Source organism: Anaerobacillus sp. 1_MG-2023 (assembly GCF_030547345.1).
GTDB lineage: Bacteria > Bacillota > Bacilli > Bacillales > Guptibacillaceae > Guptibacillus > Guptibacillus hwajinpoensis_B.
Genome location: NZ_JAUORD010000010.1, coordinates 1 through 115,343, shown reverse-complemented (window position 1 = coordinate 115,343; position 115,343 = coordinate 1). Strand labels below are relative to the sequence as shown.

Sequence of the window (115,343 nt, the reverse complement as noted above, 5' to 3'; positions counted from 1 at the left end):
TCTCTTTGTACGAGATTTAGTGATGATCGTCTTTCCACCGCTATCATGATGACGCACCTCTTCCTCATTATCTTTAGTCACAAGCTCCAATCCTTGTACAAGATGGTAATGGTCTCCTTCTCCTACTTCTCCATTAACTGCACCAGAAGCAAGTAAAAGCGCCATTTGTCCTTGATTAATAGGAAGGCAAGGGTCTCCACCGATAACGAGCTGTTTAGGCTTAGAACGTGCTTTAAAAGCGGCAAAACCTTTAGAAGTTGAAATCCCTTCATAAAAGTTCTCTTTGCTCTCTAATTTGGTATAGAAGGTCTTCAACTCGGTTACACCGGATGGGACCGCCCATTTATTTCTACCAACCATTAAATTAATCGGTGTTACATTTTTTTGCACAAATTCCTCTCGATCCATCATCGTCAGAAAATCAAAGAGTTTTTGATTAAATTGATTATGGTTTCCAGTCTTTTTATTCCCTATGAAAATGCACTGCTGGAAATCGTGATAATCCTCTTCAGAAAAGCGTACAATTCCGACATTATAGAAATGTGTAGCTAAGTACCTGGCAATTTTCTTATCTGCGAAGCGGTAGCTTGGTATGGTGTATAACATTAAGCCCTTCTCCTTCAGATAACGAACATTCCGTACTAGTTCAGTCCATTCCTTACGTTCCGCTCCATCATCACCCAGGGCTTTCATAGAAAAGTCATAAGGTGGGTTAAGATATAATAATGAAACAGCGTCGTTCGAAATCACCATGCTTTCGATCGGAGCATTTAAACAATTATCAAGTAACTGTTCTGCTTCTTGTGCTCTCGCTTTATCTAATTCCACTCCATAGGTAGTGATAGAACAATCCTCAGAACGAACAGCAGTTGCTAGTTGATGAAGAATCTCCCCTTCACCACACGTAGGATCTAAAAAGCTACAATCGCCTTTTACTTCTATTAAATTGGATAAAAAATCTCCTTGTAGGTCTGGTGTTTTATAAAAACCACTGCGAAGCTTATTACCGATATGTGACATCGTGCATTCCTCCTAATTAATAATAAAAAGAGAATGGGATCCCATTCTCTTCATCTCTAATGTAAGAACTACAAAGTTCCTATATCGTCTGTTATATTGTTCAGTAATATCGTGCTGTCTGTTACTAGACCAAGGATATTAAAAACCTTAAACCGCTGGTCAGAAACAGCCTCCCAAATTTCACATTCGGGACACTTAATTACTAACAATTCAATCTCTCCTACTTTAATACTGTCGCTCGATTCATCATAATCAAACCGAAAGACTTTCTGACAATCCGCGCATTCAATAATGTGAGTTCCTACTTCGCTCACACTGACATCCCCCAATCGAATTGGATATCAATAGAAAGTAGCTCACAAATTGCACGAATAGAGTTATCTTCCGAAATGCCGATTGCTTTTAAGAATGCATATTCCTTTTCACCGAGCTCTTCACAGTTATCAGTATGCATATAGATTTCAACCTCATCATCATCGAGGTTTTCTTCTAGCATGACGAAGAAAGGTAAAAGGTCACACATTCTTCTTTCGATTTCTTCTCGTACTCTTAAGAGAGAGTTTTCATCTGATGCTTTCATGATTTCTACGTCTGGTTCGATTCCGCGCAACGTGTTATCCACCATCCGCTCTTTTCGCATATCAGTATCAACTAAGATTCGGATTAAAGAAAGCTCATCTTCATCTTTAGTTGGAGAAGAAGAAATATGTTCTAAAAGTTGCGGAATTACATGGTCGCCTTTTTCCTCAAGCTTTGATCCTTGCTCTTGAATAATTTCAACAACATAGGCAAACCAGCGTTGAGAAAGGCGCTCCATTTCTTCACTTAAACCAAAAGACCATCCACCGAGGTCTATTAAATCTCCTCCGATACCATTTTCACCAGTGATATCAACGCCATATCCATCTTCATCATTGACATTCCAATGAATATACACGTTTCCTTCTCTGAATAAAACCTTCACTTCACTCTTCACTTTAGCCATTTATATCAACCTCTCATAATAGTGTTGTAAATAGAAAAAGAGTGCTATCCATAGGTGGATGAAGCACTCTTTAACTCGTTCATTAATTTCATAATTTATCACTTTAACGCTTTACCTTCTTAAAAAGGCAAGTCATCATCGCTAATATCAATCGGTTTTCCATCATTTGCGAACGGGTCATCTCCATAGTTTGAAGAGCTACCCTGGTTGCGATTTTGATTACCGCCTCCGTATCCGCTGGATGAACCGTTACTACGTTCATTATCTCCATTGCCCTGGTTGGAACCTTTAGGCTCTAGAAACTGAACACTCTCTGCCATGACTTCTGTAACAAATACCCTTTGTCCTTGGCTATTATCGTAAGAACGAGTTTGAACTCTTCCATCTACTCCTGCAAGGCTTCCCTTTTTCAAAAAGTTAGCCGCATTTTCTGCTTGTCGGCGCCATACCACTACGTTGATAAAATCAGCTTCTCGATCTCCTTGCTGATTAGTGAACGGGCGATTCACAGCAAGTGTGAAATTCGCAACCGCTACTCCACTTGGTGTATAGCGTAACTCCGGGTCCTTTGTTAAACGTCCTACCAAAACTACTCGATTCATCATAATTAATTCCTCCCAATAATGTGTTTTTAGCAATACCCTAATTCTTTTAAACTCTTAAATCGTCCATTACTCCCAATGATGACATGATCTAGTAGATCAACACCCATTGTTTCTCCCACATTTTTCAATCGTTTTGTAACTTCAATGTCTTCCCTGCTTGGTGTAGGATCACCTGATGGGTGATTATGAGCTACAACAACGGAAGCAGCATTTACTCTAAATGCTTCTCTATAGACATCACGAGGGTGAACAATAGAACTATTTAATGTCCCTTTAAAAATGTTCTTTCTCGAAATAATTAGGTTTTTTGTACTTAGATAAAGAACTTCGAAATGTTCTTGTGGAAGTATACTCATGTCTTCCAAATAGTTAGCAGCATCTTCAGGCGAACGAACAATGTACTGTTCATCCTTCTCAAACTTTCTAAGATAAGTTGCGATCCCAAAAGCTGAAAGGATTCGATTAGCTGAAATTTCACCAATTCCTGGATAACTAATCAGTTCTTCTTTCCCCATAGACACAAGTCTCTTTGCTCCAAGAGCAGCCAACTGTCCAGTAATAGACGGGTCGGCCTTTCCTCCTATTAGAACAGCTAACATATTTTGAAAACTTGTACAATCTGGACCATATAAACTCATCTCTTCTTTAGCTACATCATAATAATTTTCCATAACGTAACACCCTCTCTTAAAGTTTCATAATCGTGATTTTTATTAACCAGCAAACGCAATTTAAAAATCCACCCATGTTCGTTCTCTGATTAATAATGAATCTCATAAAATCAATCTTCTAAATCAAAAAATGAAAGAATCGCCTTTTTAAGATTATTTCCTCTCGATTTAGATACTGTTTGCTGAGTACTTAAACGATATTCTTTTTCACCTTTAATTCTCCACATCACAGTATCGCCAATCGCTTGTTCTAATGAAGCTACGAAGACAAGTATTTCTTGTTCAGCAGCCTTTTTCTTAGTGGCGCGAGTGCGGTACATACGACGAGTCCCATCCCTTAGAATAACTTTTCCAAAAATACGTGGAGCGAAAGTGGAAAATAAGGGTTTTGACTGAACTGACTGTTTACAATCCTCCACAACGTCTCTTGTACCAAAAACCTCTGCTAGTGTTACTGCCATAATAAATCATCCCTTCATCTGATTTTTTTGAAACGCAAAAAGCGCCCACCAGAATGTCTCATTAATAAAACACTGATCATACGATCGGACGATCATATGATCTGAAAGTGTTTTAAAGAGTCATCCACAGAGGACGCATACGTTTCATAAGTTAACCGCTAATCCATAAGGATTGCCAAAAAATAAAAACAAAAAGTAATACAACTTAATAATACTATTCTATTTCATTTATGGCAATGTTTTCTATTAATATTATTATCAATAGTGAGTGTCTTTAGTAAATTGCTTTTAGGTTATAATGAGTACAAATATGAGGCTACAAGATGGAGGCTGCTATGACTTACATAGTCACTTTATGTGTTGCGTTCTTAGTGTCAAGAATACCTATAGTAGGGAAATACATAGGAGGTATTGATACACTTCTTCATGAAACTGGACATGCTTTAATGGCATTAATAACTAGCGGGAGAGTAAAATCAATCCAACTTTTCCATGATAAATCGGGTCTAGCAGAAACAGGACAATCTTCATGGCTTGGTGGCGTTTTAACAACATTATCAGGTTATGTATTTTCATCCGCTATGGCATTTGGACTCTTTTATCTCTATAATCTTCAGAAATACGAGTGGATTATTTATGTATTAGCATTTATTGTTCTTTTGAATTTAGTCCTATGGATACGTAATCTATATGGTTTTTTTTGGTTAATTACATTCGGAGGAATACTTACGTATCTTTGGTTTCATCTTCAAGAACCATTTGTACCTCTAGTGCTGTTATTCTTCATATGCGTAAATCTTATGGAGAGTATTTACTCTGCAGCTGTTATATTAGTTATGTGTTATAAAGACCGGAGAAACGCTGGCGATGCTTCTATACTTGCTAAAAAGACATTCATACCTGCTATTGTATGGGGCTTACTGTTTTTTGCACAATCTTTATACTTCGGATACATGAGCATCATGCAGATCTCTTAATGACTCTCTAAATAATATTTAATCTACGCTCAATTACACAAAGAAACTCTTCCAAATTATTTGGAAGAGTTTCTTTTGCTAACAATATTCACGCATATAGGGATAAAACCAATGTTATATTAATTAGACATATCTAAATTGCGTGTCCTTATTTTAATCTCATCTTCAACTAACGCTCCGATTTTCTTGAAAACTAGAAATCAAGATTATAATCAGTGTTGTCTACTATTCAGAAGTTTTTGATAAACTAATAATATTTTTCATGTGTATTAATCCGCCTATTAACGATATTATTTTATACAACTCGACTTTTCCCCATCTATCAGGAGTATCGTTCCCATGCTGAATTAGATTTCGATTGAATATAGGAATTTCGTTATGTCCCTTAATACCATTTTTGAAAATATAATCTTCAAATACTTTTTTTGTTTCAAATGCTAATTGCTTGATATAAATATGGTCATCTAGGTGATCCACAAAGTTTCGATATTCCCTCTTTAAATTAATACCGAAAAAGTTTTCTCCTTTATTTATTACCTCATTAATAGCTTTCTCTAATGCAGAAATTAAAAAGGGAATTATTGATTTAAAATTATCGCTTTTAATATGTATGATACATTCATTAAAAGTCTCACTCCAGCCAGTTCCAAAAAATTCTTTGAAATCTTCAATTATATATTCCATTTCAATTTCATCAATTAACTTAATAAAATATTCATCTTTTTCTATGAGAGGGACTTTGGAAGCTCTGCAATATTCAGCAGGAGTAAAAGAAGGTAATAACCCCCAACCATCTTTTACATTTTCTCTAATACATTCTCTCAAATAAGCCATTGCATCAAAATGAGATTGAGCAATATCCTCAATAAGCTCTTTTTTTCGTTTGTTTGCAGCTTCAGTAATCAATTTTTTAATTAAGTTGTCTTCCAAATTTCTCCCCCTTTCTCTTTACACATTAATCTTCACTTCGACTTCCCCATTGAAATTCCTTTAATTACTGATTATGAAATAGTTAAATTATCCCAAAATGACCCTTCAACAATCCTACCCGGTATAAGATTAAACAGAAAGGAGCGTAATCCTTTTTAGATTAACGCTCCCGGTACTTTAAGACTGAAATTGAGATTATGTGTCTCACCTAATTTATGCTGATTAAATTTTCACATCTTTCTTAAACTCTCGAAACTGAGTCGTCCACAATCCTGACATTTAACGGGATAGAGATATTATCTGCTTCACAATCACAAAATTTTTACTCACCTACTAGTCCATCACCATCTCGATCGTCCATAAATTTATATAGCCAATGATGATTGTCTATGGGCATACTGAAACCTGCTGCCTTTGCCTCTTTAATAGTTACTTGTCCATTACCATTTGTATCAATACTAGAAATATCACCCTTTGTGTCTGAACTAGTTGAATCGTCAGGCTCGCTTTCAGTTAAACCGAGGGACGCATTGACTTCATCAGGGTTCACATTGTCAAATGTATCAACGATCTCATTTCCGTTCAAAGTATAGGTGTACTGATAACTTGAAGGTATCTGCGTTTCCGTATTCGGATATGTGATAATTGCTTCAAAATTAGTAGCTCCACCTGCGCTACGGATCCCGTCTTCTAAATACGCTTGGTCACCATGTCGGTTGAGTGTACTCTCTTGCGGGGTAATATTATAAGCATTGGATACCCCTCCGAGAGAATCAGCAATGATATGTCCTTCATCTAAAACATCACTTTCGACGCCCGGAACCTTTGCTTCATCAGAATAGTATCTGCCAGACGATAACACAGGTTCCCTGCTGTCATCTTGTAGAATGATTTCGTCAGCAATGACACGTATTAGTTGGCCGTGCTCATTAGTGAATGCGAAATATTGACGATCACCGTAACCAATGTCAACGACAACGTTAGGTTCTCTATTTCCAGACAAATCTCCACCATCGACATCAATTAATTTGTATCCTGCGAACAGTTCATGATTTGATTGGGTTGTTGTTTCCTCTACTGCTGAGTCATCAACTGATTCCTTATTAACTGTATCATCAAGAGTTTCTTCTTTACTATTTTCATTTGCTTCATCTACAGATTCTTCTTGAGGAACTGTTTCTTTTTGGGTTTCCGTTTTTGCTTCTGTTTCGACATCCACATCTGTAGTAGATACGTCTTCTACGTTGGCGCAACCAGCCATAAAGGTGATAGTTAAAAGTAAGATTAAATAATTCATTTTCTTTTTCATTTTAGGACTCTCCTATATGATTAGTTTCCATAATATTCAACTGTTTCTTCTAATTTTGAAAATGGTTTAGCTAAAGCAGTAAATAAATGATTTGCGAATAACTCGTTCTTCAATTCAACTTTACTATCCCGCTCAAATGAAATAAAGTGAATGTTTTCTTTTACTTCAACAGTCTGCTTTCCTGGTAAGAATGAAGGTTTCTGAAAGAGCAAATAGGTCTTTTTCCCATGTTTTTCAACTTCTATGTAAGGTCCAACAAATACTTTCACGGGATTAAGCCCTAAAAACCTTCTGAAAGAGCTCCATTTGTAGTGCAGCAGCCATCGTTCTGGTTTATACTTTTTATAAATTTCATTATTTTCATTAAAAGAAATATTAATCGTAGGTGTACAACTTTGTGTGTTTAGCTCCCAGTAACTGATCATACTAATCTCCCATTACGTTTCGTCATTGATAGAACTTTGATTGAAATTCTTTAGACTTATGAGTCTATATTATTATATCGGTTTTCAGCTGATGAAATTTAAATTAACCCACATGCTTTCCTTCTCTATATTCTTTAACCAATAGTAGCATTAGATTTACATCTGCTTATACAGTTCTAGTTAATTAAGAATTTCATTGAAAAGAGAAATTACAAAAAAACAGTTCGGCAATTTAACAACTGCCGAACTGTTTTTCTATATAGCTAGACCTAACTGGCCATAATCGTTCTCCGTAAACGTTGGAAAAGTAAAATGAATCCTGCTTTTTTCTTCATTCTCTCTTAAACGGAGCAAATAATACTTTACTCCTTCAAGGAAACTCATTTCTTTTATTAGGTTATTTGTTTCTGAAAGAACTGTATCCTCTTTCCAGATTAAATCAATATGGGAGTGTTCTTCTATCATTGTTATCAATCGATTGGCTGAGATCGTTTTAGAGTATGCCAGCTGGTCATTTTCTAATTGTGGTACATAAATACCTTCATCATCTTCTTCCCATGATTCGTATGGAGAATCATATAAGCTTGAATTAAAGCTATCGGTCCAGTCTAACCAGGAATACACGTAATGTTCAGCTTGCTGCTGATTATTAGCAAATGGACTACATACGATAAACGTATATTCATTAAAGGCCATTTGGTGTTCCTGACTGTCCATTGATTTAGAAAAGTAATGGATGGATCTATTCGTCTCTTTAACTTTGTTCTGAACATAAGTGACAAATTCAGAGTCATTGTACTGTGTTTGTACCTGTACATAGAAGAGCGGGAAAGATGTAACCGTAGTTTCTTTTTCATTCACCGTTCCATCAGGTAATAAGATAAGCTTTTCATCATGTTTATATCTGTTTGGTATTACATCTTTGGGCTCAATATCATATCCATCTTCTTTCCATGTTTGATATATCGCTTGAAGTTCTTCTTCTTCAATGAGTTCTTCTCCTATCTTGTTTTGGGTCCATAAAAGATATTCCAGCATTCTTTTACGAGCTTCGATTGTGAAGCCACCTGGGGCATAATTAAATATTGCCTTATTAAATGTCTCATAACGGTGGAGTCTTCTTTGGTGAGAATCCTCAATACAATCGACCGAGAAAAGTGAAAAATCATCTTCCAATAACTCTGCTTTCTTTTGATGTTTGTTAAATTTCTGCCGTTGTGTTGGTAAACGAAAGCGAACATCGTTCCGAATATCTAACATATAGTTTTTCCACTCTTGTAAATAACTATAATTAGTATACCCCTCATCAATCATGGCACTTAGCATTTTGTCATTCTTTCCGGCAAGAGGACATGTAAAACAACCAGTTCTTGAACCAACTTGCCCGCAAGAAGCGCCTACTCCACCTTGAGATCCTTCGGTAATTGAACATTCATGACCAGTTTTCCCATACATCTTCATCATGTCTGATACGTTACCACCATAAGGGAATTCACCATTTGGTAAAGCCAGCAAGTAACTCCATAGAGCATCCAATTCGATGTTCTTAATAGGGTGCATAACTCGAATACGATCATCTGTAGCATGTTTCGCATAAAAGTCCTCAACTGAATGTTTTTTCATACTTTCAGCACGCGAAACACTTTCAGAAGTCCGAACTCCCAGGATAGAAGTGATAGCATATGAGTTCTCGCTAAAACAATCCTGCTTTTGAATTGTTTGATTAATTATTTCATTAAGCAGGCGTTGTATTGGTAGGATTTTCATATGAAATGTGCAAGGACGAGTTCTAGAGTTTGGTGTTGCTGGTGGATATCCTCTACCCAAGGTTCGAAAAAAGAACCTTCCTTTAATTGAAGGTTTTACTAAATGAACTTTAAAAATATGGTCTAACTTTTGTTCAACCGCTGTAGTTTCTATGATTTTCATAATGCCTCTTTGATACCGACTCATCACCGGAGTCTCAGCCGCAGCATCACTCATAACGACGTGAATTTCTCTTTTTAATAAATCGGTAGGTAATTTCATGATCATTTGCCAAACTAACGTTAGCACTAAAGAACTATCTTTTCCACCAGAATAAGAGATAATAAAGGGTTTCATATTATCCTCTAGGTATTCATTTTTCAAAAACTCTTTAATTTCATCAAACTCTTGAAATACATTAACTTTTGAATATCTTTCTTCCCATTCTTTCAATTTCGCGTTATTCATTTAGATGTCCAATTCGCATAGAAAAAGAGATAGGGGCGTCCGCCCGCTATCTCAATCTCTAGCGAAGGGACTACCCTCCCTTTTTATGTTTTCTACGCTCTCATACGATTCTGAGCCGCCTGCATCTGTCTTCTCTGGAATGTCTCAATGGTTCGTCGTTCTGAATCAAGATCCATCACTACGAATTCAAGAGCAATATCCTTTACTGTTTTAAACTGTTCAATGTCATTTTTCGTCAACATACCTCGTGTCATAAAGTATTGAAGCTGTTCATGATTAGGTTTACCGTATTCAATTAGCAAATCGCTTCCCATATCGTTATAAATCGAAGCAATATCGTATAATGGTGCATTATTGATTAGTGAAACCGAACCATATTTATTAACTAGCTTTTTATCAGCTTTTAATTTCTCGCATTTTATCATCTCTTCTTTTAAGGTTTCATATTGCTTTTTATAAGAAGAATACTTTGCATCAATTGTACTACAGGTGAAAGCTAGTTCTTCAACGCTCCAACCCTCGTTTCTTAATTCAGGAACTTGATTTAAGCTCTTTCCTAATTTATTAAAGGAGGGTTTTACGTATTGAGTGGGCTCCAACTGATAGGCTTTTAATTGCTTCAATATCATAGGTTCTTTTTTCACTCGTTTATGATCAATTTCTAGTATACGTGCTAGTAAGCCAAGATCATCGAGATAAGTGTTCAAACCTACATAATCTATATCGCTTATTTTTTTCGGAACAAATTTAGCGACCAGGTTCACTTCTTTGAATTCATGCCTTCTTTCTTCTGAAGAAAGTAACTTAGATTTCATTGTGTCTTTAACCTGCTTCAAATGTTTCTCATAAAGTTTTAACGTAGGATAGGTACCTTTCATCATAAAAGATTCCATCAAATAAGCAGCGGTAGGAATTGGCTCAAACAATGCCTTTTCCGTCCTGGAGCAACGCTTGCACTTTTTGAGGTCAAATTCAGGTCGTCCAGATTGATAAATGCAATTATCACAATTTTTAACTTCTGTCATAACGTTCATTCCTCTCAATATGCACTCCCCACCTAGTACCTAGGGAGCAAAATTGAACTCCCTACTAGGAAGGGATATATTGATTACTTGTTAAGTTGTTTATTCATCGTCAATGTCATTAGGACACGCTTGGCCACATCTGGCTTTAATCGTTCCACAATGGTGAAAATCTCAAATTCTGTTTCCGCTGAAAGAATTTTTCTATATGCTTTGGAAGATTCTTTATCGATCATCGCTATTGAAGAAGAACGATTGCTCATGAAATTTTCTCCCTTCTTTTTTTACGCTCCACACTGACATTTTTTATGTTCTTATTCTTGTATCGCTGAAGCACAAACGTTTTTGCTGAGTTACTGTCTACAGCTTCCATATCGTAAACTATAGGCACATCATTAATAGTGTACTTCACTCTATATAAGAACTTCTGAGGCTCCCGCTCACCATCGAAATACTCATGTGAAGGCAAAACGGACAGAATACAATCTGTTTTAATAACAACAGGTGGTACAAAGTCATGCTCATGCACTATGAGATAGACCGGGAAACCTAAAAGAACTTGAAATAGAAACACCTTACCTTCAGCAATCACTTCACCGTTTTTCAAAACACTATTCTCTGCGACAGTAAACTTAGACGCTTTCGTATAGAAGTCGAATGTCATATTGCCACACCTTCTTCCAACATAGAGAATAGATCATCTTCTACCGGTTTCAATTCTTCCTTAATCGATTCAATTTGCTTTAAGCTAGGCATAAGATTTAATTGACTTCCCTTTGAACTTCTCAACTGAATTACGACCTCATTATTCACGACAACAATACCAATTGGTCCTTTTTTAAAGATACCTTTTGTATCAACCGTAGAAAATGAAGAGCGGGACATTAAATCCTTAATCCAATCCTGGCTAGTAATATTAGAATGAGAAAGTGAAAATTCAATTCCGGTTATAGCAGGATTGATCCAACTAAGAGCAAAATCATAAAGAAAAATAGCACCATCAATAGATCCATTAAAATATACTCGATAGCCCTTCATGTTAGTGCGTGATTGATTCTTGAATGGTTCAATGCGAAAAACATGACCATCAAGATACCATTCAAATCCCTCTTTCTTTTTCGTGAATTGTAATCCTTTTAGACCATCCCATAACTTATCTGGTGTAATAGGAGCAAAACATGTGACTTTAAACATGCAGCTCACCTGGCTTGCAACAATCGTCATTCTTACTCTTTAATAGAAACATTCTGAACACCCTCTCAATTAAGTTTTTTAAAACTCCACCCATTTAATTGACAATCTAATTATCAATATAATGCTTTTTACATCACCTCCTTTAGAGCACAAAAAAAGCCCCTGAGAGAAGGTTTCAAGCATACAAAAAATGCTTGAAATCCAGCCCCAGAGGCTTCATTATGTTTAGTCATTTTACCCGCAAATCTCTAAAGAGATTGCACAAAAAAGGAAAATTAAATCTTAATGGTTAAATTATACCATTGGATAAAAACGACCACAACTTTATTTAGTTTGTATATTAATTTCAAAATTAAGAGGAGATAACTTTTAATGATAATTAAATTAGTTAATAGAATCTAATAACTCTTTATTCACATCAAATAAGTTATTTTTATATTTATTAAGAACAAATTCCGCCTGACTTTTACTAAGTTTATATTCTTCAATAATAGTATCTTCTACCTTCAAATATTCAATAAATGATTTAGATATGTTAGTAGTAGATACTTCTCTAGAATCTGATTCTAAAACTTCAGTTTCTACTTTTGATCTTTTACCAATTTGACGATTCGACTCCATTACTAACGTCACCATTTCAACATATAAATTAGCATCTAATAAGAAATAGGTTCTTCTAAAGTAATATTGCTGGTTCATATTTATATAGAATGTTTTCATTCTAGTTTCGTTACTCATACTGGACATAAAATCCTTTGATAACATAAGAAACACCTCTCTACAGATAGAAAAATCTATCATCATTTTAATTGAAATCTATCTTTAAAATACATTTATCTTTGATTTATAAATATCATAGTATATAAGCTCTATAAAAATTGTAGAATTCCAAAGTAAAAATTAATTTTTTTTGGTATATTTAGTCGAAAAAAGACATAATTCGATAAAATTCTACAAATATAAGTGTAATATAAATAATGGAATAGTGTTAGTTTAAAGTTGGAAATAGGTACTAAATGTCTAGCATACTAATCCTTTATTTCACTTTACCCAAGTAATTAGTAAAAAAAACCATTTAATACTTAAAAAAGCCCTATATATTCAACAGTTATAAATTGTTAAACATACTAAGGCTGGTTGCACTACTTGCTCCTCTATTTCCAAGTGCCCAGATAAGGAAATAAAATCATTGCATCCTTTATGTAGAAAACCTACATTTCAAAATCGAAAAGGTCTATTATTCTTATGTTTAAACTTTTTGAAAGTTTATTGATGTTTTCTAAAGTAATATTCCGTTGTCCTCGCTCTAACTCACTAATATATGTACGGTGTAAGCCAGTTTTTAAAGCTAAATCTTCTTGAGAGTACTTTCGAAATAGACGATAGTATCGAACTTTAGAGCCGAATTTTTCTTGTATGCTCATATTACTCTTTATATTACAAATTATACTGACACCTCTTTCTTTTATCCACTGTATAAAGTAGACATTTAAACAAATTTTATGTTTTATTTGGAATAAATAAGAAAATATGTAGTAATTTATTATCATCATTAATTAATCTATTAATTTACTGAAGTATTTAAACACAAATGCAATACTTTCAGTCTATTATTATGAGGTGTTTTTTACAATAAATAGAAATATAGTAGGTAAAAAGAGGTAAGTGTATTTATAAATTGGTTTATTTTTACTATAAACATAATCATTCAAATTTACAATAACCAAATATTAACTATAATGTTTTTTTCTTTCTCTAAATTCTTCCACATACAAAAAAGCTGCAGTATACCAGTACTAAAATCAATCATAGTACTCATAAACTACAGATTTTCTTATGGTAATTCCTTCTCCTGCAAAGTATCTTGGACTTTTAGTAGATACAACCGCGATGATACTTGGTCCATTTAGTGTATCTAAGATATCATACTTAGGATTTGAATAAACTTGAGGAAAAGAACCATCTTCATCATCAATAAACTCTAAGTGTTCTACATAAAATGGATCCTGATAATAAGAGCTTTCTTTGGGGAAATATACATATCCAGCACCAGATTCAAGATCGAGATTTGCTTCCAAGCTCGCTTTAAAGTTTTCTACCGCTTCCCACTCGTCAAATACGACTTTTCCTTGAGAGAGTTGAGAGTTGTCTAATGCTAAAGCCGCATCGTGAACCGCTAGCTCTAGTCCATTCTTCATTTGTCTTGTTGAGGTCCGGTCCGAATCTAAATTGTATTGCATCATCATGATTCCAGCGAACAGAAGCATAAGGAACATGACCTTTAATGAATGCGCCATTTACCCTCACTCCTACCCAATGTATTCACTCATAACCTTTGTGTTTTTCTTGATTTTATCTGGACCAGGATTAAAAATATCAAAGATGAAAATTATTCCTCGTGGTACCTCAATGCTTGCTTCAAGATACTCATTTCGAGTTTTCAAGGTCTGAGTAGCATTTATTATAATTTTATCCTCTTCAAAATTATAATTATCAACTAATTCTTGTTTCATATCGTCAACTAATTCATTTGTAAACCTACCTTCGATCGCTGCTTTTTTAGCACCCTCTTGTAAAACTACTTCTATCGCTTCTCTATGTAAGCTATCTATATAAGCCAGGATTGGAGCAAACATAATATTGGCCATTATAATTAATGTCATCCATTTTGCTAATGTTGTAGACAAATTATCCACCTCTTATTAGAAAAATAATAGGAGGGACAAGCCCTCCTTATATTCGTAAAGAATCATATAAGCTAACGTTTAGATCAATCCCTGGTAAAAAGGTCTATTGTTAAGGTGTAACCGATGATGTAGTTGGAACATCAGTTGTTACTGCATCAATTTGTTCTTCATATTCTCCTGCCTCTTTATCAAGCATTTGGAACCCTACTCCGAATACCAAAATGGAAATGATTAATGCTGTAGCTGCTAGTCCTAGAAATGTGCTTAGTGAGTTTTTCATGTGAATTAAAGCCTCCTATTTTATTAATTAATTTTTAGATTGTACTCATTTTTTATAATTTCTTGATGTTCATCATTTTTGTTAAATAAGGACGAAGAAACACTACCAATTAAGACAAACAATATAACTGCTGTAACTGCAATGATCATGAAAGTCGAAAGTGATTTATTCACTTATAACCCCCCTTCGATTAATAAAATTAGTTCTTTTCGATATAAGTGCTTATACCATCTGACACATTTCCCATCTTGTCATAAAGTGCACCATACACTAATAGTCCAATGACTAAAGCGGTAGCTGCTAATTTCATAAAGGTCGATAAAGATTTATCCAAAACTTTTCCTCCTTTATCTTAATCATCTTAGATAGTACCGGATTTACCCATGATCAAATTAACCATGACTATAATGACTACTAAGAAATTGAGTACTATTAAAAAGTGAGTAATTTTAATTGGCATTGAAGCAAAATCAGTCGTTACTTTCCTTCTACGACGATAATTTTCAATTTGATTCCTGGCAAACATATTATTCATGCCTCTAAGAGACTGTAAAGCTGTTTCACGTTCAACCTCATCCAAGGTTTTTAAGACACTTACTAGGGTTCTAGCTTCTTTAGTACCTAGTTCCTTTGCAAATGTTTCAAGCGCTCTGCTTGGGCCTTCATCAGTACTCCAACCTGTTAGAAGTTTGTTAAAAGGAGTGCTGATCATTTCGAAATAAGGTTGTATGTTTCTTAAAATGCTATATGCGTTGATTCTTGAATGTTCCATCATATCCAATTCGTTTATAAGAAGGTCATACAGCATAAACACTTCAGCATTACGCTTAGTTTGCTTGTATTCTGCTAAACGCTTTAGAATAAATCCTATTAATAAGGGGCGCCAGGGCTGTAGAATGACAAAGATCCCTGTAACCATCAATGCACCAAACAGCTCGTATTTACCATTTAATATAATAGGAACAATGATATAGTTTACAATCAAAAACGAGAGTATTAAACCAAACAAAATATAGTATCTAAATGCATTGAATCCAAGCGGATAATCCGCTATCTTTAAACGTTCCTCCAAGGAAGATTGATTGACCGATTGAATCACTTTTTCGCGATTGGATCTCATAGATTGTTTAATTCTCAATCTGGTTTGAATTCGTTCTGTTTGTGATGACATGCCACTGTAAACCAGTTTTGCAGAAGTGATGGCCAAGATGAATGTAATGCCATAAAGCACGTAAGGAATTAACTTAAAGAGTATCGAAACTGACAAACAACCACCTCTTTACAAATCGTTTTTAGGACGCTTCACAATAGATGATATTATGAGTGAAAATACGACACCTATTGAAGATAGCGTTAACGTTAGTAAACTCCACTTATCCTCAAATTGGAGAGCCACCCAATCTTGAGCTCCCGATACATAGAATCCAAGAACAAGCGATGCAAGAAGAATCACCAGAGTAAAATAACCATTGTATACCGTATCAAGTGCAGTGGATTGTTCTTGTTCTAGCATTTCTTCTGTATCCTCTATTTGCTTCGTTAGGATCAATAACGTTTTCAAGACATTTTCGTTATATAGATAAGACTTGATGATGATGTTTCCTAGTCTTTTCGCCCAGCTGGTACCGGCGGTGTAAACAAAAACTTGAACAGACATACGTAACTCGGACTCGTTTCTTGCTACTTGAAGATCAGAAACCAGCTTTATCATTACTTTACGTAAATGCTTGTCCTCTATACCTTGCTGCGTTTCACGTAATGCATAATACATATCATAGTGATTGGCATTGTAATTCTGAGTTAGCGAATGGACAATAGGCAGAAATTCATTTCCCATCAAAAACCTAAGTTTCCTTAGTTTTATATGAAGCATCATGTAAGGAACTATACTGACAAGAGTTCCTAGAATAACTCCCAGAAAAGCATCCTGATACTTTAAAACAACAATGAAAGTTGAGAAGAGAAAAAGCAAGGTTGAAACTACTAAAAAGGAAACAACATTCATTTCTGTATTCTGCTTACTTGTCGTTTTAATCAGGAGATATATGTGTTTTAAGAAACGATTTTCGTATTCTATAGCCGTGTTTTTTTGCTCTGTCGCTCGAATTTTTCTTAAGCGGTTTAAATACTGCCACTGACTAAATCGTTCTTTGAAAGGCAGTTCAATAATATTTTTAGTTGTCCATAATCCAATTACTATTAAGATAAAGTAAAGCATATAGAAAACGCCGTTTGTCCAAATCCAGTGAAGTAGCTCCTCCATTTAAAAGTCTCCTAATATATCTTTTAAAAGGTCATCTGCAATTTGTTGATAATCACTCATGGGTGAAGTCTTTTCACGCATTTTGAGTAATCTCATAAGATTTTTCGTTTCTTCTAAATTCTCTTCAGCCATAAGGTGTACCAAGCGATTGGTAATGTTAGAAGCATAATAGTATTTTTGGGTAACGTTGCTATACCTAATAAGGTCATTGGTGGAATACTTTCTTTCATCTGGATCCCAGATAATTTCTGTGACACCAACTACACGCTTTTTACGGCGATCTCGTTCTGTGCTCATTGTAATTATGATGTCGATGTTACGGGCGACACGCTCCAGTTCATTCTCAAAGTTACGGTTTGGGAATTCATCTAGCAAATGCCGTGTGATTTGTGGGACAATACTTTCAACGTCAGTTAAGTGATAAGTTGAAGCTGCTCCACGCTCTCCACGTTCACAAGCCATTAGATAACCTTCTGTCTCTAAACTTCTAATTTCTCCTACCACTATATAATCGTGTTCCATTCTTAATAGTCGTGGTACGGCTTGATGAAGGTCTCCTTCTTTTGCTTGAATTTCAAAACATAAACGGTCTGGAAGTTGTGCGCTCAATCCCAACTCGAAGTGTTTTTCCATTGAAGCTACTACATATTTACTATCACGTTCTCGAAGTAAACTCTTCATAAAAGTCGATTTAGCTGAACGCACCCTACCAGCAATAATAGTGTTTGGCATTGTTCTAGATAGCGCTTTGAAAATATCAATATCTTCCTCCTTTATGGTGGATAGATTAGCCTGCTCATAAAGGCTGATATCCTTTACAATAAAACGACGGAACATAATATAATTCTCTCTTGATCGAGGACTCTGCAACATTGTAATCCGGCTACCGTCTTCTCTTTCCATCTCAGCTTCAGGGGTTTGTTCATTAATGACAACATCTTTAGAACGCATCGTGAATGCCTTTTTAACACGTTCCACAGCCGTATTGTTTTCAAAACGCTCTGGCTGTCGAATAAACTGGCCATCAATATCAATCCAAAGTTCAGTACCTCTTATTACAGCAGCTTCACTCATGGGATAGTTCTCCCACTTGTGAAGAATACTGATTCCCCATACTTCATGAAAGATAGCCTCCTCTAATGTGGAATAAAAATCAGGGTATTCAGTAGATGTAATATTCTTATTAGAAAGGACTTGTTTTATTTTATTAATAAAGTATCCAACCGCTTGCTCATCTCCGATTACAGCCCTATGTTGGAGGTCAACAAATTCAATCTCTCGTTTCTTTTGTTCATCCTGTTCTTTACTTTTAGTAGTACTGGGTTCACTATCGTAAATCTTTTCTAGTTCATTCCTTGTAATTGAACAGATGTCTTTAAACTTCTTTTTAAGCGCATAAGTGGTAATCGTTCCTTTAGGTGATAATCCTTGCTTCTCAATCTGATCACTCACCCAAACATTTGGATCATACGGAGTATCATCAACGAGCAGAGTATCAAGCTCCTTAAACATGTCTTCTGTATTTTTATCTAATACCTTTGACATTAGGAAACACCTGCTTTCTTTCCAAATAACCCGAACCAACCTTTTTGTTTACGTCCTTCTTCTTCAAGCGGCTTTTCGGTTAACTCTCCCTCTGAGATAATCAGGTTGCATATGGTATCAACTCCTCTTTTGTATTTAGTATCTGCTAAGTCATAAAGAAACTTTTTCTGTCGAAGTGCCATTGATCCTAGAATATCCATGTCAGGAATAGTTGCGATTCGATTCATATCAAGCTCTGATTCGAGGTCCTTCTCATTAATAAGAGACATATTTGTCTGGAAACGATTTAGAATTAACATGAAGTCAGAACGCTTACCACCTGCTGGCTCAATCAATTGTTGGAAGACATGGGGGAAATACCCTCTATAGCCCTTATCATCTTGATTAGTGACCACAAATCGAAGATTGCTCGAAACATATGCTTGTGTCGCACAAGCCGTATCAAAATGAGTTCCTCCATCTATAAGGATGAGGTCAAACATTTCTTTTGCTACATCAATTAAATGTGCAATTTCCTTATTGGTATAGTACCTCTGAAGCTTAATATCTCGATTTCCAGCAAGATGATATAAGTTCTGATATTGATGAAGTGATTCACCTAGTTTAGCTTGAGTTAAATTTTGTGACTTTAAATCAAGTTTTAAATCGTTTAGATAAGCACCTTTGTATTCCGTAAAGTAATCAGCGGGATCCCAGGCATTCAAACTAAGCACCAAAACTTTCTCGTGTACTCGGTCAGCAATGGCTTTTCCTACATTCATGGTTGTGGTGCTTACTCCCGCTCCACTGTGAGTTCCAAAGAAACTGACGATTCGCTTTGATGAAAATGTATCTGAACCAAAAAGCTTCGAGCACATATCACTCACAACTTGCTCCATCGTATAGTTCTCATGAATAGGTGTAATCCGATGCCCGCTGCAAATTCGTTCAATATTAATCGTGCGAACGTGACTTGAAATATTATGCATTTTATAGAAAATAGGGATTTCCGGGTAGACTTCACGGATAAAAGATAATTTATCGTAAGATACAGCTTTACCATCTAGCAAAAGTGCCTCTAGTTCGACTGGAGTATTATGGTCCTCATTTACCTTATCGAATAGCGGTGCTAATTCAATTTCTTCTTGGGCTTGTAGCAATTCTTTATATTTACTATCAAAACTAACGACACCAACGATCATGGTTAGTTTCCCCTTTCCTAATTGTAGGTAATGTAGAGTTTGTTCTTATTTTCAATTACAGCACTCATTAATTTGTCAAAATCCTCTTGATTTAGAATTACTTCTAAATCTGAAATGTTTCCAGTAGCGTTCAACCGTTCGTTCTCTTCTTTTGATTTAGTTTCTGTGTCTGTTACAACTTCCTTATTGGATGAATCCTTTGCATAGACAACTTTCACATCTGTTAGCAACGGGTTTTTAAGAGTTTCTCCGCTAGCGACAGCTTCTTTCTTTTTATCTGAAGATGAAGAAGATGCTGCACTGTCCTCTTTGGCGTACTGACCAATTAATGAGTTACTTACCAAGTAAATATCGATTGTATCTTTACGTCTTACTGAACCCGGCATAGCAAAGATCATGTCGCTTACTATTGGACGAATAGCCTCTCCATCTTTCTCATTAGGCACTAACTTATCGTAGTCCACCATGTTTTTTGAAATAATGGCATTTCCGACTAATAACTGTCCTGCATCATAACCAATAACTTGGTTAATATCACTTGCTAAAATGGTTCCTTCTACGAGGTCTTGCTTTCTTCTACTTTCAACCTGCAGCTTATCAGCTGTAATGGGTTCAGTCGCTTCTATTTCATTACCTGCTTTAACAACCACAACATCTACACTATCGATTCGGTCTTTTATGTAAATGTCATATATAGGTGTAAAAGCCATTACGATAACCGCCAGTAGAATCCCAAACGCTATTTTCAATCCTTGTTTCATGAGTTTCCTCCTTCACTTGCCTGTTGAATTGTAATTTTTTTATTGAATAAGCCTTTTACCAGTCCATTTTTTCTGCGCTGGGCCTTTTTTAGAAACTCTTTTGGAAGTAAATCCGATAGGAGCGGGTTCAATTGTGTCGCTATTAGCTTCGAGTATTGCCTGGTATCGTTCAAAAACGAACCTTTGTATTGAGTTTCAAATACATCTTTACTTGGAAATGTTGGAATTGACGCGATGAGCTTATCCGCATATAGTTCTCTAATGACTTCATTTTTCAGTATTTCTGGATCAAAGCGGTTCCCAATAAGAGAGCTTTTCTCATTCTCCATATATTCATGAAAATAGGCTGTTGCTGTATTTTCTGGGTCTTCTAAATGTTGAATAGAGCTTATATCCGGTTCTACTACAAAGAAGGCGTTTGTCGCGATATCAAAAATATCTCTATAAATTGGTTTATTCCAATCTGTCCCTACGTCGATAATCGTGACGTTTGTGGGAGCAGAAAGGATGACTTTGATAAAGACATCAAAAGGGATGTCATCTGTTTCGTAATTACGCTCTTCAGAAGGATTCCTACTGATTAAATTAATACCATCTTGAATCCAATCAAAGGAAAGTTCGTCTTTATACTTAGGGTTTTTAGCCAATTGAAAAAATTTACTTCGATAATTACTTGTTCTTTCGTGGCCAATAAATCGATCATAGGTATAACAAGACCCGTAAGGATTCTCAATATAGGAAACCGTCACACCTAGGCGCGCTAATTGCCTAGCAAGTAAGTGAGAGATAAATGTGCTCCCTGAACGAGAAAAGTGACTCCCAATCATCACTAATTTTTTTTCAATTGGAACTCCTACGATCCGCTCAACTTGATTACTAACTTGTATATTGAAATCGCGTTTAACAACCTGTTTATTGACAACTTTCTTGGTGATTTCTTTCTTTACGATTGGTCGTGGTGGCTTTTCAGGCTTCTTTTCCTTAGGTGGGCGGGGTTCTTTTTTCTCCTTAATCTCTTTTTTGGGGGTGGCGGTTAACTCTTCATTTTCTTCGTCTTCATCTGAAGGTGGAGCAATTGGCACTTCTTTAGTAACGAATTTAGCTACTCGTTTAAAACGAGGCGTATCTTTAAGCTGGTCAACAAAGTCTTCCATATCGATCATGCGACTATTAAAGATGTCTAAAACGTTTGTACTCACCAAGTAACTGAGAAAAGGGTCCCCCTTCTCCCGTTCGCATAAGAAGACAATGCGTAACTGATTATCATACTTAACTCTGACTCGTTGAATAAATGAAAGCCACTCTTCTTCCCTTTCTTCTTGAGTGGACTTGTCACTTGGTAGATGATAGTCATGGACGATTAAGATATCCGGTTTTTCAACCTCGATCAGTTCTTCTAAATACCGATGATGCATCACTTCTTGGTTGGCAATGTGAAAGGAATCTAAGTTATTCTCCAGGTGTTTCAGTATGATAGAACTAAAACTCTTATTACCAATGGCTAAAAGTACGTTTTCCATAGAATCACTCCGCATAAAAAAATCCCCGAAAATTTTATGAGGTTACCAGCTTAAAAGCTTGGTAGCTCATAATATTTTCGGGGAACTCCCGTCTATAATATAGTTTAATAGTTAACTTGTGTAAGTCATCATTGATAGTATGTAGATACCCCGCCGAATGGGTGGTACGGCAAGGGTAATGAAGGAACCACACTCTTTAAAAAACTTTAAGAGAGGGTGTTCCTATTGAAAATAGTACCATTAGACCTATGGATAGTCAACTAGTATGAGGGAAATCTTTCCTATTTAATTGAGTGTAACATCCTCTCAAAGTCCTCAATAAGACTTGGCTCGTATGCACTGCCTTGTAAACGAGTAATGTCATTTAAAGCTTCCGAAAAAGTAGATGCATTTTGATAAGTACGCTCATTTGTAATGGCATCGAAACTATCTACAATTCTAAGGATTTGGGCAAAGAGAGGTAGTTGTCCACCTTTCAATTTGAATGGATACCCAGTGCCATCATAATTTTCATGATGATAGAGAAGGCCACTCAAGATATTACTTGAATAGCCTTCTCCAGTTAACATGTTATAACCTATGACGGGATGCTGCGTTAACAACTGCCATTCATCCGTTGTGAGAGGCTTACTTTTATTCAATATTTCACTTGGAATTTTAGTTTTACCTATATCATGCAAGGCTCCGAGTTTATATAAATCATCCTGATATCCTCTAGGCATGTTTAAAAATTCACCAAATCGCTTAAGGAGATCGGCCACTCTAAGCGAGTGTTGAAATGTATATTCATCATGTTCCCAAAGTTCTTGGAGAGGTTTAAATAATAGTGATGATTCAATTACCTGAGTCATGCTGCCTCCTTTCTCCAACTGGCTTTTCACTCAATACATTATGGATTTCCTATAGGCTCTTTCGTTTCTAATTTCTTCAAGAAGTCTAGAGTAAATCTTTGTAAGTCCTCTTTAACTGGACGATAGAAGGCTTTGTCTAATCCATCTACAGTCATATCTTCTTCGATACAAAACCATACTATATATGGAAATGTGTCTAACATGACTTCTTTATGAATTTGTTTCGCCATTGAAAGTGTCGAAGCGAAGATAATAACTGTGGGAACGTTTTCTGCGAAATCACTAATAGGAAGCTTATTACCGTATTTTTGATAAACTTTCTTCCAATTGTGCAGTTTATCTTTTAAATATCCTATATAATTCTGATTCATCTGAGGACGATCAATTAAAAAGTTAATATTTCCTTTCGGAGTTACAATTTCAGCGACACCCATTGGTTTTTTAATAAGTTTGTTATCAGCGATGAGAGCATTCCACTTCCAGCTGGAAGCTGCTCTAGCTTCAATCAACCTGCATCGAAATTCATTTACTGCGACATATCGCTGTACTGCCCCAATTCCTAACGAATCCCAACGGTTCGGGTCCATGAAGAAGTCTTGATTATAATAGTGTTTCAATAACTTGTAACCAGCAATTCCTAAAACGAACGGAGCGGGTGGTTTATACTCTTCTTCTGTCCTAACCCTGACCTTCCATCGTTCAACAAAAGCCATTTTACGTAGCTTATCCAGGCGTTTCGATACCTGGGAGCTCGTAAGTTTAGTAGAAAAATAACGTCTCAGCTGATCCTCATTACAGCAGATCGCATCTCCAAGCACTTTTAAAATCATTATATCGGTTTCGTCTATCCGCTTTCTAGCATATAGGGATAATACTGCTTCAATCGTCGCCACAGGTCTATAATCTTTAGGAAGAAACTTATAACCGTACATCTGGGGATGGTCCCAAAAAGGTACCTCCCCTTTCTTTGTATATAGGTACGGATATTCAAGAGATTCATCGTGCAAGGCTTCAACGGGCATTTGTTTCAAAGAGAAATGCTCCCATATCTTTGCGTTTCTTCTTCCCTTGCGGATAACCTGTAATGACTACCTTACAGCGGCGATTGTCTTTATCAATAGTTTGTATTCGACAGCTTACAATATCATCTACCAGTGGTTCCTCAAGATTTCTGGGCTTGCTCCCTTTGACTTCCAATCCATTTGCTAATTTAACGAAGATACCATGAATTGGGTGAACCGCGCTGATTTTTCCTCCAATGACATCCATGCTTTTCAGTTTTTCTAGTTCGTTGAATGGATCATCAAACGTTGCTTTGCGACTAACCTGGACTAACTTTCTTTCAAGATCGATTCGTTCCACCTTTACATCGACTCTGCTACCTCGGTCGATTTGACTAGCAATATCCCTAACACGACCATGATCCCAATCGTATTTAAGCATGAAGCAATCGACGCCATTAATACGAACAAAGATACGTTCAGTTTCTGGGTTAAAGCCTGAAATAACTCCTTCATAAGTATTTTCAGATAAAATCCCTTTCTGTTCCTCGTACTGCAACTGACTCCAAAATTGATCGTGTTTAATTTGATCAGCTTTCTTTACACTGACAATAGCAATGCGATTTTCTAAATCTAATTCATCAATGATAAATTCTTGTTGAGTCGTTACGAATCCGGATAAAGAGCGGTACTCTCTTTCAGAAAACTCATGAACAGGACAGTATGCTCTTACTCCGCTTCTAAGGTCAAAAATAGCAACCTCTACATCTTTTGTAACTCTTCGTCCATTTTCCTCAATGGGCATCTTAAGAAATCCTACTGATTGAACAAATCCAGATGTGATTGTTCTATTACGGCGAATCCTCGCAAGTTCTTCTAGTTCTTCATCACTGTTCCATGATTGCTTAAGTTCTTCCATGGTTATCCTCCCTATTAGTAAGTACTCTGCTGAAAGTAATGAAAAACACAAAAAGCCCCAAAACTATACATAGCGCCTAGTAGCACTACATAGTTTTGGGGCGGTCCCATTATTTATAGAGTTGTGTCTTTAAATTTGAATTCATTACTTTACTTACCAATGATTTTACATGAGAGATAATGAATAGGCAAGAAAGTTTAAGTAAATGATGATAGAAAATCCACGCAAAAAGGTGATTTAACTGTAGTATAGTCATCCTTCCATCTTTTTAAACCAGGTATTTATTTCATTTCTCAACGGTATTTAATGCTAATAGATTAGACGGTGCAAATGTTTATTCAACCAATGCTATTACAACCCAGTCTCCCTTTTAATGACTCAAATTATTGAACTGAACTTAAAGCTGACGGGATAAGACTTATTTTGTCTCACTTTGATAACAAAGTTAACTTAAAAAGTGTACCTATAGAGGTAGCGAAATGCGGATTTTACAGAAAAAAAACAAGCCGCTTCTTCACCCTCGTAAGGATTGAGAAACGGCTTGCAAATAGATTTGTAATGAGCAGGTTCTTACTTTAAAAGCGATAAGATCTCTTGTTCGAAATATCGTAATAATTTTTCGCCTTTTTCTTTCGTTGCTTTTGTCGCATCTCCGTAAACCCCACTCTTGCTTAACTCTCCAAGAGAGATGGTGGATTTCCCATATAAAGGCGGTTTAGTTGGGTACTCAGCCACCGCTTTTTCCATGTTTACAAGTTCAGGTTTGAGTGCAAGCATTAGAGAAGTTTCGAATTCGCAAGCGTGTATCATCCCATGCCATGTTTCCGACTCGCAGAGAGTCTCGTGTATTTGTTCCATTCCTGGATAAAACAAATACACAATCTCCAAATCTAGTTCATCCATAAGCTCACGTGTTGCGTATTTCATACTAGCGTTATTAGCGTCGTGACCGTTAATAAGGACTAACTTTTTTATGCCGTATCGTCTGACACTTTTGGCGACATCCTTAATGATTTCTTCTACACGGTGCTGTTCTAACGAAACAGTTCCAGGTATATCTCGCCACACCCAAGAATACCCAAAAGGAAGAGAGGGAAGCAATAGAGCGTTCATTTTTTCAGCCACTCTCCTTGCTAACCCTTCCGCCAAGTACACATCAACCCCGATCGGCAAGTGATGACCATGTTGCTCAGTGGCACCTAAAGGTAAAATGGCAACGGGATTTTCCTGCACTCTTCGTTGCACTTCATCGCGCGTCATGGTTAGCAAATCCGTTTTCATTCTGCTTCCCCCTTTAACGCACGTTCATACGCTTTCGCCCTTTTTTCAATGTGGTCTTGATCTCGTTTTGTCGCCCCTCTAGGTACAAGGTCACTTCCAATGGCAAACGAATCACATCCCGCATCCTGGTAATCTCTCACGTTTTTTAGTGTAATGCCCCCCACTCCCATGATGGAAACTTTGGGAAAAGGTCCTTTGATATTTCGGATGTATTGCTCACCTAGCGAAGAAGCAGGAAATAATTTCACTTGATGAATCCCAATCATTTGCGCTTGCATGATTTCTCCTGGTGTAAATACCCCAGGGATGACCCGATACCCTTTTTGGAGACACGCCTCAACCAGCGTCTTGTCCCAACCAGGCGTAATGATGTATTTTGCACCAATTTCAATCGCTTTGTCCGCTTGTTCAATGGAGGTTACCGTTCCAACTCCGATCTCCATTTCATCTCGATAGTTTTGGCACAATTTGTAAAGAGAAGCAAACCCTTTTTCTTCGTCACTCAAAGATACTTCCACTCGATGGATTCCTCCTCGCAGGAGAGAGTCGGCGACCGTTTTTATTTCTGTCCTTTCCACGTCTCGAACAATTGAAATGATCACAGCATAACCTCCTAGAATTGCCCTAGCCATCTAGCTGGATTTTCTTTGAAAATCAAATCGATCCGATCCTTACTGAGCCCTTCGTTTAGAAGGCGGGGAATAAACTTGGCTTTGATAAATTCAAAACCAGGACCGCCTCCGTAAGCATGAAGGTAACTTTGCCTCCCCATATCTGCTGAAATCAAGAGGTTTTCGCTGTACCCGCTATCGATCAGATTTTTTATGAGGCTCACTCGTACGCTGTCGGGATAATATTTCACCTTACTCACACCGTCAAATTGGACGTAGGCACCTCGCTTCGCTAGTTGCAGGTGATAATACGGGTCTGCGTTGCGATCACTGTGACCCACAGCCACTTTAGTGAGATCGACTCCTTCTTCTTCTAGTATATCTAACATCTCTTCTCCCATTGTTCCCGCTTCGGTGTGCAGCCATATCGGAGCGCCTGTTTCCCGTTGCGCTCGTGCTACGGCGCGCGTTACCTTTTCTTCTAGCGGGTGAATCAATTGCATCCAAGACCCTGCCTTTAAAATTCCAGCTTTCGCCGTACTACCATCCATTCCAACCTCAACATCACGGATTAACTTTTCGGTAATCTCCTCGATTTTCAATGATTCAACCCAGGCAGGAAAATAGATGTGTTTGTTAAAACCACTTGTCCCGATAACATGTACCCCAGTAGCCGATGAAAGTGCCTTTAACTTCTTCCCGTCTCGTCCATAATCTAGTGTCGTAGCGTCGACTATCGCTTCTCCACCGATTTTTTTAAATCGCCATAATTCACTCAATGAAGCTTCGTAATTAGTTAATTCCAAATCGCGATCTTTTTGGTGATTTGGTGGATTACACCATAAATGTTCGTGTGTGTACGTGAACCCAAGTTGTTTTGCATCAATATCTCCATTTACTGTTCGAACGTTTCCCATGTGTCACACTTCCTTCCGAATTTCTTTTTTTAAACACCGATCCCAAACAACATGCCAATCAGTCTAATAATAACCACAACGATAATGGCATCGGGGGATGCGAACCACAACCCTGTTACGCCGTAAGCTGTCACATCAACTAATGGATAAGCGAGAGCGACCAGCAAAGACCAACTTAATCCTAAAAAGAATCCCGCTACCATAGCTCCGCGTCTTCCACCTTTTGCATTTCCAAAAACACCTGCCGCCCCGCCCATAAAAAAGAGTCCGATAACAGATGGTAGCACTGTGACAGGAAGCAAACTTGAGGCGAATGTAACGATCAATCCGCCAATCAATGCTGATAAAAACCCGATCGTGACGGCAATAGGAGCATAAGCATAAAACACAGGTACATCTAACGCTGGCTTAGCTCCAGGAACGATCTTCTCGCCAATCCCTTTAAATGCAGGAACAATTTCGCCTAAAAACATGCGTACACCCTGTAATAAAATCAAAATACCGACTACAAATGTTAGCGCTGACATAACAACGAATTGGTAAGGATTTTGATTCCCAGCAAGTTCACTTAACAACTCTGGACTAACAAAAAAAGCTGTAGTAAGGTAAATTGTCACCATTACGATCCCCATTAATACACTCATATCTTTCAAAAAATCAAGTGTTTTAGGAACCTTTACATCCTCGGATGACTTTTCTTTGTTGCCAAGCTTACCCCCTAACCATCCAGAGAACGTGATCCAAGAACTTCCCCAAAAACCAAAAGCCACATTGTCATTTCCTGTGATTTGTCTAACAGATTTCTGAGCGATCGCAGGGAAAAACACCATTGAAACCCCTTGAATAAGAGATCCTAAAATGATGGTTATAACACTCGATACCCCCATTTGATCAAACACGATTGCCATTGTGCCTGCAAAAGAAAACATCATATGCCCCGTTAAAAAGATATACTTCCATCTCGTTACACGAGCGATGACGACATTAATCAAAAATGAAAAAATCAAAATCATGGCTGTCTCTTTCCCGAGCACAGTTTGAACAGCTGCCACCAATGCGTTGTCTTCTGCTACAACGCCCGTTAACCCAAAAGCATCGGTAAACATCGCAGAAAACGGAACAAGTGCGCCAACAATGATGTTTGCGCCTTGCTGTAAGATTAAAAATCCAAAAAGTGTCTTCAATGTTCCTTTAATTACATCCGAAGTGGTTTTTCTAAGTGCGATCAAACCAAGCGCTGCGATTAAACCAAGAATAATGGCGGGGTTACTCAGAATGGCAACAAGGGTGTCGAGCATTTATTTACCTCCTTCGGCCATGCGTTTGATGACAGGCATGACTTTTTCTTCAATTTCCTTTTTGTCTAAGATGTTTGTAATAGCGACGATTTCAACAGGTTCGTCTTTTAACTCATTAGCGATTTCGCTAGAAGCTACCATAAAATCGCAAGGCTTCCCTTTTGCCGAACCTAAATCGGTTGCTTCACCGTCTACGACATATCCTTGTGCTTTTGCAATGGACTGAATGTCCATTAATAACATCAAACTAGTGCCAAACCCCATGCCACATACCGTTACAATATTCATTATTTTTCCTCCTTCTGAAGTAGGTTGATAATTTGTTGTTTCGTCTTAGCTTGTTTTAACATTGCCAATGTATCGTCATTGCCTAAGGCACGAGACAATTGTTGGAGCATGTTGATATGTCCCATCTTGTCAACGCCACATAACCCGCATACAAACGTAACAGGATCATGGAGATCGTGACCGAAACGCACAGGCTCTTGAAGACGAATAAAGGACACACCCGCTCCTAACACATCTTCTCCAGGTCTCGCATGCGGGAACGCAATTCCTGGTGCGACAACAATGTAAGCTCCCACCGATTCGTATGCCTCAACCATACGATCGACATAAGCGCCCGTCACTTTCCCTTCTCTTTCTAATCCTCTTCCTGCTAAACGAATAGCCTCTTTGGCATCAGTTGCTGTGACATCCAAGTCGACGCCTTTTTCAGTTAATCGCAACATATCAATTTTCCCTCCCTAGCATTTTGGTTTTACTACGTCCGTTCAAAGAGATGTGGTAATGATACCGATCAGCCCGATTCACCATTTCCACTACTTCGAATGGAGCGCCATCCGAAAGATAGGAGGTTCTGGAAATATGCAAGACTGCATCCTCAGGTGGGATGCGGAGCGCTGATGCCTCTAAATCACTAGCATTTCTAGCTCGTATGACCTCATCAGCCTGTTCAAGCGTTAAATGATACTCGTTTTCGAGAACGTCATAAAGTGATTCTGTCGACAACCCTCTTTCCATCAGGTCAGGCACGTATTTTTCTCGAATGTAATTGATCATGATGGCAATGGGTTCGCCATCTGCCCATCGAATTCGCTTTAAACATAACAAACGTTCTTTGTTTGTCACTCTCAACTTTTCTCTCAACGATCGAGAAGGTGAAATGCGAGAAATCGTGAGATCTTTCGTTTCAATTATTTTTCCTTTTGCTTTCATCTCTTCTGTCCAGCTGGTGATGGTACCCGCTTCCTGAACAATTTCTTTGGATTGGACAAACGTTCCACGACCTTGTTTCTTTTCTACAATTCCTTCTGAAACCAATTCGTCGATTGTTCTTCGTACAGTAACGCGGCTCACGCCGTACCTTGCTTCAATCTCGGATTCAATCGGAAGCATATCCCCTTCTTCTAAATGATCTTGAATCTCTTGAATGAGTACTCCCTTTAATTGCTGATAAAGCGGAACACCAGGCTTTCGTTCTAGTGCTTTCCCCATCGTATCACCTCACATTCATTATGATGTATTCTTAATTAATTATTAATTTAAGAGTAACATTATAATGTTTACGGGCACAACTATTTTTTTGAATTATTAGAATATTCCCTTTGGTTTGGCTTTCGTTTTCAACACCAAGCAATATATACCTCTCACTTCTGCTGTCTATCATTATAAGTCTAGTGACGATTCCAAGGGATTGGAAAGACGATTACGCTAAACCCTATTTGGAAATCGCGAGTGTGTATTTCTGTTGAGCCGATCCTGTGAAGCTTTATGGTGCGACAGAGGATAAGGATATTAAGATGCGCTATCTTCATAAGGAATGTCATACTCCGATTAAATATGAAAGGCGGTTTCCAAAATGTGATAAAGCTTTAGAATCTGAGAATATCCTACGTGGGTATGAAGATGGAAAATACGTCATCATGGATAAGAATGAAATTGAAGAGCTAGCTGGAGAACAAAATAAATCAGTTGAGATTGTTGATTTCGTTGAACTGACTGATATTGATCCAATTTATTTCAACCGCTCATATTTTATTGGTCTAAACGAGAATGAAAGCAAACCATACATGTTATTGAAACAAGCAATGGAGGAGTCTGGAAGAATCGGATTTGCTAAAATTCCGATTCGTTCCAAAGAGCATTTAGCAGCAGTCCGAGTGTATGAAAAAGGACTAATGCTTGAAACCATGTATTTTCTAGATGAAGTGAGAGACTTTAGCAACGTTCCTGATATTCCAAGTGAGTTAAAGGTTAGTACAAAAGAAAAAAAGTTGGCTAAACAACTGATAGAACATCTCACAACTAAAATCGAACCTATGCAATACAAAGATGAAAGAGGTGAAGCGATTCTTGCTCTTATAGAAAGTAAAATTTCAGGGGATGAAATTAAGGTGGTAGAAGAAAAGCCTAAGAGGAAGGTTGGGGATTTGATGAATGCTCTTCAAGCTAGTCTGGATACAGGCGCCGCTTCTAAATCTCCGCAAAAGAAAAAGGCATCATCAAGAAAGAAAAAGGTCGCTAAGTAATGCCCTCTTAAATCTGATGATACCTGACTATGATTGCTTTAAACTGTAATGTTACTTTCCTTCAGGCGTAAAAGTCCCCATTAGTGATTCAACACCATTATTATCCAGTTTATCTTCTTTATTGGTATTGGATAGTTCTTGCTCCATCTCTTTTAGGAGTTCTTCATGTTCTTCTGATAATTGACTAACCTGAAGTTCTTTTTCCTTATTGAGTTCGTTATTAATTTCTTTACCTTCATCAGTCCCAAATATATCACTTAAAGGGTCATATTCACCATCACCAATTTCGGAAGTGTCGATATCTTCTTCTCTAGAAGCAGGAACTACTAAATTCTCTGATCCAACAGATGAGCTTCCTTTACTTACTTCCGTTCCTTCCACTTCATTATCTTTCTGAAAGTCCACGTTACTTACTCTTTCTGATTGTTGTTCTAAAGCTGAATTATATTTTGTACTTGAAGAGCGGTATTTCAACTCCATCGGTTGTTCAGTTGAAGGTACGATCGAAGCAAATGTGTCTTTTTCCTCTTTTTGAAGAGATATGTTTTCAGGTTCAATTTCCTCTACCTTTTCTATGCCCTCTTCCATTAATTCCATTGTATTGTTTAAAAAACGATTCCGTTCTAACATCCATCTGTCTCCAGCTTCTTCAACAACTTCAAAAAGTGATGCCTTAAATTCCTCTCTTGGAACAAAGTTAGCATCGATTTGTCGTACCGGTATAGGTCGGTTATTTTGAACAATCTTAATGGCGCATTGAAATTCTTTCTGATACATAATATCTGACGGCGACATGATAGCTTCCACTGTTTTAGTATAAGAACTTCCCGCTCGAGTAACGGGTTGCTCCTGTAAAGCAGATACGGCTTGTTCACTCATTGACTCTTCAAATCGCTCCTCTTCACCAAATATCTTTGAGAAGATTTCTGCATCATAGTCTGGAATATCCCCATAAACCATTTTGTGCCGAAGGGTACCTAATAGAGTGTGCATATAGCTTTCTCCGTATTTATCAGCTAACTGTGCGATGGTTTGAGCAACCACAGTAACAATGGTTTTGTATTTTCGGCTTTGAGCGGGAAATTCTTTAAAGGGCTGATAGATATAATCAGGAAATTCATCGACTAGAATGTGGTGGAAGTTTGAAGTTGCAGGCTCTCGACGGAAAACGGCATTTTGCAGACTAAGTAATACCAATTTACCCAGAACGTTGGATAGTCCAGCTAACTCCCCTTTTGCTGTATTGACGAGTAATACTCCTCCAAATTCAAGGTGTTTATCAAAATTAAAATCCGACTTCCCAAACAGTACTCTCCGAATAAGTAAATTGGATCCAATGTCATTTAGGATGTTACGGAGCCCTTGTACATACTCTGATTTTGCATCGTAGTAAGCATCCTCCCCTCTATGAATTCCATGCGTTACTTTTACAGGTGCTCCATTACGCTCAGTCATAGGTAATAGATTAGCATCAAACCACTCATCAATTTGTTGAACGATTTTCCAGTGGTTCCGTTCATCTCTTCCTTCAATAGAATCAATGTTCTCTGGAAAAGTTGCTTTTAGAGTCTCATGCATTTTTCTTACGAGTTGAGAGTTGTTATACATATCAAGCAGCATATCGAACGTTACTTCTTTCGTAGGTTCATGCAATTTCAATAGATAGATATAATGTTTTAGGTGATTTCGTTCTGATTGTTGGAAGAAGAAATTCCCGCCGTCTCCCCCTTCAGCTAGACCCGCGATTACCATAGCAAATGCTTCCGCTACCTGCTCAACTGGACCTTGCATTGGATTTATAGATGGCGTATTTGGATCAGTTGGGTCAATATAAAAAACGGCTTCTTCTGGTATATGGTGAGCTTTAACTAGCTGGAAGAGTTTTTGACACAAATCATTCGATGGTTCGATAACAGAAATACCGTTAAGGTAACTCCCTTTCACATCTTCGGTATGATAATCTTCTCTCTCATAAAGAGATGGATACGCGTTAATAAACTTTGTCATCCAGTGTAAGTCCTGGTTCAAAATTGGGAGAACTAGAGCAGCTGTTTTACCTGTACCGATACTACCGATAATGCAATTGTTCAATGTTCTATCTTTACCTAGTTGAATGATCGATTCATTTGTATCACTATCTGGACCTAGAACAACATCTGGAAACTTCTCTTCTTCCACCTGTTTGAAAAATTTTTGTAGCTTTCTTGATTTAAATTCAAACTCTTCAAATCTCGTTTTCAAGTCTTCATTATGCATCGAATACTGTCCAGTTGCCCAAAGCATTAACATAGTAACAATGATGGATGGTACGAATACTAAAAGAATGATCAGGTTGTCTACATTTCCGGTTAATATACCATGCCATACGTTTACTACATCGAGTTTTGATTCCTGTTCAAGCAAGTATGGTGCAATATGGTTATATACAGGAGCGGTTACGTACCAAGTGTAGTATGTAGTAATACCTAGCAACATAGAGAAAAAGATCGTATATCGCCAAGCAATGGTTTTATAGTTTTCAAGTTTGGTTGAAATTAACCAAGCCGAAATAGAAATTAGTGTAAAGAGAATTAAGCCTACGAGAGTTGGTTTTGTAGGGTCACCTATGAAAGGAATGACGGGAATTGTCTCTCTAAACTGACCGATCATTAGGAATGCGTAATTAATTAAAGTCCTTAGTGCTAGTAGGACCATTAAGACAATTAAGGCTGTAGTAATGGAGAATGGTGCTTTTCTAATTAAGTTATCGCGCATGTCCTCTGGAATTTTATCTTTTAATTTCTCGATTAACGACTCAAGAAAATTTTGTTCCTTTTGAGAATCTATTGCAGCCTCTTTTTTAACCTTCATAGGTTGTCTCCTCCACAAGTAGTTTCGTCTTATGTCTATAAAAAACAGGAACCTGGTCTGATCCTTCCATTAGTGATTGGTTATCTATATAAAGGACATTATCAGTGAGCATACCAATTACATCATTTGAACGCTGCTCTTTATCTGGATAGATCCCCATTATCTTATGGACTTTCTGCTTAAAATAGTTTTTATCTATAGCGGTAGAGAGGTATTGAAGTCTTTCGTAAACTTGCGCATTTCCCTCATCTAAAATAATGAACAGTACTATTTCTTTAAAATTACCCAGTGGGTGAACAACTTCATAAACTCGGTCTGCGTATAAAGAATGATCTACGTCATGTAAATAAACTTCCTTGTCGTCAATAGGATTTAATTCAAATGCAAAATAATCGTTATGTTCATGGAGAATACTCCAGGTTGTATCAAGTTCCATATCCACATAAGACACCGGTAATGGCTTGTCACCTGTAAGCAGTTGAGGTATTACTTCACTTGCTCTAGAAGAATGTAAAACATACACGCTAAGGTTGTTTTGCAAAAGGTTGCGTAATTGATATAGTTTTTGCTTCATGTTATCAATCCTTACCTGACGCTGTTTCTGCTCTTCAGATGGTGAGAAAAACACATCCTTCTCCTCGATTACAGAAAACAATACAATGTGATTCCTCTCAGGATATTTCAAACTTAATTCAATGTATTTTTTCACTTTGTTCTCAATTACCTGGAGCCTTTCACTTCCGCTATCGACTTCTATATAGACATATCTGTCTTCCGAACGTAAAACCCAGTCAGGTACAATGAACTTCGGTTCTACTTTATTAACCAGTTCATGATATGTCTTATCGTAAGGATTATACGATTCAATCTTATCTTCCTCACAATGTAGTACAGCATCCAACACTAACTGTTTTGTCCCAAACAAATGTGAAAGTTGTTTTCTTTCATAACCGTTTTGAATTTTTATAGGAAGTGCACTTTCAGGAATCATCCCTTCGTTAACTAAAATTTCAGCTCCCCATTTTCCTAGTTGGTATATATAGAATGCAAAACCATCTTGCCCCACTCTAACCTTCTGGCCATGAACGACCTCATAGTTTCTCCATCTAGCCATTTTGTTTCCAAAAGATTTCTTAGTAATACTTAAATGATTTGTAACGAATGCATAAAGGTCCTCTCCTCTTAGCATGTTTTGTTCGAATAAAAAGGACAGCATTTTTAGTTCAACTTGAGTTAACTCGACCCCCTTTCGGTTCATTCCCTTAATAAATTTCTTTTTCTCTAAGTCGTTAATATGCTTCAAAACAAAACCTCCTAAACTAAAAAAGGATGCACCTAACTTCACAACTGATCTGTTTGATCAGTTATGAAAGTTTAGGGTGCATCCCTTTGGATATTAGTTAACTGCAAAATACTGAAAATGAATGAACTAAAGTTTAACTCCAACGAATATGAGCGTTATATACAGTATCTCCAATTTCATGTCTAAAGTTATCATACATTAAGGGCTTATATATGGAAAGAATGAAATAGAAAAATCGGTATTTCGAGGGCAAAAACCAATTTGCAATTTCTATTGAAAATCAATAGGAATTTAGGGTAATAACAGGTTGCTACAGATAGTTAAGTCTGGGTTATCTTTGGGCTAAAACCCTACTGATGATAGCCTGTCACCCTATGGAAGCAAATACAGACCCAAATCCATAGGGTGCCTTATGGATTTGAGCTTGTGGTTTTGACCCTATGGATGGATCGATTAAATTATCTTTTAAGAATAACCAAAACAACCGCCCCTCCCCACCTCTGAAACACACCCCTAGCGACCGAACGACCAAACGACCCTGGGATAAAACAGATTATATTCAATTTCAATCAAACAAAAAGGAGCGCTTTTGATTGTCCATGATTGCGCTATAACCTATAAACGATTTATAGCGTTAATTACTTTATTAATATCAAAGCTGCATCGAGATCAAAAATCATTACAAATATACAAAAAAATGTACTTATAAACATTTATACAAAATTACATATGTTTTTTTGTCTTTAAAGTATAGGTTTTCTTTTGTTGGGAACAATGGTTAACAGATAACCAGTTATCCAGTTAACTCAAATATTGAAAGGAGTATTTGTATGGGGAAGGAACAATACGCTCAAAAGGTAGATCCTTATGTGAAAGCAGCAATTGAAGGATTAACTCAGCAATATATTTCTGATAACCGAATACAAGAAAAGGGAGAAATGATTTCTTTGCTTTACAACGATCATTTAGAGAGAGAGAAAGAACGATTAATTGTTAACAGCATTAGTAAAGGTGATGTGCTTTCATCGTATTTAAAACGAATCGCTGAATTGTTCTTATCAAGCGCTAGAGAGCATGACTCTATCATTGAAATGTTAACGTCTAATCATCAAGAAGAAATAGAGTTTTTAGAAATGAAGATGAAAAAATTAGAAGGAACTGTTTCAGAATTGACTAGGCAATTAGAAGAGAAAACAATTGAGAAGAAAAATGCAGAGGTCATAATAAAAAAGTTAAAGCAAAAGACTTTACAGTAAGATCAATGGTCCGGGCATATTAAACTCAATATTTACCGCAGGGACAGTAACTATCTAAAAAAATCATGTATAGATACATCTGGATATCGTTAGAAGAAGATGAAAACCAATTGGTAATCACATAAAAAGCGATGAATTATGCAGCACTGGTTGAAAACAATTAGGCGTAAATGGAGGAATGAAAATGGAATTAGACAAGAAATACACTGCAAGTGAAGTAGACTACGCTTGGATCGAAACAAATATTAGTGAAAGTATTGCCTGGGAAGTACAGTCATTTTTGCAAAGCGATAACCCCGATAGGCTATCTGAACCAGTGTTGAAAATCTCTCATGATTACTATAAGAGTTGGAATACAAATGAAGCGATTGTTGATTACTACTTTCTTTTCATGTTGGATGCTGACATTTACACGATGGTTCGTTACGACGCACGAACAGGAAGTACCATCAACTTACCTTTTAACAAATTTGATTTACGAGCAATCCACGCTCTTTGACCGCTTGAATCGTCCAAGTGGTATTTCGTACACATGTCATACACAATGGGAACATAAGCATAACTGTCTACTTCTAGCGGTTCTTATTCCCAAAATAACACCTATTAACATTATTATACTTTTGGAAGAACACCTAACAGAATAATTACTTCCCATTTTACCCCAACCAAGAATATATACAGCAGCCTTATCCTTATCCTGATCTTAAATAGCTCAGTGAATACATCTTTTGAAATGTCATTATTAGTATCAATCTCCATGATTTATCTCAGTTTTAATCTCCTAAACAAACATCTCCTTCTTAGATGTAATTATTTCTATCATCAATCACAAAAGTATGAAAACGCAAAAAAGACGGCTGGCAACCGCCTTTTTTTAAATAGAGTTGCTAAAAAGATTAAACTTTATTTACCAACTTGATACATCTATATTCCGTTGAACCTTCTTTCCTTTCTTCTTATCTGGATTATCATTCTCTACGGAATCGCTTTTAACTTGTATTTCTTCGCGACCTTCAGCCAGTTCCTCAGTTACAGGATTGATTACAGATTCAGAAACATTTTGCACTTCATAATTCTTCTCCAGGTGAACCTCTGGAGTTCCTTCTTCTTTTTCACTTGAGGATATAGGCTTATTACCTTCGCTTGGTTTTAAAGCTGAATGTTCCACAGGTCTATCGACTTCATGTTCTTTACTGGCCACTGGAGCTGGTGTGCCTTGTGGTGTTCCAGGATGGATCTGTTTGTACATCATTTCTTCTTTTAAATCGCGTATCCCATTCTCTGCAACATCCTTTTCTATGAGATGACGAATAGATTTACTGAAATTTGACTGGCTATTTATCCAATCCATAATGTACTGGGGTTCATTTTGCTTTGTCCGTAACATACAGCTTTCCCCACGCACTTTTGGTTTTTTACGCAATTACATTCACCACCATTCTAGAGAAAGACAGACATAACAAAGTGTTATGCCCGCCAATTTTTTTATTTAAGCTAACTCTTTCTTCTTTAATTCCGGTAATACTGTCTTTAAGAAGATGTTCAATCCATTCACATTCATTAATGGAGCGTACTTTTCTGGTACCCATAACAGCTCAGCTTGTAACTCAGAGCGGTCACATAGCTTTTTTAGCATTGGATAAAGGTGATCTTTCATCATGATAGATCCTCCCCCGTAAACACATATTACATCAACCTCATTGGAAGCTCTTTTTACTTCATCTTGAATATGTGAAAAGATAGTTTGTACTTCAGACCTCATTGATTGTTTTAACAACCTTACTGTATCGTCGTGATACTTGTGTCCGGTATCTTTTATATAATCGATAAATTGCTGTCTTGATACATTGATGCTTGATACCTCTTCTTTAAATAGCTCAATTGCTTTGTTTATCGAATGACCAATGCCAGTTGAAATACCATTTACGAAATCTCTATCATACTCCCAACCTACTGTAAGAGGTGTATCCGTTGTTCCATCGCCAATATCGACATGTTTAATTCGTTTCCCTTGGAAATACTCTCCATCGACTTCCTTTTTATATTCCCAATTAAACTCTTCAAACAAATCATCAGAACGGTAGTTACCCTCTTGATCCTCAATAAGAGTAAATAACACTGGTGTTCCTTCTGGAATAACCTTAACGTATTCGAAGTTTAAAGATACCTTAACTTTTTGGTGTCCAATATAAACGATGACAGTATGAAAACCTTCTGTAAATTTCTTAGCGAATTTATTGGCATTCTCTCTAGTCCATTGGTTAACTGGAAGCGCTGTGGCCATATCAACTGTAAGGTTAATCTCTTTTGGTATTTCCTTCTTATTTTTAAACGCTTGTTGGACAGCCACTGCAGACAAATTACCTAGCGTGGTTATCATTGGCAAATCGTGCTCATATTTCGTTTCACTCTCAACACTCATAGTATGGGAAACATGTTTGCTTTTAATCGCCTTTCGTCCAATAAAGTAAAGACCTCCAAAGTTCATGCTATCAGATTGAATGTCTACTTGAAGCTCTTCTAAAAGGCCATCTACTAGTTTATGAGGTTCAGTATTATCTTCGAAAGATGGTTTGTTTGGTAATGCATATGTATTAGGTTGTCTGTAGAGGTCACCGTTAACAATTAACGCTTGTTCACTATTTCCATTATCATTTGCTACTTTAAAATTCATCTTCATTATTCAGCACCCTTTCTTTTATCAGTACATTTGTATTGATTATATGATATAAATTCTTCAATGTCCATGCTTTACCAACTTTAAGGCAAGTATACTTATATTTGTATTGATTATTATACATATAAATATCAATACAAATAATTTAATATATATAAATGTATTGATATTTTTATATACAAGAAAACTCGTAAAGTTTAACTATTTACTACTTGAGAGTTACAACTTCGTTGATTGAGTTGTAGCGCGATGAAACTCAAGCGAATACTAACACCCAGTTACTATAGGTATCGACTGGTGATAAGACCACCAATTCACAGTCATATTCTCTTTTTATTAATTTTGATTTTTAATCTATCAGAAAATCGCTTTTCATTTCCGTTTTAACCTTTGATGTGTAAATTTTTATCGGATCATTCAATATGAAAAGTTTAATCTGCAAATCAGGAATAATCTAGCGCTATGCAGCGCAATGCAACGGTAGCGCTACAGAAAACCCCTCGGGAACAATGTGCGCTACGGTAAAATCAACTACCCTAAACAACTATAGTTGCGCTACAATCACACAAACGATGTGCAGCTATGTCGTTTCCTATCGTTTCCTAAGCTATCAACCTCACTTGAGTTAAAACTAGCGAAATCGAATTTTGTATAGCGTTGTGGAACGCTTGCGTTACATTCAACAAACTACACGTAACTAGTGAGCTGTGAATCGTTTGTGGTTTCATAGCGCATAAGCAATCCTTGATATATTGCTGGTTTGCAGATAAAATAAAGATAACTTAATACGAGATTGCGCTATAGCGGAGGAGGTGCCTCGATGGAATACAATATGAAAGAGCTATTGGAAGAAAATTTCAACGATGATCCCATATTCAGAGAAATACAGATTAATAAAATTGATTTGGATGATGTCTTCACTGCGAATATTCTAGAAATGCATCCTGAAACTACATACAGTACGGTGGAAGCTGGGAAAATAATTGGAAGAAAAGACAGTACTTTAAGAAATTACTTTAGAACAGAACTCGAGGATTATGTAGCACCAGAGAGATCCGGTAAATATTATAGATTAAACTACCAAAGTGTCTTCCGTTTACACATGATTTTACTTTTAGTAGAGAAAGCTAACAAAACAACGGTAGACATTGGATATGCACTAGGAATTTCAGCATTATCATCCACTGGTAGCAGTATTAAACCCAAACGACGTACGACTGATAGCGCTTTGGAACCATCTCAAGAGAATAATAATGCCCAACTTAATGAATTAAAAAAGATGATGCTTATTCAAAACATGAGACAAGTAGAGCTCCAAGAGAGGACAAGCCTTACCGACTTGAAGGTTGAATTAACAAACTTGAACAGAGAAATAGATTCTATAAACAATAAAATTGAGATTGTAAAGCTAACGAAAGAAAAAGAACATGCTACTAATAAATACTATAAAGTCTTAGATTATTCACTCAGAAATACGAGAGCAGGGAACAAAGATACAAAGAAGGGCTTCTGGAGCATTTTTAAGCCTCAAAGTGAAGAGGATGAGGTGGACATTGATCAAGTTCTAAGGGAAGCTTCTATTAATGCAGAAAAAGAAGTAGCAGCTACAACAGAGTTAGAAGAGGAAACTAAAGAACTAAAAGCAAAATTGAAAGAATTAGACGAAGAAAAAAATAAAAAAGAAGAGGAAATTGAAAACCAAGTATTGAAAATTTCCAAGGTAGAAACAAAAGTGAAATATCTAAATGATCCTAGTAACGAAATATCGATTGACCAGCTATCTAAATTTTTGATTAATTCCAATGAGGATATTGATGACAAGTTAACATAATACTATTAATAAATAGTAAGGTGAGGTGTTTAAATGCTAGCTTTATTAAAAGATAAAACGAAAGAAAAATTGGATACAGCAATATTGGGCCTAGCTTTAGTTACCCTAACAAGTGCAATAGTTATTACTATTCTTGAAAAGTTGAATTGATCTATTGTTTTAAATGATATTAATAAGAAAAGGCACTCTCATTTGAGAGTGCCTTTTCTTATTAATATGTAGTTAATGGTTTTTTTCTAAAGTTATTTGGATCTAATTCTTTTTCATATTTCTTATAAATTTTAAATGCCCCATGATAATCAAGGTTAAATTTCATCTCGATTTCTTTAATAATCTCGGATAATATAATTCCATGACTTTTATTAAGTAATTCATTGCGATAACCTTTTAATTTAAACTTATTTTTCACTTGTGCAACCACCTTGGTTTCTTGCAATTCCAGGTCAACTTGTTCTTCCTCTTGGTTATCTTCTTCTGATTCTTTTTCAGGATGATTGTACCCTTTTTCTAAAACGGAATTAATATATCCCCCCTTATTTTTAACATGATCCCGTTCAATTGAATATTTGATAACTTCAATTACTGCTTCCTTACCATGTGAAGATAACCACCGTTCCAACACATCGTTAGAAACGTCAATTTGGTTATCTAACAATAATTTCTGAATAATTTGCCCCGATGACTCATCAAACATAGATAACTGATGGTTTCCTTTGGGTACTGTTTTATTCTGAAGGATGATAAACTTCAATTTCACTACTTTTCTTCCTTTTTTTATCTCTTCTAATTTGAAAGAAATATCAGTCTTATCCTTAAGTTCTTCTTGGGCGCGGAGAAGAACTCTTTGCTTAAAGTTTCCGTACACTGGATACATATCTTCAATGCCCAGCATTTCCCTGAGTCGTGATAGTTCAAATGTCCGTTCTTTAACACGCTCATATTGTTTCAATAATTCATACAGCCGAATAGAGTAGGAGCTTTTTAACTTAATGACGTTTTCAAGTCGGTAACTTGTGAAATGACTTTTTAGTTCTAATAGATATGGTTTAAGGAAGGGATCGAATCTTAAATCTACTGTTCCTTCATTTTCGTTATAAGTAACAGAAGAGAGCCAGCTTACCTGGTGAACCCGATTATCTACTCGGACCTCAAAACCTTTTTTTACTAAAGCATAAGTGATTTTTCTGATTTCTTCGTACTTGGATTTACTTGATATACCTAATAGTTTCGCAAATTCATTTACACTGAGACTGTAAGTCTTAAATTCTGTATCACTAGGTTGTAACTTGCTTGCAAGCATAAGTATAATCTTCTGCTCTAAGACACCCAATTTATAGTTAGCTTCAACTAATGCATTAGACTTCGTTATTAGATGTTTCTGATCTACTGACACATAATTCACCTACCAAGCTTTTCCTATCTTAATTTTATTATGAAGGGCAGACTTAACTATTACAAGACCCTGTTTTTGTTATAGTTAAAAGTTAACGATTGAAAGATTACTGTCTAGAGCCCTGTTTTTGTTATATTTCACTATTTTTATTGGAAAACGAGAATAATTAACCCTGTTTTTGTTATAGTTCGGGACTTAAATCATTATTTTTGACTATATCTTATGAGTATTGACCCTGTTTTTGTTATATTTCAGAGCTAGACAACATAATTTTTATGTCTCATTATCTTGTATTTTATTAAGTTCGCCCTGTTTTTGTTATAGTTAATTGGTTTTGTACGCTAAAAAATAAGTGATGACCCTGTTTTTGTTATATTTCACTTAAAAAAACTCTACTATACAACTTCTGGAATCTTTTAACCCTGTTTTTGTTATACTTAGTAACAATATTTAACCAGATTCTACCTAAAAAACAATTATTCAACCCTGTTTTTGTTATATTTAAAAAGAAGACTTCGTCTGAAACTAATAAAATTTACTTGACCCTGTTTTTGTTATACTAACCCTGTTTATGTAATGTTGACCCTGATTTTGTTATACTTAACCCTGTTTTTGTAATAACTAAGACCCTGATTTTGTTATACTTAACCCTGTATAGGTAATATTTAACCCTGTTTTTGTTATATTTAACCCTGTTTTTGTTATAGCAAACTACTATAAACGTAAGGCTGACAGTAGTTTAATAGATCCGAAAACAAACAAATCATTTAAATATATTAAAACAATATAATATAAAACAACAAAACAAGACCATAAATGTCTTGTTTCCTCTTAATTTTTGTATTTTTTTAATTAAACATAATACTGAAAGTCGAAAATCACTAACTATAACATCTATATGAATAGTGTGGTAATACATTCTTTATAATGGAGTGATAGTCATGCCATACGGATATACTTCCTACATGGAAAGAGAAGGATATAGCACTGAAACTATAACAAGCTACGTTAAAACGGTAAGAGCTTTCTTTAGTTATATAGATATGAAATATGAGAAAAGTAAAGAAGTCTTTGAGATAACACCTAAAGATATTAAAACGTTTATTGATTCATGTTTGAGCGATGGCCATAGCAAAATGACATGTAATAAGTACTTGTCTATCTTGAAGAGCTTTTTTGATTACTTGTGGCAAAAAGATAAAATTGCTGCTGATCCAACTGTTAAGATAAAACGATACGTACTAGAAGATACTAAAAAGACAGAAATAACCTATCAACAGTTACTAGATATACTTCCAGATATTTTATCTAATCCAACTTATAGTTCACTTCGAAAAGCGATATATGTTTTAACACTTAAAGGATTACGACATTCTGAATTCCAATTTATTAAAGAGAATGTAATAGATATGGGAGATAGTGTAACTATTAAATTAAAAAAGCATGAGATTAATTTAACACATGATGCGGCTGAAACATTTATGAGCTATTATTTTGAATCACAGTTTAACGGAACACCATATGTATTTATTACAAAAAAACATGATTCTAGTCTAGTACCCATAGAAGTAATGTCTTTGTATACTCACATTAATGCCATATCTAAAGACTACGGTTTACCTACTAAATTAAATCTAAATATGATTAGACATGCTTATGCTTATTATTTGTATAAAGTACAGAGACATACGATTGAAAACATCTCAACAATACTTGGTATTAAACCAGCAAGTGCAGCTCAATTAGTAAAAATAAGCCTTGATCGTTACCAGTAATCCCATTATTGGCTTGAAGTTACTATTAAAAGAGTAGTAAAATAAAAGAATAATATAATCAAATGGGAAAACCTCTCAAATATATCACGGCCATTGGTCTGTGTTTATTGAGAGGTTTTTTTGTTTTTTGAGAGGAGGAAAGCAAATGCTTGTAAATGAGTTAGCAAAGGAAGATTTGATTACAGCAGCATTAATAGGCGAGGGATATCTTGATAATTACAACGCTAAAGATGAATTAGTGATTCCCTTTGCCAAGGAAAAATCCTTTTATCTATACAATTTGCTTAAAGATAACTCTTACAAAGATTCAATCAGATTTGAAGCAAGAAGAGGGCAATTTAAAATAGATATAACTGACAATATTTCTCTAGTTCAATCTTGGTATGAAAGTGGTCAAAAAGTATTTAAAAAAGAGTTAGCATTTAAATATCTTTCTTTTAGATCTGTTGTTATAGCGGTAAATGTTTTTGGAGAACGCAAAATTGAAGGTATTACAGTACCCTCAACAATTCCAAATGAATTTATAAGAACTCTTTCATATTGCATTGAGCGTAAACTTAATCTCACTGTTGTTTCAGGAAAGAATTGCATTAAGATTCCAGAAGTCCCAAATCTCTTTTTAGAAACTTATAAAAACCTGGACACCTTTGACAGTACACAACTATTAAGCTATTTAACTAAGGCAGAGAAGAGTAAATTAGTAGAAATTAGTACAAGAAAAAGTGAGGAATTCTATGTTGAAAATTAAAGTGCCTATTCTACTACTTGTTTTGACCATGACTATAGGTTGTAGCAATAAGTTAGTTGACGAGGCTGAACAGGTAAAAGCACAATCAAAAAATTCAGTCGAAAATAAATTAGACGAAGAGAAGAATACTCAAGAGGATCTTGAAAAGGTCTATGAAGACATGGAACGACCAATTAAAGAGGTTTTTGAGGAAAACGACTTTGAAAAAGTTAATCAATTAATAAATGAAGATGGAATCGAATTAAAAAAACATTATGAAGATAGTACTGCTTTTGCAATCTTTGCGGGAAACATGCTTTATAATTTCCAAGCATCAGAAATATCTCCCTCAGCCTTCTATGATTTCTTAAAACAGTATGGGAGTGAATCCATTCAAGAAGGGTTAAAAATCGATAGAAAAGATGCCATAACCAGTTTTGAAAATGTACAGGATATTTATAAAAACAGTAAACAACAGCCCAAGTCATATGAACTATCAGAAGTACAAATATCAGTTGGTTTTAGTGAAGGATACTTTTACAGAAAAGTTGCTACCAACAAAGGAGACGACTATTACATTACTACAGTAAAGCAAGAAGATGGGAACTGGAAATTTGTTGACGATAGTCCGTCACCGCCTTATGAAGCTGTGGAAGTAATGGAAAAAGGGGAGGAAGATTCTAATGGCAACACAACAAATTAATCATCAAGATATCTTAACCTATACAGAAAATAAGTTGAAAGCACTTTTTCAAAATGACCGCGAATTCAATGTGCAGTTTATGATCATGTTTGAGTTTTATCGGAAGAAATTTGACCAATATATAAAAGAAACATACAGAGAAGAGTTTAAAGACCGCTTCTTCAAGGTAGCTAAAAGTCAATTTTTTAGTGGATACTTTATGATTCGGGAGTATCTAGAATATGATAGTAGTTACATATCAAATGAATGGTTAGAACAGAATGAAGGGCTTATTACAGAACAAATCCCAGAATTGATTCGCCAAATTAGTTCCGGTGATTATGAGGAAATTATCATCACTGCAGAAACTAAGCAATTTACAGGGTGGGCGATTAGGACATTTGAATATGTACGAACACACATAAAGCAAGCATCGTTTGATATCGCGTGTCTAGGTGCAAGACAAGCCTTGTTAGATGAAAGAGACCTTAGAAGCATTGAGTCGATAGAAGAGACTAACCAGGGGCTTTTAGCGCCATACAATGATCTTTCTTTCGTGTCTCCACAAACTTATTTATCTCTTTCATTGATAACAGATGAAGTAGAAAAGTGGGACTTAAATTGGTGGAATGCCTTAAATAAGCAAAACACTAAGAATGGCGAAATAAATATAACTCGAATATTTAGTGGTGAGAGAGTTGAAGATTCAACTTACTGGATTGATGTATACCTAAGTGTAGAGCTGAACGAAACAGAATACACAATGCTACTTGAAAGTATTTTGGCACTTTTCATGGAAAGAAGTAAGGTACCAAGAGAAAATATACAATTGAATTTTGCAAGGATTGAGGAATTCTATATTTTCAGACCATAATATCGACTATAAATTTGCAAAGAAAAAAGGATCGAGACAATAGCTCGATCCTTTTCTTAATTCTCTTTATATTGGACACTTTGCATACTTCCTTCTTTTGCATTGAAAAAAGTAATATGCTTTGATACGGTTTGGTTCTCTAAAATCTCTGATAAATAGCAGCCTAATGTTAAAGTAGCCATTCGATTTGTCATGATCCTTTGACGGTCGTGAGAAGCGATATTACTACAAGCCACTTCAGAAGGTGCAATTTCGTCCTTGTCTTCCATCATCTCAGGGAATACTTCTCCAACAGGTGGCAATAAGGTTTTTTCTTCTAACTTCACTCCACAAACTACCTGGCCATCCCATCCTGTGGCGTTGTAAATATTCTTTTCTTCCATTGTCCATTCGGACATTGGACGTCGCGGGAAATCCTTAGGTACAGAGGAACTTCCATTTCCCGCATCAATTAATATCATTCTATTAACTTCACCAAACAATTGATTCATAATTTGACGTGTATAGTTATTATCAACTGCTCCTATAAGGATGGGAAGGATTAATCTATTCGAATAACCCCCGCCCAAATTGTGATAATCAGTAGTAAACAGGCTTAATAACGTGTCTTTATCTTCTATATATCCCTTTGTATAACTAGCAATTTGTAGGTTGTAAGCTGCACGATATCTATTAGCTAAAACACTGGCTTTGCATTTACCTACGTCCCTTGCTAAAAATAATTGGTTATTCAAATTTTTCTCTTCTACAACATCCGGATCAGCAATCAAGTAACTTCCGGTTACATTTGTTGAAGATAGTAATTGTGCTATCTGCTGTACAAGAGCTCCTCCTGTGCCTCCCGCTCCCACTTGTACAATCACTGGGTAGAGGGAGCTATAAGTACGGATGCCATGATTAAGTAAATCTATTGTGTGGCTCATTTAACCACCTCCACAACAGATAAATCACTATTTATTCGAGAAACAGTAAAAGGATTCTCGAAGATCTTCCAGGCATTCAAGACAATGTGTTTTTGATTTGTCATATCGAATGTTCTAACCGTTATATCAGGGAAGAACTTTTGTATATTCCCTACGATAGCATAAAGAAGGGGACCTCGCTCACTTTCGTTATCCTGTTGAGAAGGGAAAGGTTGCATTGTGTGATGTGAGTGGATCTCCATCACTTTCACCCAATGATTTTCTATTGCTTTCAAAGCGGATATCTCTGGTTGCTCTGTGACAACTACCCAAACAGGATTAGCAAGTTGCTTAGGAATATCCAATGAAAACGATCCGTCATTGGGATGAAAGTATACATCACCATGAACCTCGATACCCAAGTCATCAGATAACTTCTTTGAAATAGCGATGAATTCCTGCAAAATAGGAAAGGGAATTCTCATAAAAGGAGAAGAGGACCCCGTATTTTCGGGCTCCTCTAAACAATTTCCCTTCTTCTTTCCTTGTAAAATTATACTCAGCATATTCTTTTTTTCTAAAAATACTACCATTGCTCCAGCATCCATTACAGGATAGCTCTTCTTCAACCGCTTTTTCACTTCAGCTTCATCGATCTTTTTGTAAGAGATTTCACCAGTATCAGTGTCTTTTCTCTCAAGCCCATTAGTAATTTCTTCTACTGAAAAATAATCAGTGATTGGAGACTGTTGAGTATAGAAGAATACTTGAGTTTCTAGGTTCAAGTTAAATTCTTCTTTCTTCGAAGTCTTAGAAGACGAGGAGCTGTTAGTAGTTGTTGCTTTTCTCGCCTCAGCAAGTTGCTTTTGCGCTTCTTCCGCTTTCTTCTTACGCTCTTCTTCTTCTCGTTTCTTCTGCTCTGCATACTCGTCGTGAATATCGAACATAGAGAAGATGTTAGTTTGATCTACAGATTTATTGTTATTAGCCATTATAGGTTCCTCCTAAGGAATCAATTTTTTTATTTGTCGTATCCAATGTGAAAGAAGTCATTAAATGATGCTTTACTTGGAACTAACCAGTCATCATCAAAATCCTTATCTTCCATATCTTTTATCAGTTCTTTCATACTCTTTCCCGTTAGTGTCATAGTCCCGTAATCAGTGCCAAATTCAGCAAATAAAAACAGAAAATGCATTGTTTCTAGGTGAGTTAGACACTCCACTTTAGGAAATACATTTGTACCCATGCAGATTTCTCCAGAAGAATGATAAACGTTAGGTAAAGGGAAGTAGAATACTTCAGTTTCACTTTGAACGCTTTCAGTACCCTTTACACATATCACTTTTACGTTTACGATCCGTTCCGATTCAATCCGATAATTAAATATCATTCGCGGTAATCCTACCATTACTCTTTTACCCTGAAACTCTATCTGCCATTTTTGCTTAGAAACATCAATAAAGACTTCATAGCGACTATGATTTCTAGTGATGTACTTAAAACAGTTTTTGGGCAACAAAGGAGATTCATATGATACTCCAGATTCCATGGATGAAGTAAGTGCTGCGATGAAATCACTAAACCTCAAAGAATAAGAGTCAATTTCAGCTCCATTTTCATGCTGCTGAACCACTTGTACATGCTCTTGGATACTACGCAACTGATCGGATATCTTTATTAGAAATTCCATTTTCGTCCTCCAATTTTTTCTTTATCTCCTTAGCTTTTAATAAGCATGTTACTACCACAAAAGCCATCTCATGTAGATCACCTGGAAAGTAAATAGCAACATAAATCCCTGTATTATCCGGGAGAAACTCGAATGATGCTTCCAAGTCTGAAAGGGATTGGCTCTCGAAGAAATCTTTCATTTCTCCACGATACTTACTTTCTAACACCTCTTTTAAGACAGAATGATGTAATAGAAAAGTATGCTCGGGTTCATGTTCGTTAATTAGTTCTGGATATTTCTCATCTACACTTTTGTTATCTGACTCATAAACTGCAGATGATTCCTCCTTGTAACCAAATGATTTCACTTCTTCAAAAAGTTGCACACTACAAGTGTGAAAAATATCGAAGTCTGTATAATACTCAAATTGAATGTCAGTCATAAAAAATTTATTGTCCTTTTTCACATCTACACCAGCATCATGAAATATCTTCAACATTGCCAGATTAGAAATTGATTTCAAATAGGAATAATGTTCTTCCATTCGCATCTCTAAAAAACTCATTATTAACCGCTCCTTATTATTAAATAAAAATCTCATCGTCTTCCTGCGTATACAACCGTCCTGTAACATTGTGTAGGTTGAATATGAGGGTTTCGATATCGTTATAAACCATAAAGCCATTCCCTGGATCGCAAACGAAGACTTCACCACCATCATCGTCAGAATAGCCTTCTATGTTTGCCATTTCATCCAAGGCTGAAATTACGTCCTCGTATGTGAAAGAATCAAAATCAACACTTGAAACCCTAGCATGGTTCCAAATCTCTTTTATAACTACAGCAGTTCCTGGCTTCCGTTTCGACCTAAATTGCTCGGTTAAATCGGCTTTTTTTAATTCTTCCAGAAACTTATCCGTATTAAATTTCATAGTTTACCTCTCCCTTAAAGAAAAGAGGGGAGTATCCCCTCGTGATTAATAAGTTCTTACTGGCAGAATGAGTTGAACTTCATCTACATCTGTTTTTTCGGTTGGTTTCAACAGAAACGGCTTCATATCTCCTTGAAAGAGGAAAGAGACTTCATCACAATCAAAAGCTCGCAACGCTTCAATTAGAAACTTTGCTGAGAAGTTAATCGTGAACTCATCCTCACCTTCAAGCTGGTTATAAACCGTTTCTACACGACCCTTACCTGTTTGAGCTTGATGTGAAGAAAGAGCGGCTACACCGTTAACGTGAAGCTTAACAACCCCACCTTTACCGTTATCAGCCACATTCGCAATTTCTTTCACATGCTCAATTGAGTCTAAAAACTCTTTTCTAGCGATTCTCATATCCGCTTTATAACCATCGGGAATCAATCTACTGGTATCTGGATAATTCCCATCAAGTAAGCGCGAAAGAAACTTGGTCTCTCCATTCTTAAGTAAAATCATTTGTTCATCAGCAATAAGCTCTACATCCAGTTTAGAATCGAAAATTTTAATGCAATTTTCTAGCGCTTTAGCCGGAACAACTATATTGAATTCCTCTTTGCTGTCTCTCTGATAAGACAGTTTTCCTAACCTATGGCTGTCCGTACTGACTAACTCGATACAATCAGATTTAATATTGATTGAGACACCAGTAAGAACAGGTCTAGTTTCGACTTTACTAGTCGCAAAAGCGGTCTTTTTTACAAAACTTGAAAATCGTTCACCCGATAAGACAAGATGAGGTTGTTCTTCATCCATCTCTGGAAACTTTGGATACTCTTCAGGATCAAGACAATTAAGCTCAAATTCGCTTTTACCTGATGTAATCGTTGTTTGGAAACCATCTAATGAGAAAGTAATCTGTTTTCGAGACCGTTTTAGAATATCTAAAAGTTGTCTAGGGATTACCGTTTTACCAGTATCAATTACTGAAACAGATTGGCCATCCACAGGAATGGAGTGAACAATCGTTTCATCCGCATCAGAACCAGTTAAACGGATTTCATCAACATCTACTTCGAATAGAACCCCTTGTAAAATAGGGAGAGAAGCTTTAGCTGAGACAACTTTACACACCTTATTAAGTCCTTCTACAATCAGATCACGGTTAATTTCAAATTTCATTTTTAATTCCTCCTAAAGGTTTAGTTAAAATAAAAAAGCACAAAGAGAGCATGATTTAATCGCTCTTTTGTGCTTTATCTCAAGTTAAGCAGTCTGTCCAGATTGGTAATCTGCTTTTATTTTGTTTAATACGGTCCCCACATCGTTTTTACTAATATTAAAGAAAAGGTGGAAGATGCCGCTATAATGATCTCTGTGTCCTAATTGATTGACATAGTTAAGGACTGTATCTTTATCACAATGGTGTTCGACACCAATTTGAATCAAATCATAAACCGGTCTCAAAGCATCATAATAGTTTTTCATTTCACTAAAGGCAGCCTTTCGAATCTCTTGAGGTAATCTTATTTGATGATTAGGATTAGCCTTATTGAAGATCCGCACCATAAAATCAGGCTGACTGTTCAAGTCAAGTTGAGGCTCCATCTGATTGAGGTGATTGATTAACTGTCTCATTTGATTATTGCTTACCTCTTGGTTATTCCTGTTCTCAGGTACATTCGTAGTTCGGTTTGATGCTGATTGCTTATCATTTTGTCCCTTAACGTCTACTTCAGGTAATGCCCATTTTGGAAGACGGGGAGGAGCGAAATAACCTTTAATTTCAGGTGTATTTCCCTTCGCCTTTTGATAAACATGAATCGCATCTGAAGAAGGCTTGTCTTTTTTGATTTCAACAAACACTTCAGAAAGTCCGTAAATATACCGGCCAATTCCCCATTCAACTGCCGCTCGTTTCATTGCACTAGAAACACCGCCCTTTGTTGGTTCGATATTGGTGATATCAGCACCATCCCATTTGATACGAGATTTTGTATCTGAAAAGTGAATTCGTATGCCACAAAGTACTCCATTATGAAGTGGCTTAAATTCATTCTCCCAATTTTCTGGTCCAACAACATCATCTAGGCGCTTCATAATAGCTCTATTTTGCAAATAGGCTACTACGATCGCTTTAGGACCACTCTGTTGCATAAAAGTCCTAGAGACACGCCATTCAATGTCCTCAGCAGGAAAAGGAGCAGCTAACCTTTCTTTGATCACGTTTGCATCCATACAATTTCCACCCATTTAGAAAACACCCTTCTTAAAGTTTTTTTATATCCATCCATCAAAGTCTTTGAAACGCAAAAAGGCCTTTGAAGTATCATGATTAAACCCTCCTACGCAGATATCGCGTAAAAAAGTACCATAATGCCTCAAAGGCCTCTAATTGTTTGGTTATAATCCCGCTAACTCTAAAAGAGTTGCTCAAAAACTAAAATGTAAATGAATATATTGTAAGTATATATGATGTTTATAATATTCTCAATGTTAATTAATCAATTAAAATCAGAGTAAACCATGTTGAAGAATTTTACTTTTAAACGGTCATTTATTAATTGTAAACGTTATACTAATTATAATTAGTCATTTAAAACACCAAAAAATGGGGGATATTAATGCCAGAAGGATTTCATAAAACCTTAAACGGAATTGCATCAAATATAGTTTTAACAAAAGGAAATTATGGCTTTAAAACAATAATAGAGGATTTCGAAAATGCAGATTATATCAATATTGTAACTTACAACATAACAACTTATGGAGTGTCAGAATTATTGAGCCATATTAAGGACATACCAATTAATGTTCCCGTGACCATAGTATTAAATATTCCAAAAAAATCTTTTGGAAGTTCTGATGCACCTCAACAAATTAGCTGGTATTTGAAAACTTTAGAAAGAAAAAAATTTAATGATTTAAATATTTTCTTTAATTTTTCTAACCATGCAAAACTAGTAATGACTAATAACAAGGCATATATTGGTTCACAAAATTTCTCAGACGCTAGTTCTGATAAGATTGAACTTGGTATCATAGTGGAAAGTACTGTTGATGTTTCTAGAATCAACCAGAATATTTTTGAAACTATAAAATCTAGCTCTATTAGATATGCTACATCCGACTATATAGTTACGATGGAAGAGATTCAAATACTTATGAAAGGGTTGTTGGAAGAATTACGGGAAAATATCTTTACATGGGCTGGCGACCCTCCCTATGTCCCTGAAATAGAAACTCTACAAATTGATCAGGCGCATTTTCCAGAAGAAGAGTGGAAACGATTCAAAGCTCTTGATGAAGAATTTTTTTATATTATTGATGAGATAAATCATGAATACGAAACGGTTTTTGATAAAACAAAAGCAGAAATATTAAAAAATGAACTTCAAGACTATTTAACAAATTTTATTTCTGACTTAGATGGATTTGCGGAGTTTTTATCTTCTTGGGATGACAGTGTATTCACTCGCTTTTATGAAAAAGACAATGGGGAAACTGACTCTACAATGAATGAAGTACTATTTGAAATGAATGATAAAAAAGATTCCGAGTACAGTCATTTGAACGGTGATAGACTCCTCAAGAGATTTAACCAAATTGAGCCGACAATTGATAAAATAATCGAGCTAATTGATGAAATAAAATACGAGATGTTGAAAAATACGGTTTATGAAAACCAGGATATTATAGAAAGCTAATGCTGTTACAGTCCAATACCATCTGTTTAAGAGTTTCGATTGTACTCTATTACATTTCAAATTATTATTGAAAGGTAATTTATAAAACCTAACAAGATATTGGTTATGTTATAATGCTTTATAAACATTAAATATTTTGAGCGACGACCGCTAAATACCACTCGTGTGACACGTGGATATTTTGCGGTCTTTTTTATTTACAGAAAGGGTTTGAAAATAATGATTGATAAATTTGAGGAAATTAAAATAGTAGAAAGCGATGTAGAACGACTAATAATCTTAAGAAAACGCTTGGGTAAAAGTCAATATCAATTTTCTAAAGATATAGGGGTTTCCTCCAGTTACTTAGGACAAATCGAAAACTATAAGTATCCCTTCACACTAAATCTAAGACAAAAAATCAATAAATATTTGAGACAGGAGAGGGCGGTTGATGAACGAGATTTATTTAGCAGCTTCAAATAAAACGGAGATAAATCTACTTGGTAAAGCCATCTATAATAGATCAAAGGACGTTAAAATCATTGAAGTCTCTAAGGAAGACTTTCAAAAGGTTCTATACGGTGAATATCAATTACTAGTAATATCCCCTAAATATTTAACGGATCCTTCTTCGATGGATTTTGATAAGTTAGTAGGTAAACAGATTTGCTACTGGCACTCAGATTATATACCTCAAATTGTTAATGAAAAGCTATATATCTTCCCCGATGTTAAATCAGCTTATCAGTGGATCTATCAAGGAGAAGCATATAACGATTCTATTGCATTTACACATACTACAAACAACGAAATACTTAAAAAAGGAGAAAAGAAATCATCCGCTCCAGCCCCAAGAAAAAAAGATGCGGTTCCAAACGATGAGGAACCATCCAAAAAGGATCAGAAAGTTGAAGGAGAGAAAAGTAAGTCGGAACAAGAATTAGCTTCTTCAGTAGAGGAAGATGCGAATGAGTTTAAACCAGTTTCAGTAAAAGATCCGTATCCCGCTTTAGAAAATGGAATAAAGGAACGAATCGAAAGTGAACTTCCAGATACAGTGGATGAAGAATTTGATGATATAGATATGATCGAAGAACATCATTCATCTCCCCATTCTGACGTTCACTATGAGCACGATCCTTTTTCTGAGAGAGCGGTAAAAATTCGAAAAGAAGCTTTTTCTCATGCCAATTGGGATAGGAATAAAACGATCGGAATATGGTCACCTCTTCATCGAATCGGTGTCACTACACTTATTTTCACGATAGCTTTGCATTTCGGTAAGCTCAAGGTTCCTACTGCAGCTGTAGAAGGACTTACAAATAACCAACTATTTAAAACGTTGTTAAGCCAGTATTGTAACGTACCAGAAGGGTGGACTTCTTTTTTATCCGCCTTGCAAGATGAGAAGGCTGAACCTCATAAAGTAGAATGGACATATAATAATGTTCATTGGTTACCGATTGGGGATAAAGATATTGATAAGCATGAATGGAGCAAAGAGCATATTAAGCATTATCTTCGTAGCGTTAAATACTACGATGTAGTATTTGTAGATTTACCCACAGGAAAAATGGCGCAGCATACATTAGATACACTTGAACATCTAGACGAACTGTTTATTTTAATCGACGGTTCCTATCAACAAGTACTAGCTTGGAAAAATTATATTCAATCAGTCATAAAAGATTACAACATTCCAGTAAATCTTATTTTCATAAAAGAGTACTCTTTCAGTAAACCAAAAAAAATAGCAGAAAAGCTGGAGCTCCCACTTCTAACAGTTATTCCAGACCTATCAGAAGCTATTTATCGCAATTACCATGAGAAAAAACCGCTTATTGACCAAAGCGACTCTTACCGCTTATTAGAGAAGCCACTTACTACTATTACTGAGCATATCTTGGGGGAAGAGTATACGTTTAATCAGAAAGTTCCCATTCTCAAAAGGCTCAAATGGTTTCTCAATTCGTAACGTTCTTGATTCTTTCGATTCCATAGGATATAGTTTAATCATTCAGATTTCACTTTGACTTTTATGGCAACCCTCTTTGGGTTAGCGGGAATGAATGAATCAATAAGCGGTCCTTGGATCGGTAGTAGTGTTCCACACTATATCTATTAGTGTGCGCACGTAACAAACTACCTCCAAGACCGCTTTTTTTGTGTGTCAAAAATGAGGAGGTGTGCGAATTGAATCAAGAACAAATGAAGAAGAAACTAAAAATGATTAAGAAGGTTTTAATGAGTGGGCATGGGTACATTCGGTTAGGAACACATACGAAAGAAAGGCTCTTTAAAAGAGGTTATACAAAAGGGGACTTGGTATGTGGCATCATGACAGGAAGTATTACGAAAGTACAGACAGGTTTCAATCATGCATTAGGAAGAACAGCTCTTACTTATACCGTCGAAGGTCAAGATAGGAGTCATAACCCAGTGGTCGTTATTCTTTCTGAAGAGGGGTCTAACGGATTTTTGATTGTAACTGTCATGCCACCGATTGATCATTCGCGATTTCATGACTGTATTGGCTAACTAAACTAATTAAGAGAGGTGTTTTTCTATGTTACAGGATATGCGTAGGACGAGAATTAATGGATGGTTTGAGTATTATCGAATTGCTTGTCCTATATGTGGTCATACAGGTGGTTGTATGCAGCATAAGGACGGAAAGGCTATTGCTTGTATTCGTGTCCAGAGTGATCGTTACTTCAGCAAAAATTCAAGCCTTCCTTCCTATCTTCACATCTTAGATAGCGAACAACAAAGGAATAGAATTAAAGATTCTCAGGTAGCGCCACAAGGATTGCAGAAAAAAGAGGATGCCATTTTACAAACTGTCTATTCTACGATGTTAGAATGCTTAGAGTTAACTGATGGACACTATATTCATTTAACTTCAAAAGACAGGCAGTTAAATGATGAACAAATTAGAATAAGAGATTATCGCTCTTTTCCAGAACAACCCTGGAATACAGTTAAAGAAATGCAAGAATTGCTTGGTGTTCAGGGCTTTGAAGGAGTACCAGGATTTTATTTAGCGAAAGGTAAGTTTGGTCAGTATTGGTCTATAAGCGGAGTGGACGGGATCTTAATCCCTTACAGAAACGTTAGAAATGAAATTGTTGGATTCCAATATAGACTGGATACACCTCCTAATGATATGAAAGTAACGCAAATTCGTGACGGACTTTCTGCTAGGGTCATTAAACAACCCAATTTAGTACAGGTCACTTACAAAGGAGAAATTGTACTAGAAAAAGAATTAACAATGAAAGAAACTGAGAAAGTAAAATTTGGAGATGATGTGCTCGGGTGGGTTACATTAAAAAAGGGTAACCGCTACTATTGGTTAAGCTCAGCAAATAAACCTCAAGGTACCGGTTCTGGTAATCCCGCTCCTGTTCATATCTCAGTTCCAACCAAAAAACTGAGTTCTTGGGAAAGCGGAAAAACGTTAAAAGCTAAAACGGTTTGGCTTTCCGAAGGTCCACTGAAAACGGACATTGCAGCGGATTGTATAGAGAAGCTGTTTGATCCCGAAGAAATAGATGTAGTAGGTGATACATTTATTGCTTTACCAGGTGTGAATTCGTGGAGAGTTTGTCTACCCGTTCTAGAAGAGATGGAAGTAGAAGAAATAAACTTATGCTTTGATTCAGACGTGGTTAGCAATCCATTCGTCCGTAAACAACTTATGGAAGCTGCGAAAGAACTTCACAGCCGTGGCTATAGAATGAACATGGTAATCTGGAATGCTAAGGATGGTAGTGGAATCGACGACCTCCTAATAAATTCCAAATTACCACAAATCAAAAAACTGATGTGACAGAGATTATTTGTTAATTTCTATAATGACATGACGGCGTGCTTACAAGATGATTTTAAACATCCTAAGCACGCTCTTTATTTGAGAGGAGCAAAATATGAATCCAGAAACAGAAACGCCAAAAAGAGAACTAAAAGAAGGGTTATCTCCACCAATAAAAATTCTATGCTATATCGCCGCCTTGTTTTTAATGAGTCTAATGCTTTACATCTTCTCTACCTTTATAGCTAGTACTACGAATCTTTTTTTCAAAAGGATTATTGGGAGTGACCGACAATTCAATTTTTTTGACGTGATAGCTGTGGTGGGAGCGCTCTATATGATCATTTCGCTATCATATAAACTCGGAAACTATTGGAGGTCTTCTGACTCAGAAATTGGTACAAGTGTAACTAACCTTCCTAATCCATTTAGAGACCCTTCATTTAAAAGAGGTTCAATTATGTTAAAAAGGGATTATTGGAAGCTTGAAAAGAGGTATGATGTCAATATTAAGCTCACAAGAGACTTGAATAACAAGTATGAAAAAGTATTAGATCAAATCGATAAATTTAAATTGAGATTAAATGTCTTACTGAGACATCATGAAAATGCGAGTCGATTAATAGAGTCATTAGCATATACCATTCAAACTAACGACTACTCTTTATCCAAAGTATTAAATGACACACTTTCCGAATGTATCACCGTCCTCGAAAGAGATCAAAGTGATAAATCGATATCCCTTTTTGAAGTAGAGGATAATAAATTGGTTATTCGGGATGGTGTCCGGATAAATGCTGAGTCCGTAGTTAAAAGGAGTTTTTGCCATGGAGAAGGATTCGCTGGCTTTGTTTGGGAAAAGGGTAGGGCTGATTACATCAATGAAATAGATTATGAAGATGATGCACGATTTAATTCATTTTACCAATCATCAGAGAGAAAACGTTATCGTTCCATTATGGGAATTCCATTAATCGTTAATGAAAATACCATTGGAGTTCTTTGTATCCAATCAGAAAGCACCTATGGCTTCTGTAAAGATGATTTAAGGTCATTAGAGTTCTATGCTCATTTGTGTACCTTAATTATGATATATGGTAAAATTAAATTGAGAGAAGGAGGGAGTGAAGAATAATGCATGTAAAAGAAAAACAGAAATCAACTGGTTGGGATAGCGTGGATACCCTACTGTTGGAGACTGAGCAAGCATTAAAGGAATATGAGACTGTGAAACAAAAAGTCGATTTAGCTCATTCTTCATTTAAGCCTAAGCGCCCCTCTTTATTAAAGGCTACACTAAAGAACGTATTTAAATCTAAATAATTAAATGAAACGTACAGCTGTTTTTACGCTGTACGTTTTTTATTTTGTATTCATATCATTGGCGTTAATTTCCCTCAAACTAAAACTCGTTTATAACAAAATCAATCAATTCCATATCAGCATCTGACAATTTATATTTACTTTGGACCTCTTCGTACGTCTTGCCATTTTTAATTAGTTTTATTGCTGTATTTAAAAGTGTATCATCACTATATTTTTTGAACTCTTCGTTCATATCTGACATCACCTCATTCTAATTATACAAAAATCAACATGGCAAGTTATAATAGTGGCGCATCCTCCTGTACCTGGACATAGTTTTGGTTCATGATAGGCTACTGGTTCTTTCCCAGCTATAATCTACCACCTTATTACTATTTTAATAATAGTAACTTTTAGCTCATCTCATTTTTTTGTAAATAATAAGAATACTTCAAAATGGTCTTGCAATTTAACCTTTATTACAATAAGATAGTAATATACTTCCTGAGAAAAAATTGGAAGTGCCGATATATTACTTAAAATAATAATTAGTTTAATAGACCGGGAGGCCCCCGAAAATTTAGCGAAATGCTTTCAAAGCATTAGCTGATATTTTCGGGGGCCTTTTTTTGTGTCTATGGAAGGAGGTGAAAAGAGTGAGCAGTAAAAAGAAAAATATTTTTGCATTCCTTGCGCTAGTGACGATTCTTGCATTCACTTTTTCTTTTACAGGTGGTGATATGGCTAGTGCAGCATCAAATGATCCTTGGGCTGAAGCTGGTATTGAAGATGGCGGTGGTTTTGAAGGTAGTGGTGTTTATGGTGATTTAACAAACATCGTATACTTCGTTATGGCTCTTGGAGGATTCTGGATCATTGCAATGCTTGTAATTGGTGGAATGCTTTTAGCTGGATCTAACGGAAACGCTCAGAGACGTACTGCTGGACTTGCAAGTCTTGCATGTACTTTCTTGGGTGGTTGGGTAATTATGAAAGCTTATACGATTGCCGGTTGGATTAACGGCTTAGGTGGCGGAACAATCTAGCTTCAAAAATAACGACATCTCGAACCCTTACTTAACTCATACTCCTTAATTGATGCCCCTCTATCCAGTAGAGGGGTCTACTTATAGAAAGACGAGGTGATATCGCTTTGAAAAAGGTTACTGTTCCTATTGATATGTCGAGTGAACAAAAGGAAATCTTAGGTCTGATTTCCAAACGTCAACTCATCTATATGATAGCGGGAGGTGGGCTAATTTATTCATATATACCAGTTGTTTATAATCTCATCCCTAACTTCTTTATTGGCGCCATTATGTGTGTATTCTCTGCCCTACCTGTAGCAGTATTAACAGCAGTGTTAGCTTTCGTTAAAAAGAGTAAGTACCACTTAAACTATGATCATTACTTACTTATTAAATTCAGCTATAAAACACAAATCGGCGTGTGGCGAAAGGGACCTAAATTAACCAAATAGGCTGGAGGAAATTTGATGGAAGTTCTTATGATGGCTGTATTAGGCATTATTGTCTACGTAATTGCGCGAATGGCAATGAAGGAACCTATTCTGCCCTGGAAAGATAAAAAATCACAAGGAACGAAATTCACTAAAAAGCAAGAAAAAAAGAAGAAGCATAATGTAGAGCTGGATGAAGAGCCAAGTATCTTTCAAGACCTACTCCATGATGTAAAAGAAATAAAGCACCATATGATTCGACACCATGATGATACTTTCATCATGTTTGCTGAAGTAGAGCCGGTAAACTATTTTCTTCTTAGCGATAAAGAGCAAGAAGCCATTGATGTGACAATGGAAACCTGGCTCTCGCAAGTCAATTATAATGTAAAACCCTATTTGCAAAATCGCTTCATTGACCTTTCAGATCCTATAGAAGAAATGCGCCAAAACATGATGAAAGCAGAAGATTTACATGATAATGCTTTGGAATATGGTAAATCAATGGTGGATGATTTAACTCGTTGGCAGGCAATAGCCCCCAGGTATGAAACGAAACGATATCTCATTTTTTCTTACAAAGTGAAAGTTAGTGATATTACAGCAGATGATAAAGAGGAATTTGAAAACAAAATCATTGATAAGGCGTTTGCGGAATTATACAGGCGGGTGAATACAGCTAAAAGTCAGCTAAGAAAAGCTAGAATGTACGTTGAATTGCTACCTGATGAAGGAATTCTGGACGTTTTATATCACACGTTTAATAGAAGAAAAGCAGTTCGAAATCGGTTTAAAGATTTTGGAGCAAATGAAATGTTAGCTCTCTACGTTACAGCTGATCAAGATGATACACGCATTGAATTAGTGAAGGAGGCCATTGAAAATGAATTTACTGAAGAAGAAACCGAACTCAAAGATGAAGAAAAATCCGAACTCGAAGAAGATGAAAAAGCAAGCTAAAAAAGCTCGCAATTCAGAAGAAGAGATTGATACACAACTTGATACGAAACCAACGACTTGGGATCTTATTGCCCCCGATGGTTTAACAATCAATTCAGAAGATCATGGGGTAATCAAGCAATCATTAGGTACAAAAACGTATTTCCGACCATGGTATATCCCAAGAGATGGCTATCCTCGAAAAATGCAAACAAATTGGCTTTATTCTATTACATCAAGCGGGGAAGCAGATGTCATGATAGACATTAATAAAATGCAAAAGTCCGCTGCTATCCGCTCATTGCAAAGACAATTGACCATTCTTCAATCCAACTTAAACTTCCAACGTAAACGGGGCAACATCGATCAGATTAAAGATATTGAAACCAAAATAAATGATACAGAAATTTTAATGGATGAAATCCAATTCTCGGAAAATGATATTTACAATGTTTCGACTATGGGGATACTTTACGGTTCTAGCGAAAAAGAACTCAATCATTATAGTGAAGCACTAGAGGATGAGATGAGCGGGATGTTCTTCAAACTGGCTACAACATGGAGCCGTATTAGAAAAGGACTTCGAAGCACGATTCCAATTGGACTGAATGAAATTCCAGATGCTCAACGAAATATCGACAGGCGCGCATTAGCTACCTTCTCACCTTTCATTAGTGGTAGTGGAAAGTACATAGGCGGTGTCCCGCTAGGTATAAATAAAATTACCGGCCAACTAGAATTTATCAATAGTTTTGGTACACCAGAAGTGCGTCCTCAGAATTATAATATCGGCATTACAGGTATACCAGGAAGCGGAAAATCCCTTGCTATGAAACTTAAAATTGCTCGTGAGAAAAGTGGTGGGGACGTATGGGCAGCGATCATCGATCCCGAAGCTGAATTTGTGAAGTTAACCAAACGCCTTGGAGGAATCAACCTCAATATAAGTGAGGAAGAAGATATTTGTATTAATCCGTGTGCAGTTAGTACGACTGACATTTTACTTGATGATGAAGATGAAGAACTGGAATGGTTAGAAGAAAGTGATGAAAAAGAGCTTGTAGAAAAAGAAGGGAAAATGTATGTCCGATTTGTCCCTCTTAGAGAAAAGCAAAATGAGATCCTTAACTTTTTTGACATCATTGCCAGAGGAAAAGATGGAGAAGATGAAGGACTAGATGTATTTGAACGTAACTTCCTTGAGGAATCTATTAAAGCAGTTTTTGAGAATGCTGGTTTTACTTCTCATCCTTCTTCACTTTATGAAAATACTGTAGCTGAAATAGATGGACAATTGATTCAATCTCAAGTTAGAAAGCCTGAACCTACTATTTCGGATATCAATAATCACCTTGTTGAAACATATGGAGAAGACAACAAAGCGGAAAGATTAATAGCGATTATTCGACCATTTCTTAAAGATGGTAGTAAGCCAATATTTGATGGCCAAACCTTCCTGGGTAAAGGAGTAACTCAATCTCTCACAAGTGCTCGGTTAATAAACTTTAATATCAGTCAAATGGAAGAAGGCTTTCTTCGTCCTATTGCCTATCACGTTATTCTTAATTATCTATGGGAGTATTTCGCTAAAGCAAGTGAGAACGCAACAAAGAAAAAGTACATTTATGCCGATGAACTTTGGCAATTTATTGATTCAGAAACAACCGTTACTTTCTTTGAAAAGGTGGCTCGACGCGCTCGTAAGCGAAACTGCGGTTTATGTTGGGCAACTCAAGATTTCGTCAGGATATTAGAAAACCCAAAATCAAGAGGTATCCTTTCTTCTACCTTTACGATCCTCTTTATGGAGCAAAACAAAATTGATAGAAAGAAAGTTAAAGAGAATTTTGATTTAAGTGATGGGGAGTTAAATATCCTTTTCAACAATCCGGATAAAGGTGAAGGGATTTTGAGAACAGGTAAAAGCTCGGTCTGGTTGCAGACTAACCCATCAGAAGATGAACTTACCTTCATCGAATCAAATGCTGCTGTTTTAGAGCAAATGATGAAACGTAAAAAGATGAAGCAGACGTAAGGAGGCGATAGCTATGATGGACATAATCGGCGATAAGCTCGCGGATGTGTTTAATCCCTTGTTTTCAGTAATTTATGCTTGGATTGTAAAGCCTTTTTTGGAACTGAAATTATTTAAAACGTTAATCTATGGGAGTTCCGATGAAGAAAATTTAGTATTTAATACCTTTACTCCTGATGAAATAGAAAAAATAGTGAAGCCAGGTATGGACGTCATAATGATATTAGCCGTATTTTTACTGCTAATCGCTATTGTTATGGCGGGAATGAAAATGTCCTCTGTCGCCATCAATCCTGCTAATCGGACATATATTATTGAGTTCTTTAAAGATTTCGCGATCGTTGCCATTCTTTTATTAAACTTACCGACACTATATAGTTTAATTTTTGGAGTGAACGATGCTATTATCTCGGTCTTTTCAGTAGCTCATGAAGATGCCCTCATGGAAATGAAAGAAACCATTGAACCAGGGGATGATGTTCTCGGGCAGATGATCATTCAACTTTGTTTACTTGGTCTTTTTATTTGGGGGAATTTTTATTACATGATGAGGAAGTTAACACTAGTCTTATTTATGATACTAGGTCCTCTTATGGCAGTTATGCTTCTTATCCCTCAAACAAAAGGAATCACGATCGGGTGGTTAAAAGAATTCATTGGTACCGTTTTTGTTCAATCAGTTCATGCCTGTCTTTACTGGGTTATTGCTTTAATGAGTATTACAGAAAGTGGACTCGAAGCAGTAATTCTCTATATTATTTTTATTCCTACTGCTGAAGCACTTCGGTCCTTACTTGGAATGGGAGGACAAATGAGTAATGGTCTTTCTAAAGCCGGTGCAATGTTTGGAATGTCTGCTCTAGCTGGTATGTATGGAAGTGTTAAAGGAGCTATAGGTGACAAATCAGTAGCTGGTGCTTTAAGAGGCGCTACTAATGGAATTAAAGATAGTGCCGGGAGCAACAGTGGTTCAGATTCAGATGAAAACACAGAAAATAACGTTAAGAGCACCCTCGGAGGAAATACGGGAACCGACACTGGCACAAATTCTCTTGCTGAAAGAATGTTAAAACCAGGTGATGTAACAAGTAAGATGGGTAAAATGGCGCTTGGTATGGCTGGTTCTATTGCTGGCTCCCCAATGGGACCTGCAGGAGCTATAGCTGGTTCGACAGTAGGCTTTGGTGTAGGTGGAGTTGTTGGAGGTGTAGCTGGTCGTGTAGGTGGAGCGGGAGTAGAAGGAGTCAAGTTAGGCGCTAAACAGCTAGCTAAAGGCGCTAAAAGCGGTTGGCAAAATGCTAAGGATAGTTACAATGCAGAATCACTAGCTGATGAAAAGCTAGCTAACGAACTTGCCGATGGTGATACAACCTCCTGGGCTTCAAACAATAAAGAACAATTTATGGAACAAATGAAAGAAAAGTTTCCTGATGCTCATGAGGACTCTTTAGAAGGTATGTGGAATAGCAAAGTCAACGATAAGAAAAGTGAATTCTTAAAACAAGCTCGTCAAACAGTTGGTGATATCAAAAAGAACGATGGAGAGTTTGGTAAGGCTCAACAGGTGGCAGATAAAGCAACTGGTCGTTTAACTGATGCATGGGCAGAGAACAATAAAGAGCACTTTATGAATGAGTACGATAAGAATAACCCTATTACGGAAGAGAATGACCAAGCTACACACAATATGAATAAACAAGCCTCATGGAATAATGCACTTGATAAAAAGAGAAATGAAATCGCTGATTTATCGAATGAAACTGCTAAAAGCATGAGTAACGGTCTTCCTGAAAACCACGCCTACATTAATAAAGAAGATTTTGCGAACATGGTAGGCGCTAAAATGTTAAACAATGAGAAATCAGCCTTTAAAGATCAATACCGGGAGCAATTTAATCCGGACGCTACGGATAATGAAATTGACTCGCAATTTGATCAAAAGCATGGTGGTCAGAGAGAGGCTTATGTCTTAGCTGCTATGGGTGCTGTTAAAGGAAATAAACCTGTTAAAGCAAGTGATTTGGTCAATGAGTCTACTGAAAATATGACTCAGCAATGGGCAAGTGAAAACAAAGGACAGTTCGTTTCAGCTTATGAACATAATAATCCTTCCGCTAGTCCTCAAGAGGTATCTGAAGCGTGGGAGAAGGAATTAAGTAGTAAAAAATCTGTATTCTCTGATATGTCTAATAAGGCAGCTAAAAGTATGACGAATGGGAACGATCTTTCACAAGAAATTGACCCAAATCAGTACGCAGAGAATGTAGGAAATGAACTATATAACAACGAAAAGGCAATGCATGTATTTTCAGTCCCTCCTATGAGTAAAACGCAAAAGGAGAAGCGCTTTGATGAAGAACATGGCGATAAAAGGCAACAATATATTCAGTCGGCTAAACAATCCGTTGGCACAGATTCCGAAGTTCAAAATGCTCAATCTCTTGCAACTTCTTCAGCTGACAATATAACAAAACAATGGGCGGGTCAAAATAAAAATCAATTTGTAAATACTTATAAACAGAATAATCCAGGTAGTAGCGAAGAGGAAGTTGAAACAGCGTGGGATAATGCTGTGAAATCGAAACGTACAGAACTTGGAAACATCGCCAATACGGTCGCGAGCAAAATGACAAACGGTAAAGAACTTAGCTCTACAAACATTGATTCTGATCAATTTGCCAATAATGTTGGTCAACAAGTATATGACAATGAGAAGGCAGCTTATGTAACTAATTCTACTTCAAATCTACAGAAAGAATTTGATGAAAACAATCGAGATAAAAAAGACCAATTAGTTCAAACTGCAAAGCGTTCAATTTCTAATTCACAAGGAAGTCCTAATGCTCAATCACTTGCTTCTACTTCAGCCGAGAATATGACAAAAGAATGGTCAGACAACAATAAAGGACAGTTTATTACCTCTTATAAACAAAGTAATCCTGGCAAAAGTGAAGTGGAAGTTGAGAAAGCTTGGAGCGAAGCAGTAAGTGGTAAAAAACAAGAATTTGTCGGTATTACCAATATGGTTGCAAGTAAAATGACAAATGAAAAAGGTCCATCTTCCACAGTAATTAATCCAGACCAATTTGCTACTAATCTTGGAAAGCAAATGTATGATAAGGAAAAAGCAAATCATGTTTCTTCCGCTACAGGTACTATACAAAAAGAATTTGATAGTAATTTTGGTAGCAAAAAACAAGATTATATACAATCTGCTAAGCAATCGATACCTACTAAAGATGCTAATCAAAATGCTCAAACTTTAGCTACTACATCTGCAGCTCATATGACAAACGAGTGGTCTGCGAATAACAAAGGCCAATTCGTTACTTCTTACAAGCAAAGTAATCCTGGCAAAAGTGATGAAGAAGTTGAGATTGCATGGGATAACGCTTCGAAAGAAAAGAGAAAAGAATTTGTTAGTATGGCTAATTCCGTCGCGACTAAAATGACGAACGGTAAGGATATGTCATCTACTAAAATTAGTTCTGATCAATTCGCTACTAATTTAGGACAAAGAATGTATGACAATGAAAAAGCAAACTATGTAGCCACTGCTTCTCGTAAATTACCTATCGAGCAAATAGAATTAGATTTTGATAAACAGAATGGATCTAAAAAAGTAGCTTATGTCCAATCAGCAGAAAAAGCAGTAGGGAATTTCACGAAGGTCAATGCCTCACAATTAGCTAACGATACTGCGGAAAACATGACCATTGATTGGGCAAATAAAAACCAGTCGGATTTTTCTAAGAATTACAAGCTCCAAAATCCTGGTGCAAGTCCATCTGAGGTTGACGTTGCATGGACCAAACAAGTTGATAGTAAGCGAAAAGAAATGATCACTGTAACAACTGGTTTGGCTCAGAAAATGAGCAATGGCCAATCGATTCAAAATACTCAACTAGATAGTAAGGCTTTTGCAGGCAATTTAGGAAAAGAACTTTATGATAATGAAAAGGTGAATTATCGAGCGAATTACAAACAACAAGCTAGTGCTTCAGACCAACAGCTTGAAGTTGAATTTGAGAAGGGACAAGCAGGTACAGGGAGAGCTTATTTCAAGGCCGCTCGAAATGCTGTAAAAGATGTTAATGGTGCCCAGATTTATGATAAGTCCGATCTTTCTCATGAAGTAAATACTCCTTATCTTGTTTCACAATTAGCTACTAAGGCGACTAATCAAGAGAAGCAGAAATATATCACGGAACAGATTTCTAATAATGTTCCTAAAAATGTTGCGGAAGATAATTGGCAAACACAAGAAGCTGCTCCTACTTACCAAAGAAACCTTAAAAGTGTTTCTTCTCAACTTCCTAAAAGGATTCCATTGGATAAGCGCATTAATGATGGTGCCATTAAAAAAATGGTGGGGGCTGGGTATAACGGAGGAGCACATGCCATTTCATCAACTCTGGAACTTCCAAAAATCACGAATTTCGTGAAAGATACTAAGTTAGGTAAATTGGCTGTTGCAGGAACGGAAGGAGCCAATGCAGGCTATCAAAATGCCTTATTAAATCCTCCTAGCGGTGTCGTTTCTAAGGCATTAAATCCTATTGTTGGTGGGACTTCTGGAGCAATGTCATCTATGAAAACATCTTTCCAAGAAAAACATGTTCCTGAAAATGCGGTAGAAAAGCAAGCTGGCTTTAGAAATGCCGCTGCTTATGCAACAGGTATTGTTGGTGGTGTACGGGGTTATAAGAAAGCTAGCAACCTAGCATCAAAACATAATCCGTATAATCGCCCGGTTAATGATCAAATCGCAGAAGTATCAGATATTAAGCACCTAGCCCAACAGGTTGATGATGGAAACGGAAATATGGAAATTGCTAAAGGCTCCGTTCAAATGGTCACCACGAATGACAAAAGCTTTATACAAGTACGAGATCGTACTGGCCAAACTCGTGTAATTTCAAGACATGGTTCTGGAGATAGCGCTTTGAAAAAAGGAGATACAGTATACCAGGACTTAACCGTTAAGGATGATACTCTACTACAAGATTCTAATCCATATCGTTATGATTCTGCTGGCGGAAAATCCGAGTTAAATCGGCGCATTGATGTTTCTCCAAATAATTTGTTGGCAAATCGAAATACACGAAAAAATCCAAGAGTTATTCAAGAAGTCCAGGCTTATAATCAGCAAGTCGATAGTGGACAATTCTATTCCAACGATGTTCAAAGTCAAATGAAAGACTTGAAAATGATAGTAACAAAAGAGCGTAGCTATATGAAAGGAACAGATAGTCAGGGGCAAAAACATCGTGTTTCTCCATATGGAGCAGGAGATGCTCGTCTGAATCCAAATGAATCACGTGTGGTAAATTACTCTGTTAGAAACAGGAGGTTTAATCAAGAGGACGCACAAGATGAAAACGGTAAAGCTACTAATTACGCCACTTCTCTTACTCCTGAAGACCTGATTCCAATAAAGAGTAATAAAAGAGCCTCTCGTAGGAATGATTTTGAGGCGGTAAGACATAAGTCTCTTGGAGGTACTTTTTAATGGCACTGCCTAAACCTCCGGATGAGAATCAAGGATCTCAACTACAGCAGATCGCGAAAGATAAAATTAAAAATGCAGCCGCTAAAAAAGGTAGAAAACTAGCTAAAAAAATTGCCAAAAAAGGTGCTAAATTAGCGCTTAAAGTAGTTAAACATGCTGTGGCCGCTTTAGTAAAACTTCTAATATCCTTATTGGGGGGCGTTAGCCTCCCTGTAATAGGGATTATGATTGGAGTATTCGTAGTAATTGTAGTTGCCTTTATGGTTTCTTCTCTAATGTTTGGTACAGGAACGGGATTAGAAGGCGATGAATTAGACCTTCATGAATATATAGTTGAGCAATCCGAAGGTACGGTGGATATGGACGACCCACTTCAAAGACCATATAGAGTACCCGAGGAATTAATTGCAGCTGTCATTCAATTAGATACAGTGAAACAAAAGGACGAAGATGAAATCAAAGAACTCATAAGAAAAATGGCTGATGAATTAGCACCAGAGTTTATGTATGATGATTTTAATGAATGGACGGAAACTAAAACAAAAGTTTGTGAAGATGGAGACTGTGGCTCCTGGAGCAAAGTAAAAAGAAAAGATAAATGGGTTACCAAATTAACCTCGGTTGATTACTGGAACGGCTCAAGCACCTTCACCCATACTAAAAAAACCACTGATTGGAAGAGTAAAACAAAAGTCACCTATCGAACGGATACTTGGACTGAGACAGAGGAATATGAAGTCACAGAAAGTTTTCCATATGTGACATATGAAAATGGAATTAGAGTAGTTAGATATCGCGATCGTGTCGTTACAAAAACTCGAGAAGTAGAAAAATCAAAACAAGTAAAAATCGAAACAACGACTAAAACACGCCATCAAAAATTCGATACTACTGAAAATACAACAGAAGATTACAGCACATTTGATGCTATTTTGAATTCCAATGGATTTACATTAAACGACAAAAGGCTCGTAGAAATTAATTATCTCTTTGCAGACGGACAAATGGCTTATATTGACTGGTTGTCAGGTATGGGAAGTGGATTTGGGAATTATACTGGATTTGATGGCACTATCATTCCTGGGAATGGTGTTCCTCCACAGTACATGCCTTATTATTTAGAATCAGAGAAGAAATATGGAGTTGATTGGTTTGTTTTAGCAGCCATTCATTTCGTAGAAACCGGTTTCTCCACTCATGAAACAATGACGTCTAGCGTAGGCGCAGAAGGAGATCTTCAGTTCATGAAATGTACATGGCTAGGGTGGGCATATCCTGGATGTACTGGTGGTTTAGGAAATGCTACTATTCCGAATGAAGTTAAAACGGATCCTGCAATGATTAAAAAATATAATGGATATGGTAGAGATGCCAATGGGGATGGTAAAGCAGATCCTTGGGATATTGAAGACGCAGTAGCAACAGCAGCTTATTATTTATCCAAAAACGGATACTCCTTAGATCAACGTAAAGCGGTATATGCTTACAATCATGCAGGCTGGTACGTAGATAAAGTTATGAAATATGCTGATAAGTATAAAGCTCAAGCAACTTATGTACCTAGTGAAGGCAATTTACCTCCTGCTACAAGCGGTGATTTTATGAGACCTGCTACTGGGAGCATTACGTCAGGATACGGGGGAAGATGGGGTAAACTCCACGCTGGTGTTGATATTGGTGGAGGTGGAAGGACTCAAGCGGTTCCAATTGTTGCAGCTGCTGATGGAGTTGTGGTTCGTTCATACCTATCAAGTTCCTATGGAAATTGCGTTATTATAAGGCACAAAATAAATGGAGTTCAATATGAAACGCTATATGCACATATGACCCACAGGACCGTAGCAAATGGACAAACAGTTAGTAAAGGGCAAATGTTAGGGAATATGGGTAGTACAGGCCACTCTACTGGTAAACACCTGCACTTCGAAGTGCACCAGGGCTCATGGAACCCTTCAAAAAGTGCCTCTATTGATCCGGTACTAGTAGTGCCCTTTTAATCTAAGAAATACAAAAGAACATATAAACTCTAAAAAAACCCTTAATTTAGTTAGATTATGTTAATTATACTTCCCAATATTTTAAATGCAAATTTTTATAAATTCCCTTCAAGGAGTTAAAATGAAAAAAATTATATTAAGTTGTCTAGGCTTGATTATAATCACTGTGATTATCTTATTGTTGGTGTATTTAGGGAGAGACCAAGCAGAAGATCTCCCTATAAATAAAGACTCTCAAAATGAAATTTTACAAGAGATTAAAAAAGTTGAAGCTCAAGAGGAAATAGTAAGGAAATGGGTGAATACTTCAGATTATGACGGAGGATTTGTTGATCATCCCGATGAAGAAATTTTAGCTAAATACAAAAATAAGAAGGGAGTAGTTGAATACCTTTTCGCCACAGTTTTAATGGATAATCCTGAACTCTTTATTCAGGCATTTGACACTGAAACTATCTCTAAGGACTTATTTAAAGATGATGAAATAGATAAAACCATAGTAGCACAAAAAATGATGGATCGTATCTCTAGGAACAAAACGTTAGTCGGAGTTGGCTATACGCCATTAAAAGGCTCTTTTGGAGCTGATAAGGATGAGTCAAAAGTTATTTTGCGGTATGAAGATGGTTTAGAGATTAGTTTAGAAATAAGCTTTGTCAAAGGAGGAACAGCTCATGCGGAGAATGATGAAATCTATTCAGTTAGCACCTCTGCTTGGGACATGATTGAGGAAATAGAATCGCACTAACCTTTTAAGGGTTAGCGCGATTTTTGTTTTTATAATACTGTATTTCTTCTGAAGTTAAATACTTATACAGCGTGCTATATGAGGGAAGATTGTTCTCTCTGGCATATTGGTTCCAAGAATCTCTACCTACAAAGGAGTCAATATGGTCATTTAGAATATGCATTATATCACTTTTAGCATACTCGTTTTTCCTAACCTTTGAAGCAGGAGGCAAGTTGAGTGCTTCACGAGTAGAGTTCCAGGAACCAAATTCATTTATAAACGTTTGAGGAGAAGGAAGATGTTGCTCACTAGCATACTTTTCCCAATTTCTCTTTGTTGAGAAATAGTTGATATGCTCCTTACCAATATGGATTAATTCATTCCTGGTGTATTTCTCCCGCTGCCTTATCTTAGATATCTCCAATAATTGCTTAGTTTTGTTCCATGAACCAAACCGCTTTATTAACGTTATAGAGCGGGGGAGGTTATGGGTATCAGAATATTCATCCCATGCTCTAACAGTAGTCATAGCCTGCTTATGAGGTTTGAGTAATTGTATTAATTCTTCTTCGCCAAGTTTCATTCTATTCATCCTTCTGCTTGTCGAGCGTATTGTTCTTGTTCCCAGATGTACTGAACGGCGCCTTCGTTACTTGCATTATACTTTTTGATTTCTGATACAAAGTGATCAAAATCTTCTTTATTCGTAGCATCTGAAATTTGCTGTTTTAAATACTCTTTACCTGAAAAGTATAGATTTTGTTGTTCTTCAATGAAGTGAATAAAATGTTTATAGTACCTATAAAATTTCAGTTTTGGATGAAGTTCTTTTGCTCTAGACAAATCTATATAAGTTTCAATTTCATTATATTTAAAGTAAGTAAACGTATGTCTAAATTGGTCAAACTCCATATAATTCTTGAATTGAGTATCAGGGTACTCGGTCTCTCTGATATATTCTTGATGTTTATCTAATTGAAATTCACCATCTTTCATAGCACCTGTTAGTTTTATTTTTTCACCAACAAAAGTATCAGGATCATTAAATATCGGTAAACATTTAGGAGCTACTGGTTTTGGTATCAAGATACATAATTCTCGTTCATAAGTAATCCCTAATAAGAAAAAATAATCACCTTTTGTAGGGAGTCTGTTAAGTCTATTGTAGGCTTCCTCGAATGTAAGGATATTATTTTGTACTATTATTTCTTCATCTAAGTTTGGACGTTTTTCAGGTGGCTCTTTTCCGTACATAACTTTAGTAAATAATTCATCTCTTTCTTTTTCCAATTTCTTTTTTTCATCTTCGACTCCTGCATTTATAAAATAATCAATTACATCTTTATTTACCGCTAATCTCTTTCTTTCCGCATAACCTTTTGGATCAAGCCTTTTTTCATCCTTATCGGCTATGAATCCTAATAAAAGAATAAACCAATACAGTAATACTAGAGGGAAAAATACTACAAACAATAATCCAATTAGGATCTTCTGAAAAAATTCGTTTTGAGTAATAGCAACTATAAAAAGGGTAATGGCCAGTAATATCGAACCTATTAACATTAAAGCTAGCGATAGAGCAAATGCAGCCACTGTAATTCGATAAAATGTCATACCTGGCGCGCCATCTACAATAAGTCCCATTGAATCTAATAAAGATACGACTCCTATAAATTTAAATATCGGAAGTACTTGGTCCCAGTAAGCCGCTATTACAATAGTGAGTATAATCCCCATAAGTCCGGCTAAACCAGTTTGCTTACCTCTATGATACATGAGTGCTGAATCCACAAAATGTAATACTGTATTCATAATTTCACCGCCCATCTTATTGTATAACAATTATACCACAAATAAATAACATTGGCGTAATTTCTAAAAAATCATTCTATTTTTTCTTTATCTTAGGTACTTGATGTAAACCAATTTTGGGAGGGAACAAGATGGACAAAGATTTGTATACTCTGGATCGAGTGATAGCTTCTAAAGATACCTTCAATGCTTTGATAAAATGGATTAATTGAGAATAGTCATGTTCGATCTACTCTTATAAAAAATATCGCTATCAAATGTTCGTTTTTGATAACATCTATGGAACTAAACTCTAACGATTCAAAACTCCTCTAAAACTTGTATCAAAAACCATCTCATAATCAAAGTTTCAATATATACCTCAACTAACCTTTTTGATAATATAGAAGTACAACCACCAATCGAAAAGGGGAGACCGTTATGTTATTTGGATACGCTCGAGTCAGTACGAAGGACCAAAACTTACATATGCAATTCGATGCGTTAACGAAATACGGGGTGAAAGAGAAGAACATCTACTCAGAGAAAATCACGGGAACGAAAAAGGAACGCCCAGCGTTTACGGAAATGCTGAAGTATTTAAGAGAAGGGGATACAGTTATCGTTTATAAGCTCGATCGGATAGGTCGAAGCACCAAACACCTGGTGAATCTGATCAATGACTTTCAGGAAAAGGGCATCAACTTTGTTTCGATCAATGAGAATATCGATACGACAACTGCGATGGGGAAACTCGTATTTACGATCTTTAGTGGGTTAGCTCAGTTTGAGCGCGACATCATTTCAGAGAGAACCAAATCGGGATTGGATGCAGCAAGAGCTCGAGGGCGAAAGGGAGGAAGACCCAAAAAAGACCAATCCAAGTTGGATTTGGCCTTTCGGATGTACGATAGTAAGGAATATAGTATCCAGGAAATATTGGATGCTACTGGAATCAGTAGAGCTACATTTTATAGATATTTATCAAAGAAATAAATTAATTTGATACTATTAATAGTAGTATCTTACGTTGAAGTCTGGATCTTGCTGGTATTGGAATTCAGTAGCAAATTTTCCAGTGCTAGAAAGCTGGGTTATAACTTCTTCAATATTAGCACCGTTTTCATCTAGTCCTTTTGTTTGTTCTCTGTCAATTTTAGCCCCGCGTGGTGTAATTACAGTTAACTCAATTCGGCTCCCATTTGGCATTTGTAATCCATCAAATGGTAATTTGATGTTAAAATCATATTTATTTTCTTCTGTGGGGAACAACTTATAGTTATAACGGAGTTCGTAAATATATTCGTTATCGTGATTAGTGATTTGTCTAAGTGGGGTGTGAACCAAAACGGACCGCAGAATAAAATGAGCAGAATCCTTACTAGTACCCTCAAGATTCCCATTTTTAGCTTGCTCCAATATATCTTCAGTTCCTGCCATGATTTCTTGTTCTGTATAAGGTCGAAAAGCTAATCCCTCTTTTTGAATGAAAGTTTGAATATGAGGTGGTAATGATGTTTCTGCTGGTACAAAATACTTTTCGGTTAATTCCCCTTCTGTAATAATGGTTGAAATTACATTTACCTCGTCGTAATCAATTCCTGAATAACGAGAAGTCGGACGAACAACTACAGTAGCATCTTGGATCTTCAAATTATTTGGCATGACAATTCCCCTTCATAGTAGATTGGAATCAATTAACATATGGCCAAATCTTGATGGATACTTCAAAGCAGTGTGCATATATTACTAGACTCATTATAAAAATAACCTGTTTTGAAAAATATGTCAAAAAAGATGTTGGAATTTTCAGGATTTTTTATAAAAGGTTTTAAGAGAATAATTTTTCGAGAAGAAAAAAATAACTCACAATTTTAGCCTTATTATAGAGTATCTATGTATAACCCAGAATATTGATAGTAAATAGCTTCAAAATCTGAAATGTTTAACATTGAAAGATGAGTCGTTAATGGAGTAGTGGTACTAGATGTCTATTCTATTTTGGGGGATGTTGAAAGAGAAACTAGTTTATGGTGTAGTATAGATGAAATTACAGAAGGAGATATATATGAATAATACTCAATATATCAATGAAATTAATAAGATTATAAAAAAATTCATTTTTGAATCAAGAAAATTTGTTCAGTATTCATGTTTTCCATATGGACTTCATGACTTATTAATAATTAAGGAGAAAAATACTAAGTTAGTATATGACTTTGAATATTTTTCTTTTACTAAAAGCACTAAATCTTTGATTAGTATAAAATCATTGTTAGATGAAAGTCAAAATGAAGACGCAATGATTTTACTCCGGAGTGTCTTTGAGAATTATTTAAGTACTAGATATTTCCAAGAACACCCAGATAGAATTGATGATTTCATTTCTAATCCAGTTCAAATAGCGCTAGGACATTACATAGTCAATGAAGGAGGAATGATAGTTAACAGAGATAAAGTCCAAGTAGGAAAACAATCGCATGGTCCTAGTACATACAAATTAGGAAAAGATAAAACTTACTTCACTCGCTTCTATGATATATTATCACGTTATGCTCATTGCAACTATGGGATTATTGATCACTATATTGACATGCCAACATATACGTACTCAAAAGAAAACAATCCACTATTAATTAGAATTTTTGTGATATTTATTTTCACAAAATTATTTGAATCAGTTGTTACTGTTGAAGGGGAAGACCATAAGGACGAGAGGTCTGAACAAAGCTGCTACCAACTTGTTAAAGACTCTCTCTCGCTTCAAAATGAGCTATTCTCTTATTTAATTGTCTATTTCAAGAGTAATAATGAGCACGAATACTTAAGGTTCCAAAACAAACATATGAAAGAACTATTAAAAAGCATGAAAAAATCTTTACATGAGCCATTAGGAAGTATAGATAAGACATTTTTAACATAAACACTTACTTTCCATTGTGTTTTGTCGGAACGATTATATTTGATTTCAATAAATAAAGGCTCCCGTGAGGAGCCTTTTCACTTGCTCACACAAACCCTTCCACATAAATGGTAAAATAGGTAAAGATAAAGTAATGGAGGAATACACATGACAACGAAGTTAACACGACAAGAATTAGAATCGCACCTTTGGAAATCGGCAGACATCTTACGGGGGTCAATCGATTCCAGTGACTATAAGAATTACATATTTGGTTTACTCTTCATCAAACGTCTGAGTGACGTCTTTGAAGAAAGAAGACATTATCTTATTAAAGAGCATGGAGAAGAAATTGGAGAACTGGTAGCAGATGATCCGCAGCAGTACCAATTCTATGTGCCACCTGCTGCACGATGGGAAGTCATTCGTAAACATTCTGAAGATATCGGAACCGCAATCAATGTAGCGTTTGAAGCATTGGAAAATGAAAATCAGACACTCGTAGACGTGTTGACGCCGATTGATTTCAATCGAAAAGATGTTCTGACAGACAGTATATTACAACGGTTGTTGCAACACTTCTCTCAATTGAATTTAGCTAACAGCAACCTTTACGAACCGGATATGTTGGGACGCTCTTATGAGTATTTAATCAAGATGTTTGCCGACGATGCCGGAAAAAAGGGTGGGGAGTTTTATACCCCTTCCAAAGTGGTGGAATTAATCGTCAAACTCATAAAACCGGAAGAAAAAATGCGAGTATATGATCCGACGTGTGGATCTGGAGGAATGCTGATTCAATCCGTGGATTACGTGCGTGCTCGTGGTGGAAATCCTCAAGCCCTTTCGTTATTTGGTCAGGAAAAAAACCTCGGAACTTGGGCGATTGCAAAAATGAACTTGCTGCTTCATGGCTTACCAGATCATAAGGTGGTGAAAGGCGACACAATCCGTGAGCCGAAGCTCGTAGAAGATGGCGAATTAATGTTGTTTGACCGTGTTATCGCCAATCCTCCTTTCTCCTTAAAGGAATGGGGACGTGAGGAAGCAGCAGGCGACGTCTACGGCCGTTTCCAATACGGGATTCCACCGAAAAATGCCGGGGACTATGCATTCATCCAACACATGGTGTCATCGTTAAAAGCAGACGGTGTCTGTGGTGTGGTCATGCCGCATGGCGTGTTGTTCCGTGGTGGCGCAGAAGGGAAAATTCGTCAGGGGCTATTGGAATCGGATTTATTGGAGGCTGTGGTTGGTCTCCCATCCAGTCTGTTTTATGGAACCGGAATACCTGCGTGTGTGTTAATCTTTAACCGCAATAAAGCAGAGGAACGAAAAGGCAACGTGCTCTTTATTGCAGGAGAAGAGGACTTCCAGGAAGGGAAGAATCAAAACACCCTTCGGGATTCGGATGTGGAGAAGATCGTAAAGGCATTTGATGCTTACGAAGATATAGAAAAGTATGCGAAAGTGGTTTCGCTTAAAGAGATGAAAGCCAATGATTACAACTTAAATATTACGCGTTATGTCGATAAGACGGAAGAGGAAGAACTGATTGACTTGAATGCGGTCCTTTCGAATCTTCGTCAGTTGGAAGAGGAACAGACCGAGAAGAAAGCGAAGTTGAGTGGATTTCTTAAAGAGTTAGGAATTGGTGAGAAGTGATGGTGACAGAAGTGAAAGGTGTAACAGAAGGATATAAGATGACGGAGTTGGGTGAGATTCCTGAGGAGTGGAGTATTAAAAAACTAGGAAATATCGGTGTATTTAAAAAAGGTAAAGGAATTGCTAAAAAGGATTTAACTGATGAAGGACATCCTTGTGTATTGTATGGTGAACTTTATACGAAATATAAAGAGACTATAGAACATATTCACAGTAAAACATCAGTAAACAAATCCAAGAGCGTCGTAGGAAAATATAATGATGTATTAATACCATCATCTGGAGAAACAGCCTTTGATATAGCTTGTGCTAGTTCTTTGTTATCTGATGATGTATTAATCGGAGGAGATATAAATATCTTTACTCCAAACTCAGATATTTCCGGAGCATTTTTAAGTTACTTAATAAACTCCGTGCGTAAAAATGATTTGTCGAAGTTGGCTCAAGGGTCTTCTGTATATCATTTGTATTCAAGTGCTCTTAGTAGCTTTTTAGTGATGTTGCCAACTTTAGAAGAACAACAAAGAATAGTAGAAACCCTCTCCACTGTTGATAGAACGATTGAGACGACTGATCAGTTGTTGGAAAAGACGAAAGAACTTAAAAAAGGGTTGATGCAGCAGCTGCTGACGAAGGGGATTGGACATACAGAGTTTAAGAAGACGGAATTGGGTGAGATTCCGGTGGAGTGGGAAGTTGTTAAAATGGACGAAGTTATTGCTCTTGTAAGTGGACAATCTTCATCTGTTAAAGAAGTAAATAAAAAAGGAATAGGAGTAGCATATGTTACAGGACCTGAACAATGGGATGGAAAAAGTATAGTAGAAAATAAGTGGGTAGAGAAGCCACGAAAAATCGCTCCTGTAAGTTGTTTTTTTATAACAGTTAAAGGTTCTGGAACAGGAACTATTTTCCCTGGTGGTCCATTCGCTATTGGACGAGATATTATGGCGATTGTTCCATCTATACGGATAGAAAGAACTTTCCTTTATTATTTAACAACTCTTCATGCTGAAAAGATAGTGTATAACAAAGTAGGGATGGTGCCAGGCATTAGTCGAGGGGATATTTTAGAACATAAAATAGGTTTACCCCATCTTGAAGAACAAAGAAAAATTGCAGAAATACTTTCATCTGTCGATGAACAGATTGATATTTACACAAAAGAAAAAGTTAGACTGCAAGGACTAAAAAAAGGGCTAATGCAGCAGCTCTTGACAGGGAAGATGCGAGTCATAGTATAAGGAAGTCGAGGATATGGTGTCTAGCTTCAGGCGTTAGCTAACCCCCATTAAGGTTAAAGAACAATCTTCTTGGGACTTAATCTTTGCTTGTCGCCACTGAGCGAACGCCTTCAGCTTTTCGATATAGGAGGGGAGAGAATGGAAGGGTATGAGTGGACAGAGGTTGAGAAACCTTTCATTGAACAACTTAAAGGGTTTGGTTATACATACATAGCTGGGACCGAGTTGGATCAAGAGCGTACGACGCGCGCTTCCGTTGTCTTGGACAAGCGCTTAGCTCAAGCGATTAAGCGTTTTAATCCTTGGATTGATGACGGTAATGTGGAGAAAGTCATCAAACAGTTGACCGTGGTTCAGGCGGAAGACTTATGGAGTGCCAATCATCAACTGTTTAATTGGCTGTTTGGTCAAGGGGGGGTGGTGCTCCAGGACCGTGGAAGTGGGAAGAAGCATCAAACCGTTCAGTTATTTGATTTTGAAGACGTGGATCAAAATGAATTTTTAGTCGTCAATCAAATCTCGTATGAGAATGCGAGTGGTACGATCCGGCCAGATGTTGTGTTGTACATCAACGGATTGCCTCTTGTTTTGATTGAATGCAAGAGCCCTAAACTAAAATGGGACAAACAGCTTCCGGAAGCCGTTCGTCAGATGGATCGCTATCAGGAAACGCACGAGAAATTGCTGTGGTATAACCAAATGCTTATTGTCACGAGTCGTGACCGTGCACGTGTTGGAACGATCTTATCACGTCCTCAACACTACGGATTATGGAAGGATCCTTATCCTCTGACGTTGGATGAGGTGGGAAGCGATCGCCCTCAGGATATCTTGGTGTCAGGGATGTTACGAAAAGAAACCGTTCTCGATTTGCTCAGGAACTTCATCGTGTTCGATGGAAAGGTCAAAAAGCTAGCCCGTTATCAACAATATCGTGCGGTCCAAAAAGGAATCGAGCGTATCATGACCCAGGACAAACCTTCACTTCGCGGTGGTGTAATTTGGCACACACAAGGGTCAGGAAAGTCCCTGACGATGGTTTACATGGCGATGAAATTACGCCGGATTGCATCCTTGAACAACCCGATGTTGGTCATCGTTACCGATCGTCAGGATTTGGACGATCAGATCACGAAAACCTTTCAAAATTGTGGTTTCCCAAACCCTACACAAGCAAGGTCCATGGAGGACTTGAAAACGCAGCTGATAAAAGGGCCAGGAACGACGGTCATGACGTTGATTCAGAAGTTTCAGGGGACTGAGGATGATGAAGGACATAAGATCTTCCCAATCGTTTCAGAAGAGGAAAACATTATCGTCATGACGGATGAATCCCACCGTTCGCAATATAAGGGGCTCGCTCTTAACATGCGAAAGGCTCTCCCAAATGCGACCTTCATCGGGTTCACGGGAACGCCGATTGATAAGAAGAAGCGCTCAACCACAGGGGAATTCGGTTCATATATTGATAAATATACCATTGAGCAGGCCGTGGAGGATGGAGCAACGGTACCGATACATTATGAATCTCGCTTGCCAAGTCTGCAGGTAAAAGGGGACTCCTTGGACGAGCTATTTGACCGGGTGTTCTTTGAGTACAAAGAAGAGGACCGTGAGAAAATCAAACAAAAGCACGTCAATGAAGCCCTTATCTTGACGGCCCCTGATCGAATGGATCAAATTGCACTTGATATCGTCCGTCACTTTGAATCTCACATTCTCGTAAATGGATATAAGGCGCAGGTGGTCGCTGTTTCCCGTGAAGCTGCGGTGAAGTATAAGGTATTGATTGATGAGTATGCGGCAGGGCAGTTTGAAACGGCGGTCATCTTTTCGTCTGGTCATAATGACAAGGAGCCGTTAAGAAGTCATCATATTACGAAAGAACAAGAAAAAGAGTACATTGAACGATTTAAAAAGCCTTTTGAGGAAGATCGACTGGCGATGTTGATAGTGTGCGACAAGTTATTGACGGGGTTTGATGCACCGGTGGAACAGGTCATGTATCTGGATAAGCCGTTACGTGAACACAACCTTCTCCAGGCCATTGCCAGGACGAATCGTCGATACGACGAACATAAATCCTATGGCCTGATTGTTGATTATTTCGGGGTTTCCCGATTCTTGGATCAAGCCCTCGAAATTTTCAGTTCCAATGACGTGAAGGGAGCGCTTCAATCGATTGACGAGGAGCTTCCTCGCTTAGAACAGCGACATCGATCTGCTATGCGATTCTTTGACGGACTATCGGACAAGCAAACGGAAGAACGCATCCTTCGATTAAAAGCAGAAGATACTCGGGCTGAATTTGATGTGGCATACAAACGGTTTGCAGGCAGTATGGACAAAGTGATGCCGAGTCCGAAGGCAGAAAAATTCGTAAGGGACTTACAGCAGCTAGGGGCTATACGGCTGCAGGCCAAATCGCGCTTTTCAGTGGACGATGGATTGAATATCTCCGATTGCGGCGAAAAAGTTCGCCAACTGGTCCATAAGTATCTACTATCCGAGAAGATCGATGCACGGGATCCCGTTCCGATTCTGGATGCCCGATTTAAAGAGGAAGTCGAAAACAATGAACTGCCAGAATCGAAGGCAGCGCAAATCGAGCATGCCATTAAGCGAGAAATCTCAGTAAAAATGGACGAGGACGAAGTCTACTATACTTCTTTAAAGAAAAAGGTAGAAGATCTTCTTCAACGGTTCAACGATCGCAAAGAAGATATTCATGAACTGATTCAAAAGCTTTACGAGTTTCGTGAAGAACTTTTAAAAAAAGCCGAAGGCCGTACCAAGAGTGGTCTTACGCCTGAACAGGAACCGTATTTTAATAAATTAAGTGAAACGTTTGAAGATCGGGAGGAACAAGAACTAAAAGGGTTGGCCGTGGACGTTCAACAATTCATTGAAGAACGGGTATCGGATATTCCGGATTGGAAATCCAAAATCGACTTTAAACGAAAGCTCAATGCAGACTTGAAAATCCTCCTTTTAAAGAAAAAAATCGGCATCAATGACGCCTCCATGCTTGTTGGATATTTTACTGCGCTTGCTGAGGTGCAGTACAAATAATCACATATATATAGCATCTTGATTATAGTTGAATTAAGATTGATATAAGAAAACAAGGAGTCTATTTTATAGGCTCCTTGTTTTCTTATGATTATTAGTCTTCTTTGTTTAACATCCATACTTTTTTCAATGGAATTTCTGCTTTAATGTCATCACTCAACGCATCGTACGTTTCAAAAAGTTGTTCGATGACTTTAGCTGAATCCCATAGGCGTAATCGGAAAAATTGTTTTGGAATCTCTTTCATTACAGAGCTTTTGAAGCCACTCCATGAAACCAGGAGTCCATAATCTGCGTTAATATTACTCATCGTTCCAATTAATTGGTCCATCGTTGGGCGATCTACAGGGGTATCTGTCGTTTTCACTTGAACACAAATTTTTGGTGCTCCGAAGCCAAGTGTATCAGCAGCAGCTAAGATATCTACCCCTTGGTCAGCGCCTTCAGGACTTCTAAATGTCGTAAATCCTTTTGCTTTCAAAATTTCTTCTATTAACATTTCCATCTTATGACCCTTAAACTTTTGAATGATATGCTCGGAAATCCGGTCTTCGATAAACTCTTCTAAATCAGGCAATACTTCATCTTCAGTATCTTCAATCTTATCAGGAATCGGCTTGTCAGTAACTTTCCAGTTATTATGATACATTGCTTTTATGCGACCTTCTGCATTATTCTTATGTATTTTACAAATGGTCATGAAGGCACCTAAGGAGTACAAAAGATCTTGTTCGAATCTATCTCTCGGTACATCCATTGCAAACCAGTCTACATCTCTGTAATGATAATAGGGGTTCCCAGAGCTCGGATCATAGTGATAATCACTTATGATCTTACCAAAGTGAATGGTTCGATTTATTTTACTAGGTAACGCAATCCAATCCCCTATTTTCATTCTATGAGCTATTGGGTATATTTGTGATGCCCAGTTAATCGCTGTTTTTTGCTTTTCAAGACTATACTTTTCAACTAAAAATGAATAAAGTTCTTCTTTTTTGTTGAATGTACTTAAATCTATATCCAGTTCGTCCCAAGTTAAATAAACGCGATTATCTTGCAGAAATTTGTTTTCGAATTCCCCATTGGAGCCTGCTCGAAATAACCAAATACTCAATCCTTTTTCCCCCGATTATTGTAATTTTATATTATTATAGCATCAGTCATTTAGTGAAAATTAATAGAATAGCGTGTTTTGTCTTAAGGATTTGTTTTAGGAGAAGTGATGAAGACGAAAACAGCAGAATTTCATATAAATGAAATTCTGCTGTAGTTATACCTCAAGAGTAGCTCCTTTCAAACGTAGCCACTCTTTCCGATCCTCATAATCCGGGAGTAACATACGAACCGTGTCCCAATACTCTTTCGAATGGTTTAAGTGTACTAAATGTGCTAGCTCGTGAGTGATGACATAGTCAACGATGGAGGCAGGCGCTAAGAAAATCCGCCAATTTAGTAACAGCTTTCCTTCCGGTGTGCAAGAGCCCCAACGTTGTTCTTGGTCTTTGATCACTACATTCTTTGGTTCTTTTTGAAGCTTTAACGTGAAAGGTTCTAATCGATCCTTCGTAAACTTATCGCCTTTTCTTTTCACCCATTCAATATAAAGGGGCCTTAAAAGAGCGCGATACTCTTCTTCCCTGCATGAATGGTGAACTTCTCCATAAAAACGTCCTTTATGAAAACGAAGTGCAGGAGTCGGTTGATCGGTCTTCATAATCTTTAAACGATACTGTCGACCTAAATAGGGTAATTTTTCACCAGAAACAAACGATCTTAGTTTTACGCTTTCCTGCATTTCTTGAAAGTCTGATAGTTGTTTTACAATCCACGGCCCTTTTTTAAAGAGGATATCTTCTATCTTATCTATTGGAACATTGGGAGGAGAAACAACGTTCACTCCATACTGATTTACTGAAATTGAAAAAGTCTTTCGGTTATGGCTTTCTTTTAATGTATAGTAAATGTTCTTATTTCCAAATTGTATAGAATTCATTGTTGCTCACAGTCCTTCTTTGAACTTATTGCTTCTTTTATTATATCAGTTGTTATCGAAGGGGGCATTGATAGTATTTATTTAAGGTGCAAGACAATTTAATGTAGGAGATTGAGAAGTGTTTAATTATTAATACCAGAGAGGGGACTAGAAATAGATCTTTTTAACTTCGTGTATAATATCAATTTTGCGAAGATATTAATTTATCCTTCACTGCTAAAATGTTCTTCTAGTCATAGAACTAAATACAATTACAAACTTCACCCCCCATCATGATTAAGTATGGGGGGTGAATTATTATGTATAATATAAGGGGGGAAGGAGTCAGGGGAACTCCTTAAATCATAGGTTATCATAATTACCAAAAATTCCTGAGATTATGGGACAACTTTGACAATTGAGTATCTTGAGTTAATATTGTTCTTATTTGTTTAAACAACACTTAGTTTTACTAGAAATTAAGTATTGGCTAAGTCTTTTAATATATGAAGGTTTTCAATCATCGGCCTGCTCATATTAGGGCTTCTAACAAAATAAGCAGCAAGGTCCTTTTTAGATTTTTCAATTGCAAATTTGTCAAAATACGATGTGTCTATGTATTCAATCTCACCATATCTGGCTCTATAGAAGGCAATTCGCTTAATATCTAAATGTCGATAAGAGTCATCTATAAAATAATTTTCTTTTGAGTTCATAACTTCAAGAGATAATTCATTCAGCAAATAATATCCTACTATTTGAGCAACTTCTTGCCATCTATAACCCACGTTTTTTCCAGTTTTAAAATCATATAGTGTACCGTCAATAATTACGTCACCGTCTGCGCCTCCAACAAAAGCAGAGGAAACACCAAAATTCGGATTGTAAATAATTTCACTATTTGACCTTACAATTGTTGGTATAAACTCTTTTTGAAATACATCACATAACAAGTTTAACTCTCTAAGGATCTCTTCATCAGGATCACTAAAAAAAGATTTCTCATAAATATTTGCTGGAGGAAGACCAGAACGAAGAATGTGATCAAACTTAGCTAAGAAACACGCATCTTTTAATAATTGGATGATCGGCTTTTTATTATTACTGTATTTTTTCAATTTTTTAACTGATCTTTTAAATCTTCTTTCAATTTTTGAACTAAGAGTACGATGATTTTTTAAAAAACTTGATAAGATAATTAATCCGTGCTCAGCTGAAATATCACTGTAAGCTTCACTTCTATTTTTCTTTACTACTCGAGATAGCATGATCCTGGCTAAATAATCAAATGCGGTTCCAACGACTGAAGAATTATAATTTTTCACTAAATTATAGGGGACTAAAACTTCGTACTGGTTTTTAGAAAATGCTTCTTTACCAGAGATAGTTTGAAATGATTTTTTGATTGGAATAACTACTCTTAGAATCTCTTGAAATTCTTTTTGATTAGGCTTCGAACCTTTTAATAAACTTGTCAGAGACATTTGATTTGTCCTTTCAGTAATTTATACTATTGTCTATTTTACCACAAATATCCATGCTGTAATTTTTATACTAGTAAAGATCAGTCACTACTAACTAGTGTATAGGAAAGGAAGGGAGTTATTTAAACTCAACTTCGTATATAATCTTAGTTCTATGAAGAGTTAAAACAAGTCTTATTATGGTTAGGTTCACTATTTATATTTAGCTAATTAATACATAAATTAATTTGAGATTTTATTTTTAGCTGTCTCACACCACATGATTGCAGCCTCAATTCTTCTTCTTTCATAATCCAGTATGAGTTGCCAATAAAGTGGATCCTCATTGTTTTGAGTCTCTGATTGAAATGTTTTTTCAATAGCATAATACGTATTCAGTCTATTTATTAAGAGTAATTTATAGGACTCTATTTGATTGATTATAGCTTCATCATCCTTATGATAATGGAAAAAAACTTTCAATAAGATGATATTATTTACTACCGGAAGGTCATTTATAGGGTGATGAAGCCATTTTTCAAATGTTTCAATTCCTTTATCTGTAATTTTATATTCTTTTTTATCAGGTTTACCTTCTTGATGAATCGTAATAACTGTTGCTAACTCATCTTTTACTAATATCTTTAGTGTAGGGTATATTTGTCCGTAACTAAATTTCCAAAAGCTACTCATGTTTTGATCTATTAGCGTTTTTATTTCATATCCAGTGTTAAAATTTTTAGCTAGAAAACCAAGTAGTATATATTTAGTAGTATTTTTTTTCATATAGTCTCCCTAATTATAGTAAATCTACTAATTTATTTATTAGCAATAATAATAAATCCTTTGGAAAATCTCAATTTAAACTAGGACTCTAAGTATAGGTATTTTTACTTAAAACCAGCATTTTCCTCAGAAAGTGGTGGTGATACTAAAGGATATAAGACTCAATTACAAGTGAATTAGTGAATAAACCTAAAGAATATAATGAATGTTTTCGAAATATATATCAAGAGTTTTCGTGGACTCGGGAAGTTTAAGTATTAGATTGTCCTTGAATAGTTACAAGGTTTTCAATATAATATAACCATTGGTTACTAACCGATGGTTATAGAGGAGGAAAATACATTGACAAAAAAAGAAATTTTAGCTAGAGATAGGATTTTAATTGCTGCAAAAACCTTGTTTTACAAAAAGGGTTATGAACAGGTAACCGTGCGAGAGATTGCAAAAGAAGCGAATTGCTCCCATACGAGTATTTACGTGTATTTTCATGACAAACAAAAATTACTCGAAGAATTAGCAGAGAAACCATTAGATAAATTAATAAAAGAAATGAATTCTATATTAACGAACGAAAAGTTCTCACCAGAACAAAAACTAATAAGAACATCACAAACGTTTGTTCACTTCGGATTATTTTATAGAAATTTATACCAAGCCTTTGTAACAGTTGATGCAAGTAGAGTGGATATAACTTCAACAAAATGGGAGTTGAATAAGACGAGATTAAGGCTCTTTGATTCATTACAATTAGCAGTTAAGGAAAACTTTACGGAGTGGGGTGAAGCCCAACTACTTGAGTTCAGTCGAATGATTTATTACATGCTTCATGGAATCATCATGACATATAAAGATGTGGAAGAACGAGTGATCCAAATTGAAAGAAGAGTACTTCCAATTGTAAAACAGTCGGTTCATTATTTTATTAAAGGAGTGGTAGCAAGTGAAAGTCCTCAAGGTATCTCCTAACATATATAAAGTCGAAGCATGGTTTTTTATGAAAATGAGTGCGTGGATTGTAACAGACGATGATGGAGTCTATCTTGTTGATACTGGAATGCCCTTTATGAAAAAGCGTATTTTGAGAGAAGCTAAAAAGCTAGGTTCTTTAAAAGGGATCCTCTTAACTCACGGTCATTCAGACCATGTAGGTGGAGTAAATAAAATAGTCGAAGCAGAAAATGTTCCTGTGTATGCTCATCAAAATGATATTAACCACATGGAAGGAAAAGAACCTTTTCCTGGTAGAAAAAAAACAGAAAAGCTGGTCCAGCCAGGGATCGTGCAGCCACTAGAAAAATTAAATGATGGTAAATTTAAAAAGCTAGCAAATCTAATTCCCATCCATACCCCTGGGCACTCTCCCGGACACGTAGTGTACTACCATGAAAAAGATCGTATTCTTATTGGGGGAGATTTGTTTACCTCTAAAAAAGGGAAGTTACAAAAACCCATGCCTATGTTTACTTCAGATATGGACGAAGCTGTAAAGAGTGGCCGTATTGTAAAAGAATTGAAGCCAAAATCTGTTAGTATATGTCATGGAAATGACATTGAATTTCCTCATAAACAAATAGACCAATATCTTGTTAAATTTACATAATAAACATTTTTTATAATTTTTTAACAATTATCTTCGGAATATGGTTGATATTGTAATTTGAAGTGTGTATTATATTAACCACAGGTTAGTAACCACAGGTTAGTAACCTGTGGTTACTAAGGGAGGTGCTTGATGAAACTGCTTTGTTTTCATTGCGCTGGAGGTTCTTCATCAATGTTTAAACGATGGAAAATGAATGGCGTAGAAGTAATTTCTATTGATTTACCTGGAAGAGGCAAAAAGGGAAATTTGCCATTAGTCGACAACTTTAATGAGGCGACTGAATCACTAATTGCTCAGGTCGAGGAAACGATACAAGACGGTGAACCTTGGGGTGTGTTTGGTCATAGTATGGGTGCATTGTTTGCTTATGAAATAACAAGACGTTTAATGGATCATGATCCTTTGTTTCGAGTGTTAAGTGGTGTGAATCCTCTTCAGGAGTATAATGGTACTGTTCAAATAACAACTGGGGATAATCACACATTAATGGAAAAGATGGGGGCGCTTGGAGGGATTCCGGACCATTTGCAAAAACATCCAATGTTTATAAAGTGGTTTGCTCCAATCTTACGAGCAGATTTATCATTAGTGGGAACATTTACACTTAATAAAGAATCTTTACCTCTTCCTACATATGTCATTAATGGAACCGAAGATCGAATTATAGACATAGAAAAGATCCATTTATGGAAAGAATGCATGGATTTACCAGTGACTATAAAAGCGATAAAAGGTGATCACTTTCAGATTCTCAAGCACCCAGAGGTTATTCACTCCCTACTGTTAAAGTACGTTCAAGTAGGTGCTATATATTGATTGAATTATCTGAATTGAAGAAATATGCAGGCTTGCATGTTAAATCACAGCAGTTTAAAGGATTAGATCCTCAGCATGTTCTTAACTCAATCTACAAAGAATCCACTCATGAGGACAAAATCGAAGGTGCATGGGATTGTGTTTGGAGAAAGGCAGCGAAACAAAGTTTAGAGAATGGACACGTATCAGATGCCATCCAGTGCTATAACTTTGCTAGATTTCCGTTCCCAGAAACAAATGTACAAAAGGAATCAAGCGAAGAGTTAGTTCGTGCTTTTGAAGATCACTATTGTGATAATAATGTCAAAAAGCACACCATTTATGTACATGATAAAAAACTTTCTTTTTATACTGCAAACCTTAATCCTAAAAAGCCTTGCTTACTTGTCTTAGGCGGTATTGTTTCTATTAAAGAACAGTGGAGCGTTTTTCTTGAAACAGGGAAAAAGATGGGGTTTTCGGTTGTTGTCACGGAATTTCCAGGGGTCGGAGAAAATAGTATGATCTTTCAAGAATCATCTCATCAGATGATCGAAATGATTCTAAATTCTCTAGCCAACGAAACGGATGTTGAAAACACCTTTGTTGTTGGTATGAGCTTTGGAGGACAATTAGCTATAAAACAATCATTATTTGATCCAAGAATCAAAGGGATTACCACTGTTGGAGCGCCTCTCAATCGTTTTTATCAAGACTATTCAAATGAGAATGTACCCTTCATAACCAGAAGAACATTGTCTCATGTGTGCAAACTTGACGAAGATAAACTTCAGAGTTATATGAGAGGATTGGCCATCTCCCCTGAAAATATCCAACGGATAGACATTCCAATTACTTATATTTTTAGCACACGTGATGAAATTATTCCACTCTCTGAAAAGTCCTTTATTAATGAAAATGTATCGAACTTAGAGTTCATTGAATTTGATGATATCCATGGATCTCCGGATCACATGGACATTATACAAAAAATCGTTCCACTAAGCGTATTGAGGCATAGTGGTAGCAATAACATTCCTTTGAAAATACTATTGTCTACACTGCTTATGATGAAAAAATGGAAAAAGCGAGGTGGTAATAAATGAAACCATTCCAAATAGCAGTTACCGGAATTGGCATTTTATCAGCACTAGGTCAAAACAAAAAAGAAACTTTTGAAAATATGAAACAAAATCAAACAGGGATTGATAACATACAGTCGTTTGATGCTAGTAAGTTTATTAGCAGTATTGGGGCTGAAATTAAAGGCTATGAACCAACCGATCATTTTACATTAGAAGAACAAGCCTCCTTTGATCGCTGTTCACAGTACGCTATTTTGTCTATTCAAGAGGCGGTAAGTGAAGCGAGGCTAGCTCAGGAAAATATTGGGACAATCGGTCTAGCTTTTGGAACATGTAATGGTGGGCTAAATTCACTTGAGCAGCAAAATGGATTATCGAATCTTGATAGTCAATTAACTAAAAATTATCCTTTTTTCCAACAAGGTGACTCTGTGGCAAAGCATTTCCACTTTAATGGCCCAGTAATGACTTTGAATACTGCGTGTGCGGCAAGTGGAAATGCAATTGGATTTGCGTGTGACATGCTACAGCATGGGTATGCTGATGCAATGATTGCAGGCGGGTCAGACTCCATGTCGTCATCAGTTTATGCTGGGTTTAATGCTTTAAAAGCATTGAACGATAAACCTTGCTCACCTTATAACCACAGATATGGTTTGAGTCTAGGTGAGGGAGCAGCATTCTTGGTTTTGGAGCCTCTTGAAAAAGCGCTTGAAAGAGATGCGAAAATCTACTCAGTTATCAATGGTTATGGGCTTAGTAGTGACGCATATCATGAAACTGCTCCAGAGCCAGAAGGAAAAGGAATCTTGAATGCCGTTCAAATGGCGGTGGCGCAGGGTGGTATTGAAAATGAACGTATAGAATATATCAACACTCATGGAACAGGCACTAAGGCAAATGACCCTGCTGAATTAAAAGGGCTACAGTCTTTCTTCGGTGATAGATTTAAGGACATTAATGTCAGCTCTAGTAAAGCATATTTCGGTCATAACCTTGGAGCAGCAGCTTCAATTGAATATGCTACTACCTTGTTAGCTTTAGAACAAGGTCTATTGCCAGCAACAATTCACTTTGAAAAAGCGAGGGAAGGTTGCGAAACGGCAAAACTTGTTACAAATGAAATGCTGACCGAAACTCCTGATTATTTTTTATGTAACAATTCAGCTTTTGGCGGTCATAACGCTTCAATTCTATCAAAAAATGTCTTTCATTCTCCTCAAACACCTATCTTTGATAGTAACAGCGAAACAGCAAAACAATCAGATGTTGTCATTTGCGGATTTGGTACAGTACACGCATTAGCAAACAAATCTGGAAGCATTCTATCATCCTTCAGTATCCAACCTTTTCCTAAGACTAAACTAGACTTCTCTTTAAAAGAATATAATAAAGCTCTTTATGAAAGACGGATGAATCCATTAACTCAATTTAGCATTGGAGCTTGTGATCTCGCCATTAAGAATACTTTGCAAGACAAGGAGTGGTCAGAAGATATCGGGCTTGTATACGGTACTTCTAGAGGAAGCTTAAAGAGCGCAGAAAAATATTTGGGCTCCATTCTTGACCGGGGCATTGATAACGCAAGTGGAGTTTACTTTCCGGATATGGTATTGAATTCCACAGCAGGAAAAATCGCAAAAAAATTCAGAATCAAAGGGTTTAGCAGTTCTCATAGCTCTGGTGGAACCGATGGATTACACGCCATGCTATATGGAGCATTGACAATTAAAGATGGTAAACAAAAAACTGTTCTTGTTGGCGCTGGGGATGAATCTTCGGATTTATCGGATGAAATCGACAAAGCTCTTCACTTAACTGAGAGTTCGTATCAAACAACTGAAGGAAGTACTTTTCTAACTTTAGCTAATGAAGAAATAGCTGTACAGCAAGGACTAGATGTCCATGCTAAGGTCAAAGGATTTGGAATGAGCTTTAATTCTGAAGATAACCTTTACCGAACCATTAAAAATAGTATATCCCGTTGTTTAGATGATGCTGAGCTAACTGTTTCTGATATCGACTTTATATTTTATCATAACAACAATGTATTCGACACTAATGAATTTATTAAACTGAAGTCAGAGTTTGGCGACACACCAACCTTTACATTAAATAACACTTTTGGCTACATGGAGTCAAATGGCTCATTGTATCATACACAAGCTGCAGTTGAATTACTTGCCTTAACAAATGAAGAACAACAAGAAGTCACTCGTTCACTAGGATGGACTAAAGGACCTTTGAAAAAAGGGTTGATTCTAACATCTTCAATTAATGGTAATTGTATGGCGATGGCTATATCAAAATAAAAAATTTGGAGGTTTTCTTATTATGAAAACATTAAATGAGATTAAAGAAATCATTAAGGTGAACATTTTGATTGAAAGATTAGAATTGGAAGATATTGAAGCTGATGAAATTGAAGACGACGAACCACTTTTTGGTGATGGTCTGGGATTAGATTCAGTTGAAGCGCTTGACGTTGTTTCTGGTGTAGAAGCCGAGTTTGGGATTCTTCTACAAGTGCTGGAAGAAGAAGAAATTCGTCAGCATTTTTATTCAGTTGCGACACTTTCTAATTTTGTCGAAAGTCAGTTAAAAGCAACTGTAAACAGCTAATAACACGATGGGGCGCAGCCTTTATGCTGTGCTCCCCATCATAAATTGAAAGTGGGGAGAGCATGCTTTTAAAAGATAAAATAGCCGTGGTGACAGGCGCAACTCGGGGAATTGGAAAAGAGATTGTTCAGACGTTTGTGAGGCAAGGTGCTTTTGTTATTGGTATTTATGCAAACAATGATACTGCAGCAACAGAAATAGAGGCAGAATTAAATGCAGATGGCCAAACTGTTCATTATATTAAGGGGTCTGTTAGCGACCAAACATTTGTGCAATCTACCATAGAACAAGTAACTGACATGTATGGCAAGATCGATATCCTTGTCAACAATGCAGGGATCAACCGAGATCAGTTCATTTTTAAAATGGAAAAAAAAGATTGGAACCAGGTTATTTCCACAAATTTCTCTGGCTCGCTGTATTTTTGCCAAGCTGTGCTGCCATTTATGGAGCAGCAACAAAAAGGCAAAATCGTTAATGTCGTATCTGTAACTGGGGTTGCTGGACGAGAAGCCCAGACGAATTACGGCGCATCAAAAGGCGCTATTATTGGATTAACAAGGCTTCTTGCTCGTAAGTATCACTCAAAAGGTATTTCAATAAATGCAATTGCTCCTGGAATGATTGAAACGGAAATGATTCATCATGTACCAGAAGAAAAACTTTCTAATTTTCTTCGTTTTACAAATGCGAGAAAGTTAGGAACAACTGAAGAAGTTGCAAGAAACGTTGTTTATCTTTCAAGCGATTTAAGTGATTATGTAACCGATACCGTCCTAAAAGTGGACGGAGGATTTTTAAGGTAGGTGGAAAAGATGACAACTAAATATGTACTTATAACGAACGGAGAAGAAAAAGTTAATCAATTGATTGCATCTCATTTTGAAAACAGAGGATATGAATGTCTCCTTCTCTTTTACGATAAAAAAGTGTATGAACATTATGCATTATTAAACCCAGACCATAAAGCAATCTACATAGATAACGTTGAGGAACGAATTTTACGAGAAAAATTACTAGATGCGCTAGAAGGGAATCCAATTGATTCACTTATTCATGGAAATGAGATGCTAGATGAAGAGGTTATTTTTGATCAAGATCCATTAAAACTTAACCAAATCATAGTTGATACACTTAACCAAATCTATGTCGTAAACAAAGTCGTCATTGGTCAGATGGTGAAGCCGAAAAAGGGAAAAGTTATCTTTCCACTTTTTTATGATCCACTTTATTACGCAGGGTATTCAAGCTCACCGATCTTAAATCAGGCAAAACTTTCATTAATGAAATGTATGTCGAGAGAACTAGGTGCTTTCAAATTAAATGTAAATGCAATGACTTTTGGATACTACAATAACGAGTTTGAAAAAGTAGAAAAGAAAAGTATGAAAAATAAAGTCGAAATATTCAGTCTCAAACCGAAGCTTCCCACTCTAGAAGAATACATTCCAGCTTTAGGAATTTTGATTGATGGTCCGAGTGAATTAATGGGAGGAGAAAATGTCCATGTTGGCGCAGGAATTGAAACAGGAATATAAGGCACATAAAGCAGTTCGGATGGTGGGTTTTGGAGAATGTTTGCCAGGGGATCCCGTAACCAACGACCAAATGGAGGAGGTTCTTTCCATTCGTAAAGATTGGATAGATCTCATGATAGGAAATACTTCACGTTATTTTGCAGTTAACTTTAAAGAACGTACTGTTAATTTCGATTTGACTGACATTTCCACTATGGCTGCAGAGCGAGCTATAGAAGATGCTGGTATTGAGAAAACAGATATCGATATCATCGTTCTTTCAACGGCCACTCCTGACCATTTAATGCCATCAACCGTAAATCTCATAGCAGACCGATTAGGGATATCACATGTTCGTACTTACCAAATTCAAGCTGGCTGCTCTGGCGCTCTCCAGGGAATGGATGTGGCAACTCAATTTTTAGCCTCAGGTACCCTTCGTCATGCACTCGTTATCGGGGGGGATGTCTGCAATAAATACATGGACTTGCAGAGGGATTTCAAAAAGCTTCGTTCTTCAGAACTGATTAATTATGCTCTTTTTGGAGACGGAGCAGGTGCCGTTATATTAACTAACGAAGATCGAGACGGATTAGAAATTATACATATCCAAAATTATTTTGAAGGATTAGGCAAAAAACCTGGTCAGATTATGAATTGGTTTGGTTCTATTCCGGAAAATATTCAAGATCTTAGTAAAAGAGACATCCGTAAGCAATTCCAATCAGCAAATGAAGATTATAAAGCTATTGAAACATCCGTACCAATCATGACAAAGGAAGTATTAGAGGAATTACTAACCGATATGGATTGGACTTATGAGGATGTTAAATATTACTTACCTCCCCAGCTTGGATGGAATATGACCAAAAAGATCATAGAATCCCTTGGACTGAACTTAGACTCTACAATTAATTGTGTACAGGATACCGGCAACAATGGAAATGCATTACCATATTTGCAAATCAAAAAATTACAAAACAATTTATCCTATGGTGACAAGGTTGTTGGTGTAGCAATTGAATCTTCAAAGTGGATAAAGACTGGAATTACACTTATTTATAAAGAGGGCCACTCTCAATGACTGAAAAGGAAGCACTAAAAAAGCTGAGAGAGCTAACGAAGATAAATGACAATGACGTAAATCATTTACTACACCAAATCTCCACATTCGCAGGCCAAGAAAAAGCTGGTAAGTTACTTGAGAAGATAGATAGTGGTGGCGTTCAAGCGAAGGTTGCATTCGTCGGGAGTCACACTATTCAAGGTCTGGACAACATAACAAGGTATGAGGCTTTAAAAAGAAACTTACATATCCAATCATTAATGGGTGGATATAACCAATGGAATTTGCTTATGCTCAAACCTGAAAGCGACTTAGAACACTTTGATCCAGATGTTACGGTTTGCTCACTAGATGAATCTATTATTTATAAGCATTTTGGCGATAGTGGATGGTCAACCGAGACTTTATCATTCGCTCTTGAAGAAGCCTTCGAAGAGATTAAAAAGGTATTAACAATTTACACCACTCGAGTGGCAACGACCATTGTTCTTCATACCATCCCCTTGCCTTTATACGATTGGAAAGCTGTGACAAATTATAGGGAAAAGCAGAAAGTAAGTATGCTTTGGAGACGGTTCAACCAAGATCTATTAAATCTTCATACTACTTTAGAAAATGTGATTGTCTTAGACTTTGAAGTTCTCACTCAAGACGTGCAGGAAACCCGGGATCCCCGCATGAAGCATTATGCTTCGATGAGCTATACATCAAATGTATGGCAAGTAATTTCGAAAGAGATAGCTTCCATTATTGCTTCTATTAAAGGATTATCACAAAAGGTTCTTGCTTTAGATTTAGATCAAACACTTTGGGGCGGAATAATTGGAGATGACGGGGTGCATGGGATTCAGCTTTCAAAGACTTTCCCAGGAAACCAGTTTTATGCCTTTCAACAAGTAATTAAACGGTTACAAGCGCAGGGGATTCTTTTAACTATTGTAAGCAAAAACGATTGGGACAATGTAAAAGATGTTTTTATTTCTCATGATGACATGGTTCTTGATGAAGAGGATTTTGTTCAAATTTCTTGCAACTGGGGGCCAAAATCAGAGAGTCTTGCTAACATGGCGAGTCGCTTAAACCTTGGAAAAGATAGCATAGTTTTTGTGGATGACAATCCATTTGAAAGAGAACTAGTTTCCAGCCAACTACCAGAGGTAACGGTTATCCCCTTGTCACAAGACCCTAGTCTCTATATTCAGGACCTTTTGATGGAAGGTTATTTCAATACAATGAACTCAACAGACGAAGATCATAAAAGATTAGAGAAATATAAACAAATTGCGAAAAGAGAAGAGCTAAAAGAAGACTCCGATTCTATTGAAGAGTACCTTCTGCAGCTGGAGATGGAACTGGACGTATTTGAAATCCTTTCAAGTCATGTTCCTAGAATTGCTCAACTATCACAACGAACAAATCAATTTAATATGACAACAACACGGCTTACCGAAAGCGAAGTAGTAGGTATCTCGAACAGTGAAAGCAGTAGTATATATGGGTTTCGCTTAAAAGATAAGTTTGGAGATAACGGTATTGTTGGCTATGTCCATGTGAAAAAAGAAGAGCATAGGTGGTTGATTGAGAATTTTATTATGAGCTGTCGAGTTTTCCAGCGAAGTGTAGAATGCGAAGTACTGCGAGTTATCTTAGAAAACGCAAAATTACAAGGTGTATCTGAGGTTATTGGGAATTATAAACCAAGCAAAAAAAATAAATTGGTCTCAGATTTTTATCAGAATAATGGATTTGAGTTGGTGGACTATGGCGAGAATTCTACTTGCTGGTTGTATCTATTCAAGAAGGAAATTGAAAAAGTGGAATGGATTCAACTTACAGCATCCGAGGAAGGGATGAGCGTATAGCGTGATTACCAGTGTACAACAATCGATTATTGAAGTTGTGGCCGAAATACTAGAATGTGAAGAAAGCGACTTATCCATGGAATTTAGTAAAGAAGAAAACGATGAATGGGATTCAGTGAATACACTACGTATGTTCACAAGTTTAGAAGCTGAGTTTAATGTTCGTCTTAGTATGGAGCAATTTCTTAATGTGGAAACCATTCAGGACATTGTTAATTTAATAGAGGCAGAAAAATATGACCATTAAAAAACAAGGGTTGCCTTCTGCACGTAAGCATACCTTTCATTTTCTTGAACAGGCACGTGAGGTCCAGGCGATTTATTTGAATATGGATGTAGAGGCATCAGAACTCAAAAAATCGAGAGCAAGTTACAAACAAAATAACATCTCTATTAGTTATGTAAGCTATGTAATTTCAGCTATTTCTAAAGCTATTGAGAAATTTCCTGAAGTAAACACAAGTGTCCATGGAAAGTGGCATCCGAAATATATTTCGTACGATCAAGTTCATGCAAAATTTACGATCAATAAGCAATTGGGAAATCAGCAAATTGTCGTATCGAATGTAATTGAGGATTCTAATGAAAAGTCGCTTCAAACGATTCAGGAACACATCGATCGGATGAAAAAAATGCCCTTTGAAACAGGAGAATCTTTTGAATCGGTACGTAAGCTCCAGAGCTTGCCTGTTTGGCTGGGTAGAATCATCTATAAACAAATTTTAAATAATCCAGACGAGCGCTTAAGAACACAAGGTAGCTTTACAGTAACTTCCTTAGGTCATTTACCTGTTCAACAGATATACCCGATTACGTCCAACACAATTTGTTTTGGAATTGGGGGCATCATCGAAAAACCAGTCATTAAAGATGGAGCAATTATCGTCACATCAATTATGCCTCTAAGTATGACCTTTGACCATCGTGCAATTGATGGTGCTTTAGCAGCAGAGTTTTTAAATGAAGTAAAAACTAATTTAGAGAATTGGGAGGAAAAACAATGGCAAGACGACCAAAAAAGTCTAAGTATGATGTCATCGTAATCGGCGCAGGTATGGGAGGGTTGAGCGCAGCAACCTTTCTGGTACAAGAAGGGTACTCTGTTTTAGTGTTAGAACGCCACTATCGAGCTGGAGGGTATGCTCATTCCTTTCGACGAAAGAAATTCACTTTTGATTCTGCGGTGCGAATTGCAGCTGGGGCAAAGGATGGAGGCTTGCTCGATGAGTTACTTGAAAAAGCTGGCGTAGCTGACGAGATGGATTTCATCAAATTGGATGAAATTTATACAGCATATTATCCTGATCGAAAAATTGAAGTTTCGAGAACAGTCGATGGGTTGATCCAAGCTTATTGCGAACAATTTCCTCATGAAAGTGAAAATATAAAAGCTTTGGTTCATGAAATGGAACAATTATATGAAGTAACGCTCATGCTTTTACATTCAGGAGATCCTATGAAAGTTCTGTCAAACCCATACATGCTTAAATACAGAAATAAGACCTTCCATGAACTTACATCATCTTTTTTACAAGATCCAAAAGCTATTTATTCTTTTTCAGCTTTATGGGCTTACTACGGCACTCCGCCTACTCAAGGAGGAGCGATGTTTTTCGCTTATGCGATTATGAGTTATTTCAAAGAAGACATTTATTACTCAAAAGGGAGTTTTCAAAAACTAGCAGATGTATTTGTAAAGCGAATTCAATCACTAGACGGGGAAGTGTGTCTACGAAATGAAGTATTAAAAATTGAAGTCGAAGAGAAGCGAGTAAAAGGAGTTCATTTACAAACTGGAGAGTACGTGGAAGCACCTATGATCGTGTGCAATGGTGACTTTTTAAAAATGGTACACAACCTTGTTGGAGAAGAGAATTTTCCAGTACGGTACAACAAACGAATCGCGAAGCTTAAGCCATCCATATCAGCATTTGAAGTGTTTCTCGGAGTTGATCTACCTTTAGAGCAATACAATATATCTCATGAAACATTCATTTATAATGACTATAATTATGACCAATTTATGGACAAACATAATCGCTTAAACGAGTTAGGTCCAGAAGGTTTGAGTGGTTTAGCGATTTCAACACCGACACTGGCCGACCCCTCTTTGGCACCAGAAGGAAAGCATACAGCTGTGTTGACTACACTAGTTCCCTACAATATTGAGGGTGGTTGGAAGGAGCAAAAAGAGGCATATCAGGATCGTTTGATTAAAATGGCCGAACGAGCGATTCCGAATCTTCGTGATCATATTGAGCATGTAGAATCAGGTACTCCTCTAACTATGGAACATTATACGAATAACAGCTACGGGTCCATTTATGGATGGGAACAAAACAATAATCAAATGACAGGGAAGCCACAGCATGAAACGCCAATTAAAGGGCTATACATTTCCGGACAATGGACCGATCCAGGTGGCGGCGTGGTCTCTGTCATTTTATCAGGATATAAGCTTTGGAAAAAGATTGAAAAAACAGCAAATCAAAAAGTTTCAGTGTAGGTGGAGAACATGTGTATTGAAGCGAGAAAAGAAGAAAAAACTATCTATTTATCAATGGATTATCCGGAAAAAAAGAATGGCCTCGATTTAAAAATGGCTACATCTTTGTTAGAGCATATAAGGTTGGCGAACCAGGATACTAATATTAATGCGATCGTGTTTGAAAGTAAACACCGTGCGTTTTTTAGCAGTGGTCCAAGACCAGAAGACTTATTGACATGTGTAGGAGAAGATGGATCCGAAAATTTGGTGGAAATATTAGAAATTCTTAATCAATGTGTGTTATCCATTTTTCGCTCTCCAAAAGTGACAGTTGCCTTAATAAACGGCTATGCCTACGGAGGGGGCTTTAACATTATGCTTGCATGTGATCGAAGAATCTCCCTTCGAAGGGCAAAGTTTCTGGAAAATTTCCACCAAATGGGCATGTCTCCTGATTTAGGTGCGAGTTATTTGCTCCCACGAATAATGGGAGTTGAAAAAACATTTGAAATACTGATTAATGGTGAACTCATCCAACCTGAGCAAGCCCTGCAATTAGGTCTTGTTCATGAATTGGCCGATAACAAAAAAGAATTGCATGAATTGCTAAACCAATATCTAAAAAAGGTTTCTGAAGGCTACTCCCCAGCAATTGCAGCAACAAAAAAATTACTTAAAGAACGTGCAGCAATTGAATTAGAATCACAGATGAAAATAGAGTCTAACTATCTACTTGATTTATTTAAACACGAAGAAATTAAAGCCAGACTAAAAGTCTTAGTATAAGGAATGATTTCTCAATGAAAACGATACTAAAGCAAGATGATTTGATGACTTTAAGACCAATGGAAATGCTTCTACAGAAACCTCCTTTTCTTTTCGTAGATAAAATTGTGGATTTTGATGGAGAATCAATTATTTGCAGTAAACTGCTAGCTCATAACGAATCATTCTTTTCCGGACATTTTCCAAATAATCCAGTTATGCCAGGTGTGTTGGTGATTGAAATGGCTGCCCAATCAAGTCTACTCCTAACGATGCTAATGCAGAGTGAAACAAACCCGTTGGAAGGATATCTGGTTAAGACTGAGAATTTCACTTTTTTATCCGTGTCAGAGCCTGGAGATGAGCTCCTAGCTAAAGTGAAGATTGTTAAGAAAGTCGGCTCGTACCATACTGCACAGGCAACGATTCGTAAAGCAAAAGATAACAAGAAAGTAGCCAGAGGACAATTAGTATTTTACCTGCAGGAGGGAGTAGAATCGTGAAAAATGATGTCACCATTGTAGGTGGAGGTCCAGCCGGGATGTTAATGGGACTCCTTTTAGCAAGAGAAAATATTAACGTTGTGGTTCTCGAAAAGAACAATTCTTTGAAAAGAGACTTTCGAGGAGAAACCATTGCTCCTGGATCCGTTTATATCCTGAAAATGCTAGGAGTTTATCAAGAACTAGAAAAGCATGGGTTTATTAAGGTCAATAAAATTAAAATGTACGACCAAGAAAAAAATCTTTTTAATGTAGACTTTAATCGATTTAACCATCCTCAAAAGTACGGAATTGACATGCCGCAACCTGTAGTCCTTGAAGCCATTAAACGACAAGCAATGAAGTACCCCTCTTTTCAATATATTAACGGAGCCAATTGTACAGATCTGATAAAGGAAAATGGAAAAGTGGTGGGTGTTCAGTACAAGCATGAGGGAGAAATAAAGAAGATACATAGCAAATTGGTTATCGGAGCAGAAGGCCGTTTTAGCCAACTCCGTTCATTAGCTGAGTATGATGTCAAAAAAGAAGAATTCTCCCGTGATTTAATTTGGTTCAAAGTTCCAAAACCCTTGAACTGGGAAGAGGGGAACCTCATTAAAGTCTATAAAAATGACCATGTGATTATTTTACCGACTTATCCCAATTACCTGCGAGTGGGCACATATATTTCATTAGGTGACAACGCTAATACAAAAAGTAAGGGTCTAGACTCGTTCATAGAAAAGGTTAGCCGCATTGAGCCACGCCTCTTAACGCCAATGAAAGATAATATTACATCTTGGAAAGATACAACATTATTGAAAATCTTCACAGCCCATGTGGACAAATGGGCAAAGGATGGAATTATTCTCATTGGTGACTCTGCCCATACTCTCTCACCGATTTTAGGCCAGGGCGTTAATATTGCTATGCAAGATGCTTATGAGCTCACTCCGTATGTAGTTAAGGGGCTGTCGGCTTATCAAAACAGCCCTATTCCAGCTTCACATTTTGATGAATTTGTTAGCAAGCGAAAACAACAAATATCTTTTGTCTCTGGCTTCCAAGCACGACAAGAACAAAATCTGGCTGCATCTTCACCCGTGGAATGTGCTATTCGAAAGTGGAAAATGAAAATGCTTGACCGAACGCCTTTTAAATATACAGTAATGAAAAAACTTCAATATGGAATTGTTGCAAATAATAAAGTGGAGGTTTGATATGAGAACATTTTTATCTGCAGGAGTCTTATTATTCACTTGGTCTTTCCTATTAAAGGATAAACGCCGTAAGTACATTCCTATCAAACCAAGAGTTTAAATGATTGAGAAAGTTGATGTTCATAAGCTTTCAATTGTTTCATTAGAACCCAAACTTGAAGAATATGCATCTTATCTTTCTTTAGATGAGCATATACGTGCGAGTCGTTTTACACGAAAATTGGATCAGAAGAAGTTTATTTTAATACGTGGGCATTTACGTAGTCTTTTATCTCAAAAGACGAAGGATCAACCTGCTGACATTAAGTTTTCCTACGGTTTCAAAGGAAAACCTGAGCTTCCGTCAAACCCATATTACTTTAATGTTTCTCATTCTAAGCAAACTGTTCTCATTTCTATAAATCAATTTAGCCCTATAGGTGTTGATATTGAAGATCATCGTGTGGTGCGTGGGATAGAGCACCCATTATTTTTCCATCATGATGAACATGTATATCTTCAACAGTTAAAGCCAACAGAAAAATCTTTGAAGACCCTCTGGTTGTGGACGAGAAAAGAGTCGCTTTGTAAAGCAACAGGAGAAGGACTTACATCTCATTTGAGCGATATATCCTTGCTTCACGATAAAATTGAGTATAAAGATCAATTTTATCAGTTTTTTTCTATTAGCACAGATCGAGATGTTCATACGCTGTGTATTAGAATGAGCTGATGTGAACACAAAAAATCTAACTGCTCATAAGGCAGTTAGATTTTTAATAGAATGCTAGCTTCCTTATGGTTTGAGGGAATGAACATGCAAGTGGAATCTTTTCACACGTTGATTTGATCTATTGTTTTCACAAAATTTTCGAGTATATAAGATTACGGAAAAATTCCTGTAATGGAAATCTTAAGTCTCATTAAAACTCTTGATCCTTTATTGTTAGAAGACATTAACTATGTAGGAGGTTTAGGTATTGAATAAACGACTATTGAATAGTGAAGGAGTGATTGTATTTATAATATCGCTCTATTTCTATGCCCAAATAGGACTTAGCTGGTGGGTATTTTTCTTTCTATTATTAATACCAGATTTATCTATGCTTGGGTATCTAGTAAATAATACAGCCGGGTCAATCATTTACAATACTGTTCACTCATATATTTTACCGGGGCTAATCGTTATGATAAGCATGATTTTAGATTATAATATATTGTTTGCGTTGGGTCTCGTTTGGGTGGCGCATATTGGTATGGATCGAAGTATAGGATTCGGATTAAAGTACTCAAGCACTACCAAAATTACTCACTTACAGAAAGTATAGTATATTCATAATTGGAATGATTTCATATTATTATTGATATTAGAATTAATTTTTTTGAAATTAGCCTTTGTTTAATTCTGAAAAATGGAAAACGTAGTCATAAGAAATTGAGGAATATTATTTAATAAAATTTGGTTTAAAGAAATAATTCACTTAACAAGTTGAGGGACATATAAAAATCCATAAGTAGAAATTAACTTAATAAAATTAGACTAGTTACCAATTATTGAAAATGATAACTAGTCTTTTAACTTCGTGTATAATATTCATTCTGCGAGAACATAGAATACATCTCAGTGCCAAGATAATACACACACAGCAAGCCCCCACACGTTAAAGTGTAGGGGCTTGGATCATTTTATATTATTTCAAGGGGGAAGGAGTTATGGGTAACTCCTTGGTTCATAGATTATCATAACAAGTACCCTGTCTTAAGAATATGGGATACTTTTGACAATTCAGCATTTATTATTTAAAAAATCTCCTTAGAACTATTATGCAACGAGGATCAGATAGTATAGTGACTTGTGAAAGTGAAGTCTATTTGAAATAATTGGTATTAAGCAATCGGGCAGGATTGTGGAATAAGGTGCTCCTTTATTTAATCCCATTATTGGTTATTTATGAGAGGTTAATTTTCCTATTTGTTGAATTAAATAAATTAAAACAATTTAGGAGTTGATATGTTTGAGCAATAAGCCATCAATAGAACAATATTTAATCTCTACTTGTCTATTTATTATTGATGAATTTAATCAACAATTTAAAGATTTATCAAGAGAAGAACTCATGAAAGTAGCAAATAATGAGTTTAACGAAACTGATTTATCTTTTAGAGTTGGTTTTCCCTTTAAAAACATGGCATACTTTGAAAATAAAGAAAAGCGCGGAAATTTACCTAAAACGGATATATATATAAAAGATAAAGACTTTAAAATCGAAATTAAATTTTTAAGGAATTATTATGCTAAAAATAAAAAGACTAATTCAAATAGTACACCATGGAAACAAATCAAAGGAGATTTTGACTGGCTTGTAGACGATATAAAAGCAGGAAAAAAACATAAAAGCGCATTCATTATTGGTTGGTTCAATTACTTTGATTACTTTTCTCAAATAGTTCAATTAGGAACTGGATCTGGGTCTATTCCAAATTATGATCAAAGAAAAGTTGATTATTTTCCTTTTCTAAGAACTAATGGACCAAAAGCGAAAGACCTTGAAATAGCATATGACGTATCGCATACTATTAGGGATTCACTTACACCCGATATAAAAGGGCATCAGCTTCATTGTATGTTAATCGGTAGTGAAGAAGATAAATTTAATATGGCTTTATACTGGTGATAATACTAGAAACTAAGGACTTTGCCCCAAGCGGTGAAAGAAGTAGTTTTAATAAAAATACAATTCCTGAATTATATGGAATTTATAAAAATCTAATAGAATATTGATTTATTATTTCTATCAAAGTAGATAACAATCTTACGAAAAGATTGTTTTAAAAAACTTAAACGGGGTTGAAGAGTTGATAAATAATCAATTGTTAAATAGCGTATATGAATCAGTTCATTCTACAAAAATATCATACGGACATTTAATAAAAACAGAGTTACACATACATACACCTGCCTCTTTTGATTATGAACTTATTCCAGGTAAGAAATATCACTCAATGGCAGAAAAAGAAGTTCTGGCAATCTCAATAGAACGTGGATTATATTCAGAACAGTTTATAAACGAGATAATTGGGTTAAACTCCAGTGAGAAAAAAACAAAATTAGTTCAAAATATCAATAGCGAATTTGGAACAGACTTCGTAGATTTTAAAGAGGTGGTTGCTTATCAATTAATCGCCCATAAATTATATGAGGTCGATGTAAGGGCTGCAGTAATATCAGACCACAATACTATTGATGGTTTTAAGAAACTACAAGCAGCTATTGTAGATTATTATAAATCTAGAATTAGAGGTGACTCTGATAAAAAGTGTATAGTGCTATTTTTAGGAATTGAAATAAGTTGTTCTGATCATTATCACTTAGTTTCTATTTTTGATAAAAATAACTTTAATGAAGTAGAAGAGTTCGTCGGAAAATATATCCATTCAAAGGAAGAAGGTACATATATATCTTGTTTAGATATGGTAAAGAAAGTAAGTGAACAAAATGGCATTCCTTATATTGCCCATATTAACACTAGTGACTTTTTGGGAACAAATCTTTATAAAAAGTCACTTTTTGGAGCTGAAGAATTAAGCATATTAGGACTAACTAATATAAATAAGAAAGGGACAATTATTGAAAAGCTGAATGAATTTCAAGGTAAGCTCGCAAATAAATATTGTTTTCTGTATGAAGGTGATTCTCATAACTTAAATCAATTAGGGGTAAAGAATACTTGGATAAAATTCAACAACTTAAACTTTAAGTCATTGAAGAAAGCATTTAAAAACTATGAATATTGTATTTATACTGAAAAGCCTCAATTTAACGATCGATTTATTAAGGGGATGTACGTATTACCGGCTGAAAAGGGTTTTTTGTCAGATGAAAAAGATAAAAAGAAACCTTTTATTGTCGATTTTTCTAGAGATCTTAATTGTTTAATTGGAGGAAGAGGTGTCGGGAAAAGCACAGTTTTAAATATTTTAGAAACTGCCTTTACTTTGGAATTTAGTAGTATTCGATACTTGCAATTCATCTCTCAACATAAAGTTATATTCATTGTGTTTTTTTATAAAGGTAATGATTATATATTAAGGTTTCTTCCCCAAACTGGTCAAAAGTCTAGTTATTTAGATAATGAAGAATTCTTTCTTAAAAATGCTCTTGTTAATTCTATTAGTAAAAGTGATGGTAGCAACTCATTAGCACCACATTGGGTAACCCTTTATAAAGCTGATACTGTAGATAAAAACAGAAAGTTTACAATAGTAGATGATGAAGTTAAAGGTGAAATTCTAGATGAAGTTTATAAGAAAAGTTATTCAATTAATAGCATTATTGAGCGAATTAACTCTGGAGATATCAGTGGATTTATCAAGGAAGTTGTGCTTAATGGTAATAAGTTCAGTGATTCAAATGCAATATTAAGTGAATTAAACCTTTTAAACCAAAATACCTTTAGAAAATACCTGAGGGAAAATCTAGATGAAATTGTAAAAAAAGTAGAAGATAGAAAAGACATTGCTCACCAAGCTATTGTTGAATTCAATTCATCAAATGAAAAATTAATTAAAATTATACATTCTCCAAAAATTGAGAACCCTGCTGTCTATATTGATGTTTTAGAAATACATTATGACGAGGTAAATGAAGGAAAAGGGAAAAAGAATGTTCTCAATACTTATTTGACATGGGATGATGTAGAAAATTTTCTTTATGAAGCTATCAAGAAATTTGACTATCTGACATTTTTAAAGCTATTACTTAACAAAGACCATAAAAAAATTGAAGAAAAAATTTCGTTGGAAAATTTCATGTCAGATACTTCAAGTGGTGAACTTGACTATATTAACTCTAAAAATATTAAGAAGGTATATAATCAAATTGAACAACGGATCTTCAGGGATATTGATAAAGTAATTTCAAGTATAGAATCCTTATTACAAGTGGTAGATGAATTTTCACTATTCTTTAATGTTAATTCTAAAGAATCAGTATCATCTATAGCAGTTGAAATGAAAGATATTGAAGAACTTTCACTCGGTCAAAAAGTTGTGGCAATACTAACATTTATATTCAATTACGGAGAGTATAGTAATGATAATACTCCATTAGTAATTGATCAACCGGAGGACAATTTAGATAATTTATACATTTATCAAAACTTAGTGAAAAGTTTGAGGAAGATAAAAAACAAAAGGCAAGTTATTGTATCGACACATTCAGCTACGATTGTAACTAATGCAGATGCAGAACAAGTAATCATATTAGAATCCGACAACAAACGTGGATGGCTATCGAAGAAGGGTTATCCAGACGATAGTGTAGTCTTAAATCATATTGTGTCTATTCTAGAAGGTGGTCAACAATCATTCATCCATAAAAAGGACACATACAAAACAGTATTAAATCTTTAATATGTAACAGAATGACGAGCAAAGAAAGATGATTATTACAACAGTTTTTGGGTATTATTTATTGGGGAAATGAAGTTTGATTTGATATTAAACAATCTCGGAGCAAATCTTTAAAAAGGTAGGCTATTTGAAAGCTGGTGTTTTTTACTATGAAGTCATTAGGTCAAATCCTTTTGCTAGCCGGAGTGCTTCTCTTATTGGCTAGTTGGGTAATAGATGGTATACAATTCTTTACTATTTCATTAGTGTTATTAGGAATTGGTGTTATAGCAATACTGATCTCTTCTATCAGAGAACATACAAATAAGCCTTTACTATGCAAAATAGGTTTACACAGATACAAACATATGGATTGGGAGCAAGATTCTCCTAAAGCTATTTATCAATGTGAAAGATGTGGAGAAGTAAAAAGAGTTATGAGGGGAATGTAGAAAAATATTTCTCTCTAAGAAAGTCTTCCACAATCTCGGAGCGATTGCACAATAAAAGGTGAGTGCTCTGTATGTATTTAGAGCAGTTTAATGACTTGGAGGAGAACAGTTTGAGATATTGTTTTTCTTCTTATTCAACCCAGGCGTGTAGAACTAATATAGCTTAATTTTTTGTTCATCAGGAGTGAAGTCTTCATGGCGGATATTACCATAGTAATTGATGTGTTTAATATTGGTTTAATAGCGCTAATAATTAGTGTAATAATGAGGTTTTTCGTAAGAAAAGTTAGTTTAATGTATGTTATTGCTACCCCAATGGCGTTTGGTAGCATCTATTGTTCTATTAAAGGAATTGCGGGCGCCATACCATTCATATTACTCTTCAGCTTTTTCATTTCTTTGATAGGAATTGCGATAGCAAAATTCCTAATCTTTATAGAAGGTTACAATGGGTAAATATTTCTAACAAAGATACCACTTGCTTGGTGTTTGTCTTTCAATTTAAGTCTTGCTCCATTATCTCGGAGCTTTAATTGAATTAATCTAGACTTTATAAAAGCCACATCTTAATCCCAGAAGGGTTAAGATGTGGCTGAATTTTTGCAAACAACTAAAGAAATCAAAGCACAAAGTCAAATAAATATTCGCTTGCTATAGCATCGCTTTTATTAAATATTCTTTTAATGGATAATATTGAAAAAATATTATAATGGTGTAAAATTACACTAAAGATGAAATTGGGAACAGGGTGGTGCAAATGAATAAAGAAGAACTAATAAAGTTGGTATCAGATAGGCTTAGGTTAATCAGGCAAGAACAAGGCTATTCTCAAGACATCATGGCAGAGGTTTTAGGGACGTCGAAGAAAACACTTGTTCAGATCGAGAAGAATAGAATGCTTGCAAGTTGGACGGTGACTGTCGCCACATGCTCTCTGTTTAGTGAAAGTGAAGTATTGCAAAATGTCCTGGGTGATGAGCCACTTGAAGTAATCAAGTTACTGGCTCACAAGAAAATAGAATATCGCGTAGACAAAACGATGGGAGGTAAAGTCTGGTGGAAAGAAATTGAAAGCAAAGGGAGATATGTTTTACAGCAGAATGTCATTAGTCAGCATTACAGAATACTCGATGCCGATCATTTTCGCTGGTATAGCTCGTTTGATCGAGATGAGACAATTAAGAGATTTGGAGAATTGATTCAAAATTAGTTCTAGTATTAAGGAGATGATCTAATGAAGGCAACTCTTCAGGCTATTCTATTAATTCCGTTACTCTGTATATTTGGTTTTACATTCTGGTTAGCATCCTGGACAGCAAGTTATTTGCCATACTCTGATGACTGGAAAGATCATGTTGTTTTCACACCTGCATCAACTCAAGATCCTTCACAAATCTACCTGGTGGATATGTACCTATATGCTTTTCGGTACTCACCCTTCGAAACGATTGTCTGTACGATCTCTTTTATTATGATTGTTGTTGTTCTGTTTTTGTTAGTAAAAGCATTTTGGGATTTGAAATTAAGCAAAAAAATCAAAGAGGTTTAAACCCTTTTATATCAGGATGAAACTGAATGGAAACATGAATATGTTAAGTGAAATGAGAATCTAGGCATTTTTGAATATGTAACTCCTAAAGAATTGATTGCGTGCTGGAAGGATCATATTAAAGAATTTCATAGCAATTCTTCAACAAAGAACTCTTGGAAATAGGGGGTTAAAATAGATTGATAAAATTAAGGAAAATATGGCTTGTCTGTGCAATGGTTTTAATATTTACAGGAGTGGGATATGGTTATGTACAATTCAAATTCTTAACTTCAAAAAAAGCAGTAGAATGCTATTTAATTAATGAAATGAATATTTCGAAAGAGAGCTTTGAAGAAATTGACCCTTTTATTGGTAACTTGCCAGGAGATAAAAACTGGTTAGTTTATGTGAAAATTAAAGGTGATGAAAGAAGATATACTTACTATCTTAATCGAACAACAGACAAAGTCATTCTTGAACCCTACACATTAAACGGGAAATTATATGTTGAATAACGAGTCCAGTTAGGAACAAGTATTAAGCATAAAATCTAAGCTAAATAGCCTACGGTCTTCAGCAATCTCGGAGCAATTCTGTAATATCAAAGCAGCAAAAATGTTAAGAACGATCCTCATTAATAGGGCGTAATTCCATAACAAGGAATTACGTTTACTTTTTTAAAAGAAAAAGGTTGAGTATGTGGTTGTATTTTGAAATGATTGGAAATAAGTAATAGATTCAGTTTTGCGTGTCATTATTCTTTATGCTCTTAACACAAGAAACTACTACTATCGATTTATTATGGATGAAAGGAATAACCCTACATGAATTATGTAATCACATCTACACTACCTAATCAATTTGGTGGCCGAACAAAATCCCTCCTGGATCGAACGAAAAAATTAGTTCAACAAGCAGATATGAGCTTTACAATAGTTACGACAAACTATAACCCAGTACTACACGGAGGGGATGATCCCTCGAAACGTCCAAATGATTAATATTTATGACTACATCTCCAATCGTTCATATACAGGTGGAAAAACAGAACACCCAATTGAAGAAAACGGCTTAGTCGTACGTGAAATTACAAAAAATAAAGCCTATCGTTTGTTTGATAATGGGGAATATGTGCTTTATAAAAATTACGATAGAGAAGATGGTTCACTTAAATTCATTGATCGAATGGATCCTAACAATCGGATACGGCTTTCTCGATTTGAATATAACAGTCGCGGAATCTGTCATCGGAAAATTAATTACAAACAAGGTACAACAAATAAGCTTGAAGAAATTTGTTATGATGATTTTGGAGAGGCGTATCTTAATAAAACATTTGACGGATCTAACGAGCACAAACTCATTCGCATAAACTTCTTTATTGAAAGTGAAATATTAGAATTTAAAACCGAGAAGGACTTTTTTAGGTATAGCTTTGAACAAATTATCGAAGATGGTTCTACTATTATTAATGATGCTCGTTTACTGGATAAACCGATGTGCGAAATGGCTGGAAATGATCTAATGAAGATAGCTATACTGCACAGTTCGCATTTGAACAGCGCTGATATTAAAGACATCAAATCATCATACCAATATATCGTTGACCATAGTGATGATGTGGACCATATAGTGACATTAACTCATCAACAAAAGGATGACTTATCGCAACTCATTTTTAATAATGAGAAGATCAGCGTTATTCCCCACTCCATTTCACCCTCGCAATTCGATGGAAAAGGAAGTCGGGAGAATGCTTTTGTGTTCATCGGAAGACTGATTGAGGTTAAACAAGCTGATCACCTTATTGAAGCATATAATTTAGCCAGTAAAGAACTAGCAGAGTTTACATTGAATATTTATGGTGATGGGCCGCAAAAAGAAAACCTGCAAGATATGATACAAAAGTACAATATGGAGGATCGCGTTTTCTTAAAGGGGTTAACAGATAACCCACAGAGTGTTTTCGCCTCTGCAAAAGCCTCATTTCTACCTAGTCAATATGAAGGATTCGGGCTAGCTATATTAGAGAGTTTAAACAATGGTTGCCCTGTCGTAGCGTAGGATATTAAATATGGGCCTCGTGATTTGATTAAACACAGATTAAATGGGTTGATTATCGAGAAAAATAATATACAAGCTCTTTCAGAGGCAATGATCAAAATGAAAGAAATTAAAATAGATAAAGTTGTTATAGACAAGAAATACCGTGACAAAACGTTTGTAGACAGCTGGACCAGTTTAATGAGTAAACAAAAAAACGATTCACAATTCTCTTTCTACGTTGAATGTAAATGACTGAAATAATAAATATAATTAGGTTTTCTTAGGATCCCCATAAGGAATTATAGACCATATAATTTCTTAGGATGACGTACGATAGTTTGTGTAAAACATTTGAGACATAAAAAGAGGTAGGGTATCTTCAAAGTCAACGACCAAATCAACTCGAGAGGAGATGCCCTACCTATGTCTATTAGTATAGGACAGAAATCACTAGAAAATCAATTAGATTCCATGGTACGAGAGTTTGTAAAAGAAAAATTGGAAACGATGGCCAAATAACTAAAAGAAAAGAACATTATCATTAATAAAGAGGAAAAAATCAGGGGATATGAACAATGTATGTATTTGGAAAGTAAAAAATGTAGTGAATGGCAGTTAAAAATGTATGCCACTTGCCACTCCACGTATTAAATTAAAGATTCCTTGTATCGAAAGCTCTCACCGGTAAATAAAAGTAGGTGGGAGTGATGAATCAGTCGGTCTATTACTGCTTCCGTTAATATTGGATCTCCGAATACATGATTCCACTGTCCAAACTGTAAGTTTGTTGTAATGATAATACTTTTGGTTTCATAACACATCGATATTACTTGAAAGAGTAGTTCTGCTCCTTCTTTATTCAACGGAATGTATCCCAATTCATCTAACACTAATAAATCAAGCTTTTTGATCTGCTTCATTACTTTCTGAAGTTCTCCTTTTTGATTGGCCTCAATGAGATGATTCACCAAAGATGCCACCGTAAAGAACTTTACTTTACTGCCAAACCTATGTATGGCATTTAAGCTAATTAATGTTGCCAAATATGTTTTTCCCGTGCCAACCCCTCCATATAAAATGAGATTTTCTTTTTCGTGGATGAAGTCGCCATTCATCGCAGCTTCTCGGCTAATCCCTTGTGGGATTTGAATATGCTCCCACAAAAATCGTTGAGTACCCGTCTTGGGTAGTTGAGCCTGACTAAGTAAAAGATTGATTTTTCTTTCTTCCCGATTCTCTACTTCCTTTTTGAATAATTCCAGAAGGAATTCTTCATTCGTATCGGCTTTGACCTCCTGATAATGCTCTCGAATCCAGCTTAACTTCAAACGTTTGGCCAACATTTCTATTTGGTGATTCACTTTATGCGACCTCCAGTCTCCATAAGGGAATCATAGTGAGACAAACCCCTCGTGGCTGCCGGCACAATAGGAACTTTCATCGTTGGCTTAATGGTTTGATAGCTGTTGTCTCCTTGGATGATCGAGTAAAAACAATGCTTAATGTGATCTGCCTTAGGATGACCATGTCCCATGGCCAATTCAAGTGCTTGATTCAATAATTCAAAGTCGTTATTCTTCAACAGTTTCCCGAGTAATTGTAAGGCTTCTTTCTGTTCATGCTCTGTGCAACGGTTTAAGTATTCCGTCCATACTGGTGGAAACTGCTCATACAAGCTTGAATATTTGATTGCTCTTGGACGCCTCGACAATAAATCTAAATAGGGCTGCCAAATCATCGACTTTCTCTTTATCCCATACAATCTGTTGTGCCTCACAATCACCTCGTTATGATCATTTAGAATGACTACAGAATTATAGGTGATATGGACATTTACTTTCTGCCGGGCAAAACGCGGTGATGTAGAATATAGCTTATGGTCTACCGAGACCATCCCATACTTATCTGCGGTTAGTGTTTCATGCCTTACGCAATCGTAAGATTTCACAGGGGGTATCAACCACTCATCTTTATCTTCTGAGTGAAGGTGTGTTTGTAAAATACCCTTATCATAATGAATACGACTTCGGTCTTCTTTGGCTAATGTCCATAATGTCTCGTTGAAGTGATCAAGGTCCAGTATGGTACATTCAGGCAACAGGAAATTATTTCGCACATATTTCACCATGGCTTCCACATGCCCTTTTTCATTTCCTTTCCCTGGATTACAAAACTCATATTTAAAGCCATAATGTAACACGAACCGTTCAAATGTATTGGTGAGCTCGCGCTCCCCCTTAGCTCCTATTTTCTTTATTAGAATGCAATAAACACAATGTAAAGTAAAATCTGGGTACCTAATCATTTTCGATTAGGTACCCAGATTTTATTGTTGGTTTGGAATATATATTTTCCGCATAAAATTCTAAAGAATCAGCAAAAACGCAAATTCACTCTTAATCCGGCACTGCCTTAATTAAATACCTCTCAGGTGCATTCCCAACATACCGAAATGGATAGCAAGTCGATAGCAATAAGTATTCCCTAGACCCACTCGTCTCAATGACGGTTGGGTCATCCGCTTTAACAATACGGAAACTATCGATGATGTACGTGGAAGTGCCAGATGGAAGATGAAGCTTAATGTAATCTCCTTCTTTTAAATCACCTGCTTTTCGAAAACTTGTTTCTCTATGACCAGCAAGAAGGATTTGCCTTTCGTCTCCAGGCATACCTGTTTTCGAGTAATGGCCAACTCCTCTTGAGAGCTGTTCCTCTGACGTCCCTTCCAATACAGGCATTTCAGCTTGAAGGGCTGGAATTTCGAGTACGCCGATAATGTCTGCTTGGTGGAATAGATTATTTTCTGTATTTATTTGTTGTTCGGAATTCTCAATTTCCGTTTTTGGGTCGTCTAACATTTCTTTTGCAAAAGATAAAGTATCGTTTTGTTTTTTATCTGTTAAATAAATGGACGTAACGCCATACGTTACAAATCCCAATCCTAAAATAATTGCGAAATAGATGATTTTTCTAGAGATAGTAACCCCACCTTTTTTAGTCGAATTATATGGTTTAGATGTGAATTTTTAAATATAATGTCGTTTTTTGGCTTGTTGAAAATAGGTAAATATGCTTAAATGTTAGGAGGTTATATTATTACCAACAGTTCTATTATACTTTTTTATTGGTAAAGTATAGCAAATATTATATACAAGGGGGAAGCAATGAAGACAAAGCTTAGTCTTTATTTATTGATTTTTTGCTTAATCTTCCAATCAGCTATTTCTGGACAAGGTGGTTCACTTAACACAGAAGCTGCTGGTGAAGATGTTTTTTCACAAGTCACATTAATGGACGACAAACAGCAGAAGATAGACGAAAACATAGAAGTCGATCCTACAAGTTCTGGTCAGGTGATGATTGATTGGCAAACGACACCAGATCAAGTAACCGAGCAAAATGCTTTTTCAATAAAGCTACCAGAACAGATACAAGCATCAGCCAACGAAGGGGAGCTATCTACAGATGACGGTACGTTAGCAGGTACATACTCCAATGAAAATGGCAGATTAGTAGTTACATTTAGTGAAGTAACTTCTGAGCAAGCTGGTTCCATTGCCCTTCCATTCACGTGGAATGAAGATAAAATTGGCAATCAGCCAGATCATACACTTTCTTTTATTACTGATTCTGGAAAGGTGATGGATCTTCCGGTAGTATTCAGCCTAGAAAAATCAAAAGGCTCAAAAGTAGAGGAAACTAGCACTTCTCAATCAGATGAAAGTACAGAAAAT

The 115,343-nt window shown here is 36.3% G+C and carries 115 protein-coding genes, 1 pseudogene and 1 riboswitch (1 of these 117 running past the window's edge); of the genes and pseudogenes, 56 read left to right on the top strand and 60 right to left on the bottom strand.

The window, feature by feature from the left end; translation table 11 throughout:
• The 6 genes from Q4550_RS16330 to Q4550_RS16305 form a co-directional block, all read right to left on the bottom strand.
• Positions 1–1,020, bottom strand: partial view of a DUF6094 domain-containing protein gene (locus Q4550_RS16330; protein WP_303534593.1) — the 5' portion only. Its footprint begins 54 nt before the window's first position; only the first 1,020 of its 1,074 coding nucleotides appear in the window; the start codon lies at positions 1,018–1,020; its stop codon lies off the left edge, out of view.
• Between the two features lie 68 nt (positions 1,021–1,088).
• On the bottom strand, positions 1,089–1,334 hold the full coding sequence (locus tag Q4550_RS16325) for a hypothetical protein (RefSeq protein WP_303534591.1): 246 nt from the start codon (positions 1,332–1,334) through the stop codon (positions 1,089–1,091).
• A complete protein-coding gene (locus Q4550_RS16320; protein ID WP_303534589.1) occupies positions 1,331–2,005 on the bottom strand; it encodes a hypothetical protein in 675 nt (224 codons plus the stop codon). Before Q4550_RS16320 ends, Q4550_RS16325 begins: the two co-directional genes overlap by 4 nt.
• Before the next feature lie 119 nt (positions 2,006–2,124).
• Entirely contained in the window at positions 2,125–2,610 is a 486-nt protein-coding gene (gene ssb, locus Q4550_RS16315; protein ID WP_303534588.1) for a single-stranded DNA-binding protein, read from the bottom strand.
• A 26-nt stretch (positions 2,611–2,636) separates the two neighbouring features.
• A complete protein-coding gene (gene radC / locus Q4550_RS16310) occupies positions 2,637–3,281 on the bottom strand; it encodes a RadC family protein (protein WP_303534586.1) in 645 nt (214 codons plus the stop codon).
• 110 nt (positions 3,282–3,391) lie between these two features.
• Positions 3,392–3,742, bottom strand: a complete 351-nt coding sequence (locus Q4550_RS16305) for a DUF6018 family natural product bioysynthesis protein (protein WP_303534585.1) — start codon at positions 3,740–3,742, stop codon at positions 3,392–3,394.
• A 335-nt stretch (positions 3,743–4,077) separates the two neighbouring features.
• Between Q4550_RS16305 and Q4550_RS16300 the strand changes: the two genes are divergently transcribed.
• On the top strand, positions 4,078–4,719 hold the full coding sequence (locus Q4550_RS16300; RefSeq protein WP_303534584.1) for a M50 family metallopeptidase: 642 nt from the start codon (positions 4,078–4,080) through the stop codon (positions 4,717–4,719).
• 225 nt (positions 4,720–4,944) lie between these two features.
• On the opposite strand, the gene Q4550_RS16295 is transcribed toward Q4550_RS16300, so the two are convergent.
• The 31 genes from Q4550_RS16295 to Q4550_RS16145 all read right to left on the bottom strand — a co-directional run bounded on the left by Q4550_RS16295 (position 4,945) and on the right by Q4550_RS16145 (position 30,425).
• On the bottom strand, positions 4,945–5,649 hold the full coding sequence (locus Q4550_RS16295) for a hypothetical protein (protein ID WP_303534582.1): 705 nt from the start codon (positions 5,647–5,649) through the stop codon (positions 4,945–4,947).
• A gap of 322 nt (positions 5,650–5,971) precedes the next feature.
• A complete protein-coding gene (locus Q4550_RS16290) occupies positions 5,972–6,958 on the bottom strand; it encodes a DNA/RNA non-specific endonuclease (RefSeq protein ID WP_303534581.1) in 987 nt (328 codons plus the stop codon).
• A gap of 20 nt (positions 6,959–6,978) precedes the next feature.
• Positions 6,979–7,383, bottom strand: a complete 405-nt coding sequence (locus tag Q4550_RS16285; protein WP_303534579.1) for a hypothetical protein — start codon at positions 7,381–7,383, stop codon at positions 6,979–6,981.
• A 255-nt stretch (positions 7,384–7,638) separates the two neighbouring features.
• A complete protein-coding gene (locus tag Q4550_RS16280) occupies positions 7,639–9,597 on the bottom strand; it encodes an adenine nucleotide alpha hydrolase family protein (protein ID WP_303534577.1) in 1,959 nt (652 codons plus the stop codon).
• 92 nt (positions 9,598–9,689) lie between these two features.
• Positions 9,690–10,622 (bottom strand): hypothetical protein, encoded by a 933-nt coding sequence (locus Q4550_RS16275; RefSeq protein WP_303534575.1) that lies wholly within the window; start codon positions 10,620–10,622, stop codon positions 9,690–9,692.
• Positions 10,623–10,705: 83 nt separating this feature from the next.
• Positions 10,706–10,882 (bottom strand): hypothetical protein, encoded by a 177-nt coding sequence (locus Q4550_RS16270; RefSeq protein ID WP_303534572.1) that lies wholly within the window; start codon positions 10,880–10,882, stop codon positions 10,706–10,708.
• Positions 10,879–11,283, bottom strand: coding sequence for a hypothetical protein (locus Q4550_RS16265; RefSeq protein ID WP_303534570.1), 405 nt, complete (start codon positions 11,281–11,283; stop codon positions 10,879–10,881). Before Q4550_RS16265 ends, Q4550_RS16270 begins: the two co-directional genes overlap by 4 nt.
• Positions 11,280–11,813, bottom strand: a complete 534-nt coding sequence (locus Q4550_RS16260) for a hypothetical protein (protein ID WP_303534568.1) — start codon at positions 11,811–11,813, stop codon at positions 11,280–11,282. The genes Q4550_RS16265 and Q4550_RS16260 overlap by 4 nt, the downstream gene beginning before the upstream one ends.
• Positions 11,814–12,197: 384 nt before the next feature.
• Entirely contained in the window at positions 12,198–12,578 is a 381-nt protein-coding gene (locus tag Q4550_RS16255) for a hypothetical protein (RefSeq protein ID WP_303534566.1), read from the bottom strand.
• A gap of 357 nt (positions 12,579–12,935) precedes the next feature.
• Positions 12,936–13,019: riboswitch (cyclic di-GMP riboswitch) on the bottom strand.
• Between the two features lie 5 nt (positions 13,020–13,024).
• Entirely contained in the window at positions 13,025–13,237 is a 213-nt protein-coding gene (locus Q4550_RS16250; RefSeq protein ID WP_303534565.1) for a helix-turn-helix domain-containing protein, read from the bottom strand.
• 378 nt (positions 13,238–13,615) lie between these two features.
• Positions 13,616–14,110, bottom strand: coding sequence for a peptidase M23 (locus tag Q4550_RS16245; RefSeq protein WP_303534564.1), 495 nt, complete (start codon positions 14,108–14,110; stop codon positions 13,616–13,618).
• Positions 14,111–14,122: 12 nt separating this feature from the next.
• Positions 14,123–14,500: a hypothetical protein gene (locus Q4550_RS16240; protein WP_303534563.1), complete on the bottom strand. Its 378-nt coding sequence runs from the start codon at positions 14,498–14,500 to the stop codon at positions 14,123–14,125.
• A 109-nt stretch (positions 14,501–14,609) separates the two neighbouring features.
• Positions 14,610–14,780, bottom strand: a complete 171-nt coding sequence (locus Q4550_RS16235; RefSeq protein ID WP_303534561.1) for a hypothetical protein — start codon at positions 14,778–14,780, stop codon at positions 14,610–14,612.
• A gap of 23 nt (positions 14,781–14,803) precedes the next feature.
• Complete coding sequence (locus Q4550_RS16230) at positions 14,804–14,953, bottom strand: hypothetical protein (RefSeq protein WP_303534559.1); 150 nt, start codon at positions 14,951–14,953, stop codon at positions 14,804–14,806.
• A 26-nt stretch (positions 14,954–14,979) separates the two neighbouring features.
• A complete protein-coding gene (locus Q4550_RS16225; RefSeq protein WP_303534556.1) occupies positions 14,980–15,114 on the bottom strand; it encodes a hypothetical protein in 135 nt (44 codons plus the stop codon).
• A gap of 27 nt (positions 15,115–15,141) precedes the next feature.
• Positions 15,142–16,047 (bottom strand): hypothetical protein, encoded by a 906-nt coding sequence (locus Q4550_RS16220; RefSeq protein WP_303534554.1) that lies wholly within the window; start codon positions 16,045–16,047, stop codon positions 15,142–15,144.
• Positions 16,048–16,059: 12 nt separating this feature from the next.
• Complete coding sequence (locus Q4550_RS16215) at positions 16,060–17,043, bottom strand: hypothetical protein (protein WP_303534553.1); 984 nt, start codon at positions 17,041–17,043, stop codon at positions 16,060–16,062.
• Entirely contained in the window at positions 17,044–18,588 is a 1,545-nt protein-coding gene (locus Q4550_RS16210; protein WP_303534551.1) for an ATPase, T2SS/T4P/T4SS family, read from the bottom strand.
• Entirely contained in the window at positions 18,588–19,769 is a 1,182-nt protein-coding gene (locus Q4550_RS16205) for a CpaE/TadZ family protein (RefSeq protein WP_303534550.1), read from the bottom strand. Before Q4550_RS16205 ends, Q4550_RS16210 begins: the two co-directional genes overlap by 1 nt.
• A gap of 17 nt (positions 19,770–19,786) precedes the next feature.
• A complete protein-coding gene (locus Q4550_RS16200) occupies positions 19,787–20,530 on the bottom strand; it encodes a CpaB family protein (protein WP_303534548.1) in 744 nt (247 codons plus the stop codon).
• Complete coding sequence (locus Q4550_RS16195; RefSeq protein WP_303534547.1) at positions 20,527–22,050, bottom strand: hypothetical protein; 1,524 nt, start codon at positions 22,048–22,050, stop codon at positions 20,527–20,529. The genes Q4550_RS16200 and Q4550_RS16195 overlap by 4 nt, the downstream gene beginning before the upstream one ends.
• A 281-nt stretch (positions 22,051–22,331) precedes the next feature.
• Positions 22,332–22,901, bottom strand: coding sequence for an HD-GYP domain-containing protein (locus Q4550_RS16190; RefSeq protein ID WP_303534545.1), 570 nt, complete (start codon positions 22,899–22,901; stop codon positions 22,332–22,334).
• A gap of 38 nt (positions 22,902–22,939) precedes the next feature.
• A complete protein-coding gene (locus tag Q4550_RS16185) occupies positions 22,940–23,923 on the bottom strand; it encodes a replication-relaxation family protein (RefSeq protein ID WP_303534707.1) in 984 nt (327 codons plus the stop codon).
• Entirely contained in the window at positions 23,913–24,821 is a 909-nt protein-coding gene (locus Q4550_RS16180; protein ID WP_303534543.1) for a S1 RNA-binding domain-containing protein, read from the bottom strand. Before Q4550_RS16180 ends, Q4550_RS16185 begins: the two co-directional genes overlap by 11 nt.
• Before the next feature lie 570 nt (positions 24,822–25,391).
• Positions 25,392–26,102: a creatininase family protein gene (locus Q4550_RS16175; protein WP_303534541.1), complete on the bottom strand. Its 711-nt coding sequence runs from the start codon at positions 26,100–26,102 to the stop codon at positions 25,392–25,394.
• Positions 26,099–26,704, bottom strand: a complete 606-nt coding sequence (locus Q4550_RS16170; protein ID WP_303534539.1) for a bifunctional 4-hydroxy-2-oxoglutarate aldolase/2-dehydro-3-deoxy-phosphogluconate aldolase — start codon at positions 26,702–26,704, stop codon at positions 26,099–26,101. The genes Q4550_RS16175 and Q4550_RS16170 overlap by 4 nt, the downstream gene beginning before the upstream one ends.
• A gap of 11 nt (positions 26,705–26,715) precedes the next feature.
• Positions 26,716–27,630, bottom strand: a complete 915-nt coding sequence (locus tag Q4550_RS16165; RefSeq protein ID WP_303534538.1) for a phosphotriesterase family protein — start codon at positions 27,628–27,630, stop codon at positions 26,716–26,718.
• Positions 27,631–27,659: 29 nt separating this feature from the next.
• On the bottom strand, positions 27,660–28,928 hold the full coding sequence (locus Q4550_RS16160) for a PTS ascorbate transporter subunit IIC (protein WP_303534536.1): 1,269 nt from the start codon (positions 28,926–28,928) through the stop codon (positions 27,660–27,662).
• The gene (locus Q4550_RS16155) at positions 28,929–29,216 is read right to left on the bottom strand and encodes a PTS sugar transporter subunit IIB (protein ID WP_303534534.1); all 288 of its coding nucleotides are present in this window, start codon (positions 29,214–29,216) and stop codon (positions 28,929–28,931) included.
• Entirely contained in the window at positions 29,216–29,659 is a 444-nt protein-coding gene (locus Q4550_RS16150) for a PTS sugar transporter subunit IIA (protein ID WP_303534532.1), read from the bottom strand. The genes Q4550_RS16155 and Q4550_RS16150 overlap by 1 nt, the downstream gene beginning before the upstream one ends.
• A 1-nt stretch (position 29,660) precedes the next feature.
• Positions 29,661–30,425 (bottom strand): GntR family transcriptional regulator, encoded by a 765-nt coding sequence (locus Q4550_RS16145; RefSeq protein WP_303534531.1) that lies wholly within the window; start codon positions 30,423–30,425, stop codon positions 29,661–29,663.
• Positions 30,426–30,691: 266 nt separating this feature from the next.
• Between Q4550_RS16145 and ku the strand changes: the two genes are divergently transcribed.
• Positions 30,692–31,459, top strand: a complete 768-nt coding sequence (gene ku, locus Q4550_RS16140; protein ID WP_303534530.1) for a non-homologous end joining protein Ku — start codon at positions 30,692–30,694, stop codon at positions 31,457–31,459.
• A 51-nt stretch (positions 31,460–31,510) separates the two neighbouring features.
• Here ku and Q4550_RS16135 read toward each other — a convergent pair whose 3' ends face one another.
• A complete protein-coding gene (locus Q4550_RS16135) occupies positions 31,511–34,309 on the bottom strand; it encodes a type IV secretory system conjugative DNA transfer family protein (RefSeq protein WP_303534529.1) in 2,799 nt (932 codons plus the stop codon).
• Positions 34,299–35,612, bottom strand: a complete 1,314-nt coding sequence (locus tag Q4550_RS16130; protein WP_303534527.1) for a replication-relaxation family protein — start codon at positions 35,610–35,612, stop codon at positions 34,299–34,301. Before Q4550_RS16130 ends, Q4550_RS16135 begins: the two co-directional genes overlap by 11 nt.
• Before the next feature lie 830 nt (positions 35,613–36,442).
• Between Q4550_RS16130 and Q4550_RS16125 the strand changes: the two genes are divergently transcribed.
• Both Q4550_RS16125 and Q4550_RS16120 read left to right on the top strand, forming a co-directional pair.
• The gene (locus Q4550_RS16125) at positions 36,443–36,868 is read left to right on the top strand and encodes a hypothetical protein (protein WP_194219851.1); all 426 of its coding nucleotides are present in this window, start codon (positions 36,443–36,445) and stop codon (positions 36,866–36,868) included.
• A 184-nt stretch (positions 36,869–37,052) separates the two neighbouring features.
• Positions 37,053–37,367 carry a hypothetical protein gene (locus tag Q4550_RS16120; protein WP_303534525.1) on the top strand — a complete coding sequence of 105 codons (315 nt, stop codon included), beginning with the start codon at positions 37,053–37,055 and terminating at the stop codon, positions 37,365–37,367.
• 408 nt (positions 37,368–37,775) lie between these two features.
• On the opposite strand, the gene Q4550_RS16115 is transcribed toward Q4550_RS16120, so the two are convergent.
• Both Q4550_RS16115 and Q4550_RS16110 read right to left on the bottom strand, forming a co-directional pair.
• Positions 37,776–38,291, bottom strand: coding sequence for a hypothetical protein (locus Q4550_RS16115; protein ID WP_303534523.1), 516 nt, complete (start codon positions 38,289–38,291; stop codon positions 37,776–37,778).
• Positions 38,292–38,357: 66 nt separating this feature from the next.
• On the bottom strand, positions 38,358–39,548 hold the full coding sequence (locus Q4550_RS16110; protein ID WP_303534521.1) for a ParM/StbA family protein: 1,191 nt from the start codon (positions 39,546–39,548) through the stop codon (positions 38,358–38,360).
• An 817-nt stretch (positions 39,549–40,365) separates the two neighbouring features.
• On the opposite strand from Q4550_RS16110, the gene Q4550_RS16105 reads away from it, so the two are divergent.
• Positions 40,366–41,376 (top strand): hypothetical protein, encoded by a 1,011-nt coding sequence (locus Q4550_RS16105; RefSeq protein WP_303534519.1) that lies wholly within the window; start codon positions 40,366–40,368, stop codon positions 41,374–41,376.
• A 211-nt stretch (positions 41,377–41,587) separates the two neighbouring features.
• Here Q4550_RS16105 and Q4550_RS16100 read toward each other — a convergent pair whose 3' ends face one another.
• Positions 41,588–42,769: a replication initiation protein gene (locus Q4550_RS16100; protein WP_303534517.1), complete on the bottom strand. Its 1,182-nt coding sequence runs from the start codon at positions 42,767–42,769 to the stop codon at positions 41,588–41,590.
• A 941-nt stretch (positions 42,770–43,710) separates the two neighbouring features.
• Between Q4550_RS16100 and Q4550_RS16095 the strand changes: the two genes are divergently transcribed.
• From Q4550_RS16095 to Q4550_RS16080, 4 genes are all read left to right on the top strand, one after another.
• A complete protein-coding gene (locus tag Q4550_RS16095) occupies positions 43,711–44,544 on the top strand; it encodes a tyrosine-type recombinase/integrase (protein WP_303534515.1) in 834 nt (277 codons plus the stop codon).
• A gap of 145 nt (positions 44,545–44,689) precedes the next feature.
• A complete protein-coding gene (locus Q4550_RS16090) occupies positions 44,690–45,292 on the top strand; it encodes a hypothetical protein (protein WP_303534513.1) in 603 nt (200 codons plus the stop codon).
• Positions 45,279–45,974 carry a hypothetical protein gene (locus Q4550_RS16085; RefSeq protein ID WP_303534512.1) on the top strand — a complete coding sequence of 232 codons (696 nt, stop codon included), beginning with the start codon at positions 45,279–45,281 and terminating at the stop codon, positions 45,972–45,974. Before Q4550_RS16090 ends, Q4550_RS16085 begins: the two co-directional genes overlap by 14 nt.
• A complete protein-coding gene (locus tag Q4550_RS16080; RefSeq protein WP_303534510.1) occupies positions 45,955–46,827 on the top strand; it encodes a hypothetical protein in 873 nt (290 codons plus the stop codon). Before Q4550_RS16085 ends, Q4550_RS16080 begins: the two co-directional genes overlap by 20 nt.
• Positions 46,828–46,883: 56 nt before the next feature.
• Here Q4550_RS16080 and Q4550_RS16075 read toward each other — a convergent pair whose 3' ends face one another.
• The 7 genes from Q4550_RS16075 to Q4550_RS16045 form a co-directional block, all read right to left on the bottom strand.
• The gene (locus tag Q4550_RS16075) at positions 46,884–47,750 is read right to left on the bottom strand and encodes a ThiF family adenylyltransferase (protein WP_303534507.1); all 867 of its coding nucleotides are present in this window, start codon (positions 47,748–47,750) and stop codon (positions 46,884–46,886) included.
• Positions 47,747–48,721: a Mov34/MPN/PAD-1 family protein gene (locus Q4550_RS16070; protein ID WP_303534504.1), complete on the bottom strand. Its 975-nt coding sequence runs from the start codon at positions 48,719–48,721 to the stop codon at positions 47,747–47,749. Before Q4550_RS16070 ends, Q4550_RS16075 begins: the two co-directional genes overlap by 4 nt.
• A 29-nt stretch (positions 48,722–48,750) precedes the next feature.
• On the bottom strand, positions 48,751–49,422 hold the full coding sequence (locus Q4550_RS16065) for a hypothetical protein (protein ID WP_303534502.1): 672 nt from the start codon (positions 49,420–49,422) through the stop codon (positions 48,751–48,753).
• A complete protein-coding gene (locus Q4550_RS16060; RefSeq protein WP_303534500.1) occupies positions 49,385–49,969 on the bottom strand; it encodes a hypothetical protein in 585 nt (194 codons plus the stop codon). Before Q4550_RS16060 ends, Q4550_RS16065 begins: the two co-directional genes overlap by 38 nt.
• A gap of 19 nt (positions 49,970–49,988) precedes the next feature.
• Positions 49,989–50,336, bottom strand: a complete 348-nt coding sequence (locus tag Q4550_RS16055; protein WP_303534498.1) for a hypothetical protein — start codon at positions 50,334–50,336, stop codon at positions 49,989–49,991.
• Positions 50,337–50,381: 45 nt separating this feature from the next.
• A complete protein-coding gene (gene dnaN, locus Q4550_RS16050) occupies positions 50,382–51,506 on the bottom strand; it encodes a DNA polymerase III subunit beta (protein ID WP_303534496.1) in 1,125 nt (374 codons plus the stop codon).
• 84 nt (positions 51,507–51,590) lie between these two features.
• Entirely contained in the window at positions 51,591–52,562 is a 972-nt protein-coding gene (locus tag Q4550_RS16045; RefSeq protein WP_303534494.1) for a Rad52/Rad22 family DNA repair protein, read from the bottom strand.
• A gap of 386 nt (positions 52,563–52,948) precedes the next feature.
• Between Q4550_RS16045 and Q4550_RS16040 the strand changes: the two genes are divergently transcribed.
• From Q4550_RS16040 to Q4550_RS15975, 14 genes are all read left to right on the top strand, one after another.
• Positions 52,949–54,031: a phospholipase D-like domain-containing protein gene (locus Q4550_RS16040; protein ID WP_303534493.1), complete on the top strand. Its 1,083-nt coding sequence runs from the start codon at positions 52,949–52,951 to the stop codon at positions 54,029–54,031.
• 219 nt (positions 54,032–54,250) lie between these two features.
• A complete protein-coding gene (locus Q4550_RS16035; RefSeq protein WP_303534491.1) occupies positions 54,251–54,496 on the top strand; it encodes a helix-turn-helix transcriptional regulator in 246 nt (81 codons plus the stop codon).
• Positions 54,465–55,988 (top strand): P-loop NTPase family protein, encoded by a 1,524-nt coding sequence (locus Q4550_RS16030; RefSeq protein ID WP_303534489.1) that lies wholly within the window; start codon positions 54,465–54,467, stop codon positions 55,986–55,988. Before Q4550_RS16035 ends, Q4550_RS16030 begins: the two co-directional genes overlap by 32 nt.
• A 218-nt stretch (positions 55,989–56,206) precedes the next feature.
• On the top strand, positions 56,207–56,551 hold the full coding sequence (locus tag Q4550_RS16025) for a DUF4258 domain-containing protein (RefSeq protein ID WP_303534488.1): 345 nt from the start codon (positions 56,207–56,209) through the stop codon (positions 56,549–56,551).
• 28 nt (positions 56,552–56,579) lie between these two features.
• Complete coding sequence (locus Q4550_RS16020; RefSeq protein ID WP_303534486.1) at positions 56,580–57,845, top strand: DUF3854 domain-containing protein; 1,266 nt, start codon at positions 56,580–56,582, stop codon at positions 57,843–57,845.
• A gap of 97 nt (positions 57,846–57,942) precedes the next feature.
• Positions 57,943–58,962, top strand: coding sequence for a GAF domain-containing protein (locus tag Q4550_RS16015; protein WP_303534484.1), 1,020 nt, complete (start codon positions 57,943–57,945; stop codon positions 58,960–58,962).
• Positions 58,962–59,150, top strand: a complete 189-nt coding sequence (locus Q4550_RS16010) for a hypothetical protein (protein WP_303534482.1) — start codon at positions 58,962–58,964, stop codon at positions 59,148–59,150. Before Q4550_RS16015 ends, Q4550_RS16010 begins: the two co-directional genes overlap by 1 nt.
• Before the next feature lie 638 nt (positions 59,151–59,788).
• Entirely contained in the window at positions 59,789–60,178 is a 390-nt protein-coding gene (locus tag Q4550_RS16005) for a hypothetical protein (protein ID WP_303534480.1), read from the top strand.
• 107 nt (positions 60,179–60,285) lie between these two features.
• Positions 60,286–60,612, top strand: a complete 327-nt coding sequence (locus Q4550_RS16000) for a PrgI family protein (protein WP_303534477.1) — start codon at positions 60,286–60,288, stop codon at positions 60,610–60,612.
• Positions 60,613–60,627: 15 nt separating this feature from the next.
• Positions 60,628–61,551, top strand: coding sequence for a hypothetical protein (locus Q4550_RS15995; RefSeq protein ID WP_303534474.1), 924 nt, complete (start codon positions 60,628–60,630; stop codon positions 61,549–61,551).
• Entirely contained in the window at positions 61,475–63,565 is a 2,091-nt protein-coding gene (locus Q4550_RS15990; RefSeq protein WP_483298567.1) for a VirB4 family type IV secretion system protein, read from the top strand. Before Q4550_RS15995 ends, Q4550_RS15990 begins: the two co-directional genes overlap by 77 nt.
• Before the next feature lie 13 nt (positions 63,566–63,578).
• Positions 63,579–69,077, top strand: coding sequence for a TrbL/VirB6 family protein (locus tag Q4550_RS15985; protein ID WP_303534473.1), 5,499 nt, complete (start codon positions 63,579–63,581; stop codon positions 69,075–69,077).
• Positions 69,077–71,074, top strand: a complete 1,998-nt coding sequence (locus Q4550_RS15980) for a peptidoglycan DD-metalloendopeptidase family protein (RefSeq protein ID WP_303534472.1) — start codon at positions 69,077–69,079, stop codon at positions 71,072–71,074. Before Q4550_RS15985 ends, Q4550_RS15980 begins: the two co-directional genes overlap by 1 nt.
• A 121-nt stretch (positions 71,075–71,195) precedes the next feature.
• On the top strand, positions 71,196–71,822 hold the full coding sequence (locus Q4550_RS15975) for a hypothetical protein (protein ID WP_303534471.1): 627 nt from the start codon (positions 71,196–71,198) through the stop codon (positions 71,820–71,822).
• Positions 71,823–71,826: 4 nt separating this feature from the next.
• Here the strand turns inward: Q4550_RS15975 and Q4550_RS15970 are convergent, their stop codons facing one another.
• Together Q4550_RS15970 and Q4550_RS15965 are read right to left on the bottom strand one after the other, a co-directional pair.
• Positions 71,827–72,387, bottom strand: a complete 561-nt coding sequence (locus Q4550_RS15970; RefSeq protein ID WP_303534468.1) for a hypothetical protein — start codon at positions 72,385–72,387, stop codon at positions 71,827–71,829.
• A 5-nt stretch (positions 72,388–72,392) separates the two neighbouring features.
• Positions 72,393–73,616 (bottom strand): hypothetical protein, encoded by a 1,224-nt coding sequence (locus Q4550_RS15965; protein ID WP_303534466.1) that lies wholly within the window; start codon positions 73,614–73,616, stop codon positions 72,393–72,395.
• A 420-nt stretch (positions 73,617–74,036) separates the two neighbouring features.
• Here Q4550_RS15965 and Q4550_RS15960 point away from each other — a divergent pair, with 420 nt between their 5' ends.
• Positions 74,037–74,591 (top strand): recombinase family protein, encoded by a 555-nt coding sequence (locus tag Q4550_RS15960; protein WP_303534464.1) that lies wholly within the window; start codon positions 74,037–74,039, stop codon positions 74,589–74,591.
• Between the two features lie 15 nt (positions 74,592–74,606).
• On the opposite strand, the gene Q4550_RS15955 is transcribed toward Q4550_RS15960, so the two are convergent.
• Positions 74,607–75,260: a hypothetical protein gene (locus tag Q4550_RS15955; protein WP_303534461.1), complete on the bottom strand. Its 654-nt coding sequence runs from the start codon at positions 75,258–75,260 to the stop codon at positions 74,607–74,609.
• A 403-nt stretch (positions 75,261–75,663) separates the two neighbouring features.
• On the opposite strand from Q4550_RS15955, the gene Q4550_RS15950 reads away from it, so the two are divergent.
• From Q4550_RS15950 to Q4550_RS15935, 4 genes are all read left to right on the top strand, one after another.
• Complete coding sequence (locus Q4550_RS15950) at positions 75,664–76,518, top strand: DUF5677 domain-containing protein (RefSeq protein ID WP_303534458.1); 855 nt, start codon at positions 75,664–75,666, stop codon at positions 76,516–76,518.
• Positions 76,519–76,665: 147 nt separating this feature from the next.
• Entirely contained in the window at positions 76,666–78,162 is a 1,497-nt protein-coding gene (locus Q4550_RS15945) for a type I restriction-modification system subunit M (RefSeq protein WP_303534454.1), read from the top strand.
• Positions 78,162–79,406, top strand: a complete 1,245-nt coding sequence (locus Q4550_RS15940; RefSeq protein WP_303534451.1) for a restriction endonuclease subunit S — start codon at positions 78,162–78,164, stop codon at positions 79,404–79,406. Before Q4550_RS15945 ends, Q4550_RS15940 begins: the two co-directional genes overlap by 1 nt.
• An 87-nt stretch (positions 79,407–79,493) precedes the next feature.
• A complete protein-coding gene (locus Q4550_RS15935; RefSeq protein WP_303534449.1) occupies positions 79,494–82,478 on the top strand; it encodes a type I restriction endonuclease subunit R in 2,985 nt (994 codons plus the stop codon).
• 94 nt (positions 82,479–82,572) lie between these two features.
• On the opposite strand, the gene Q4550_RS15930 is transcribed toward Q4550_RS15935, so the two are convergent.
• From Q4550_RS15930 to Q4550_RS15915, 4 genes are all read right to left on the bottom strand, one after another.
• Entirely contained in the window at positions 82,573–83,592 is a 1,020-nt protein-coding gene (locus Q4550_RS15930) for a restriction endonuclease (protein WP_303534447.1), read from the bottom strand.
• 156 nt (positions 83,593–83,748) lie between these two features.
• Entirely contained in the window at positions 83,749–84,471 is a 723-nt protein-coding gene (locus tag Q4550_RS15925; protein WP_303534444.1) for a M48 family metallopeptidase, read from the bottom strand.
• Between the two features lie 458 nt (positions 84,472–84,929).
• A complete protein-coding gene (locus Q4550_RS15920) occupies positions 84,930–85,934 on the bottom strand; it encodes a hypothetical protein (RefSeq protein ID WP_303534443.1) in 1,005 nt (334 codons plus the stop codon).
• Positions 85,935–86,156: 222 nt separating this feature from the next.
• The gene (locus Q4550_RS15915) at positions 86,157–86,699 is read right to left on the bottom strand and encodes a PadR family transcriptional regulator (RefSeq protein WP_303534441.1); all 543 of its coding nucleotides are present in this window, start codon (positions 86,697–86,699) and stop codon (positions 86,157–86,159) included.
• A 342-nt stretch (positions 86,700–87,041) separates the two neighbouring features.
• On the opposite strand from Q4550_RS15915, the gene Q4550_RS15910 reads away from it, so the two are divergent.
• The 27 genes from Q4550_RS15910 to Q4550_RS15780 all read left to right on the top strand — a co-directional run bounded on the left by Q4550_RS15910 (position 87,042) and on the right by Q4550_RS15780 (position 111,624).
• Complete coding sequence (locus tag Q4550_RS15910) at positions 87,042–87,665, top strand: TetR/AcrR family transcriptional regulator (RefSeq protein ID WP_303534438.1); 624 nt, start codon at positions 87,042–87,044, stop codon at positions 87,663–87,665.
• Positions 87,640–88,299: an MBL fold metallo-hydrolase gene (locus tag Q4550_RS15905; RefSeq protein ID WP_303534436.1), complete on the top strand. Its 660-nt coding sequence runs from the start codon at positions 87,640–87,642 to the stop codon at positions 88,297–88,299. Before Q4550_RS15910 ends, Q4550_RS15905 begins: the two co-directional genes overlap by 26 nt.
• 132 nt (positions 88,300–88,431) lie before the next feature.
• Positions 88,432–89,118 (top strand): thioesterase II family protein, encoded by a 687-nt coding sequence (locus Q4550_RS15900; protein ID WP_303534433.1) that lies wholly within the window; start codon positions 88,432–88,434, stop codon positions 89,116–89,118.
• On the top strand, positions 89,115–90,203 hold the full coding sequence (locus tag Q4550_RS15895; protein WP_303534431.1) for an alpha/beta hydrolase family protein: 1,089 nt from the start codon (positions 89,115–89,117) through the stop codon (positions 90,201–90,203). Before Q4550_RS15900 ends, Q4550_RS15895 begins: the two co-directional genes overlap by 4 nt.
• The gene (locus Q4550_RS15890) at positions 90,200–92,494 is read left to right on the top strand and encodes a beta-ketoacyl-[acyl-carrier-protein] synthase family protein (RefSeq protein ID WP_303534429.1); all 2,295 of its coding nucleotides are present in this window, start codon (positions 90,200–90,202) and stop codon (positions 92,492–92,494) included. The genes Q4550_RS15895 and Q4550_RS15890 overlap by 4 nt, the downstream gene beginning before the upstream one ends.
• A gap of 22 nt (positions 92,495–92,516) precedes the next feature.
• Complete coding sequence (locus Q4550_RS15885) at positions 92,517–92,804, top strand: phosphopantetheine-binding protein (protein ID WP_303534428.1); 288 nt, start codon at positions 92,517–92,519, stop codon at positions 92,802–92,804.
• Positions 92,805–92,866: 62 nt separating this feature from the next.
• Entirely contained in the window at positions 92,867–93,610 is a 744-nt protein-coding gene (locus Q4550_RS15880) for an SDR family NAD(P)-dependent oxidoreductase (protein ID WP_303534425.1), read from the top strand.
• A 9-nt stretch (positions 93,611–93,619) separates the two neighbouring features.
• A complete protein-coding gene (locus Q4550_RS15875) occupies positions 93,620–94,342 on the top strand; it encodes a Rossmann-fold NAD(P)-binding domain-containing protein (protein WP_303534422.1) in 723 nt (240 codons plus the stop codon).
• Positions 94,305–95,405, top strand: a complete 1,101-nt coding sequence (locus tag Q4550_RS15870) for a beta-ketoacyl-[acyl-carrier-protein] synthase family protein (protein ID WP_303534419.1) — start codon at positions 94,305–94,307, stop codon at positions 95,403–95,405. The genes Q4550_RS15875 and Q4550_RS15870 overlap by 38 nt, the downstream gene beginning before the upstream one ends.
• Complete coding sequence (locus tag Q4550_RS15865; RefSeq protein ID WP_303534417.1) at positions 95,402–97,249, top strand: HAD-IIIC family phosphatase; 1,848 nt, start codon at positions 95,402–95,404, stop codon at positions 97,247–97,249. The genes Q4550_RS15870 and Q4550_RS15865 overlap by 4 nt, the downstream gene beginning before the upstream one ends.
• Before the next feature lies 1 nt (position 97,250).
• Entirely contained in the window at positions 97,251–97,496 is a 246-nt protein-coding gene (locus tag Q4550_RS15860; RefSeq protein WP_303534414.1) for an acyl carrier protein, read from the top strand.
• A complete protein-coding gene (locus tag Q4550_RS15855) occupies positions 97,486–98,292 on the top strand; it encodes a 2-oxo acid dehydrogenase subunit E2 (RefSeq protein WP_303534411.1) in 807 nt (268 codons plus the stop codon). Before Q4550_RS15860 ends, Q4550_RS15855 begins: the two co-directional genes overlap by 11 nt.
• Complete coding sequence (locus Q4550_RS15850) at positions 98,250–99,755, top strand: phytoene desaturase family protein (protein ID WP_303534408.1); 1,506 nt, start codon at positions 98,250–98,252, stop codon at positions 99,753–99,755. The genes Q4550_RS15855 and Q4550_RS15850 overlap by 43 nt, the downstream gene beginning before the upstream one ends.
• Before the next feature lie 9 nt (positions 99,756–99,764).
• Positions 99,765–100,523: an enoyl-CoA hydratase/isomerase family protein gene (locus tag Q4550_RS15845; RefSeq protein ID WP_303534405.1), complete on the top strand. Its 759-nt coding sequence runs from the start codon at positions 99,765–99,767 to the stop codon at positions 100,521–100,523.
• A gap of 14 nt (positions 100,524–100,537) precedes the next feature.
• The gene (locus Q4550_RS15840) at positions 100,538–101,005 is read left to right on the top strand and encodes a 3-hydroxyacyl-ACP dehydratase FabZ family protein (RefSeq protein WP_303534403.1); all 468 of its coding nucleotides are present in this window, start codon (positions 100,538–100,540) and stop codon (positions 101,003–101,005) included.
• Positions 101,002–102,207, top strand: coding sequence for an FAD-dependent oxidoreductase (locus Q4550_RS15835; RefSeq protein ID WP_303534400.1), 1,206 nt, complete (start codon positions 101,002–101,004; stop codon positions 102,205–102,207). The genes Q4550_RS15840 and Q4550_RS15835 overlap by 4 nt, the downstream gene beginning before the upstream one ends.
• 100 nt (positions 102,208–102,307) lie before the next feature.
• Positions 102,308–102,919: a 4'-phosphopantetheinyl transferase family protein gene (locus Q4550_RS15830; protein WP_303534397.1), complete on the top strand. Its 612-nt coding sequence runs from the start codon at positions 102,308–102,310 to the stop codon at positions 102,917–102,919.
• Positions 102,920–103,166: 247 nt separating this feature from the next.
• Positions 103,167–103,514, top strand: a complete 348-nt coding sequence (locus Q4550_RS15825) for a DUF4260 domain-containing protein (RefSeq protein WP_303534395.1) — start codon at positions 103,167–103,169, stop codon at positions 103,512–103,514.
• A gap of 687 nt (positions 103,515–104,201) precedes the next feature.
• The gene (locus Q4550_RS15820) at positions 104,202–104,861 is read left to right on the top strand and encodes a hypothetical protein (RefSeq protein WP_303534393.1); all 660 of its coding nucleotides are present in this window, start codon (positions 104,202–104,204) and stop codon (positions 104,859–104,861) included.
• Between the two features lie 181 nt (positions 104,862–105,042).
• Complete coding sequence (locus Q4550_RS15815; protein WP_303534391.1) at positions 105,043–107,598, top strand: Spaf_1101 family AAA-like ATPase; 2,556 nt, start codon at positions 105,043–105,045, stop codon at positions 107,596–107,598.
• Positions 107,599–107,747: 149 nt separating this feature from the next.
• Positions 107,748–108,029, top strand: a complete 282-nt coding sequence (locus Q4550_RS15810; RefSeq protein WP_303534389.1) for a hypothetical protein — start codon at positions 107,748–107,750, stop codon at positions 108,027–108,029.
• Positions 108,030–108,224: 195 nt separating this feature from the next.
• Positions 108,225–108,485 (top strand): hypothetical protein, encoded by a 261-nt coding sequence (locus Q4550_RS15805; protein WP_160920851.1) that lies wholly within the window; start codon positions 108,225–108,227, stop codon positions 108,483–108,485.
• 301 nt (positions 108,486–108,786) lie between these two features.
• Complete coding sequence (locus Q4550_RS15800) at positions 108,787–109,239, top strand: helix-turn-helix domain-containing protein (RefSeq protein ID WP_303534386.1); 453 nt, start codon at positions 108,787–108,789, stop codon at positions 109,237–109,239.
• A 24-nt stretch (positions 109,240–109,263) separates the two neighbouring features.
• Positions 109,264–109,578 carry a DUF4306 domain-containing protein gene (locus Q4550_RS15795; protein WP_303534384.1) on the top strand — a complete coding sequence of 105 codons (315 nt, stop codon included), beginning with the start codon at positions 109,264–109,266 and terminating at the stop codon, positions 109,576–109,578.
• A 179-nt stretch (positions 109,579–109,757) separates the two neighbouring features.
• Positions 109,758–110,075 carry a hypothetical protein gene (locus Q4550_RS15790; RefSeq protein ID WP_303534380.1) on the top strand — a complete coding sequence of 106 codons (318 nt, stop codon included), beginning with the start codon at positions 109,758–109,760 and terminating at the stop codon, positions 110,073–110,075.
• Positions 110,076–110,384: 309 nt separating this feature from the next.
• On the top strand, positions 110,385–110,561 hold the full coding sequence (locus tag Q4550_RS15785; RefSeq protein ID WP_303534376.1) for a hypothetical protein: 177 nt from the start codon (positions 110,385–110,387) through the stop codon (positions 110,559–110,561).
• A complete protein-coding gene (locus tag Q4550_RS15780) occupies positions 110,554–111,624 on the top strand; it encodes a glycosyltransferase (protein ID WP_303534374.1) in 1,071 nt (356 codons plus the stop codon). The genes Q4550_RS15785 and Q4550_RS15780 overlap by 8 nt, the downstream gene beginning before the upstream one ends.
• Positions 111,625–112,253: 629 nt before the next feature.
• On the opposite strand, the gene istB is transcribed toward Q4550_RS15780, so the two are convergent.
• The 4 genes and pseudogenes from istB to Q4550_RS15765 form a co-directional block, all read right to left on the bottom strand.
• Positions 112,254–112,967 carry an IS21-like element helper ATPase IstB gene (gene istB / locus Q4550_RS15775; RefSeq protein ID WP_303534373.1) on the bottom strand — a complete coding sequence of 238 codons (714 nt, stop codon included), beginning with the start codon at positions 112,965–112,967 and terminating at the stop codon, positions 112,254–112,256.
• Positions 112,964–113,344, bottom strand: a complete 381-nt coding sequence (locus tag Q4550_RS15770; RefSeq protein ID WP_303534372.1) for a hypothetical protein — start codon at positions 113,342–113,344, stop codon at positions 112,964–112,966. Before Q4550_RS15770 ends, istB begins: the two co-directional genes overlap by 4 nt.
• Before the next feature lie 24 nt (positions 113,345–113,368).
• Positions 113,369–113,734 (bottom strand): annotated as a pseudogene (locus Q4550_RS25185) (Mu transposase domain-containing protein); the annotation flags it as partial.
• A 268-nt stretch (positions 113,735–114,002) separates the two neighbouring features.
• Positions 114,003–114,548: a sortase gene (locus Q4550_RS15765; RefSeq protein ID WP_303534370.1), complete on the bottom strand. Its 546-nt coding sequence runs from the start codon at positions 114,546–114,548 to the stop codon at positions 114,003–114,005.
• A gap of 225 nt (positions 114,549–114,773) precedes the next feature.
• On the opposite strand from Q4550_RS15765, the gene Q4550_RS15760 reads away from it, so the two are divergent.
• On the top strand, positions 114,774–115,343 hold a 570-nt coding region (locus Q4550_RS15760), incomplete at its 3' end, for a hypothetical protein (RefSeq protein WP_303534368.1).

Bases quoted from the DNA above. Each gene is read 5' to 3' on its own strand.
- Q4550_RS16320 (WP_303534589.1), bottom strand. From the start codon at position 2,005: ATGGCTAAAGTGAAGAGTGAAGTGAAGGTTTTATTCAGAGAAGGAAAC.
- ssb (WP_303534588.1), bottom strand. From the start codon at position 2,610: ATGATGAATCGAGTAGTTTTGGTAGGACGTTTAACAAAGGACCCGGAG.
- radC (WP_303534586.1), bottom strand. From the start codon at position 3,281: ATGGAAAATTATTATGATGTAGCTAAAGAAGAGATGAGTTTATATGGT.
- Q4550_RS16305 (WP_303534585.1), bottom strand. From the start codon at position 3,742: ATGGCAGTAACACTAGCAGAGGTTTTTGGTACAAGAGACGTTGTGGAG.
- Q4550_RS16300 (WP_303534584.1), top strand. From the start codon at position 4,078: ATGACTTACATAGTCACTTTATGTGTTGCGTTCTTAGTGTCAAGAATA.
- Q4550_RS16290 (WP_303534581.1), bottom strand. From the start codon at position 6,958: ATGAAAAAGAAAATGAATTATTTAATCTTACTTTTAACTATCACCTTT.
- Q4550_RS16285 (WP_303534579.1), bottom strand. From the start codon at position 7,383: ATGATCAGTTACTGGGAGCTAAACACACAAAGTTGTACACCTACGATT.
- Q4550_RS16280 (WP_303534577.1), bottom strand. From the start codon at position 9,597: ATGAATAACGCGAAATTGAAAGAATGGGAAGAAAGATATTCAAAAGTT.
- Q4550_RS16275 (WP_303534575.1), bottom strand. From the start codon at position 10,622: ATGACAGAAGTTAAAAATTGTGATAATTGCATTTATCAATCTGGACGA.
- Q4550_RS16270 (WP_303534572.1), bottom strand. From the start codon at position 10,882: ATGAGCAATCGTTCTTCTTCAATAGCGATGATCGATAAAGAATCTTCC.
- Q4550_RS16265 (WP_303534570.1), bottom strand. From the start codon at position 11,283: ATGACATTCGACTTCTATACGAAAGCGTCTAAGTTTACTGTCGCAGAG.
- Q4550_RS16260 (WP_303534568.1), bottom strand. From the start codon at position 11,813: ATGTTTAAAGTCACATGTTTTGCTCCTATTACACCAGATAAGTTATGG.
- Q4550_RS16255 (WP_303534566.1), bottom strand. From the start codon at position 12,578: ATGTTATCAAAGGATTTTATGTCCAGTATGAGTAACGAAACTAGAATG.
- Q4550_RS16250 (WP_303534565.1), bottom strand. From the start codon at position 13,237: ATGAGCATACAAGAAAAATTCGGCTCTAAAGTTCGATACTATCGTCTA.
- Q4550_RS16245 (WP_303534564.1), bottom strand. From the start codon at position 14,110: ATGGCGCATTCATTAAAGGTCATGTTCCTTATGCTTCTGTTCGCTGGA.
- Q4550_RS16235 (WP_303534561.1), bottom strand. From the start codon at position 14,780: ATGAAAAACTCACTAAGCACATTTCTAGGACTAGCAGCTACAGCATTA.
- Q4550_RS16215 (WP_303534553.1), bottom strand. From the start codon at position 17,043: ATGGAGGAGCTACTTCACTGGATTTGGACAAACGGCGTTTTCTATATG.
- Q4550_RS16210 (WP_303534551.1), bottom strand. From the start codon at position 18,588: ATGTCAAAGGTATTAGATAAAAATACAGAAGACATGTTTAAGGAGCTT.
- Q4550_RS16205 (WP_303534550.1), bottom strand. From the start codon at position 19,769: ATGATCGTTGGTGTCGTTAGTTTTGATAGTAAATATAAAGAATTGCTA.
- Q4550_RS16200 (WP_303534548.1), bottom strand. From the start codon at position 20,530: ATGAAACAAGGATTGAAAATAGCGTTTGGGATTCTACTGGCGGTTATC.
- Q4550_RS16195 (WP_303534547.1), bottom strand. From the start codon at position 22,050: ATGGAAAACGTACTTTTAGCCATTGGTAATAAGAGTTTTAGTTCTATC.
- Q4550_RS16190 (WP_303534545.1), bottom strand. From the start codon at position 22,901: ATGACTCAGGTAATTGAATCATCACTATTATTTAAACCTCTCCAAGAA.
- Q4550_RS16185 (WP_303534707.1), bottom strand. From the start codon at position 23,923: ATGCCCGTTGAAGCCTTGCACGATGAATCTCTTGAATATCCGTACCTA.
- Q4550_RS16180 (WP_303534543.1), bottom strand. From the start codon at position 24,821: ATGGAAGAACTTAAGCAATCATGGAACAGTGATGAAGAACTAGAAGAA.
- Q4550_RS16175 (WP_303534541.1), bottom strand. From the start codon at position 26,102: ATGAAAACGGATTTGCTAACCATGACGCGCGATGAAGTGCAACGAAGA.
- Q4550_RS16165 (WP_303534538.1), bottom strand. From the start codon at position 27,630: ATGGGAAACGTTCGAACAGTAAATGGAGATATTGATGCAAAACAACTT.
- Q4550_RS16160 (WP_303534536.1), bottom strand. From the start codon at position 28,928: ATGCTCGACACCCTTGTTGCCATTCTGAGTAACCCCGCCATTATTCTT.
- Q4550_RS16155 (WP_303534534.1), bottom strand. From the start codon at position 29,216: ATGAATATTGTAACGGTATGTGGCATGGGGTTTGGCACTAGTTTGATG.
- Q4550_RS16150 (WP_303534532.1), bottom strand. From the start codon at position 29,659: ATGTTGCGATTAACTGAAAAAGGCGTCGACTTGGATGTCACAGCAACT.
- Q4550_RS16145 (WP_303534531.1), bottom strand. From the start codon at position 30,425: ATGGGGAAAGCACTAGAACGAAAGCCTGGTGTTCCGCTTTATCAGCAA.
- Q4550_RS16135 (WP_303534529.1), bottom strand. From the start codon at position 34,309: ATGAAGGTTAAAAAAGAGGCTGCAATAGATTCTCAAAAGGAACAAAAT.
- Q4550_RS16125 (WP_194219851.1), top strand. From the start codon at position 36,443: ATGGGGAAGGAACAATACGCTCAAAAGGTAGATCCTTATGTGAAAGCA.
- Q4550_RS16120 (WP_303534525.1), top strand. From the start codon at position 37,053: ATGGAATTAGACAAGAAATACACTGCAAGTGAAGTAGACTACGCTTGG.
- Q4550_RS16110 (WP_303534521.1), bottom strand. From the start codon at position 39,548: ATGAAGATGAATTTTAAAGTAGCAAATGATAATGGAAATAGTGAACAA.
- Q4550_RS16105 (WP_303534519.1), top strand. From the start codon at position 40,366: ATGGAATACAATATGAAAGAGCTATTGGAAGAAAATTTCAACGATGAT.
- Q4550_RS16095 (WP_303534515.1), top strand. From the start codon at position 43,711: ATGCCATACGGATATACTTCCTACATGGAAAGAGAAGGATATAGCACT.
- Q4550_RS16090 (WP_303534513.1), top strand. From the start codon at position 44,690: ATGCTTGTAAATGAGTTAGCAAAGGAAGATTTGATTACAGCAGCATTA.
- Q4550_RS16085 (WP_303534512.1), top strand. From the start codon at position 45,279: ATGTTGAAAATTAAAGTGCCTATTCTACTACTTGTTTTGACCATGACT.
- Q4550_RS16080 (WP_303534510.1), top strand. From the start codon at position 45,955: ATGGCAACACAACAAATTAATCATCAAGATATCTTAACCTATACAGAA.
- Q4550_RS16075 (WP_303534507.1), bottom strand. From the start codon at position 47,750: ATGAGCCACACAATAGATTTACTTAATCATGGCATCCGTACTTATAGC.
- Q4550_RS16070 (WP_303534504.1), bottom strand. From the start codon at position 48,721: ATGGCTAATAACAATAAATCTGTAGATCAAACTAACATCTTCTCTATG.
- Q4550_RS16065 (WP_303534502.1), bottom strand. From the start codon at position 49,422: ATGGAATTTCTAATAAAGATATCCGATCAGTTGCGTAGTATCCAAGAG.
- Q4550_RS16060 (WP_303534500.1), bottom strand. From the start codon at position 49,969: ATGAGTTTTTTAGAGATGCGAATGGAAGAACATTATTCCTATTTGAAA.
- Q4550_RS16055 (WP_303534498.1), bottom strand. From the start codon at position 50,336: ATGAAATTTAATACGGATAAGTTTCTGGAAGAATTAAAAAAAGCCGAT.
- dnaN (WP_303534496.1), bottom strand. From the start codon at position 51,506: ATGAAATTTGAAATTAACCGTGATCTGATTGTAGAAGGACTTAATAAG.
- Q4550_RS16045 (WP_303534494.1), bottom strand. From the start codon at position 52,562: ATGGATGCAAACGTGATCAAAGAAAGGTTAGCTGCTCCTTTTCCTGCT.
- Q4550_RS16040 (WP_303534493.1), top strand. From the start codon at position 52,949: ATGCCAGAAGGATTTCATAAAACCTTAAACGGAATTGCATCAAATATA.
- Q4550_RS16035 (WP_303534491.1), top strand. From the start codon at position 54,251: ATGATTGATAAATTTGAGGAAATTAAAATAGTAGAAAGCGATGTAGAA.
- Q4550_RS16030 (WP_303534489.1), top strand. From the start codon at position 54,465: ATGAACGAGATTTATTTAGCAGCTTCAAATAAAACGGAGATAAATCTA.
- Q4550_RS16020 (WP_303534486.1), top strand. From the start codon at position 56,580: ATGTTACAGGATATGCGTAGGACGAGAATTAATGGATGGTTTGAGTAT.
- Q4550_RS16015 (WP_303534484.1), top strand. From the start codon at position 57,943: ATGAATCCAGAAACAGAAACGCCAAAAAGAGAACTAAAAGAAGGGTTA.
- Q4550_RS16010 (WP_303534482.1), top strand. From the start codon at position 58,962: ATGCATGTAAAAGAAAAACAGAAATCAACTGGTTGGGATAGCGTGGAT.
- Q4550_RS15995 (WP_303534474.1), top strand. From the start codon at position 60,628: ATGGAAGTTCTTATGATGGCTGTATTAGGCATTATTGTCTACGTAATT.
- Q4550_RS15990 (WP_483298567.1), top strand. From the start codon at position 61,475: ATGAATTTACTGAAGAAGAAACCGAACTCAAAGATGAAGAAAAATCCG.
- Q4550_RS15985 (WP_303534473.1), top strand. From the start codon at position 63,579: ATGATGGACATAATCGGCGATAAGCTCGCGGATGTGTTTAATCCCTTG.
- Q4550_RS15980 (WP_303534472.1), top strand. From the start codon at position 69,077: ATGGCACTGCCTAAACCTCCGGATGAGAATCAAGGATCTCAACTACAG.
- Q4550_RS15975 (WP_303534471.1), top strand. From the start codon at position 71,196: ATGAAAAAAATTATATTAAGTTGTCTAGGCTTGATTATAATCACTGTG.
- Q4550_RS15970 (WP_303534468.1), bottom strand. From the start codon at position 72,387: ATGAAACTTGGCGAAGAAGAATTAATACAATTACTCAAACCTCATAAG.
- Q4550_RS15965 (WP_303534466.1), bottom strand. From the start codon at position 73,616: ATGAATACAGTATTACATTTTGTGGATTCAGCACTCATGTATCATAGA.
- Q4550_RS15960 (WP_303534464.1), top strand. From the start codon at position 74,037: ATGTTATTTGGATACGCTCGAGTCAGTACGAAGGACCAAAACTTACAT.
- Q4550_RS15955 (WP_303534461.1), bottom strand. From the start codon at position 75,260: ATGCCAAATAATTTGAAGATCCAAGATGCTACTGTAGTTGTTCGTCCG.
- Q4550_RS15950 (WP_303534458.1), top strand. From the start codon at position 75,664: ATGAATAATACTCAATATATCAATGAAATTAATAAGATTATAAAAAAA.
- Q4550_RS15945 (WP_303534454.1), top strand. From the start codon at position 76,666: ATGACAACGAAGTTAACACGACAAGAATTAGAATCGCACCTTTGGAAA.
- Q4550_RS15940 (WP_303534451.1), top strand. From the start codon at position 78,162: ATGGTGACAGAAGTGAAAGGTGTAACAGAAGGATATAAGATGACGGAG.
- Q4550_RS15925 (WP_303534444.1), bottom strand. From the start codon at position 84,471: ATGAATTCTATACAATTTGGAAATAAGAACATTTACTATACATTAAAA.
- Q4550_RS15920 (WP_303534443.1), bottom strand. From the start codon at position 85,934: ATGTCTCTGACAAGTTTATTAAAAGGTTCGAAGCCTAATCAAAAAGAA.
- Q4550_RS15915 (WP_303534441.1), bottom strand. From the start codon at position 86,699: ATGAAAAAAAATACTACTAAATATATACTACTTGGTTTTCTAGCTAAA.
- Q4550_RS15900 (WP_303534433.1), top strand. From the start codon at position 88,432: ATGAAACTGCTTTGTTTTCATTGCGCTGGAGGTTCTTCATCAATGTTT.
- Q4550_RS15890 (WP_303534429.1), top strand. From the start codon at position 90,200: ATGAAACCATTCCAAATAGCAGTTACCGGAATTGGCATTTTATCAGCA.
- Q4550_RS15885 (WP_303534428.1), top strand. From the start codon at position 92,517: ATGAAAACATTAAATGAGATTAAAGAAATCATTAAGGTGAACATTTTG.
- Q4550_RS15880 (WP_303534425.1), top strand. From the start codon at position 92,867: ATGCTTTTAAAAGATAAAATAGCCGTGGTGACAGGCGCAACTCGGGGA.
- Q4550_RS15875 (WP_303534422.1), top strand. From the start codon at position 93,620: ATGACAACTAAATATGTACTTATAACGAACGGAGAAGAAAAAGTTAAT.
- Q4550_RS15870 (WP_303534419.1), top strand. From the start codon at position 94,305: ATGTCCATGTTGGCGCAGGAATTGAAACAGGAATATAAGGCACATAAA.
- Q4550_RS15865 (WP_303534417.1), top strand. From the start codon at position 95,402: ATGACTGAAAAGGAAGCACTAAAAAAGCTGAGAGAGCTAACGAAGATA.
- Q4550_RS15855 (WP_303534411.1), top strand. From the start codon at position 97,486: ATGACCATTAAAAAACAAGGGTTGCCTTCTGCACGTAAGCATACCTTT.
- Q4550_RS15850 (WP_303534408.1), top strand. From the start codon at position 98,250: ATGGCAAGACGACCAAAAAAGTCTAAGTATGATGTCATCGTAATCGGC.
- Q4550_RS15845 (WP_303534405.1), top strand. From the start codon at position 99,765: ATGTGTATTGAAGCGAGAAAAGAAGAAAAAACTATCTATTTATCAATG.
- Q4550_RS15840 (WP_303534403.1), top strand. From the start codon at position 100,538: ATGAAAACGATACTAAAGCAAGATGATTTGATGACTTTAAGACCAATG.
- Q4550_RS15830 (WP_303534397.1), top strand. From the start codon at position 102,308: ATGATTGAGAAAGTTGATGTTCATAAGCTTTCAATTGTTTCATTAGAA.
- Q4550_RS15810 (WP_303534389.1), top strand. From the start codon at position 107,748: ATGAAGTCATTAGGTCAAATCCTTTTGCTAGCCGGAGTGCTTCTCTTA.
- Q4550_RS15805 (WP_160920851.1), top strand. From the start codon at position 108,225: ATGGCGGATATTACCATAGTAATTGATGTGTTTAATATTGGTTTAATA.
- Q4550_RS15800 (WP_303534386.1), top strand. From the start codon at position 108,787: ATGAATAAAGAAGAACTAATAAAGTTGGTATCAGATAGGCTTAGGTTA.
- Q4550_RS15795 (WP_303534384.1), top strand. From the start codon at position 109,264: ATGAAGGCAACTCTTCAGGCTATTCTATTAATTCCGTTACTCTGTATA.
- Q4550_RS15785 (WP_303534376.1), top strand. From the start codon at position 110,385: ATGAATTATGTAATCACATCTACACTACCTAATCAATTTGGTGGCCGA.
- Q4550_RS15780 (WP_303534374.1), top strand. From the start codon at position 110,554: ATGATTAATATTTATGACTACATCTCCAATCGTTCATATACAGGTGGA.
- Q4550_RS15770 (WP_303534372.1), bottom strand. From the start codon at position 113,344: ATGATTTGGCAGCCCTATTTAGATTTATTGTCGAGGCGTCCAAGAGCA.